The sequence below is a fragment of the Pseudovibrio sp. SCP20 genome, from assembly GCF_057774105.1.
Window position 1 is genome coordinate 802,446 of sequence record NZ_JBYMDH010000001.1, and the last position, 115,343, is coordinate 917,788.

At 52.8% G+C, this 115,343-nt stretch carries 96 protein-coding genes and 2 tRNA genes (2 of these 98 cut by a window edge); 58 read left to right on the forward strand and 40 right to left on the reverse strand.

All coding sequences use genetic code 11. The features are described 5' to 3' along the window. Nucleotides 1-1,005, forward strand: partial view of a glutamate--tRNA ligase gene (gltX, locus tag AC3CB2_RS03735; RefSeq protein ID WP_352930776.1) — the 3' portion only. It extends 360 nt beyond the left edge of the window; only the last 1,005 of its 1,365 coding nucleotides appear in the window; its start codon lies beyond the left edge, outside the window; its stop codon occupies nt 1,003-1,005. Here the strand turns inward: gltX and AC3CB2_RS03740 are convergent. Beyond that, nucleotides 968-2,023 carry a DUF2865 domain-containing protein gene (locus tag AC3CB2_RS03740; RefSeq protein ID WP_352930775.1) on the reverse strand — a complete coding sequence of 352 codons (1,056 nt, stop codon included), beginning with the start codon at nt 2,021-2,023 and terminating at the stop codon, nt 968-970. The two genes, gltX and AC3CB2_RS03740, sit on opposite strands and share 38 nt — an antisense overlap. 262 nt (nt 2,024-2,285) lie before the next feature. On the opposite strand from AC3CB2_RS03740, the gene AC3CB2_RS03745 reads away from it, so the two are divergent. Together AC3CB2_RS03745 and AC3CB2_RS03750 are read left to right on the forward strand one after the other, a co-directional pair. Next, the gene (locus tag AC3CB2_RS03745; RefSeq protein ID WP_371256389.1) at nt 2,286-2,753 is read left to right on the forward strand and encodes a CreA family protein; all 468 of its coding nucleotides are present in this window, start codon (nt 2,286-2,288) and stop codon (nt 2,751-2,753) included. A 952-nt stretch (nt 2,754-3,705) separates the two neighbouring features. Beyond that, complete coding sequence (locus AC3CB2_RS03750) at nt 3,706-4,899, forward strand: serine hydrolase domain-containing protein (protein ID WP_352930773.1); 1,194 nt, start codon at nt 3,706-3,708, stop codon at nt 4,897-4,899. Nucleotides 4,900-5,693: 794 nt separating this feature from the next. On the opposite strand, the gene AC3CB2_RS03755 is transcribed toward AC3CB2_RS03750, so the two are convergent. Continuing rightward, nucleotides 5,694-7,571: a L,D-transpeptidase family protein gene (locus AC3CB2_RS03755; protein WP_352930771.1), complete on the reverse strand. Its 1,878-nt coding sequence runs from the start codon at nt 7,569-7,571 to the stop codon at nt 5,694-5,696. Between the two features lie 278 nt (nt 7,572-7,849). On the opposite strand from AC3CB2_RS03755, the gene cysS reads away from it, so the two are divergent. The 3 genes from cysS (at nt 7,850) to rarD (ending at nt 12,184) form a co-directional block, all read left to right on the forward strand. Then, on the forward strand, nt 7,850-9,301 hold the full coding sequence (cysS, locus tag AC3CB2_RS03760) for a cysteine--tRNA ligase (RefSeq protein WP_352930770.1): 1,452 nt from the start codon (nt 7,850-7,852) through the stop codon (nt 9,299-9,301). A 212-nt stretch (nt 9,302-9,513) separates the two neighbouring features. Next, nucleotides 9,514-11,118: a citramalate synthase gene (gene cimA / locus AC3CB2_RS03765; RefSeq protein ID WP_352930768.1), complete on the forward strand. Its 1,605-nt coding sequence runs from the start codon at nt 9,514-9,516 to the stop codon at nt 11,116-11,118. Nucleotides 11,119-11,242: 124 nt separating this feature from the next. After that, entirely contained in the window at nt 11,243-12,184 is a 942-nt protein-coding gene (rarD, locus tag AC3CB2_RS03770; RefSeq protein WP_352930766.1) for an EamA family transporter RarD, read from the forward strand. Nucleotides 12,185-12,236: 52 nt separating this feature from the next. On the opposite strand, the gene AC3CB2_RS03775 is transcribed toward rarD, so the two are convergent. Next, nucleotides 12,237-12,827 carry an LOG family protein gene (locus tag AC3CB2_RS03775; protein WP_352930764.1) on the reverse strand — a complete coding sequence of 197 codons (591 nt, stop codon included), beginning with the start codon at nt 12,825-12,827 and terminating at the stop codon, nt 12,237-12,239. 267 nt (nt 12,828-13,094) lie between these two features. Between AC3CB2_RS03775 and AC3CB2_RS03780 the strand changes: the two genes are divergently transcribed. The 4 genes from AC3CB2_RS03780 to pssA all read left to right on the forward strand — a co-directional run bounded on the left by AC3CB2_RS03780 (nt 13,095) and on the right by pssA (nt 18,606). Next, on the forward strand, nt 13,095-14,561 hold the full coding sequence (locus AC3CB2_RS03780) for an Ig-like domain-containing protein (protein WP_352930762.1): 1,467 nt from the start codon (nt 13,095-13,097) through the stop codon (nt 14,559-14,561). Between the two features lie 286 nt (nt 14,562-14,847). Further along, on the forward strand, nt 14,848-16,788 hold the full coding sequence (locus AC3CB2_RS03785; protein ID WP_352930760.1) for an ABCB family ABC transporter ATP-binding protein/permease: 1,941 nt from the start codon (nt 14,848-14,850) through the stop codon (nt 16,786-16,788). Between the two features lie 136 nt (nt 16,789-16,924). Beyond that, complete coding sequence (locus tag AC3CB2_RS03790; RefSeq protein WP_256377983.1) at nt 16,925-17,647, forward strand: phosphatidylserine decarboxylase; 723 nt, start codon at nt 16,925-16,927, stop codon at nt 17,645-17,647. 11 nt (nt 17,648-17,658) lie between these two features. Next, nucleotides 17,659-18,606: a CDP-diacylglycerol--serine O-phosphatidyltransferase gene (pssA, locus tag AC3CB2_RS03795; protein WP_014285284.1), complete on the forward strand. Its 948-nt coding sequence runs from the start codon at nt 17,659-17,661 to the stop codon at nt 18,604-18,606. Between the two features lie 275 nt (nt 18,607-18,881). On the opposite strand, the gene AC3CB2_RS03800 is transcribed toward pssA, so the two are convergent. The 3 genes from AC3CB2_RS03800 to AC3CB2_RS03810 are packed head-to-tail and all read right to left on the reverse strand — an operon-like array spanning nt 18,882 to nt 24,032. Continuing rightward, nucleotides 18,882-22,358 carry an efflux RND transporter permease subunit gene (locus tag AC3CB2_RS03800; RefSeq protein WP_352930758.1) on the reverse strand — a complete coding sequence of 1,159 codons (3,477 nt, stop codon included), beginning with the start codon at nt 22,356-22,358 and terminating at the stop codon, nt 18,882-18,884. Beyond that, entirely contained in the window at nt 22,355-23,458 is a 1,104-nt protein-coding gene (locus AC3CB2_RS03805; protein ID WP_352930757.1) for an efflux RND transporter periplasmic adaptor subunit, read from the reverse strand. The genes AC3CB2_RS03800 and AC3CB2_RS03805 overlap by 4 nt, the downstream gene beginning before the upstream one ends. A 25-nt stretch (nt 23,459-23,483) precedes the next feature. Further along, a complete protein-coding gene (locus tag AC3CB2_RS03810) occupies nt 23,484-24,032 on the reverse strand; it encodes a PadR family transcriptional regulator (RefSeq protein WP_352930755.1) in 549 nt (182 codons plus the stop codon). Nucleotides 24,033-24,451: 419 nt separating this feature from the next. On the opposite strand from AC3CB2_RS03810, the gene puuE reads away from it, so the two are divergent. The 4 genes from puuE (at nt 24,452) to AC3CB2_RS03830 (ending at nt 31,281) form a co-directional block, all read left to right on the forward strand. Continuing rightward, nucleotides 24,452-25,357, forward strand: a complete 906-nt coding sequence (gene puuE, locus AC3CB2_RS03815; RefSeq protein WP_352930753.1) for an allantoinase PuuE — start codon at nt 24,452-24,454, stop codon at nt 25,355-25,357. A gap of 368 nt (nt 25,358-25,725) precedes the next feature. Beyond that, nucleotides 25,726-26,406, forward strand: coding sequence for a L,D-transpeptidase (locus AC3CB2_RS03820; protein WP_014285291.1), 681 nt, complete (start codon nt 25,726-25,728; stop codon nt 26,404-26,406). Between the two features lie 304 nt (nt 26,407-26,710). Beyond that, a complete protein-coding gene (locus tag AC3CB2_RS03825; protein ID WP_352930751.1) occupies nt 26,711-28,099 on the forward strand; it encodes an efflux RND transporter periplasmic adaptor subunit in 1,389 nt (462 codons plus the stop codon). A gap of 23 nt (nt 28,100-28,122) precedes the next feature. Continuing rightward, on the forward strand, nt 28,123-31,281 hold the full coding sequence (locus AC3CB2_RS03830) for an efflux RND transporter permease subunit (RefSeq protein ID WP_352930749.1): 3,159 nt from the start codon (nt 28,123-28,125) through the stop codon (nt 31,279-31,281). A 6-nt stretch (nt 31,282-31,287) separates the two neighbouring features. Here AC3CB2_RS03830 and AC3CB2_RS03835 read toward each other — a convergent pair whose 3' ends face one another. After that, nucleotides 31,288-31,635: a hypothetical protein gene (locus tag AC3CB2_RS03835; RefSeq protein ID WP_008551973.1), complete on the reverse strand. Its 348-nt coding sequence runs from the start codon at nt 31,633-31,635 to the stop codon at nt 31,288-31,290. 247 nt (nt 31,636-31,882) lie between these two features. Between AC3CB2_RS03835 and AC3CB2_RS03840 the strand changes: the two genes are divergently transcribed. Continuing rightward, nucleotides 31,883-32,230, forward strand: coding sequence for a hypothetical protein (locus AC3CB2_RS03840; RefSeq protein ID WP_041768456.1), 348 nt, complete (start codon nt 31,883-31,885; stop codon nt 32,228-32,230). Between the two features lie 47 nt (nt 32,231-32,277). Here AC3CB2_RS03840 and AC3CB2_RS03845 read toward each other — a convergent pair whose 3' ends face one another. Then, nucleotides 32,278-33,234 (reverse strand): nucleoside hydrolase, encoded by a 957-nt coding sequence (locus AC3CB2_RS03845; RefSeq protein ID WP_352930746.1) that lies wholly within the window; start codon nt 33,232-33,234, stop codon nt 32,278-32,280. A gap of 217 nt (nt 33,235-33,451) precedes the next feature. Here AC3CB2_RS03845 and AC3CB2_RS03850 point away from each other — a divergent pair, with 217 nt between their 5' ends. After that, on the forward strand, nt 33,452-34,483 hold the full coding sequence (locus AC3CB2_RS03850; RefSeq protein ID WP_352930744.1) for a DUF2817 domain-containing protein: 1,032 nt from the start codon (nt 33,452-33,454) through the stop codon (nt 34,481-34,483). On the opposite strand, the gene AC3CB2_RS03855 is transcribed toward AC3CB2_RS03850, so the two are convergent. The 3 genes from AC3CB2_RS03855 to AC3CB2_RS03865 all read right to left on the reverse strand — a co-directional run bounded on the left by AC3CB2_RS03855 (nt 34,480) and on the right by AC3CB2_RS03865 (nt 35,529). Continuing rightward, entirely contained in the window at nt 34,480-35,211 is a 732-nt protein-coding gene (locus AC3CB2_RS03855) for an SDR family NAD(P)-dependent oxidoreductase (protein WP_352930742.1), read from the reverse strand. The genes AC3CB2_RS03850 and AC3CB2_RS03855 overlap by 4 nt on opposite strands. 120 nt (nt 35,212-35,331) lie before the next feature. After that, nucleotides 35,332-35,405, reverse strand: a tRNA-Gln gene (locus tag AC3CB2_RS03860). Nucleotides 35,406-35,455: 50 nt separating this feature from the next. Beyond that, a tRNA-Gln gene (locus tag AC3CB2_RS03865) sits at nt 35,456-35,529 on the reverse strand. Between the two features lie 546 nt (nt 35,530-36,075). Here AC3CB2_RS03865 and AC3CB2_RS03870 point away from each other — a divergent pair. Continuing rightward, the gene (locus AC3CB2_RS03870) at nt 36,076-37,515 is read left to right on the forward strand and encodes a Ppx/GppA phosphatase family protein (protein ID WP_352930740.1); all 1,440 of its coding nucleotides are present in this window, start codon (nt 36,076-36,078) and stop codon (nt 37,513-37,515) included. Continuing rightward, on the forward strand, nt 37,512-38,213 hold the full coding sequence (locus tag AC3CB2_RS03875) for an RlmE family RNA methyltransferase (protein WP_352930738.1): 702 nt from the start codon (nt 37,512-37,514) through the stop codon (nt 38,211-38,213). Before AC3CB2_RS03870 ends, AC3CB2_RS03875 begins: the two co-directional genes overlap by 4 nt. A gap of 44 nt (nt 38,214-38,257) precedes the next feature. Here the strand turns inward: AC3CB2_RS03875 and AC3CB2_RS03880 are convergent, their stop codons facing one another. Next, a complete protein-coding gene (locus tag AC3CB2_RS03880; protein WP_352930736.1) occupies nt 38,258-39,658 on the reverse strand; it encodes an MFS transporter in 1,401 nt (466 codons plus the stop codon). A 328-nt stretch (nt 39,659-39,986) separates the two neighbouring features. Between AC3CB2_RS03880 and guaB the strand changes: the two genes are divergently transcribed. The 4 genes from guaB (at nt 39,987) to AC3CB2_RS03900 (ending at nt 45,432) form a co-directional block, all read left to right on the forward strand. After that, complete coding sequence (guaB, locus tag AC3CB2_RS03885) at nt 39,987-41,489, forward strand: IMP dehydrogenase (RefSeq protein WP_014285301.1); 1,503 nt, start codon at nt 39,987-39,989, stop codon at nt 41,487-41,489. A gap of 410 nt (nt 41,490-41,899) precedes the next feature. Beyond that, entirely contained in the window at nt 41,900-42,157 is a 258-nt protein-coding gene (locus AC3CB2_RS03890; RefSeq protein ID WP_083416487.1) for a YjhX family toxin, read from the forward strand. Nucleotides 42,158-42,367: 210 nt separating this feature from the next. Beyond that, on the forward strand, nt 42,368-42,898 hold the full coding sequence (locus tag AC3CB2_RS03895) for a GNAT family N-acetyltransferase (protein WP_352930734.1): 531 nt from the start codon (nt 42,368-42,370) through the stop codon (nt 42,896-42,898). 503 nt (nt 42,899-43,401) lie between these two features. Continuing rightward, nucleotides 43,402-45,432 (forward strand): methyl-accepting chemotaxis protein, encoded by a 2,031-nt coding sequence (locus AC3CB2_RS03900; RefSeq protein WP_352930732.1) that lies wholly within the window; start codon nt 43,402-43,404, stop codon nt 45,430-45,432. 66 nt (nt 45,433-45,498) lie between these two features. Here the strand turns inward: AC3CB2_RS03900 and AC3CB2_RS03905 are convergent, their stop codons facing one another. Then, a complete protein-coding gene (locus tag AC3CB2_RS03905; RefSeq protein WP_008551962.1) occupies nt 45,499-45,795 on the reverse strand; it encodes a hypothetical protein in 297 nt (98 codons plus the stop codon). Nucleotides 45,796-46,098: 303 nt separating this feature from the next. Between AC3CB2_RS03905 and AC3CB2_RS03910 the strand changes: the two genes are divergently transcribed. Further along, a complete protein-coding gene (locus tag AC3CB2_RS03910; RefSeq protein ID WP_352930730.1) occupies nt 46,099-47,391 on the forward strand; it encodes an RsmB/NOP family class I SAM-dependent RNA methyltransferase in 1,293 nt (430 codons plus the stop codon). An 81-nt stretch (nt 47,392-47,472) separates the two neighbouring features. Here AC3CB2_RS03910 and AC3CB2_RS03915 read toward each other — a convergent pair whose 3' ends face one another. Further along, a complete protein-coding gene (locus tag AC3CB2_RS03915) occupies nt 47,473-48,693 on the reverse strand; it encodes a tetratricopeptide repeat protein (protein WP_352930728.1) in 1,221 nt (406 codons plus the stop codon). Nucleotides 48,694-49,003: 310 nt separating this feature from the next. Between AC3CB2_RS03915 and AC3CB2_RS03920 the strand changes: the two genes are divergently transcribed. The 3 genes from AC3CB2_RS03920 (at nt 49,004) to AC3CB2_RS03930 (ending at nt 52,010) form a co-directional block, all read left to right on the forward strand. Then, nucleotides 49,004-49,498, forward strand: a complete 495-nt coding sequence (locus tag AC3CB2_RS03920; RefSeq protein WP_352930726.1) for a MarR family winged helix-turn-helix transcriptional regulator — start codon at nt 49,004-49,006, stop codon at nt 49,496-49,498. A gap of 115 nt (nt 49,499-49,613) precedes the next feature. Beyond that, nucleotides 49,614-51,161: a glutamine-hydrolyzing GMP synthase gene (gene guaA / locus AC3CB2_RS03925; protein ID WP_352930724.1), complete on the forward strand. Its 1,548-nt coding sequence runs from the start codon at nt 49,614-49,616 to the stop codon at nt 51,159-51,161. Between the two features lie 162 nt (nt 51,162-51,323). Beyond that, a complete protein-coding gene (locus AC3CB2_RS03930; RefSeq protein ID WP_352930722.1) occupies nt 51,324-52,010 on the forward strand; it encodes a hypothetical protein in 687 nt (228 codons plus the stop codon). Nucleotides 52,011-52,019: 9 nt separating this feature from the next. On the opposite strand, the gene AC3CB2_RS03935 is transcribed toward AC3CB2_RS03930, so the two are convergent. After that, nucleotides 52,020-52,361 (reverse strand): TraR/DksA family transcriptional regulator, encoded by a 342-nt coding sequence (locus tag AC3CB2_RS03935; RefSeq protein WP_352930721.1) that lies wholly within the window; start codon nt 52,359-52,361, stop codon nt 52,020-52,022. 105 nt (nt 52,362-52,466) lie between these two features. Further along, a complete protein-coding gene (locus AC3CB2_RS03940) occupies nt 52,467-52,775 on the reverse strand; it encodes a PilZ domain-containing protein (RefSeq protein ID WP_352930720.1) in 309 nt (102 codons plus the stop codon). Nucleotides 52,776-53,053: 278 nt separating this feature from the next. Between AC3CB2_RS03940 and AC3CB2_RS03945 the strand changes: the two genes are divergently transcribed. The 6 genes from AC3CB2_RS03945 (at nt 53,054) to AC3CB2_RS03970 (ending at nt 59,709) form a co-directional block, all read left to right on the forward strand. Beyond that, nucleotides 53,054-53,632: an NnrU family protein gene (locus AC3CB2_RS03945; protein WP_014285311.1), complete on the forward strand. Its 579-nt coding sequence runs from the start codon at nt 53,054-53,056 to the stop codon at nt 53,630-53,632. A 158-nt stretch (nt 53,633-53,790) separates the two neighbouring features. Next, nucleotides 53,791-54,369: an NnrU family protein gene (locus AC3CB2_RS03950; protein WP_352930718.1), complete on the forward strand. Its 579-nt coding sequence runs from the start codon at nt 53,791-53,793 to the stop codon at nt 54,367-54,369. A 227-nt stretch (nt 54,370-54,596) separates the two neighbouring features. Then, nucleotides 54,597-55,268, forward strand: a complete 672-nt coding sequence (locus AC3CB2_RS03955; RefSeq protein ID WP_014285313.1) for a tetratricopeptide repeat protein — start codon at nt 54,597-54,599, stop codon at nt 55,266-55,268. Continuing rightward, nucleotides 55,269-56,615, forward strand: coding sequence for an outer membrane protein assembly factor BamB family protein (locus tag AC3CB2_RS03960; protein ID WP_014285314.1), 1,347 nt, complete (start codon nt 55,269-55,271; stop codon nt 56,613-56,615). A 129-nt stretch (nt 56,616-56,744) separates the two neighbouring features. After that, nucleotides 56,745-58,151, forward strand: coding sequence for a ribosome biogenesis GTPase Der (der, locus tag AC3CB2_RS03965; RefSeq protein ID WP_352930715.1), 1,407 nt, complete (start codon nt 56,745-56,747; stop codon nt 58,149-58,151). Nucleotides 58,152-58,926: 775 nt separating this feature from the next. After that, complete coding sequence (locus AC3CB2_RS03970; protein WP_014285316.1) at nt 58,927-59,709, forward strand: inositol monophosphatase family protein; 783 nt, start codon at nt 58,927-58,929, stop codon at nt 59,707-59,709. 83 nt (nt 59,710-59,792) lie between these two features. Here the strand turns inward: AC3CB2_RS03970 and AC3CB2_RS03975 are convergent, their stop codons facing one another. From AC3CB2_RS03975 to rpsF, 9 genes are all read right to left on the reverse strand, one after another. Then, complete coding sequence (locus AC3CB2_RS03975) at nt 59,793-60,539, reverse strand: SDR family NAD(P)-dependent oxidoreductase (protein ID WP_075697268.1); 747 nt, start codon at nt 60,537-60,539, stop codon at nt 59,793-59,795. Between the two features lie 5 nt (nt 60,540-60,544). After that, nucleotides 60,545-62,038, reverse strand: coding sequence for an amidophosphoribosyltransferase (gene purF / locus AC3CB2_RS03980; RefSeq protein WP_008552038.1), 1,494 nt, complete (start codon nt 62,036-62,038; stop codon nt 60,545-60,547). A 47-nt stretch (nt 62,039-62,085) separates the two neighbouring features. After that, the gene (locus AC3CB2_RS03985) at nt 62,086-62,712 is read right to left on the reverse strand and encodes a CvpA family protein (protein ID WP_014285319.1); all 627 of its coding nucleotides are present in this window, start codon (nt 62,710-62,712) and stop codon (nt 62,086-62,088) included. A gap of 81 nt (nt 62,713-62,793) precedes the next feature. Continuing rightward, nucleotides 62,794-64,197, reverse strand: coding sequence for a DNA repair protein RadA (gene radA, locus AC3CB2_RS03990; RefSeq protein WP_008551956.1), 1,404 nt, complete (start codon nt 64,195-64,197; stop codon nt 62,794-62,796). Between the two features lie 32 nt (nt 64,198-64,229). Further along, nucleotides 64,230-65,381 carry an alanine racemase gene (gene alr / locus AC3CB2_RS03995; RefSeq protein WP_352930712.1) on the reverse strand — a complete coding sequence of 384 codons (1,152 nt, stop codon included), beginning with the start codon at nt 65,379-65,381 and terminating at the stop codon, nt 64,230-64,232. A gap of 135 nt (nt 65,382-65,516) precedes the next feature. Next, entirely contained in the window at nt 65,517-67,004 is a 1,488-nt protein-coding gene (locus AC3CB2_RS04000) for a replicative DNA helicase (RefSeq protein ID WP_014285321.1), read from the reverse strand. Between the two features lie 336 nt (nt 67,005-67,340). Beyond that, a complete protein-coding gene (gene rplI, locus AC3CB2_RS04005; RefSeq protein ID WP_008551838.1) occupies nt 67,341-67,946 on the reverse strand; it encodes a 50S ribosomal protein L9 in 606 nt (201 codons plus the stop codon). A 150-nt stretch (nt 67,947-68,096) separates the two neighbouring features. Beyond that, nucleotides 68,097-68,342, reverse strand: coding sequence for a 30S ribosomal protein S18 (gene rpsR, locus AC3CB2_RS04010; RefSeq protein ID WP_008552033.1), 246 nt, complete (start codon nt 68,340-68,342; stop codon nt 68,097-68,099). Between the two features lie 6 nt (nt 68,343-68,348). After that, nucleotides 68,349-68,771: a 30S ribosomal protein S6 gene (gene rpsF / locus AC3CB2_RS04015; RefSeq protein ID WP_008551844.1), complete on the reverse strand. Its 423-nt coding sequence runs from the start codon at nt 68,769-68,771 to the stop codon at nt 68,349-68,351. Between the two features lie 496 nt (nt 68,772-69,267). Here rpsF and fabD point away from each other — a divergent pair, with 496 nt between their 5' ends. The 8 genes from fabD (at nt 69,268) to AC3CB2_RS04055 (ending at nt 77,813) form a co-directional block, all read left to right on the forward strand. After that, nucleotides 69,268-70,221 (forward strand): ACP S-malonyltransferase, encoded by a 954-nt coding sequence (gene fabD / locus AC3CB2_RS04020; RefSeq protein ID WP_352930709.1) that lies wholly within the window; start codon nt 69,268-69,270, stop codon nt 70,219-70,221. 115 nt (nt 70,222-70,336) lie between these two features. Continuing rightward, nucleotides 70,337-71,074 carry a 3-oxoacyl-[acyl-carrier-protein] reductase gene (gene fabG, locus AC3CB2_RS04025; protein ID WP_014285323.1) on the forward strand — a complete coding sequence of 246 codons (738 nt, stop codon included), beginning with the start codon at nt 70,337-70,339 and terminating at the stop codon, nt 71,072-71,074. Nucleotides 71,075-71,348: 274 nt separating this feature from the next. Further along, nucleotides 71,349-71,585 carry an acyl carrier protein gene (locus AC3CB2_RS04030; protein WP_008551920.1) on the forward strand — a complete coding sequence of 79 codons (237 nt, stop codon included), beginning with the start codon at nt 71,349-71,351 and terminating at the stop codon, nt 71,583-71,585. A 153-nt stretch (nt 71,586-71,738) separates the two neighbouring features. Next, nucleotides 71,739-73,004: a beta-ketoacyl-ACP synthase II gene (gene fabF, locus AC3CB2_RS04035; protein WP_041768465.1), complete on the forward strand. Its 1,266-nt coding sequence runs from the start codon at nt 71,739-71,741 to the stop codon at nt 73,002-73,004. Between the two features lie 192 nt (nt 73,005-73,196). Continuing rightward, entirely contained in the window at nt 73,197-74,372 is a 1,176-nt protein-coding gene (mltG, locus tag AC3CB2_RS04040; RefSeq protein WP_008551878.1) for an endolytic transglycosylase MltG, read from the forward strand. A gap of 224 nt (nt 74,373-74,596) precedes the next feature. Then, a complete protein-coding gene (locus AC3CB2_RS04045) occupies nt 74,597-75,487 on the forward strand; it encodes a YicC/YloC family endoribonuclease (RefSeq protein WP_352930706.1) in 891 nt (296 codons plus the stop codon). A gap of 47 nt (nt 75,488-75,534) precedes the next feature. After that, on the forward strand, nt 75,535-76,227 hold the full coding sequence (gene gmk / locus AC3CB2_RS04050; protein WP_008551826.1) for a guanylate kinase: 693 nt from the start codon (nt 75,535-75,537) through the stop codon (nt 76,225-76,227). Between the two features lie 206 nt (nt 76,228-76,433). Beyond that, complete coding sequence (locus tag AC3CB2_RS04055; protein WP_352930704.1) at nt 76,434-77,813, forward strand: multicopper oxidase family protein; 1,380 nt, start codon at nt 76,434-76,436, stop codon at nt 77,811-77,813. 74 nt (nt 77,814-77,887) lie between these two features. On the opposite strand, the gene AC3CB2_RS04060 is transcribed toward AC3CB2_RS04055, so the two are convergent. From AC3CB2_RS04060 to lptF, 7 genes are all read right to left on the reverse strand, one after another. Continuing rightward, complete coding sequence (locus tag AC3CB2_RS04060) at nt 77,888-80,275, reverse strand: S8 family peptidase (protein ID WP_352930702.1); 2,388 nt, start codon at nt 80,273-80,275, stop codon at nt 77,888-77,890. Nucleotides 80,276-80,838: 563 nt separating this feature from the next. After that, nucleotides 80,839-81,678: a 16S rRNA (adenine(1518)-N(6)/adenine(1519)-N(6))-dimethyltransferase RsmA gene (gene rsmA, locus AC3CB2_RS04065; protein ID WP_352930700.1), complete on the reverse strand. Its 840-nt coding sequence runs from the start codon at nt 81,676-81,678 to the stop codon at nt 80,839-80,841. Further along, nucleotides 81,678-82,694: a 4-hydroxythreonine-4-phosphate dehydrogenase PdxA gene (gene pdxA / locus AC3CB2_RS04070; RefSeq protein ID WP_014285329.1), complete on the reverse strand. Its 1,017-nt coding sequence runs from the start codon at nt 82,692-82,694 to the stop codon at nt 81,678-81,680. The genes rsmA and pdxA overlap by 1 nt, the downstream gene beginning before the upstream one ends. Nucleotides 82,695-82,728: 34 nt before the next feature. Continuing rightward, entirely contained in the window at nt 82,729-83,670 is a 942-nt protein-coding gene (locus AC3CB2_RS04075; RefSeq protein WP_352930698.1) for a SurA N-terminal domain-containing protein, read from the reverse strand. Nucleotides 83,671-83,878: 208 nt separating this feature from the next. Continuing rightward, a complete protein-coding gene (locus tag AC3CB2_RS04080; RefSeq protein ID WP_352930696.1) occupies nt 83,879-86,281 on the reverse strand; it encodes an LPS-assembly protein LptD in 2,403 nt (800 codons plus the stop codon). Continuing rightward, nucleotides 86,281-87,372, reverse strand: a complete 1,092-nt coding sequence (gene lptG, locus AC3CB2_RS04085; protein ID WP_054782607.1) for an LPS export ABC transporter permease LptG — start codon at nt 87,370-87,372, stop codon at nt 86,281-86,283. Before lptG ends, AC3CB2_RS04080 begins: the two co-directional genes overlap by 1 nt. Then, nucleotides 87,372-88,565, reverse strand: coding sequence for an LPS export ABC transporter permease LptF (lptF, locus tag AC3CB2_RS04090; protein ID WP_352930694.1), 1,194 nt, complete (start codon nt 88,563-88,565; stop codon nt 87,372-87,374). The genes lptG and lptF overlap by 1 nt, the downstream gene beginning before the upstream one ends. A gap of 284 nt (nt 88,566-88,849) precedes the next feature. Between lptF and AC3CB2_RS04095 the strand changes: the two genes are divergently transcribed. From AC3CB2_RS04095 to AC3CB2_RS04110, 4 genes are all read left to right on the forward strand, one after another. Next, nucleotides 88,850-90,340, forward strand: a complete 1,491-nt coding sequence (locus AC3CB2_RS04095) for a leucyl aminopeptidase (RefSeq protein ID WP_352930692.1) — start codon at nt 88,850-88,852, stop codon at nt 90,338-90,340. Between the two features lie 719 nt (nt 90,341-91,059). Beyond that, the gene (locus tag AC3CB2_RS04100; protein WP_041768469.1) at nt 91,060-91,509 is read left to right on the forward strand and encodes a DNA polymerase III subunit chi; all 450 of its coding nucleotides are present in this window, start codon (nt 91,060-91,062) and stop codon (nt 91,507-91,509) included. Further along, nucleotides 91,506-92,198: a class I SAM-dependent methyltransferase gene (locus tag AC3CB2_RS04105; protein WP_352930690.1), complete on the forward strand. Its 693-nt coding sequence runs from the start codon at nt 91,506-91,508 to the stop codon at nt 92,196-92,198. The genes AC3CB2_RS04100 and AC3CB2_RS04105 overlap by 4 nt, the downstream gene beginning before the upstream one ends. 300 nt (nt 92,199-92,498) lie before the next feature. Then, nucleotides 92,499-92,951 (forward strand): hypothetical protein, encoded by a 453-nt coding sequence (locus AC3CB2_RS04110; protein WP_352930688.1) that lies wholly within the window; start codon nt 92,499-92,501, stop codon nt 92,949-92,951. A 79-nt stretch (nt 92,952-93,030) separates the two neighbouring features. Here the strand turns inward: AC3CB2_RS04110 and AC3CB2_RS04115 are convergent, their stop codons facing one another. From AC3CB2_RS04115 to AC3CB2_RS04125, 3 genes are all read right to left on the reverse strand, one after another. Then, nucleotides 93,031-94,923: an ABC-F family ATP-binding cassette domain-containing protein gene (locus AC3CB2_RS04115; protein ID WP_352930686.1), complete on the reverse strand. Its 1,893-nt coding sequence runs from the start codon at nt 94,921-94,923 to the stop codon at nt 93,031-93,033. A gap of 132 nt (nt 94,924-95,055) precedes the next feature. After that, entirely contained in the window at nt 95,056-95,946 is an 891-nt protein-coding gene (locus AC3CB2_RS04120; RefSeq protein ID WP_008551944.1) for a DMT family transporter, read from the reverse strand. A gap of 210 nt (nt 95,947-96,156) precedes the next feature. Then, on the reverse strand, nt 96,157-96,600 hold the full coding sequence (locus AC3CB2_RS04125) for a DUF1801 domain-containing protein (RefSeq protein ID WP_352930684.1): 444 nt from the start codon (nt 96,598-96,600) through the stop codon (nt 96,157-96,159). A gap of 139 nt (nt 96,601-96,739) precedes the next feature. On the opposite strand from AC3CB2_RS04125, the gene AC3CB2_RS04130 reads away from it, so the two are divergent. Next, complete coding sequence (locus AC3CB2_RS04130; protein WP_352930682.1) at nt 96,740-98,143, forward strand: YfcC family protein; 1,404 nt, start codon at nt 96,740-96,742, stop codon at nt 98,141-98,143. Nucleotides 98,144-98,252: 109 nt separating this feature from the next. Here the strand turns inward: AC3CB2_RS04130 and AC3CB2_RS04135 are convergent, their stop codons facing one another. Further along, a complete protein-coding gene (locus AC3CB2_RS04135) occupies nt 98,253-98,786 on the reverse strand; it encodes a DinB family protein (protein WP_054782601.1) in 534 nt (177 codons plus the stop codon). A 501-nt stretch (nt 98,787-99,287) separates the two neighbouring features. Here AC3CB2_RS04135 and ndk point away from each other — a divergent pair. Continuing rightward, nucleotides 99,288-99,710 carry a nucleoside-diphosphate kinase gene (gene ndk, locus AC3CB2_RS04140; protein ID WP_008551976.1) on the forward strand — a complete coding sequence of 141 codons (423 nt, stop codon included), beginning with the start codon at nt 99,288-99,290 and terminating at the stop codon, nt 99,708-99,710. A 221-nt stretch (nt 99,711-99,931) separates the two neighbouring features. Next, nucleotides 99,932-100,405 carry a GlcG/HbpS family heme-binding protein gene (locus AC3CB2_RS04145; protein WP_041768472.1) on the forward strand — a complete coding sequence of 158 codons (474 nt, stop codon included), beginning with the start codon at nt 99,932-99,934 and terminating at the stop codon, nt 100,403-100,405. Between the two features lie 76 nt (nt 100,406-100,481). Here the strand turns inward: AC3CB2_RS04145 and AC3CB2_RS04150 are convergent, their stop codons facing one another. Next, nucleotides 100,482-100,919: a hypothetical protein gene (locus AC3CB2_RS04150; RefSeq protein ID WP_014285347.1), complete on the reverse strand. Its 438-nt coding sequence runs from the start codon at nt 100,917-100,919 to the stop codon at nt 100,482-100,484. Between the two features lie 161 nt (nt 100,920-101,080). Between AC3CB2_RS04150 and AC3CB2_RS04155 the strand changes: the two genes are divergently transcribed. The 8 genes from AC3CB2_RS04155 (at nt 101,081) to AC3CB2_RS04190 (ending at nt 109,511) form a co-directional block, all read left to right on the forward strand. Then, the gene (locus AC3CB2_RS04155; protein WP_352930679.1) at nt 101,081-103,078 is read left to right on the forward strand and encodes an inositol phosphate phosphatase SopB; all 1,998 of its coding nucleotides are present in this window, start codon (nt 101,081-101,083) and stop codon (nt 103,076-103,078) included. A gap of 380 nt (nt 103,079-103,458) precedes the next feature. Next, nucleotides 103,459-104,031, forward strand: coding sequence for a TetR/AcrR family transcriptional regulator (locus tag AC3CB2_RS04160; RefSeq protein WP_008551788.1), 573 nt, complete (start codon nt 103,459-103,461; stop codon nt 104,029-104,031). Between the two features lie 238 nt (nt 104,032-104,269). Then, a complete protein-coding gene (locus AC3CB2_RS04165; RefSeq protein WP_352930677.1) occupies nt 104,270-104,878 on the forward strand; it encodes a TetR/AcrR family transcriptional regulator in 609 nt (202 codons plus the stop codon). Nucleotides 104,879-105,384: 506 nt separating this feature from the next. Then, nucleotides 105,385-105,999, forward strand: coding sequence for a TetR/AcrR family transcriptional regulator (locus AC3CB2_RS04170; RefSeq protein WP_352930675.1), 615 nt, complete (start codon nt 105,385-105,387; stop codon nt 105,997-105,999). A gap of 224 nt (nt 106,000-106,223) precedes the next feature. Beyond that, on the forward strand, nt 106,224-106,829 hold the full coding sequence (locus tag AC3CB2_RS04175) for a TetR/AcrR family transcriptional regulator (RefSeq protein ID WP_352930673.1): 606 nt from the start codon (nt 106,224-106,226) through the stop codon (nt 106,827-106,829). A 499-nt stretch (nt 106,830-107,328) separates the two neighbouring features. Continuing rightward, nucleotides 107,329-107,961: a TetR/AcrR family transcriptional regulator gene (locus AC3CB2_RS04180; RefSeq protein ID WP_008551892.1), complete on the forward strand. Its 633-nt coding sequence runs from the start codon at nt 107,329-107,331 to the stop codon at nt 107,959-107,961. 117 nt (nt 107,962-108,078) lie between these two features. Then, on the forward strand, nt 108,079-108,711 hold the full coding sequence (locus AC3CB2_RS04185) for a TetR/AcrR family transcriptional regulator (RefSeq protein ID WP_014285353.1): 633 nt from the start codon (nt 108,079-108,081) through the stop codon (nt 108,709-108,711). Between the two features lie 209 nt (nt 108,712-108,920). Then, nucleotides 108,921-109,511 (forward strand): TetR/AcrR family transcriptional regulator, encoded by a 591-nt coding sequence (locus AC3CB2_RS04190; RefSeq protein WP_037037926.1) that lies wholly within the window; start codon nt 108,921-108,923, stop codon nt 109,509-109,511. A 53-nt stretch (nt 109,512-109,564) separates the two neighbouring features. Here the strand turns inward: AC3CB2_RS04190 and AC3CB2_RS04195 are convergent, their stop codons facing one another. Beyond that, nucleotides 109,565-109,963 carry a nuclear transport factor 2 family protein gene (locus tag AC3CB2_RS04195; protein WP_352930670.1) on the reverse strand — a complete coding sequence of 133 codons (399 nt, stop codon included), beginning with the start codon at nt 109,961-109,963 and terminating at the stop codon, nt 109,565-109,567. A 78-nt stretch (nt 109,964-110,041) separates the two neighbouring features. On the opposite strand from AC3CB2_RS04195, the gene AC3CB2_RS04200 reads away from it, so the two are divergent. Further along, nucleotides 110,042-110,605: a TetR/AcrR family transcriptional regulator gene (locus tag AC3CB2_RS04200; RefSeq protein WP_008551902.1), complete on the forward strand. Its 564-nt coding sequence runs from the start codon at nt 110,042-110,044 to the stop codon at nt 110,603-110,605. Between the two features lie 9 nt (nt 110,606-110,614). On the opposite strand, the gene AC3CB2_RS04205 is transcribed toward AC3CB2_RS04200, so the two are convergent. Beyond that, nucleotides 110,615-111,232: an HAD family hydrolase gene (locus AC3CB2_RS04205; protein ID WP_352930668.1), complete on the reverse strand. Its 618-nt coding sequence runs from the start codon at nt 111,230-111,232 to the stop codon at nt 110,615-110,617. 225 nt (nt 111,233-111,457) lie between these two features. On the opposite strand from AC3CB2_RS04205, the gene AC3CB2_RS04210 reads away from it, so the two are divergent. Together AC3CB2_RS04210 and AC3CB2_RS04215 are read left to right on the forward strand one after the other, a co-directional pair. Continuing rightward, nucleotides 111,458-113,551, forward strand: coding sequence for a molybdopterin-containing oxidoreductase family protein (locus AC3CB2_RS04210; RefSeq protein ID WP_352930667.1), 2,094 nt, complete (start codon nt 111,458-111,460; stop codon nt 113,549-113,551). Nucleotides 113,552-113,778: 227 nt separating this feature from the next. After that, nucleotides 113,779-115,032, forward strand: coding sequence for a hypothetical protein (locus AC3CB2_RS04215; RefSeq protein ID WP_352930665.1), 1,254 nt, complete (start codon nt 113,779-113,781; stop codon nt 115,030-115,032). Nucleotides 115,033-115,188: 156 nt separating this feature from the next. Here AC3CB2_RS04215 and purN read toward each other — a convergent pair whose 3' ends face one another. After that, nucleotides 115,189-115,343: the 3' end of a phosphoribosylglycinamide formyltransferase gene (gene purN / locus AC3CB2_RS04220; protein WP_352930663.1), read on the reverse strand. It continues 499 nt past the right edge of the window; 155 of the gene's 654 nt are visible here — the last part of the coding sequence; its start codon lies beyond the right edge, outside the window; the stop codon is at nt 115,189-115,191.

Consider the following 115,343-nt stretch of genomic DNA (forward strand, 5'->3'; position numbering starts at 1 on the left):
GACCGTGCTGGCCTGAAGCTCACCGATGAGCAGATCTCTGAGTATGAGGCAGAAGGCCGTAAACCACACTGGCGCTTCAAACTGCCAAACCACGTAGAAGGCGATCCGTTCTCCTTCAACAGAACAGAAGTTCACTGGGATGATGTGATCCGTGGTCGCCAGACTGTTGATCTTGCCTCCCTGTCTGATCCGGTACTGGTGCGCGCAGACGGCACATACCTCTATACCCTGCCATCCATCGTGGATGACGCGGATATGGGCATCACCCATGTCATCCGTGGTGAGGACCACATTGCGAACACCGGTGTCCAGATTGCCATATTCCAGGCACTGGGGGCACAAGTTCCTGAGTTCGGTCACCACAACCTGCTGACCACCGCTTCAGGTGAGGGCCTTTCCAAACGCTCTGGCGCTCTGTCCATCCGCTCACTGCGTGAGGAAGGCTACGAGCCAATGGCAGTCTGCTCTCTTGCAGTTCTGACCGGCACCAGCCACGCAGTAGAGCCAGCAAAGTCCATGGAAGCTCTGGCAGAAATGCTCGACTTCTCCGGCATTTCCAAGTCCGCTGCAAAGTTCGACCCGGAAGACGTTGGTCACCTGACTGCAAAGCTGGTGCACGACATGAGCTTCGCTGATGTTGCAGATCGTCTGAAGGCAGACGGCGTTGAAGGCGATGAAGCGTTCTGGTCTGCTGTGAAGGAAAACTGCTCCACCGTCAGCGATGCGAAACAGTGGTGGGAGCTTGTCGTCGGCTCAGTTACCCCGGAGATTGCCGAGGAAGACAAAGAGTTCATCACTCAGGCCAAAGATCTGCTGCCGCGGGAGCCTTGGAGCGAAGAAACCTGGGGTGAGTGGACCAAGGCTGTGAAAGGCGAAACGGGCCGTAAAGGCAAAGGTCTGTTCATGCCGCTGCGTAAGGCAATCACAGGTCTGGCCCACGGACCAGACCTGAAGAACATGCTACCGCTTATCGGTCGGGAAAAAACTTTGGACCGACTTTCCTGATAGGCCCTTCGCGGGGCTCAACCTCGCGAGGCACAAATTTCTTCTGAACAAGCGGAGGCTCGGAGATATCACTCTGGGCCTCTGTTGCATCTACGGTCTGACGCAGCTCACTCTGGTTCGGAATAGCCGGATAAGTCGCAGTTGCACCCGGTGTCAGATCATCCAGCTCGGTGCCCGGAATCGCTTGCTCCAAAGATGGAATCGCTGGTGTCGGCTCAATGTTGTTCGGCTGACCAGCCGCTGCATCACACGAACAGGCCGGATTGTTCTGCTGTCTGAACAGATAGGCATTGGCAAGTGAGGTATAAGACGCACCGGAAAGGGAGCGCATCTGCGCTGGTGTTTCCTGCGGAACCTGGAAAACGTAAAGCTCCGTATCCTGACTTGGGCACAGCGCCTGACAGATCTCTTCATCTTCCGCCAGATCGCCCGCACTGGAGTTCGGATTGATTGGGAAGTAATAGCCATCACACTTGCGCACGCACATGGTGGCGTACTGCTGGCCGCCGGAAGAGAAACCAGCCGTAGAGCGCGGCTCCAGCTGCAAAGGCTGGTTGGCCTGCACTGGCGGTGTCAGTGGCTGGATCTGCTGATCAGAGCGATCAGAACAGTTCAGATCAACAAGTGCCTGCTTCACTTCATTCAGACGGTCCTGCATCGCGCTGGAATAGAGTTCCTGCTGTCTCTGACTATCAAGATAGCTCAGGTTCTCATTCATTTGCTGCAGGGAAGAGCTCAGCTGCTGACACTGCGGTGGGCCGAAAGACCCGTTACATCCAAAACTGGACATCTGACTTTGAACATTGCGGATGTGCACCTGCTGCTCTTCATAGGCCGTCTGCCAGCTGTTGGAGCTGCCGTTGGCCTCGACCTGTTCTGAGAGCTCGATAAACTCCGTCTCCAATCGGTCACAGACCTGGGGGCGCGCATTCGCACTCTGGGTCCAGATAAAGGACGCACCAAGGGCGAGGGCCGCAACTGCGCATGAGTGAGCGAAGGGGAGTCTGGAAATAGTCATAGCCCGCAATTTTACGTTTAGTCAGAGAGGTTTCTACAGATAAGCTATTCTATGGCCTTATTGGGGCAAAACCAACGGATTCCGGATGGTTTTGCAAAAATCTCTTCTTCTCTTGCTGGTAGTTGCCGAAAAACATCTTATATCGAGAGTGATTTGATTTGATCTTTTGTGATGGAGGGGAGCTTTGCAGATGTCTGCGCTTGGCAAGTCAGTCCTGAAAATGGTGAGCACCGTAACTGTGGCACTTGGTGTAACCCTGAGCATGCTCGGCACAGCTGCGCAGGCACAGGACCCGGACCTGATCTTCAAAAAATCCACGGTCTGGAAGTTTCTGAGCCCGGACCACAAACTGGCCACCTACGCGCTGGATGATCCGGAAGTGGAGGGCGTGGCCTGTCACTTTACCGTGCCGGAAAAGGGCGGCTTCTCAGGCTGGCTCGGACTGGAAGAGGAAACCTCTGATGTCTCTTTGGCCTGTCGTCAGGTCGGACCAATCAAGTTCAAGAGCAAGTTTGAGCAGGGCGATGAAGTCTATCGTCAAAGCCGCTCACTGTTCTTCAAGAAAATGCGCATCGTCCGCGGCTGTGACACCAAACGCAACGTACTGGTCTATCTGGTGTACTCCGACAAACTGGTTGAAGGCAGCCCGAAGAACTCCACATCTACCGTGCCAATCATGCCGTGGGGCGATCAGGTGCCGGAAAAATGCGCTGACTATCTGGACGACTAAATCGCGTTCCAGAACAGCGCCCGCACTTTCTATTAAAAACAACTGCACAAGCAGTTTTAGCACCGCTGGGCTATCCCGGCGGTGTTTGCGTTTGAAGTTCCCGTGTGAACGGGTGGAGCAAGGCGAACAGGCTCTGCCTGCGCTACTTGTTAAATGTGTTTCTTCGGCATTGGCTGTTCGCCTCGCCCGGGCCTTTTATCATGAACACGCGGGCTCCCTCTCAGACAGACGCGACTGACAGGTTTCCCTGTCATTGACAATTTCTTGTCACCACCGGACGCCCTCCGGAACGACCCCAAGCTCCCTACTACCACTGTGGTCTCAATAGGGTATGGCGCTTCACCGGACCTCCCGACACGATACGTTACCTCATGCCGGCAGCCCAACCCCGCCCACGCCACGGAATGGACGGTCCACTCCTGCCCGAATGCGTGGGCACAAACTGAGAGTAAAACAGGTGCTGGGTGAGGGGGATAAGTTTCTTGGCACTACACCACACCACCCCACACCGTCATCCCGCACAAGCGCAGCGCGATGCGGGACCCAGAGCCACACACTCTAACCTCTCCACTGGATACCGGATCTCCGCTTTGCTCCGTCCGACATGACGGCGAGACGCACCACCCCACGCCATCATCCCGCACAAGTGCAGCGCGATGCGGGACCCAGAGCCACACACTAGAACCTATCTACTGGATACAGGATCTCCGCTTTGCTCCGTCCGGCATGACGGCAAGACGCACCATCTCATACAAGCACAGCGCGATGCGGGAACCTGAGCCCAGCAACCAGCATAACCTTGAGTGATGGAGCGTCGTGTCGATGACTAATAAATTTTCATTTTGAATAAGTGTGCTTCATATTTAGGATTATAGCTCTCGGCTCTCCTGGATTTTTTCATTTTCAAAACTGAAATTTTATGAGGCTACTTCGCATGAAACGCCGGTATCTTTTGGGTGCACTGGTCTTTGTCACGATAGCAGCATCCCTTCTGACTTATCTCATCCAGACCGGAGAACGTGGACTAGCACGTCAAACTCAACCCTCTCGGGATTTGGACGTGATCCGACTTGATGCATCTGAGATCAAGAGTTTGGGGTGGGATCCCAAGGGGTTGGATGCGGTTTTCAACTATGCTGCCAGCCTGAGCACCGATACCTTTATGATCATCACTGATGGCCAAAGGGTTGGGACATTGGGTGACCTTTCAAAACCCTACAATGTCCATTCAATCAGAAAATCTCTTTTGAGTGCTGTTATTGGCCAGCACCTCGCTTTGCCCGAAAATCATTTGCGCCTAGATGCAACGCTTATGGAACTCGGTATTGATGACGCTCCGATCTCGCTGACGAATTTGCAACGAGAGACAACCGTACGCCACTTACTGCAAAGTGTTTCGGGCATTAACCACCCGGCAGCTGCATCGGGGCGTCTTGAAGAGGAAATCGACAAGCGGTTGGGGCAGACAGAGAACCAGCCTGGTACCATTTGGGCTTACAACAACTGGGATTACAACACCCTGACGACTGTCTTCGAAAATGCAACGGGCTCCGAGGTTGCGGTAGCTTTCGAGGACGGGATAGCGAAACCTGTTGGAATGCAGGATTTTGATCGTTCCGCAGTGTCGTATCTCTCTGATCCTCAAAAGTCTCAACATAAGGCAGCGATGTTCAAAATGTCTGCGCGTGACCTTGCTCGTGTTGGGAGCCTCTATCTCAATCATGGAGTTGTCGACGGTCAGCGCGTTCTTGTCGAAAACTGGACAAGTCTCATTACAGAGGATTTTGCTGAAACAGGCTATGGCGGACTGCGGATAGGGCACGGCTATCTGTGGTGGATACCTGCAAAGGAAACTGGTCTGCCTGAGGGGACTTTCTGGGCATGGGGGCTGGGAAATCAGGCTCTCATGGTGATCCCTGAATGGAACACGGTCGTGGTCCATCAATCAGACACGACCGAGTTCCTAAAGCGGTTCATCCCATTGATCAGCAGTGAAAATATGACCGGAGAAGCCGCGATCGAGCAGCTTATTTTCTCATGTCTTAAACGTGCTGCCCGTGAAACTGAGTATTGCATCGAGCACCGTTTCACCACGAAGCGTGAGTTTAAACAGCTCATGTCGCTGATCGTGGCCGCACGGGAGTAAAGCAGCTAAAGCGTATTGCTGAAAAGTGGGAACCAGGATCTCATCTACCAATCTCTGCAGGTGTTGCACTGGATACCGGATCTCCGCTTTGCTCCGTCCGGCATGACGGCAAGAGGTGCTCGCCCGCACCGTCATCCCGCATAAGCATAGCGCGATGCGGGACCCAGAGCCACACGCTAGAACCTCTCCGCTGGATACCGGATCTCCGCTTTGCTCCGCCCGGCATGACGGCAAGAGGTGCTCCCCCCGCGCCGTCATCCCGCACAAGCGCAGCGCGATGCGGGACCCAGAGCCACACACTAGAACTTCTCCGCTTGACTCCGGGTATCAGCTTTGCTCCGTCCGGTTTAACAGCAGAGGTCACTACTCTTGAAGCACAATCAGTGCCGATCTCACAAAAGCACCACAGCCACCCCAACATCACCTCGCCGAAAACACAAAGCTGCCAGCTTACCCAATTAACCAGTTTAGATGAGTGAAATTCAGGCAAAGAAAAAGGCAGCGCAGAACGCCGCCTTTAAATTTTCGGGAACTCACACTTTTGTCTGGACCATCTGAAGAGATGGGCTGGAACTCATGCAGAGTTCATAAACAGGTAAACCGCAAGGAAAATGATCGGGCTCGAGATCACACTAGCCACAATCATAGCTCCCATAGCCTGCTTCAGCATAATCAACCCCCGTTTGAATTATGAAACGCAGCTCTATCTCGGATATATTAGCACAGTTAATTCAAATATGCACTATTAACCATACCCTGAGAAGGGGCGTGGCAATTTGCGCAGTGTGATCAGATCAGTAGGTGGAGGCCATCTTCATTTTGAATGCATCTTGCGAGGTCAAAAGCGCTTCTAAAATAGCTTTGTCCTGCTTGTAGATGTCTTCCCGGAACTGCAGCTCGCCGTCTACACCGGCAAAGGCAGTGTAATAGCGCAGGTGCACTGGCACAGTCTCTGTCAGCTTCAGGCGAACGGTTTTGCCACGCGCACGCAGCTTTTCCATCTTTGCACGGCTGTGGCCGGAGCCGGAAAGCAGCACCTCGCCGAAGGTGAAGGGATCCTGTACGCGAATACAGCCATGGCTGAAGGCACGTTGATCTTTGTTGAACAGGCGCTTGGACGGCGTGTCGTGTAGATAGATGTTGTGCTTGTTGGGGAACATGTACTTCACCGCCCCCAGAGCATTCTTCCGGCCTGCCTTCTGGCGCAGCTGATACCCAAACTTGCGCTTGCTCACATTGCTCCAGTTGATCGCGGTGGGATCAACTCGTTTGCCGTTCTTGTAAACGTTGATGCCTGTACCGGAGAGGGCAGAAGCATTCTTGCGGAGTTTCGGCAGATACTCGTTGGTCGCAATGGACCAAGGAACACCCCAGGTTGGGTTGATCTCGGCATACTCAAAGGTATCGGAAAACAGTGGTGTTGCATTGCGCGGCTTGCCCACCACACTGCGGGTTTCATATAGCACATCCGTGCCTTCCATCACCCGCACCATCTGTTCAGCCACGTTCACCTTCACATAGCGGCCTGATGGCAGAGGATCATCCCAGCGCATGCGCTCCAGATTGACGAGAATCTGATTGCGGCGATCCTCCAAAGATGCATTGAGCGCAGCCCGTGTCTTCTTGCCAACGACGCCATCAACGGTCAGGCCATGGCGTTTCTGGAAGTCCTTGACCAGTGCAACCATGTCATCATTGTAAAAGGTTGGCGGCACTTCAGCTTCACTCGTCCCCGTATAGCCGGAATAGTAAGGCGCATAGCCTTCTGCCTGCAGACGTTTCTCCAGCTGAGCCACGCGGTCTCCCGTATCACCGGGCCGGATGCTTGGGCCATCTTCAATGTAAACGGGATAGTCAGAAGTCAGCGCCGCGTTATAGCGGGCCAGCTGATCCTTCAAAATGTCGTAGGAAGGGGCTTCCGGCTCCAACCCGTCGAAGAACTGCGCCAATGAACGCGTTTCTTCCATCTGCGTGAGCATGTCGTTCAGCTTTGGTACCTTAGGTGAGATGAACACGTTCTTTAGCACCTTGGTCGGCCGTACAACACCGCCTGCAATGTGAGCACCATAAGTGGCAAACGCACGGGTCAGCTGCAACTCGACAACCGCAATCTCATGAAGAGTTGCAGTCGCATTGGACGCTTCCATCACGGCCAGAATAGAGGCGAGCTGACGAACACCATAGGCTTGCGGATCAAGCCCGTGGGTGGGCGCCTTACGAATCTCAGTGACCAGATGGTTGGCAAGCGGCGTTAATGACTGATCCTCAAACCACACAGGCCGGAACTTGCGTAAGGCATAAGCCTCCGCCAGAGCGTCAACCTGTTTGGGGCTGAAACCAGCCTTCTGGATGTCTGCTTCAGAAAAGATCAAATCCCGAATGGTCTGCTCCAACTCAGAAAGCTCTGAGCCCGTTGGTTTGGCCACCTGTCCGGCAGGGCCAGTCAGAGGAGGAGCCTGCGGTTCACTCTCTGGCATCACCAGCGGCTCAATCACAGGCGGGGACAGATCTTCCGGTGCGGGCAGATCAGGCAGCGCCGCCGGATCTTCGTTGAAATTCAGCGGATCTATAAGTCGCTCGGAGGAAGTTGCATTACTGGTCGCACTTGATGGCGAGATCATTCCAATCAGACTTGCAGCGAGAATGGTGGCACAGATACTCTTGTGAGACACGTGTAACTTCCCTGTTTTTTCTTGGCTTTCCCTTAGAATTGCATCTTCGGGTAGAAATTTTGTATTTAACTTAGTTAGAAATGTGGGTGATCCGGTGAGACTAAGACTTGACCTGTAAGCCACAATCAGCGAAAAGCAACATATGAAAACGGCGATGCACACTTCTTCTTGCACCATCATTATTTGCAGCTAGCGACAACGCTGGCTGTGGCCGTTCTATCCTGCCTATTTTCTGCGTGAGATGAACGCCCGGCCAGCTGGCCAGGAGACGAACCACTATGAGCGCAGACACAGCCCAAGGCGAAAAGGGACTTCTGCTCACCAATACTTTGACACGCACAAAAGAAGCTTTTGTGCCAATGGATGCGTCTAACGTGCGCATGTATGTGTGTGGTCCCACCGTTTATGACTATGCCCATATTGGTAATGCGCGCCCCGTCGTCGTTTTTGACGTTCTGGCAAGGCTGCTTCGCCAACTCTATGGCAAAGACCATGTCACATATGTGCGAAACATCACAGACGTGGACGACAAAATTAATGAGCGCGCAGCACGGGAAGGTATTTCCATTCGCGAGCTGACTGAAAAAACAGCCGGTCAGTATCATGCGGATATGGAAGCGCTGGGCGCTCAGGCTCCGGACATCGAACCGCGTGCAACCGAGCACATCGAAGAGATGAAAGAGATGATCGAAACGCTCGTCGACAAAGGCCATGCCTATGTCGCGGACGAACACGTTCTCTTCCATGTGCCAAGCATGCCGGAATACGGAAAGCTCTCCAACCGCACTCTGGACGAGATGGTCGCCGGTGCCCGTGTGGAAGTGGCCTCCTACAAAAAAGACCCGACCGACTTCGTGCTCTGGAAGCCATCCAAAGCGGAAGAGCCAGGCTGGGAAAGCCCATGCGGCATCAAAACACCGGGCCGTCCGGGCTGGCACATCGAATGTTCTGCAATGTCTGAAAAGCACTTGGGCAAGGTCTTCGATATTCATGGCGGCGGGGTCGATCTGACCTTCCCACACCATGAAAACGAGATTGCCCAGTCCAGATGTGCCCACGATACCCATGCCATGGCGAACGTGTGGCTGCACAACGGCTTCCTGCAGGTGGAAGGCGAAAAGATGTCCAAATCTCTGGGCAACTTCTTCACCGTGCATCAACTGCTGGATACAGAAGAGGGCGGCGGACGCAAATGGTCTGGTCAGGCCATCCGCTACGCACTGCTTCAGACCCAGTATCGCCAGCCAATCGACTTCACGTTCAAAAGTCTGGCAGAAGGCGAAAAGCAGCTCACCCGCTGGGCAGAGCTACTGAAGAAGCATGATGTGACAGCACAGGAAAATGGTGCACCGGAAGACGCAGTTTTGGAAGGCCTGAAGGACGACCTGAACACACCACGCGCATTCGCTGCTCTTCATAAGCTCGCCCGTGACGCACGCGGTGGCGATGCAGACGCTGCACAGAAATTAGCTAATTCTATCAAGTTCTTGGGTTTTGATCTTGAATCATTTTCCAAAGCACAGAGCGAAGAAAAAGCTGAAGCGGATGTCTCTCCTGAGCTGAAGGCAAAGGTGGAAGAGCTGATCGGAAAACGTCTGGAAGCCCGCAAGGCCAAAGACTTTGCCGAAAGCGACCGCATCCGCGATGAGCTGGCAGCCGATGGTATCGTGCTCAAAGACATGAAAAACAAGGAAACAGGTGAAATCGAAACCACCTGGTCCTGCGCTTAACGGAAAAGCAGACTTTGGAGTAAGCAGATACCACAAGGAAACTTGAAGTCTGCTCCATGGTTCTGAATGGGATAACCCGTTAGGCTTGCTAAGTTTTCTCAAGGCGCGCGTTGTGTGTGCCTTGAGAGATCCTACGGAGGCAACAGGGAAGCCTCCGTCAAATGAGGGGAGCCTGAGGCAAAGCTCAGGACAATAAGCAGGGTAGGCATACTATGACGAAAGAGCGTCTGTATCTTTTCGACACGACATTGCGCGATGGGGCTCAAACCTCCGGCATTGATTTCTCCGTGGACGAAAAAATTGCCATTACCGACTTATTGGAAAGACTGGGTGTCGACTACATTGAAGGCGGCTATCCGGGTGCGAACCCCACAGACACAAAGTTTTTCTCAGAAAAGAGAACCCAAAAAGCGATCTTCACCGCCTTTGGTATGACCAAACGGGCAGGGCGCTCTGTCAGCAATGACCCCGGTGTGCAGATGGTTCTGCAGTCCGCAGCCGATGCCACCTGTTATGTGGCAAAAAGCTGGGACTACCACGTCGATATCGCGCTGAAATGCACCAATGAAGAAAATCTGGAAAGCATCGCTGACACCGTCAAAGCCTCCGTCGACGCTGGCAAGGAAGCCATGATCGACTGCGAGCACTTCTTTGATGGCTACAAGGCGAACCCGGACTACGCTCTGGCCTGCGCAAAGACCGCCTATGAGGCTGGTGCGCGCTGGGTAGTCCTGTGCGACACCAACGGCGGTACACTGCCGCACGAAGTTACCGAGATTGTCAGTGCCGTGATGCAGGTGGTGCCGGGCAGCAATCTGGGCATCCACGCCCATGACGATACCGGCCACGCCGTTGCAAATACGCTGGCAGCCGTTGTTGCAGGTGTGCGTCAGGTACAGGGCACGCTTAATGGCATCGGTGAGCGCTGTGGTAATGCCAACATGATCACCCTGATCCCGAACATGCTGCTGAAGAAGCCGTATTGCGATCTGGTGGAACTTGGCATCAAGGTTGAAGACCTGACAGAATTGACTGCAATATCAAGGAGTTTTGACGAGATCTTGAATCGATCTTCCAATGTCCATGCTCCTTATGTCGGCGCAAATGCCTTCGCTACCAAAGCTGGCATTCACGCTTCAGCTATCCTGAAGAACCCGGACACCTACGAGCACATTCCGCCAGAAATGGTCGGTAACCAGCGCCGTGTGCTTGTCTCAGATCAGGCAGGAAAATCCAACCTGCTCAACGAGCTGAAACGCCTTGGTGTGGATGCAAACAAAGCAGATCCGCGCGTCGATCGCCTGCTGGCAGAAGTGAAGGAACTGGAAGCACAGGGCTTTGCATATGAAGCCGCAGACGCCTCCTTCGAACTCCTCGCCCGCAGACGCCTGCACTCTGTGCCGGATTACTTCGACGTCCTGTCTTTCCGCACCGGAGTAGAGCGCCGCTACAATGCGCTGGGCGAGCGCGTGACGGTTTCTGAAGCGGTGGTGAAAGTGGAAGTGGACGGTGAGACCTTCATGTCCGTGGCGGAAGGAAATGGTCCGGTCAACGCGCTTGATCTGTCTCTGCGCAAAGATCTCGGCAAATACCAAAGCCTGATAGCTGACCTTGAGCTGATCGACTATAAGGTACGAATATTGAATGGCGGTACGAGCGCGATCACCCGCGTTCTCATAGAAAGCCAGAACAAGAAAACCGGCAAGCGCTGGTTCACGGTTGGCGTCTCTGAAAACATCGTAGACGCCTCCTTCCAGGCTCTGGTAGATTCCGTTCGCTATTGCATTTTCAAGGCGAATGAGCTGGAAACAGCCTGATAGATGCTGAGGAAGCTTCTGAAGAGTTGAAAGATTTGTGGTCGCGATCGCGCGGCCATTCCTACCTTTATTTCATCGGCGCCAGGCTCTCTGGCGCCCATTTATTTCGTAGTATGAGGGTTTAATGAGCCAGTCAGCATCCGCTGCTGACCAGCTGAGCACGCCGGAAGCGTTCAAAGCTGGCTTGATTGCAGCGATATCTGCTTATCTTATGTGGGGCTTTGCACCCATGTACTATAAGCTCACAGCAGACATGCCAGCGATCATCGTGATCTGCTATCGCGTGATTGGCTCCGTGCTGTTTCTTGGTGCGTTTCTGGTCATGAGCAAGTTGCGCAAAGAGGTCTTCGCCATCTTCTGCGATTTCTCCCGCCTGCGCTATCTGTTGGTCTCCGCCTCAGTCATCAGCATCAACTGGACCGTCTTTATCTGGTCTGTTGAAACGGGCAGGGTGCTGGATGCAAGCCTCGGCTACTTCATCAACCCACTCGTCAGTGTGGGCTTGGGCGTTGTGCTGCTCTCCGAGCGCCTCACCAAAGCGCAGATGCTGGCTCTAGCCATCACCATCTTCGCGGTGCTCTACAAAACCTATGAGGTTGGGGAGTTGCCGTGGGTCTCCGTGGTGCTGGCCCTCAGCTTTGCGCTCTACGGCTTCGTGCGCAAAAAAGCCCCTGTAGGTGCTGTTGCCGGTCAGTTGGTGGAAGTTCTGCTGGTTATGCCGTTTGCGCTGGGCGGTCTTTGGTACTTCACCGCAGTGGGGTCCGGCGGTATCTATCCAACCATCCCAACCGAGCATCCATGGTTCCTGTCCTTGCTGCTCTTTACAGGGGTGATCACAGCCGTGCCGCTGGTGGTCTTTGCCTTTGCCGCACGGCGCTTGCCAATGGTCTACATCGGCTTCCTGCAATACATCGCACCTTCCATCCACTTCCTCAGCGCAATCTGGTTGTTTGGAGAGGAACTGTCACTGGAAGGTCTGTTCGCCTTCGGCATGATCTGGTTCTCGCTGGTGGTCTTTTCCATTGATGGCGTCATGGCGCGCCGCCGTATGGAGAAAATAGCGTAAAAGCAATCACACGCAGAATTAAGAAAGGCCGCTCAATCAGCGGCCTTTTTCATTACATGTCTTTGACATCCGGATGTTCAACTTTGCAGCCCTCAATGGCCTTGCAAAGAATGTCGACGCTCTGCGAAACGTCCGCTGTGATTTCATAGGTGATATCGCTGTCCGGACGAATGAAGCCAAGGCCTCGCATGTGGTCGAGTAGCTCAACCAATGGCGTCCAGAACTGATCCAAATTGAGCAACAGCATTGGCTTGTCGTGACGGCCAAGCTGAGCCCAGGTCAGCATCTCCACAAGTTCCTCAAGTGTGCCGATCCCGCCCGGAAGAGCGATGAACGCGTCCGCTTTTTCAAACATGGTGCGCTTGCGCTCATGCATGTCCTGCGTCACGATCAGTTCATGGGCTTCTTCCAGCATCACTTCCCGTTCCTTCAGGAACTTTGGAATAACGCCGGTCACTTCACCACCGTTTTCAAGAACGGTTTTTGCAACAGCTCCCATAAGTCCAATGGATCCGCCACCGTAAACGAGTCGAATCCCTTCACGGGCTAACAATTCACCAAGCTGAATCGCAGCTTGTTCAAACAGCGGCTGGCTCCCCGCGTTGGAGCCGCAATATACGCAGATGCTTTTCAAGGTTTTCATAGGTATTCTGTCGCATTAGGCTAGGGGGAACGTCAAGCAAGGCTCGTAAAATGAGGTTAATTCACCCAACATGCGCAACTTGCCTGACATGGTGCACCTTGCCCCTCGGGTTAAACATGTATAACAAACACGATTAAAGTCTGTCCTTTTTGCTCTAAACTCGGCAAAAGAGGCAGCCGGATAAACTGATATCCGGGCAATCTGATATAATGTCAAAGCATGCCATGTCGAGTGAACTATGGTCTGCTTGAGGAGCAATTGAGAACCATGTCGAAATCGGGGATGAACTGGTTGCTGACAGTTGCTGTAGCTGTTGCTGCGGGCGCAATCGGTGCGGGGGCGTACTACCTGAGCAAGGAAGACACTTCGGTTGTAGCAGAAGCTGAAAAGGCTGTTGCAAAACTGGAAGCAGCTGCAAATGGCAAAGTACAGCTCAACTCGTCGGGCACACAGGTAGATAAGGCAGGGGCTGATAAAACTCCTGAAGCGACTACCAAGCTGGAGACAGCAGATGTTGCCGGCGACAATGTCCCAAGTTTCGATGTGATGCGCGTGGAGCCATCAGGTGATGCAGTGGTTGCGGGCCGCGCAGAAGCCGGTTCCATTGTCGCGCTCATCTCCAATGGCAATGTAATCGGCAAAGGCATCGCTAACAACCGCGGCGAGTTCGCGATTGTCCTCGATAAACCGCTGAAGCCGGGCGATCACGATGTCAGCCTGGAAGCGACCAATCAGGAAACTCAGGAAAAGAATGGCTCCGAGCAGCACATTGCTGTCTCTGTGCCTGAAGATGAAAGCGGTGAAGTCCTCGTTGTCCTCAATGAGCCAAACGCACCATCCAAAATTCTTCAGCTTCCGGAAGCGCCAGTTACGGCTGAACCAGTAACAACCGTCCAGACAGAGCAACCAAAAGCAGATGCTCCGGTTGAAACAGCCGCCGCTGAAACACCGGGCGCAAAAGAAGAAGCACCTGCACTTGCTGCAACCGCTGAAAAGCCAGCAGCTGCGCCAGCTGCAACCGCAGTTGCTGTGACAGAGACACCAGCTCCAACAGCTGAAACAACTGCACCATCTGCAACCGAAACTGCTGAAGCGCCAGCTGATCAGCCTCAAGCAGAAGCACCTGCTGCTGTTGCAGCACAGACTGAAACCCCAACCGAAGCTCCAGCCCCTGTTGCTGTTGCGCAGGCAAACGAAGAGCCTGAGCTGACTGTGAAGGCTGTTGAGACCGAGCAGGGCAAAGTCTTTGTAGCCGGCGAAAGTGAGCCGGGCGCACAGGTTCGTGTCTACGTTGGTGAAGAGTTCGTCGGCGAAGCCAAGGCGGGCAAAGAAGGCCGCTGGCTGGTGGAAGCTGAAAAGACCATTCCGGCTGGCAACGTAGAAGTTCGTGCCGACAAGGTGGAAAACACCGAAGGCAAAGTGGAAGCCCGTGCGCAGGTCGTCTTCACCAAAGGTGAAAACGATGTGGCCATGATCCCGGTTCGCCTCGTTGCAGAAGGCTCCGGCTCTAAAGGCTCATCTGCATCTGTCGGTATTGGTGAGCTGCCAAATGTTATCATTCGCCGCGGTGATAACCTCTGGACCATTTCCCGCCGCCTGTATGGTCAGGGAACGCGTTACACCACCATCTATCAGGCAAACAGCCAGCAGATTCAAAATCCGGACCTGATCTTCCCGGGACAGGTGTTCATGTTGCCTGTGGCTGACCTGAATTGGAAAACAATTAATAACTGATCTGGATTCTTCTCTTCGAACGTCCTATTTAAGAAGAGAAAGCTTTCCAGATTAATCTTTCGGAAAGCGCTGGATGATCAATCCAGCGCTTTCTCTGGTTTGCAAACCTACTGCGCGCTCCCGAAAAGTGATTTCGGATGAGGGTGCGTTCCCAAAGAGGGCATAAGACCCTTTCCAATCTGATGACAATGGCGCGTTCAGGACCATTGCTCTTCTGATAAGACATTCCAAATTCGCCAAACCGCTTCTGCGTATTGAGAAGCGTGCCGGGCAACAAGGCACTAGCATGACTGCAACAAGCAAAAAACAGCAGGCAAAATCCGCCCCTGCTTTGGATGCAGACGATAAAGGCTTGCTTCGTTCACTGAAAACTCTCTGGGTTTACATGTGGCCTGATGCAAGGCCGGAGCTGAAAAAGCGTGTCGTTCTGGCCCTCGCGGCGTTGATTGTCGCAAAAATTATTACCGTTTTCGCGCCCTACCTTTATGCATGGGCAACCGATGCCCTGACTGACAACAGTGTTCTGCCAAACTGGTTGCCGCCAATCCTCATTGCGCCAATCATGCTGGTGATCGCGTACAATGTCGCCAGAACCATGGCTGTCGGTTTCAACCAGATCCGTGATGCCATCTTCTCCAGCGTCGGCTTGCACGCTGTCCGCGAACTGGCCAACCTGACCTTCCAGCACCTCCATGCACTTTCCCTGCGCTATCACTTGTCACGCCGCACCGGTGGCCTGACCCGCGTGATTGACCGTGGTGTGAAGGGCATTGAAGGCATCGTTCGTTTCACGATCCTCAGCGGTATTCCAACAGTCGTTGAATTTGCCATGATGGCGGTTGTCATCTGGTTCCAGTTTGGCTTCTGGTACGTGGTCGTGGTCGGCGTCACCGTGTTCGCCTACGTTTACTACACCGTTGTGGCTTCTGATAAGCGTATCCAGATCCGCCGCGACATGAACAACGCGGACAACGATGCAAACAGCAAGTCCGTCGACAGTCTGCTGAACTTTGAGACCGTGAAGTACTTCGGCAACGAAGAGATGGAGCGGGGTCGCTTTGATAAAGCAATGCGTGGCTATGAACGCGCGGCCATTAAAACATGGACGTCTCTGTCCTGGCTCAACTTCGGGCAGGCACTGATCCTGGGTGTCGGCATGACAACCTGTATGGTCATGTCCGCTATGGCAATCCAGCGTGGCGAGCAGACCATCGGTGACTTCGTCATGATCAACGCGTTGCTCATGCAGCTGTCTGTTCCGCTCAACTTCATCGGCTTCATCTATCGCGAAATCCGTCAGGGTATCGCTGATCTGGAAGCCATGTTCTCTGTTCTGGCTGTTGAACCTGAAATTCAGGATGAACCACTGGCTGAGAACCTGAAGGTCAAAGAAGCCACCATCAAGTTTGAGGACGTGCACTTCCACTACGATGAAGAGCGCCCGATCCTCAAAGGCGTGAATTTCGAAGTCCCGGCTGGTAGCACCATCGCGATCGTTGGACCGTCCGGTGCTGGTAAGTCCACCATCTCACGCCTTCTGTTCCGCTTCTATGATGTCACCTCGGGCCGCATCACCATTGATGGCAAGGACGTGCGTGAAGTCACCCAGAAGTCTCTGCGCGATCACATCGGCATGGTGCCGCAGGATACGGTGCTGTTTAATGACAATATCGCCTACAACATCCGCTATGGCCGCGTGAACGCGACGGATGAAGAGGTGAAGGAAGCAGCAAAGCTGGCCCAGATCGACCACTTCATCGAAGCATTGCCTCATGGCTATGACAGTGAAGTGGGCGAGCGCGGCTTGAAGCTCTCCGGTGGTGAAAAACAACGTGTGGCGATTGCGCGAACCATCCTCAAGAGCCCGCCAATCCTTATCCTTGATGAAGCAACATCCGCTCTGGACACCCACACCGAGCAGGAAATCCAGTCCGCTCTGGATGTGGTCTCCAAGGATCGCACTACACTCGTCATCGCCCACCGCCTCTCAACCGTGGTGAATGCAGACCAGATCCTCGTGCTCAAAGCCGGTGAAGCCGTAGAGCAGGGCACCCACGCCGAGCTCATGGCCAACGATGGCCTCTATGCCTCCATGTGGAGCCGTCAGCGCGAAGTCAGCGAAGCGGAAGCACGTCTGGCAGAAATGCGTGAAGACGATCAGGGCTTCATTTCCAGAGGCAAAAGTGCTGAAGAAGCCGTAATTGAGGGCATAAACGACAAGAAATAGTGGGTTGAAGGGAAAGCTCTGCGCGCAATCAGGGGAATCTCTGTTTAAATAAGCTAGAGTTGCTTGCACAGAACTCTCTGAGTTGCTCTATGAGCAGAAACTTAACGTCTGAGGGGTTCAATAGCTGAACCCCTCAATTGAGCAAAGGTGGTCGACGATGTCGTTGGTAGACAGCATTTCCAAGACACTGGTTCCCATTCATAGAGAAGGTTACCCGTTCATCGCCATTGCAGCTGTCCTGACAATCATTTTAGGGTGGTTCTGGTCACCTCTTTTCTGGATAGGCCTCTTCCTCACCGGATGGGTCTGTTACTTCTTCCGTGACCCAAAACGTGTCACACCTGTTAAAGACGGCCTGATTGTTTCCCCGGCAGATGGCACAGTGTGCCTGATGGGCTCCGCCATTCCACCGCGTGAGCTGGACCTGGGCGATCAACCTATGATGCGTGTTTGCATCTTCATGGATGTCTTTAACTGCCACGTAAACCGTGCGCCAATGGCAGGCCGCGTCACGCGCGTTGCTTACAAAGCCGGAAAGTTCCTGAATGCGGAGCTGGACAAGGCAAGTGAGCACAACGAGCGCAACGGCCTGATCATTGAAAACGACAACGCCCGCATCGGCGTTGTGCAAATCGCCGGCCTCGTAGCACGCCGTATTGTGTGCTTCGTCAAAGAAGGCGAAAACATTTCTGCAGGTGATCGCTTCGGTCTGATCCGCTTCGGATCCCGTCTTGATGTTTACCTGCCACAGGGTACAAAGCCACAAGTTGCCTTGGGCCAGACCATGATTGCTGGCGAGAGTATTCTGGCAAATCTGAAAGATGAAGAAGCAGGCGACGTTGTTGCCCGCGTTTCTTAAGGTAGTATAGCGTGTCAAATCCATTTCCTCCCTACGAACCGGGAGGTCAACCCGCCAATGGAAAAGGGAGTACGCGCAAGCGCATTCCCCTTCGTATTGTTTTACCAAATGTCGTCACCCTGCTGGCGCTGTGTTCTGGCCTGACAGCCATCCGCATGGCCATGGAAGACAGGTGGGATATGGCAATCGCTGCCATCTTCCTGGCTGCTATTCTGGATGCACTGGATGGCCGCGTTGCGCGCATGCTCAAAGGCACCACTAAGTTTGGCGCCGAGCTGGACTCGCTGGCCGACTTTGTGAACTTCGGTGTAGCACCGGGCATCATCCTGTACGCATGGATGCTGGAAGACGCCAGCTCCCTTGGCTGGATTGCCTCACTGCTGTTCTCCATCTGTATGGCGTTGCGCCTGGCGCGCTTTAACGTGGCGCTGGACGATCCTAATAAACCGAAGTGGGCCAACAAGTTCTTCACTGGCGTTCCGGCTCCGGCAGGCGCGTTGACGGTCCTGCTGCCGATCTATCTGGAGCGTCTGGGCGTACCGCACTGGAACGAACTGGCATTGCCAGTTGCGCTCTACACCATGTTCATCGGCCTTTTGATGGTCAGCCAGCTGCCAACCTTCTCCGGTAAGCAGATCGGCACCCACATCCGCCGTGAATGGGTTCTGCCGTTGTTCGTCGTTGCAGTTGGTATCGTAGCGCTGGCTGCGAGCTATCCGTTTGAATGTCTGACTGTGATCAGCCTCGGCTACCTCATCTCTATTCCCTTCGCATGGCGTTCCTACAAAATCCACTGTGTAACAGGGAAGGGACCACACGCGGACTGTGATGTGATGACCACCGAGATTGAAGAGGAAAGCGTGTCAGAAGACAAAGCCTCTTTGAAAGTCAGCCTCGAAGACATCGCCAAAGCAGGTGTGCCTGATCCAAAACAGGATCAGGAGGACAGCAAGACTTAAAGTCACGCTGAAACAATGAGATTTATGAAAGGCCGTGGAACGCTCTGCGGCCTTTTTTGTTGACCTGACAGCGCTATATGCAAACGCTATCCCAGCTCCCAGCTCCCAGCTCCCAGCTCCCAGCTCCCAGCTCCCAGCTCCCAGCTCCCAGCTCCCAGCTCCCAGCTCCCAGCTCCCAGCTCCCAGCTCCCAGCTCCCAGCTTCGCTCTTAGAATGCAGGCAACAAAAAAGGCTGCCGGAGCAGCCTTTTTTCAATATTCGTATCTGAGTCAGCTTTACTCAGCAGCCTCTGGAACGCGTTTGACCTCCTCAGCCTCATCTCCGAAGCTTGGTTCTTTCGTTCCCACATTGCCATTGGCAAAGACATACTGATCCGCAGGCATTTTGCCCTGACGACGGCTGGAGATCCGCGACACGCCATTCTTCATGTGCATCGGCATCACCAGAGCAATCGGGATCACCACCAGCGTCAGCAGCGTGGAGAATGCCAGACCGGAGATCACAGCTGTTGAGAGCTGTACCCACCAGCTGGCCGTCACGCTGCCAAAAGTGGTGACCTGATTAGCAAAGTCGAAGCTGATCTGCGTCGCCATTGGAATGAGACCTGCAATCGTTGTGATCGTGGTCAGCATCACTGGACGGATACGCTGTGCACTGGTGCGCAGCGCAGCATCAACAGGGCTCTGCCCGTCTTCACGGAAGCGATTGTAGGTATCAATCAGCACGATTGCGTTGTTCACCACAATACCAGCCAAAGCCACGATGCCTGTACCGGTCATGATGATCGAGAACTTCTGCCCGGTCACCAGCATGCCCAGCAGCACGCCAAACACACTCATCACAACAGTCGAGAGTGTGAGGAAGCTTTGGTAGAAGCTGTTGTACTGGGTCAGAAGAATGATGAACATCAGGAAGAGGGCACCAATCATCGCCTTCATCAGGAAGGCTTGAGACTTGGCTTGCTCTTCGTTCGCACCGCGGAACTTGATGAACACACCCTCTGGCCATTGCTGAGTATCAAGCCAGGCCTGAATTTCAGCCTCTTTCTCAGTTATGAGGAAGCGGTCCTTATCAACGCCAGCCTTCACGTCCAGCGAGAACATGCCATTACGGCGTGTGATGCTGGAAACCTTCTGCTTCGGTGTGCGTTCCACAAAGTTGGACAGAGGGATCTGGCCCAAAGAGGTGCGCAGGCGCAGCTCATCAAACTTGTCGAGCGTACGTTCCTCCACTGGCAGGCGAACGCGAATATCCACTTCATCTTCAGAGTCAGATGGACGGTAATCACCAATCAGAACACCGTTGGTCACCAGCTGAACCATCGCCCCCACAGCAGCGATATCTGCTTTGTAGCGGGCCGCTTTCTCGCGGTTGATGGTCAACTCCCAATCGATACCTGGCAGCGGACGGCTGTCTTCCTGATCGCGCAATCCATCGATGGTGTCGATGTGGTTGCGAACACGATCCGCAGCAGCAACAGCAGCTTCGTAGTTGTTTGAGCTGATCTGCAGCTGAATGTCTTTACCGGTTGGAGGGCCACCTTCAACCTGACGGGATTCAACCTTGATGCCCGGAATCTGGGTGGTTTTCTCACGAACGCTGTTGAAGATCTCCTGCGCAGAACGACGGCAGCAGAAATCTGCAAACTCAATATCGATGGAACCAATCAGATCCGCAGGGGCATTGTTGCCGCTACCACCACGTACGCCAACAGGGAAGGCACGGGTCACAACGTTCTCAATGCCTGGCTCTGCCAGAATGACGTTATCAACCTGACGAACAAGCTCCAATGCTTCCAGCGCAGACATGTTACCGCGCGCTGTCACATAGAACTTACCTTGTTCTGGTTCTTCATCCACGAAGAACTCAGTACCGGCATTGTTGCCCATAAAGGTAATGAAGATACCCGCACAAAGAGCCAGCATGGCAACAATAGCCATCATACCAGCCCACCATCTGCGAACCAGAAACTCCAGAACCGCAATGTAAGCGCGGGTGATACCGCGCAGCTTGGAAGTGTCAAACGGACCATGCCCGGAGAATACTTTCGCTGCTGCCAATTCTTCGGTCTTGCGACGCTCAACACGAGCACGCGAGTAGTTGAGGATTGGCTTGAACATCTTCATCAATGGCAGGTAGGCAATCGCGAGGACTGCTGCTCCCAGCAACTTAGAAGCTGGCCCAAGCACCGCAACGACAGGTGTGAGGCTGGAAACCACAACAGCAAGCGCCATGGCAATGATTAGAGCCAGAAGATGCTCCCCATACTTGCTCATGAACGCAAACACGGAAGCCAAGATGCCACCCGTCACGGGTAGGAACACCATTGCAGTCAGCAACGAGCCGGACAGAACGATGATCACCATGATCGGCAGGTAGCTCATGAACTCGCCAGGAACGCCCGGCCACAGCAGCATCGGCAGGAAGGCTGCCAGTGTGGTTGCTGTGGAAGATACAATTGGCCAGAACATCAGCTTGGCGGCACGGATATAAGCATCCCGCGGAGGCATACCTTCTGCAGCCTTACGGTCTGCGTATTCCACCATCACGATCGCGCCATCAACCAGCATACCAACGGTCAGCACGAGGCCGAACATCACCATGGTGTTCACGGTCATGCCGATGGTTGTCAGGGTCAGGAAGCCGAGCATGAAACTGGTCGGGATTGCCAGACCAACAAGCACTGCAGAGCGCAACCCAAGAGCGGCCACCACAACGATCATCACGAGGAAGATCGCGGTCATAATGGAAGATTCAAGGGAGTTGAGAACCTGGAAGATGTTGTCGGACTCATCCAGCATGTAGCTGACAGACACAGTTGGTGGCAGATCCTTTGTGATCTCCTCAACAACAGTGCGCACAGCTGCGTTGTTCTCGATGATGTTCTCGCCAATACGCTTCACCACGTCCAAAGAAACAGCTGGCTGGCCGTTCACCAGAGTGAAGGTGCTTGGGTCTTTGAAGGTCCGCTTGATGGTCGCGATATCGCCTAGAGTAACAACACCTTCGCCGGACTGTTTCACTGGCAGCGAATAAACATCATCGGCGTCAAGGATCAGACCCGGCACCTTGATGTTGAAGCGACCGGCACCACCATCAATAAAGCCTGCTGCAATCAGCTGATTGTTCAGGCTAAGCGCGTTGATCAGCTCACTCTGGCTGATGGAATAGCTTTCCATCTTCAGCGTATCGATGATCACTTCCAAAAGCTCATCGCGCTGACCAGTCAGCTCAACCTCTTTCACAGACGCAATGGACTCGATCTCGTCTTTCAGACGATCTGCAAGTCGGTAAAGCGTGCGGGAAGGGACATCACCGGAAAGGGCAATAGTCATGGTTGGCTGAAGCGCCATGTTGTGTGTGCTGACAGTAGGCTCTTTGGCGTCCTCAGGGATCTTGCTTTTCGCCGTATCCACCTTCTCGCGAACGTCCGTCAGAGCCTTGTCTTTATCGACGCTGATGTCGAACTCCAGTAAGATACCAACGTGCCCTTCAGAGGCAATGGTTGTGATCTCTTTCAGCCCTTCAAGGCCGCGGAGCTCTGTTTCCATCGGCTGACCGATCAGGCGTGTCCCATCTTCAGGAGAGATGCCGGACTGGCTGACAGAAACGTAAAAGAAAGGAACGTCAATATCAGGAGCTGCTTCTTTCGGGATCGCGATGTAGGACATAATGCCTGCGATCACCATGAAGAGCATCATCACAAAAACTGTTTTGGGGCGGTGGAGCACCCCTTCCAGCATGGAAATCATTGTGAAACCTCCGCGGTTTCAAAAACAGGATGAACAGTACGGCCTTCTTTCACGAAGTCCTGACCCACAGTAATAACAGTCACTTTTTCTGGCAGGCCTTTCAGCCATACGCCTTGTGTGTCGCCGCCGATCAGTTCAACAGGGTAGAAAATGACCTTGTTGTCCGCATCAACACCGCGCAGACCAATGTCGCCATTGTCAGCGAGGGTCAGGATGCCCGGAGAAACGAAGTGCGCTTTCTCTTCCGCAAGCTGCAGTTGCGTGCTGGTGGTGACGCCGTCCTTCAGTTCAAAGTCAGAGTTCGGCAGTTCCACCTCAACGCGGAAAGTGCGGGTATCAGGATCAGCAGAGCTTGCAATGTAGCTCACCTTGCCTTCAACACTCTGGCCGGTCACCAGATTAACAACTGCAATCTGACCAACCTTCACCGCCTGAATATTGGATTCAGAAACTGCACCAATGGCAAGCATTGGGTCCGGAGCCATGATTGTTGCGCAGACTTTGCCAACACCAAGCATCGCACCAACTTCAGTCAGCGGTGTTTCAATAATGCCATCAATCGGTGCGCGGATTTCGGTGCGGTCCAACTCCAGCTCCGCTTCCTGCAACTGGGCTTTGGCCGCATCGCGTGTTGCCTTCAGCGCGATCACACGGTTTGCTGCAGAAAAGCCCCTGTTGTTCAGCTTGCTGGCAGCTTCATAATCAATGTTCGCCTGTGCCAGAGCTGCATTGGCCTGCAAAACCCGCGCTTCACGTGCACCGCGATCCAAAGAACACAGCAGATCGCCTTTGCGAACAAACATACCTTCCGTTGCCGGACGTGTGCGAACCACGCCAGAGGTTTCCGAATGCACCTCTACGCGAGTGTCAGCCTGCGTGCGCCCACGCATTTCCAGAAACGGCGTACGGGTTGTCGCTTCCAGAGTTTCCACTTTTACGGCAAACGGTAAAGAGGCTTGGGCTTTCACGCGTTCGGCTGGCGGTGGCGTAGAATTTTCGCCGTTACCCTGACCCATCACAACAGTGGTGCCAGTTGCCATCCAAATACCAATTCCGGCCGTAAGCCCCAATGCCAGAACATGTGAAAATCGAATTGCCATTTTTCTCTCCGCCGGTTCTAGGCGATTATTCAGCTGCTTGAGCGTGGGAGACACGCTCGCTGGCGATGCGCTCAAGCTTGCTTCGGTTCATTTTCAAGTAATCAAGGGAAGCACTCAGTGTGGTAATTCCGTATCCCAGCGTCCAGGCGCTCGCCGGATCTTCACAAAGCTCAACCTCGTGTTTCATGCCCCCGATCTTCAGCTCCAGATGCTCGATGCGGCGGTCGATCTCACGTGAGATGAACTCGCCTCCAACCCATCGGCTATAAAGAGCAAGAAGAAGGAAAGGGGACCTGAACAGATCTTCGACAGGGGTCGCGGTCAGCTCTTGCACAAAAGCGTCACGCCCTGCCTGCGTAATAGAATAGATTTTTCGGGACGGTTTGCCTGAGGAGGTCTCTTCGCGCCACGTCACAAGCCCTTCCTGTTCCATCTTGGCAAGTGACGGATAAATCGACCCGTAACTGGCTTCAATGAAATGGCTAAAATGACCTTCTTGCGCAGTCTTGCGAATTTCATATCCCGTCGCGTCTCCGCTGGACAATATGGCAAGACAAAATTTTCGTGTGCTCATACCCACCACATGGCACTGAGTGTTGAAAACAGAGCCCATACAGCGATGAGCTCGCATAAACTACTGAACTTAAAAGACTTAATTTCGACTAGAGCAAAAGTCTGATCACGTTCGATATATATCGATTAGATATATGTGAAACTTTTCTACTTAATGCTCTGAACGCTGTCAAATGTAGAAATGTAACAGGATGTCCCACTCTTGCTACATAGGGTTCAGATTGGTCACGTGCTCAAAAATTCAATGGGTCTCTCTCATTTTTAATAAATAATCTGCAAAAGAATGTGTTTGCCATCACAGGTTGTTCCAATTTTCTTCGTTTACGAAGCAGTTGTGCATTGGATTTCTGCACAAACCTACTTGTCTTGTCTTGCTGTTTTGAGGTGAAGTGTCTCCGGTCAACTTCAAAAAGGTATTTCATGATGGATTATGCACGCGATATGATTGGGTTTGGCCGGAACACACCAGACCCGAAATGGCCAGGCAATGCGAAGATCGCGGTACAGTTCGTCATCAATTATGAAGAAGGCGGCGAAAACAACATCCTTCATGGAGATGCCGGTTCTGAAGCATTCCTTTCTGAAATTGTCGGCGCGGAATCATGGTTGAACCAGCGCCATATGAATATGGAGTCTATCTACGAGTATGGCTCCCGCGCTGGCTTCTGGCGTTTGTGGCGTTTATTCCAGAAACATAAGTTTCCAGTCACCTGTTACGGCGTTGCAACTGCGTTGGAACGCAATCCCGGTGCAGTTGAAGCAATGAAGGAAGCTGGTTGGGAAATCGCCTCTCACGGCCTCAAATGGATTGAGTACAAGGACTTTTCTGCCGAAGAAGAACGCTGGCACATTGAGCAGGCGATTAAGATCCATGAGGACACCACTGGCGAGCGCCCATACGGTTGGTACACAGGCCGCACTTCGGTCAACACACTGCCGCTGATCATGGAAGAAGGTGGCTTCCTGTACAGCTCAGACAGCTACGCAGATGATCTTCCTTACTGGGTGGAGGGACCAAAAGGTCCGCATCTGATCATCCCTTACACGCTGGATGCCAATGACATGCGCTTTGCAACACCGCAGGGCTTTAACAGCGGTGACCAATTCTTTACCTACCTGAAAGATAGCTTCGACACGCTATACGCTGAAGGGGAGGATGGAGCGCCTAAAATGATGAACGTTGGCCTCCATTGCCGCTTGGCTGGACGCCCTGGCCGAACTGCTGCTCTGGCCCGTTTTCTGGATTACATCTCCACCAAACAAGACGTCTGGGTGCCGCGCCGCATCGATGTTGCACGCCACTGGCACGAGCATCACAAACAGTAAGCTCTTCAAAAACTGAGGCAATTACCTTCCTTGCCCCAAGTGAGGGAGGTTGCCTCGCCATCTGTAGAAAAGCCATTTTGTTCTTGAACTGGCCGCAATGCAGCCATTTGCAGGCCAGACACACCCTATATTGCCTTGTTGGTCGCACCCTTTGAATCCACATAGTGAATAATGCATAGGTTCAAATTGTCGTGACCATCTGTCTTCCTCAATTAGTTATTGATAGAGACAAGTTAGAAACGCAAATCGGCTGTGCGGTATGCCTATTGCATCATCCTCGGCAATCTAACTTAAGGAACAATAATAGGGTGACCATGAGCTTTTTAAGTGCAACGGCCGAGAAGGCGAGGCATTCAAGCAAAAGAAGTTTGTCCCGGCGTGGTTTTGTCATCGGAACAGCAGCTCTGGCGTTGGCTGGCTGTCAGACCACAAGTGCACCAAAACGTAAGACGGTCGCTGATCTCCGTCAGGACCCATACTACAAGGCTGTTTACGGCCCGATGCCGGAAGAAAAATTCCCCGTCCCGGCAGTGAACCTCAATGAAATTCCTGATGGCAAATATCTCCGTCAGGTCGTCAACTACACCGGACCTGAAGCGGGCGGCACCATCGTCGTCGACCCATCCAACCGCTTCCTGTATCTGGTGCGTGGTGACGGCACCGCCATGCGCTATGGCGTTGGCGTAGGCCGCGCAGGCTTTGGCTGGAACGGCGATGCTGTGATCCAGTACAAGCGCCAGTGGCCGAAATGGACGCCGCCTGCAGAGATGATTGCACGTCAGCCAGAGCTGGAAGAATTCCGCTATGGCATGGCGCCGGGTATTGAAAATCCGCTGGGCGCCCGTGCGCTCTACCTGTTCCAGAACGGTAAGGACACTTTGTACCGCCTGCATGGCACCAACGAGCATTGGTCCATTGGCAAAAACGTGTCCAGTGGCTGTATCCGTCTGCTCAATCAGGACGTGATCGACCTTTACAATCGCGTGCCAAACGGATCACGCGTCGTGGTTCGTCCGGCAAGCAATCCGGTAGAGCCGCTGAGCGTCTGATTAAAAAATCATCGCGAAAAAGAATGAAAGGCCTGATATCCCCATCAGGCCTTTTGTGTATCCACCTTTGGAAAACGCGAGGGAAGGTTGAGGAAAGTGTAACGAACTGTAGCAAAACGCCGGTTCAGACAATGTCATTACGTTTTTACAAACTTCAAAATGCACATGTCTCACAAAAGCAATGTAAAACACTCTCAACTAATATGTTCTTTCAAGCATACTTGTTTCGCCAAGAGGCTCCCCATTGATCCAGTGAGCCTGCATAGCCGTAAGTACTGCGAATTCTTGTAGGAGTTGGGTGTATATGTCCCGTTCTAGGCAGGCTGTAAAAGTTGGTCTGATCGCCATCTCAATTGGCGTTGCAGGATTGTATATCGGCAAACCGGCGCTGTTCTCAAAGCCGGTTCCATTTCTCTCTTCCATTGGACTAACGCTCTGGCCTGCGGAAACCTCCGAAGTTGCCGTGCAGGGTTCTGGCAATAAGCAGCAAGGCAAGAAAGGTGGCGGGAAACGTGGATATGGTGGAGGTGGCAATCAGGAAATTCTCGCCCGTGCCCGCAATGTAACCACCGGTGTCACCGACACATTTGTCCGCGCCATCGGCACCGGCCGTGCGGCCAAGATGACGGATCTCTACCCGGAAGCCTCAGGCCGCATTCAGGAGCTCCCATTCGAAGCAGGCACACGTGTTTCTAAAGGGGATATCGTCCTGCGCTTGGATGATGCTGAAGAGAAACTGGCCGTAAACCGAGCTAAGCTGGCGCTGAAAGATGCAGAAGAGCAAGTCGAGCGCTACGAAAAGCTCATGACCTCTCAGACCATCTCCACCGTTCAGATGCAGAATGCTCTGCTAGCAACTAATCAGGCACGGCTTGACCTGGATAAAGCCAGCATCGATCTGGATCGCAGACTGGTGAAAGCTCCGTTTGATGGTGTGCTTGGCATCATGGATGTCGAGATTGGCGATTACGTCACCCAGTCCTCACGGATCACCGGCCTTGATGATCGCTCCAGCATTCTGGTGGAATTCGTTGTTCCAGAGCGTTTCGCGAACAAAGTGAAGCGCGGTGACAAGGTTGAGCTGCGCACCGAAGCCATGCCGGGCCGCATTTTCAGCGGTGAACTTACCGCCATGGAAAACCGCGTCAATTCAGAATCCCGCACACTGAAAGTACAAGCCACCGTCGACAACCCGGATGACTTGTTGCGTTCCGGTATTGCCTTTGATGCACGGGTGCAGCTCGAGGGTGACGAATGGCCATCTGTCCCATCAATCGCCCTGAAATGGGATCGCTCCGGTCCGCATATCTGGCTGGCTGAGGGCGGGGAGGCTCTTCGTACCGATGTCATCGTTATCGAGCGAAGTGCTGATCGCGTGCTGATCGAAGGAGAAGTCGAGCCGGGTGATATTGTCATCACAGAAAGCGTTCGCGACCTGAGGCCGGGCACCAAAGTGCAGCTGAGCCCCGAACCAGGTTTTACACTCACACAGCCGGAAGGCAACAAACCACCGCTTGTGAGTGAAACCCAAACCTCTGAGGGCAAGGGGGAAGGAGAGCGCAAAGGCAAAGGCCGCGGTAACGGCAAAAACAAGCCAGCGGATGCTGAGCAAACTCAGCAGGGGGAGCCTGTTAAAAGTTCTGGCTCCCGCTCCGGTGCATCCCGCGATGATGCCAACCAATCCAGCTCCTGATTGACGGACCCCAAGGTGTTTCTATGACCACTGACAAAAACTCCAAACGGGAAAGTCATCTGAGCGGATTGTATGCCCTGAGTGTACGTCGTCCGGTATTGGCGATTACCCTGAACCTCCTCATCATCGTTGCAGGCATTGCAGCACTTCTGGGCGTTGAAGTGCGCGAGATGCCCAATGTGGACCGGCCTGTTGTAACCGTAACAACCACCTATTCCGGTGCTCCGCCGGAAGTCACGGATGCTGAAATCACTAGTGTTCTGGAAAAAGCAATCGCTCGAACGGCTGGCATTGAATCTGTTTCATCCTCCTCAAAGTATGGCCGCAGCAGGATCACAGTTGAGTTCAACGATGGCGTGGACGTCAGCGAAGCCGCCAACGATATTCGCGATGCCGTCAGTGGGGCAGGGCGTAACCTGCCTGAAGACGCTGATACGCCTGTGGTGGTGAAAGCTGACGCTGATGCTGACCCGGTCATGCGCCTCGTGGTGACATCCGATGAAATGCGCATTGAGGAGCTCAGCAAGTTTGTTGATGACGAGATCATCGATCGCATCACCTCGGTGCCCGGAGTGGCCAGCGTAGATGTTTATGGCTCGCAAACACCTGTCTTCAAAGTCGCGATTGATGTGCAGGCCATGTCATCAAGAGGCCTGACACCAGATAACCTGCGCAGCGTTCTGCAAGAGCTGGCTTTGGATACCTCTGGCGGTTCTCTGGAAACAGGCGATCAGGAGCTCTTCGTTCGTGCCAACTCTGATGTGAAGACCGCCGAACAGATCGGCATGGTCAAACTGAATGACACGACACGTATCCGCGATATTGCTTTTGTAAGCTACGGGCCGGAAAGAGCATCTTCCGGCGCGTTCTACAATGGTAAGCGTGCTGTCGGCATGGGCATCATCCGCTCGGCCAACTCCAACACCATCGATATCTCCAATGATGTCCGTGCTGAAGTTGCCCGGATGCAGGAACAGCTGCCTAAGGATGTGGAAGTCAACATCAGCAGTGATGATGCCACCTTCATTGGCGGTGCAATCAAGGAAGTGGTGTTCTCGCTCTTCCTCTCCACCAGCATCGTCGTTGGTGTGATGTTGCTGTTCCTTGGCTCAATCCGTGTCACGCTCATCCCAGCCGTCACAGTACCTGTAGCCTTGATCGGTGCCTTGGTTGGCATCTGGCTGGCAGGCTTCTCCGCAAACGTGCTCACATTGCTGGCCTTGTTGCTGGCAACCGGCATGGTGGTGGATGATGCCATTGTGGTGCTGGAGAACATCTCCAAACGCGTTCACAAAGGGCAGGGACCACGAGCTGCTGCGATCCTCGGTACGCGTGAGGTATTCTTCGCAGTGATCACCACGACTGCGACACTCGCCGCCGTCTTTATCCCGATCTCGTTCCTACCAGGTAGTGTCGGGAAGCTTTTCTCCGAGTTTGGTTTCGTGCTGGCAATCAGCGTTATGCTGTCCTCCTTCGTTGCGCTGACACTCGCGCCAATGATGGCATCACGCCTGCTGCGCACGAAAAACTATGAGGACACGCACAAGCCCTCTGCCGCATGGAGAGCAATCTCAAGTGTGGGAACTGCCATAGAACGCGGTTACTCCAACGTATTGGACTGGTCTCTGCGCCGACCATTCGTGCTGCTGGGCCTGGCAACCTTGTTCGTCATCCTCGGTGCTTCACAGTTCACATCCCTGCCGCGACAGCTGACACCCTCTGAGGACCGCTCTGTGATCTTCATGATCGCCTCAGCGCCGCAAGGCTCCAGTCTGGATTATACAGCTGCTAAAATGCGTGAGCTGGAAATCATTGCTCAGCCTTATGCAGAAAATGGTGAAGCGCGAAGCATCATGAGCCTTGTAGGGATGGGCGGGCAAATCAATCGCGGCTTCCTCATTATGTCCTTGAAGGACTGGGCAGAGCGTGATCGCTCTCAACAGGAGATCGTCAACGAACTCCAGCGCAAAACCTCCAAGATCCCGGGCCTTAAGGTGCGCGTGGCTCAGCCAAATACGCTGGGCATCCGTGGTGCCGGGCAGGGCCTTCGTTTCGCGGTGACCGGCACCAACTATGATGAATTGGCTGAAAGCGCTGATGATATCGTGGCTGAAATGCAAGCGCGTTACGGTGACAAGGTCGGCTTTGCATCCGTCTCCTACGAAACAACCCAGCCACAGCTGCTGGTCAGCGTGGACAGAGAGCGCGCCAACGATCTGGGCCTCTCGTCCGACAGGATTGCCTCCAACCTGCGTATGCTGCTGGATGGGTCTTCTGTCGCGGATCTCTTCGTGGAAGATGACGGCATTCCGATGGTCATGGAAGCAGGTGGCCTGCCACTGCGCTCAACCCGTGACTTGGAAAACATCTTCATCAAGAGCAGAGACGGCACCATGCTGCCAATGTCTTCCATCGTTTCTATCGAGGAAGAGGCCGTTGCACCAAGCCTGACACGTGAAGAACAGCAGCGAGCCGTCCCGGTCACCATCGCCATCAATGAAGGCTACGATCTGGCTCAGGCGATTTCAGATATGAAACAGGTCGCTGAAGAAGTTCTACCCGAAGGAAACAACGTCACGCTCCTCAGTGAAGCCGCAGTTCTGGAGAAGACCACTTCCAATGTCTACATGACGTTCCTCTTCGCGATCCTTGTGGTCTTCCTCGTGCTGGCTGCGCAGTTTGAAAGCTTCATGAGCGCCTTTGTGATCCTCTGCACAGTACCATTTGGGGTATCCGCCGCGATTATCTCAATCGGCCTGACAGGTGGCTCCATCAACGTCTACTCCCAGATCGGTATCATCCTGCTGGTCGGCCTCATGGCAAAGAATGGTATTCTGATCGTAGAGTTTGCCAACACACTGCGTGAAGAAGGACGCTCTGTGTTCCAGGCGATCCACGATGCCTGCCTCATCCGCTTTCGTCCGGTGGTGATGACTGTTGTCTCTACCGTGCTAGGCGGTGTACCGCTCGTTATGGCGTTTGGTGCGGGTGCTGAAGCGCGTATCGAGATGGGGTGGGTGATCGTCGGCGGTCTGGGCTTTGCGACGCTCTCAACGCTGTTCGTGACACCAGCAGCCTATCTGCTGCTGATGCGCTTTACGAAACCACGTAAGGCCAGTGAAGAGAAACTGCACAGCGAGCTGGACGAAGCCCTGGGCACCACTAACACGCCAGCGGAGTAACACCCGTTACGGACAGGCCGAGATGATGACGATACTCGTATTGCCTTCGTCTCGGCATCTCTGTGCAAGGTAATAGATGTCGAGCCGCAGTGTGACCAGATGCGAGTTTGCACCCGGTTGCGTCGTCTCATTCACCCGGTGCCCGAGGTCCTGAGAAAGCTCCAGTTCAAAGAAAGCCTCACTCTGGGAGAAGTAAGAGAGCAGCAAATCCAGATCCAGCGCTTCATTACCCGCAGCGTCGACCACGCGGGTTTGGCGCAACTTATCGCGCCACATGAGCTCGCCGCAATTATCAAGAAACTGCTCGCAGGAGACCAGCTGGTCAAACAATTGATGCACAGTGGAACGAAGCATCTACACCCAATCCAAACCTTCAAATGCAGGTAACAGCGCAAGTATAGCGCACAGATCTGATTTCCCCTCAAAACCAAACAGTAAAATTGAAGGCAAGCGTCACTTTACTGCGTTCTACCTCCCCAACTAGTCCCGGATCACCCCTCAATTGTCACAGAAATGCAATAAAGCGCATTGAGTGCGCTTTGTTTGTGATATGCTTAACTTTTCCCTAACGGAATTAAAGGTGCGACCCCGGAGAGATACCATGCGCTTACTCAAGCTTTTTCCATTGATGCTTGCGTTTCTTACAGGCCTGTTGCTGCCGGTCTCAGCCAATCAGGCACTGGGCATTCAACAGCTAACAGAAGTGAGCGGCAGGGCTGAAGTGGTCGATAAACGCCATCTTGATATCTACCATACCTACGGCATCGTCAGAGTAGGGCTCATGTGGCCTGCCAAGAACCACTATTCCCTGCGCAGGCAACTGGTGACGGCGGTAAAAGTGAAGTGCTTGATGTTTGGCTCTGAAACCCATGCCAGCTGTGTGGCGATCGATCAGTTTGGCTCCCGCTGGATGCTGGGCAGCGCAGGCCAGATGGCCTTCACTAAATAGGGGGAGGAAAAGCGCCGAACTGCATTAAGCTTCGGCGCTCATCAGATTTATTTATTCTTCGCGAATGTGTCCATCATGATGTCGACGAAGAGCTGTGCGTTCGCATCAAATGCCACCTTGCAGTTCACCGGCTTGCCGCCACGGCGGTTCTTGTCCACGACGGTGCGACCAACGGTGAGTGCGCCTTGTGTTTCAATGTCGACAGGACACTCTTCCAGCGTAATCACCTCAGGCTGAATGAGGTGAGCAATACAAAGCGCGTCATGCACGGGAGCGCTGTGCTCCACATCCATCTTCTGGATCTTGTCGTGAATGCCAATGCGGTGACCTGTGCAAGCGGCCATTGCTTTACCGGCTGGCGTGCCCAGCTCATCAAACTGACGGCACTGTGTTGCAGTCACTAGTGCTTTGTGTGTTGCATCCAGCGGCACCATAGTCAGCTTCTCAAAGCCTGCATTGAACACAGCATAAGCCGCTTCAGGGTCCGCCCAGATGTTGAACTCAGCAGCAGGGGTTACGTTCCCCACATCGTGACCACCACCCATGATCACAACTTCAGGAATAAGATCCACCAGCTTAGGCTCTGCAGCCAGTGCAGCTGCAATGTTTGTCAGCGGAGCAACCGGAACCAGTGTGATTGGATCAGTCGCATTCCGGTAGGTCTCAACCAGATACTCAACCGCATGCTGCTCCTGTGCTTTCAGCGCAGTTTCAGGCAGGGGCAGGTGCTTGCCGTGGATTTTCTCGGTCAGATCGTTCTTGGTGCGTGGTACTGGAAAATCATTGCGCACCAGAGGTTTTGGGCAGCCCGCATAAACCGGGATTTCAGGCTTGCCGATATAGTCGAGCACGCGCAGAGAATTATCTGTGCAATAATGCAGCTCAGCGTTGCCGTTGACTGTGGTAACGCCAATCAGATCAAGATCTTCATGCAATGCAGCCAGCATAATGGCAACGGCATCATCTGTGCCGGTGTCCACATCTAGTATCAGTTTTCTTTTCATTATTCGCTCCCGGAAAGCTGATCGCTGCTAACGCCATGGGTGCGCAGCGGCAGCCTTATATGCAGATGCATCATCGCGGATGATTGGGTACATGCGTGTGATGCATGAAAAAAAGAGATAAGAAACAAGAGACTAGATTATTCTGGCAAGGTCAATTACCTGTGTAATGGAACTGACGATATATCACAGCTTCATCCCATTATTTGACGAGTAAAGCATGCCTGCAAATCCCATTTTCTCTGATGACTATTTCGAAGCTCAAGAGCGTTTCATCGACTTGTCCCAGCGCCTCGGTCTCGAAATGGAAGTGATCCCGCATCCCACCTTCATAAGTGAGGAAGGGCCTGTGCAGATGGCTGTCGCAGTGCAGGGTAAGCAGGAATGTGAGCATGTTGTCTTCATCACATCCGGCGTGCATGGAACCGAGCTGACTGCCGGCTCCGGCATACAGTTGGACCTGATGCAGCGCTATCTGGATCAGGTGCCGTCAAACACGAAAGTGGTCTGGGTACATGCAGTCAATCCGGCAGGCTGCGCGATCTTCACCAGAACTGACGAGAACAACGTCGACAACAACCGCAACTCCATCAGCTTCGATGGGGAACTGCCGCAAAATCCGGATTACGAAGAGCTTCACACCGCCATTTGTGCACCCGAAATTACCGGTGAGCCATGGGCAAAAGCCAATGCTGAGATCAAAGCCTACACCGACAAGAACGGCGCTGGCGCACTCACCCAAAAAGTCCTGAAAGGCCAGTACACAGTGCCAATGGGATTGTTCTACGGAGGTGTTGAAACCTCCTGGTCCACCACAACGTTGAAGCAGGTGATCTCGCGGTACGGACAAGGCGCGAAACGCGCAACGATTATCGACCTGCACACAGGTGTCGGGCCAAGCGGCTTCTGTGAGGTGATGGATCTGAGTTCTAAACCGGGAGAAGAGGTGGAGTGGAGCCTGATTGGCGGCTTCATGTGCGACACCATCGATCTGCTGGATCTGGATGAACCACCTACAAAGCTCATTCTGGAGTTTGGCACCATCCCGTTTGAGCAGGTACTTGATGCTCATCGCCGCGACAACTGGCTGAAACGCAATCGCGATACCGTTGCGCCGGAACTCGCAGCAGAGATCCGGCAGGAACTCAAAGATGCACTCTTCGTTGATACGCCGGAATGGTGTGAAGCGTTGCTAACTCAAAGCCGGGATGTGTTTGAACAGTACGTTCTGAAAGTTGGTGCGGAAGTTTAAGGCAAAATTTCAGTCCCATCATAGGCCAGACATTTGCCTGTTTGGGACTGATCCACTTTGCTGATCACATCCAACAGCATTGCGGCAGACTTGGCAGGGCGCATCATTTGCCCCTCTGGAATGTTGCGCTGAAACGGTTTGGAAAGATCGCTGTCGACCGTCCCCGGATGCACACCAATAACAACTGAGCTTTGATGCGTGCGCTGCATCTCAATTGCCGCGCACCTGATCAGCATGTTCAAGGCTGCTTTTGACGCGCGATAAGAGTACCAGCCTCCGAGATAATTATCGGAGACACTGCCAACACGTGCCGAGATTGCTGCAAAGACCGCCTTTTTATGCTTCGGCAACAGGGGCAGGAAATGCTTCATGATTATCGCTGGCAAGATCGTGTTGGTGTGCAGCGTTTCTTCCATGCTAGCGACGGAAAGTGACCGCATGGTTTTCTCTGGTTTGGCGGTGGCGCTGTGAAGCTGCCCAGTCGCCACAAAAATCAAATCAAGCCCACCAACCGCTTTAAGTGCTTCTGCATTGGCCTGCAGGACTTCCAGATCTTCCAAGGAAAATGCGTGGCTTTCAATCCTGTCGTGTTTGGGAATGCGTTCAGGCGAACGTGCAAAGCAAAACACCTTGGCTGTGCCGTATCGGTCCAGGCATTCCTGCGCAAAAGCAGAGCCAATAGCGCCGCTTGCACCAAACACAGCAATCCGTTTGGGAGAAAAGGGCATGACACATCCTTAGCAGGTTGAAACTGCGGGAAGTGTTCTTGAGCCATGCAAAAACGTCAACTAGCGGAAAACAGGAAGAGCTACTGAGTGCAGTGATAAACTTCAATGTAAGGAAGAGAATGGCTGGGGATCCTGGACTCGAACCAGGACCGACGGAGTCAGAGTCCGCTGTTCTACCATTAAACTAATCCCCAGCAGAACAGGAGGGTGGTGTTCCCTGTAATGCAGAAGCTTAAACTGAAATTGGCTGGGGATCCTGGACTCGAACCAGGACCGACGGAGTCAGAGTCCGCTGTTCTACCATTAAACTAATCCCCAGCAATAACAGTAAGTTAGCTACTGCTCGCCGACAAACAGAAGCAAGCTGCTCAATTCGTCGGTGAGAGGGCTTTTAGTGTCCGTACCTTACCTTGTCAACTTGGTTCTGGTGAGTTTTAACAAAATCAGTGGTCTAAGCGGATTTCTGGACCCTCACTTGTGAATAAGGATCACGCCTCTGCGTGTTTTTGCGCAGCCCATCTCTCTGCGAGGCCACAATAAGGCAGCTGCTTTCCTGCACAAGTCGGGCAGTAAGCTCTTGGAGTTTCCTGCAATTTGAGAGAACCCGTTTAAATTTAGGACTGTACCATTCCAATGGGGCGATTGCTGTTTGCCATTAAACTGTTACAATGTTGCCAACTTGAAATGACTTCGGTCCGGATCGCATCCAGATGCCGTCAGGACTGCACAAAGGCATAGCACTTGAAAAAAACGGGTGAGCGGTCCTCTTCGGATGGAACGAGAACGCCCGGCGTCCCGGGAAGCTCTAAAAAGGGCAGACGGAAGCAACGCCACAGAAAGCGCCAGTCAGGAGACGCCAAAAGTGTGTCTCCTCAACGCGCTGAAACCGGTCATTCTGCTGTAGCGGCGGAAGAGACTGGCAGTTCTCGTCCTGAAGGCGCCAAGCGGCAGAGGAAGGCACGTCGCGCAAAGCCTAACCGGGCTGAAAGACGTGCGCTCTTAAACCAGAAGCTACATCCGCCCGTTGTCAATATTGATCCGGGCGGTACATCAGTAGAAGTTTTGCCACCTGCTCCTAAAAAGGAGGAGGCCAAAAAGCATGCGCCGACGCCGGGAAGGCAGGATGGAACTTCCGACAGAAAGTTTCCGCGGTCTTCCCAGGGCTACAAAACCAGAGACAACGATACCAATCGGCGCCGACACCCTGCAGATATGCGGGGCGATGGCACGCATCGTTTCCCAAGCCGTCACAGGCATCATGCAACTGGACCGCAAGAGCTGTATGCAGCGCTTGATCTGGGCACCAACAACTGCCGCTTGCTTATAGCCAGACCTGAACAGCGTGGCTTCCGCGTAATTGATGCCTACTCCAAGATTGTTCGCTTGGGGGAGGGAGTCGGACGGAACCGGAGGCTCTCCGATGATGCCATTTCTCGCGCCATCGAAGCTCTACAGGTTTGTCAGCAAAAAATCTCTGAGCGCGGCGTTCAGCGGGCAAGGCTGATTGCAACAGAAGCCTGCCGTGCGGCTGAAAACGGCGAGGACTTTGTTAGCCGCGCCAAAAAAGAAGCCGGGCTGGAGTTGGAAATCGTCAGTCAGGAAACTGAAGCACGCCTTGCTGTGGCAGGGTGTGTGTCTCTGGTCGATCCTGAAGCTGATGGTGTTCTGCTCTTCGATATCGGTGGCGGCTCTTCAGAGATCGTCTGGCTCGACCTGCGCAACCGCTACGGTGCCCGAGGGTATGCTCTGACCCGCTTCGTCAGAACATGGACTTCCCTGCCACTTGGCGTGGTCAATCTGGCTGAACGGCACGGCGGCGTGCATGTGACGCCGGAGGTTTTTGAGGCCATGGTTGGTGATGTCTCAGAAAGATTGCAGAATTTCCCTCTTGGCAATGAACTCTCCCGTGCTATAGAGCGCGGCAACGTCCATATGCTGGGAACATCCGGGACGGTGACCACACTGGCCGGGGTCCATTTGGGCCTCAAACGCTATGATCGCCGCCGCGTTGATGGAGCATGGATGGAACAGGAAGATGTTTCAGCTATGATTAACCAGCTTTTGAATATGTCCTACCAGGAACGGGTGGAAAATCCTTGTATTGGTGAGGACAGAGCCGATTTGGTGCTAGCAGGCTGTGCGATTTTGGAAGGAATACGCCGCAGGTGGCCGTGTCAGCGTTTACGTGTCGCTGACAGAGGACTGCGTGAAGGTATTCTGATGGAGATGATGGCGGCAGACAAAGTCTGGAGCAACTCCAACCATAAGCGCCGGCGCACACCTAGAAAGGAATATAACAGATGACCCGCAACTCAAGTGGTCGTGGATCAGGTGATCGTGGCATGTTTCAGCGCGTGAAAACCGCGCGTAAACGGTCCAATTCCTCTACACTCTGGCTGCAGCGCCAGCTGAACGATCCTTATGTCCGCCGTGCAAAGGTGGATGGCTATCGCTCCCGTGCAGCGTACAAGCTGATTGAGATCAACGAAAAGCATGAGATCCTGAAGCCAGGCATGCGCGTGGTGGATCTAGGCTGTGCACCGGGTGGCTGGTCTCAGCTGACCGCACCAATCGTTGGTTCCACAGATGATGATCCGCTGGTTGTTGGTATCGACTATCTTGAAGTTGAGCCAATTCCTGGCGTGGTGATCTTGAAGAAAGACTTTCTGGACGACGATGCGCCGGACGAGCTGATGAAAGCACTGGGCGGACATCGCCCTGATCTTGTCATGTCTGATATGGCGGCACCAACAACCGGTCACCGTCAGACAGACCACCTGCGCACAACATACCTGTTCGAGATCGCAATTGATTTTGCACGCCAGAACCTGAATGAAGGCGGCACGTTCCTCTCCAAGGTGTTTGCTGGCGGTGCTGAGGCAAGCTTGCTTCAGGACTTGAAAAAAGAGTTCAAGTCCGTGGTGCACATCAAGCCACCTGCAAGCCGCAAGGGCAGCCCGGAGATGTTCATTCTCGCCCGTGGCTATAGAGGCAAAAAGTAATCATCAAAAGGCCGGCTTCGACCGGCCTTTTTGTTGCGTGCAGTCTAGTGGTGCAGGTGTGCCTGCTCATCCACTTTGTTTTTGCCAAGGTTTACCGGCAGGAACCAAAAAAACACAGCGGGCAACAGCGCAAACAGTCCGGTGCAAACGGAAAGCCAGATGAAATCCGGGCCGGTCAGCATGTCTGCACCCGTCACATTTTGACGAACATGCAGCACTGCTGCTGCAAATCCCACAGCCAGCGATATAGAAAGCTGTTGAACAAGGCCCGCAAAGCTCACGCCTTGATTGACCAGACATCGCGTGAGATCCGCATAACTCGCGGTGTTCGCAGACGTGAACACAAGACTGCGTGTAAAGCCTGTCAGTAGGATAAGCACTGCGACCGCCGCAAGTGACTGTGTGAGCCAGACAAAGCCCACCGCCAGTGTCAAAACGGAAAGCGCAGCAGTGCAGGGCAACAGCACACCGCGGAAACCAAACGTCTTGATCAGGCGATGCGCAACGGTTCTGGAAAGTAGGGCGCCCACCGCTGCAGCTCCCATCAGGAGCCCCGTGGTCAAGCTATCAAGCCCCATTGGTATCTGCAAAATAAGCGGCATCACAAACGCAAAGGAAGCCACCCCAATGCGCAGTGGCACAGCTGCGAAGGTTGAGAGGCGATAACTAACATTTGTGAAGAGCTTCAGGTCAACCACGGGATGCGCCGCCCGTTTTGCGTGCCAGATGAAGACCAAGGCGCAAAGAAGACTGGCCGTGAACAAGCTTCCCGGAATAGAGACCTCGCTTGTTACCTTGGTGAGATTTGCGATACCCGCAAGCAGGAGAGAGGCAGCACTACCAAGCAGAATGAAGCCCGGAAAGTCAAAAGGGACCTTGTTTTTGCGCTTGTAGTCTCGAAAGTAAAAACTGCTCATAGCGCCTACGGCAATGCAGACAGGGACGTTGATCAGAAAAATCCAGCGCCAGCTCAGATAATGAACGATTACCCCACCCAAAAACGGACCAAACGCAATCCCGAACGCTGCCGGCGTCACCACCCAGACCATTGCTTGCACAAGGTTCTTCGTGCCAGCCATGCGAATAACCGTCAGACGGCCAATCGGCATCAAAAACGCACCGGCAACACCTTGCACGCTGCGGGCAATCAGCAGGTGGGTGAGATTTGTTGAAAGCGCACACGCAACGGACATACTCAGGAACAGGATCGTGGCTGCAACGAACAGCCGCTTGGAGCCAAGCCGATCTGCGGTCCAGCCTGAAATGGGAATAAACACAGCCAGTGTCAGTTGATAGAGCGAAATCGTCATATGCAGCGACAGCGGATTGATGTTCAGATCCCGCGCTATGGTCGGGATAGCCGTGCCCAGCACCGTCGCATCCAACTGTACAAGCAGCAGCGTCATGCCAACGATCACAGTCGTCATGCGGAGGCGGTGAGGCATGCGTGAGGCTTTCTGGTTTCCAAAGGGTGAGGGGCTTTGTCAAAGGCTCAGCACCCTGCACTGGTGATCTGCTGTCAAAAGCTCACCCTAGAGGAACTCAGTCTACCAACAATCATTGGTCCACTGCGTAATTTAATAAAATCAATGGGGTAGGGCGAAAACATGCAATCTGCTTTCTGAAATTGACAAATGCCCCCTTTTCAAATCGGAAAAGCCGTGGTAGTGACCCGCGTCAACTTCTCTATCATTTCAGGCAACTCTGCAATCAAATCCACTTGAGCAGGGAGTGGATCAGGGTGGTCTATATCTATCCGAAGGGAACTTGGCGATGCCTACATTTTACGAACCATCTTCAGGTCACGAAGCGCTGACTTTTGATGATGTTCTGCTCCTCCCAGGGCATTCCGAGATCATGCCAGCGCAGGTAGATCTGCACTCGCGTATCTCTCGCAATCTTCATTTGCATTTGCCGATCCTCTCTTCCGCAATGGACACGGTGACCGAAGCACGCCTTGCGATCGCAATGGCACAGGCTGGCGGTCTGGGTATCATTCACAAGAACATGCCTCTTGAGCGTCAGGCTGAAGAAGTCCGGCAGGTGAAGAAGTTCGAAAGCGGCATGGTGGTCAACCCATTGGTGATTGGCCCGGATGCTACGCTGGAAGACGCGCTCAACCTGATGGAAGCCCACAAGATCTCCGGTGTTCCGGTTGTCGAAAACGGTGGCCGTGGTGGTACCTCAACTGGTCGCCTTGTTGGTATCCTCACAAACCGTGACGTCCGCTTTGCCTCCAACCCAGAGCAGCTGGTATGTGAGCTGATGACCCGCGATAACCTCGTCACTGTGCGCGATAATGTGCGTCAGGATGAAGCCAAGCGCCTTCTGCACCAACACCGCATCGAAAAGCTGCTGGTGGTAGACGAAAACCAGTGCTGTGTTGGCCTGATCACCGTAAAGGACATGGAAAAGGCACAGCTGAACCCGAACGCATCCAAGGATGAGCAGGGACGCCTTCTTGCAGGCGCTGCAACCAGCGTGGGTGAAGAAGGTATGCGCCGCGCAGAAGCGCTTATCGAAGCAAGCGTGGACCTTCTCGTAGTAGACACTGCACACGGCCACTCTCAGGCTGTGATTGATCAGGTCGCAGCGATCAAGAAGCGTTACCCGAACGTGGAGCTGGTAGCTGGCAACGTGGCTACACCAGCTGCAACAAAAGCGCTGATTGATGCGGGTGCAGATGCGGTGAAAGTGGGCATTGGTCCAGGTTCCATCTGTACAACCCGTATTGTCGCTGGCGTCGGTGTGCCTCAGCTCACCGCGATCCTCGACTGTGCGGCAGAAGCTGCCAAAGCAGACGTGCCAATCATCGCAGACGGCGGCATCAAATTCTCTGGCGATATGGCCAAAGCATTCGCAGCAGGTGCTGGCTCCTGTATGGTTGGTTCTCTTCTGGCTGGTACGGAAGAAAGCCCGGGCGAAGTTTACTTGCATCAGGGCCGTTCCTACAAAGCCTACCGCGGCATGGGCTCCGTTGGCGCAATGGCGCGCGGTTCCGCAGACCGCTATTTCCAGGCAGAAGTCTCTGACAAGCTCAAACTGGTTCCGGAAGGCATTGAGGGGCAGGTGCCATACAAAGGCCCACTCTCATCCGTCCTGCACCAGCTCGCAGGCGGCGTCCGCGCCTCCATGGGCTACGTCGGTGCACCAAACCTCCCAGAGTACAAAGAACGCGCCACCTTCGTCCGCATCTCCGGCGCTTCGCTCCGAGAAAGCCACGCTCACGATGTGACGATTACACGTGAGAGCCCGAACTATCCGGGTGCGGTTTAAAGTTAGTCGCTTAAAAACAAATGATTACGCCTGCTTGATGTTGTTTCAAGCAGGCGTTTTTTTGAGGCCGCAGCCTGCTCTTGCTTCGACTGAGTTATGCTTAGGCTGAGCCTGTCATTTGCTTGAGGTACTTCCCTATTCAAAAAATGCTTGCCAGCAGCGGGCGTTGTAATGTAGGAAGCCGCTGCTTCATCGCCATAAATCTGGAGAGTTTTTGTTTAAACAAGAGAATCGGTAACCTTGCTGACTGCCTTTTTACAGACGCACATGTTGTTCGCATTGTAAAAAGGGTTGGATCTATTGCTCGCTTGCGAGTGATACCTGACCTGGCAGGAAGCTGAAATCCATGCACCCACTCCAACTCGGTTGGAAGGGGAGAAACCACGCATGTATTTGGGTAACCAGTTCTTATGGACATCTCCAGACAAGAGCAGAAAATTCTGCATATGTTGGCGCAAGGCGGCTGCATCCGCGTCGAAAAAGACGACCACCGCCGTATTTCCAAAATTGAATTATTCACCCGTGAGGGGTGGAGGTTTTCTGGCCTGAGTGACGAGCTATTTCGCAAACTCAAGCGTCGAAAACTGATCGCGTCCAAGAAAAGCGCGCCTTATCGTGTCACCAGAAAAGGTCTTACTCTTGTAAGATCGCAGGCTGACAACCGATAAGCCGTCGCAAGCGGACCTGGTCGAGTGTTCGGCGTCGATGAGCAACGCGATTTATCGGTCTCACACTTATCTTTCAGCGCCATAACTCAACAGAGGCTGAAGCGCAGTCTCTATTGAGGCCTGTGAAGTACAGGTCCGCATAACGTGCGCAATCTGAAATTCTGATGGATCTGGTGAAGCAAAACACCAAACCAAAAAGGATAAGTTCGCATGATTCATGCTGAAAATGAAAAACTAGAAATTCAAAATCTTCACTTGCACGCCTTTGGTGAGCAAGAAGGTCCAGTCATTCAAAAGATGACAGAAGAGTTTTTGCAGCTACCAGAAACTATCTCGATAAACGTCTATCGAGGATTGAGGATAGCTGGAAATATACTCTTCTCACCATTCAGTCTGGATGATCATCCTGAGAAAAAATGCTTTCTTTTGGCACCACTTGGCGTTCTGCCAGAGTACCAAGGACTAGGCATTGGCAGGGAATTGATTGAGAAGGGCATCTACCACCTCAAACTCATAGGCGCTGATGCAATCTTCGTACTCGGCTACCCGAAATACTACGCCTCCAGAGGCTTTGCTCCAGCCAAAGTCCTCTCGCCTCATCATAAGTTAGTAGGCGAAACGGAAGCCTGGAGAATGCTGGAGATCAAGCCGGGGTCCATGGACGGTGTCGGTGGCACGTCTGTCGCCGCCGCACCGATCATGAACCCGATGTTCTGGGATACTTCAGGAAGGCCTGACTAGAAAGCTACACGTGTAGAAGGGACATAGTTCCCTTCTACGAAACAAAGTAATTCGGAAGAATGTACTTTGAAATTGGAGGGGGATTGAGCTCGAGGAAGGGGTTGAGATCATGAAGAGGGGACAATTGATGCACTTAGTTGATGTCGTTTCGCTTCAACTGGCTCCATGTTGATATATTAGAGTAACTTTAGCTGGCAAAGTAACTTGAAGCATTTAAATCGAGATCATGATTGAGTCGTGAAATATATGATCTCTGCATATAGAATAGAAATATTCAGCTATATCGCAATTTATCTCACGCAGAGAAAATATTTTTGCATCTTTGTCGATTATTTGGATATTTCAATTAATTTAGAAAAAGCAATGAGTTGTATTGATGAAAAGTGAGTGCGGCAAAATGTATTACTAGGTTTTCTTTGGAAAACACTAGACTTAAGTTGCAATTAATTTTTGAGGGGTAGAGAGGTTGAGAATAAATTGAACTAATTCAATGGAAAATAACCATGTCACTGCGCCTCAGGATATTCGCTGCTGCGAATGCCGTGTTTTTGCTTGGCTTTATTGCCCTCATCACAGTTGTTTCAGTCCTTATGTCCAACTCTTCAGAAGAGGCAGGACAGGAATTACTTATTGAGAACGCACAGGTTCAAGCAGATCTGGCCAATCAAACCATCAGCGAAGCCCAAATCATCACTGCAAGTTTTGCAGATCAGCTGGAACAAACGCTCCTTCATGCAGACTTGTCTCGTGAGCAGGTCGCCAATATTGCGCGCGATTTCTTCTCAAACAATCCCACTATTGATGGCCTGACCACCTCCTTTGAGCCCAACACCATCGGCGAAGATGCCGCTTATGTTGGGCAGGATTACAACAGTGAGGCAGGCCGCTTCTCTCCTTACTTCTCCCGCAAGGATGGCAAAACCGGTTGGCGGATTGCTGGTGCGGATGAGGCCGATGCGGACAGCTGGTACGGCCTTCCCCTCAGACTGGGTCGTGATGTGGTAACGCCGCCATACAGCTTTGAATCTCAGGGCGATACCGTTATGGCAGTTTCCATGTCTTCGCCTGTGTTTAATGCAAATGGCAAGGCGATCGGCGTTGTCACTGGCGATGTGTTCCTCAACGGCCTTATTGCGAGCCTTGAGGCGTCCAGAAAGTTCAAGAGCGGTTTTGTCGGTCTCGTAAGCGATGATGGCAAGTGGGTTGCACATTCCAACACCGAGCTAAAAGGTGAGGAGATCCCAGCAGACATCGCACAGCTTATTGTTGATGCAGGTACACAGCCGACCGTGATCGAGCTGGGTGACAAGGAGATTGCAACCTATCCGCTGACACTGCGTGGCACTGAGCAGGTCTGGTCTGCAATCGTAACCGTCGACAAAGCAGAGCTTCTGGCGGCTGCATACACCACCCGCACCAATGCCATCATTACGGCGCTTATCTGCCTAGCGCTGGGTGTGGTTGTTCTGTGGTTCGTCGGGTCTTCTATCGCAAAGCCAGTTGTTGGTATCACTGCGCGTATGAACTCCCTAACAAAAGGGAATGTAGAGGAGCCAGTCGCCTTCACGGATCGTAACGACGAAATCGGTCAGATGGCGAAAGCACTGGAAGTGTTTGTTGGCAATGCTGTTGAGCGTCTGAAGCTGCAAAGTGAATCTGAGCAGGAGCAGGAAGCCCGTGCACTGCGTCAAAAGCACATTGATGAGCTCATCACAGACTTTGACGATACCATTCAGGAAAGTCTGACCACTGTGGCAGATAACTCCACTGAGATGGAAATCTCGGCAAAAGCACTGACAGGTATTGCGGAGCATGCAACAGAGCAGTCAACAACCGCTGCTGCGTCTTCTGAAGAGGCTTCCACCAATGTGCAAACAGTTGCTTCCGCAGCTGAGGAACTGGCCGCATCTATTGATGAAATCAGTCGCCAGATCGGACAGACACAGAAGGTTGTTTCTGATGCCACATCAACAGCGCAGATAACCAACGACAAAGTCTCTAGTCTGGATAGTGCTGCTCAGCGGATTGGTGAAGTGGTGACCCTCATTCAGGCAATTGCAGAGCAAACCAACCTTCTGGCGCTCAACGCAACAATCGAAGCTGCACGTGCCGGCGAGGCGGGTAAGGGCTTTGCTGTGGTTGCAGCTGAAGTGAAAGAGTTGGCCAATCAGACCTCCAAAGCAACCGAAGAAATCTCCAGCCAAATCATTGGCATCCAGAACTCTTCTCAGGAAGCTGTTGGGGCAATCAGTGCGATTACCCGAACTATGGCAGATGTGAATGATATCACGGCAACAATTGCAGCCGCAGTAGAACAGCAAGGCGCTGCAACAACTGAGATCAGTGAGAATGTACAGCAAGCAGCTGTTGGTACGCAGAATGTTGCAGAGAGCATGGCAGGTGTGTCTTCAGCTGCTTCTGAAACCAGCGCCACTGCAAGTCAGGTCCTGTCATCCTCTCAGATCCTCAACAAGCAGGCTGATATTTTGAAAGACAATATCGCAAGCTTCCTGCGCAATGTAAAAAGCGCGTAACTGCGATCAAATACAAAAAGAAAGATGGCTCACTCCGGAAGCGGGTGAGCCATTTTTGTACTCAGCTTATCGATGAATGCGAAGAGTGAAGAAGCTGAGAATACTCAAGTATGTCAGCAGGCAAACAACTGAGTAATACCATGTCGTGGAGACTGCAAAGACCAGCTCCAACAGCGCAAGGCTGCCCAAAGAAAGAACGGCTGAAAGCAGCGCATCAGTCGTAAAAGCGCCAGCTGCGAACATGTAATGGTTTTGCTTTGCACTAACCGGGGAGTTGGATGCAATCGAAGCGCCAATAAGATCTGCCTTCAAAAGAAACAGAATGGCATTGCCAAGCAGAAAGATGGAGACCTGATAAAACATAGAACGCAACACGGGTTGTTTACAGGATTGCGACGAGTTGCGAGACAGCATCTATGTTTTTAGTAAAATGCGCTATGCGTCACGAGGTAGCGGATGAACCCCATAAATATCTGTATTTTTACTGTTATCTGCTAAATCCCGCATATGTGAGCGATGCAACACCCAAGAAATTGTTGAATGAGTTGATGTGAGCTTTGCCTCACAGATGCTATGCACTATTGAAATGCCTTGAGTATTGGCATACACGCTGCAAAGCCAAACGAATAAATCGTAAAATAGAATTCACGGAATTAGGGATCATTCATGCGCGACGGTGGACGAATTGCGGCTGCAATTGAAGTGCTGACAGAAATTAATGACCGCCGCCGTCCTGTGCAGGAAGCTCTGAAGGATTGGGGCAACAAGCACAGGTTCGCAGGATCCGGTGATCGGGTCGCCATCGGCAATCTGGTTTTTGACGCGCTGCGCCACAAACTCTCCCACGCACAGGCGATGGGATCTGAGAGTGCGCGCGCTCTTGTGCTCGCAACTTATATTTGGGGCTGGGGCAATCAGGTCGAGAAGCTGGAGCAGGTGATGCAAGAAGACCGTCACGCACCAGAGCCTCTGTCCGATGCAGAACGCACCGCGCTGATTGAAAACAAGCAGGTCGGCGATAACGATCAGATCTCCGCAAACATCCCGGAATGGCTCTGGCCACATTTTCAGGAAAACTTCGGTGAAGACGCATTAGCTGTTGGTCGCTCTCTTTCTGAGCGTGCGCCAATTGATATGCGCGTCAACACGGTGAAGAGTTCGCAGGATAAAGTTCTCAAACGCCTGTCACACCTGCATCCAGAAGCAAGTGGACTCTCACCAGTTGGTGTTCGTTTGGAGCCTGTGGTGGGACCGCGTAAGTCACCGCATGTTCAAGCGGAAGAAAGCTTTCGAAAAGGTTGGTTTGAGCTGCAGGATGAAGCATCGCAGATCGCCTCCATCCTTTCTGGCGCTCAGCCAGGCGAGCAGGTTCTGGATCTTTGCGCAGGCGGAGGCGGTAAAAGCCTCGCCCTTGCAGCGCAGATGCAGAACAAAGGGCAAATCTACGCCTATGATGCCCACAAAACGCGCCTGGCACCGCTTTACGATCGCATGGCCCGTGCTGGTGTGCGCAACATCCAGACTATTGATCCGCAAACCGGCTCTTTGGACATCTGTGATGGCAAAATGGACCGCGTATTCGTTGATGCGCCATGTTCAGGCACCGGTGTCTGGCGTCGTCGTCCAGATACCAAATGGCGTGTAACTGAAAATGCGCTGAATGGCCGTATTGAAGATCAGGCGCAGGTGCTGGAAACCGCAACCCGTTTCGTGCGCTCTGGCGGTAAGCTGATCTATGCAACATGCTCACTTGTACCAGCAGAAAACCAGCTTCAGGTTCAAGCGTTCCTCGAAAAGCATTCAGACTTCAAGCTTGTTGACCTGGCTCCAGTCTGGGAAGAGCACTTTGGCGATGTTTCCTCTCGCCGTCCGCTGTTCAAGGATAGTGGTATGATCACGCTGACACCGCATCACACAGGAACGGACGGCTTTTTCATCGCAATGATGGAACGAGATTAAGGGCAAGCCGGCCAACACCTATCAAAAATAAAAGCCTGTTGCAGAATATCTGCAGCAGGCTTTTTGCTGAAAACAAAATGATTAGTTTGCAGTTTTCTCTTCGAGCTCTTCAGAAAGCTCAGGCTTTTCTTCAGTCTCGTCAGCTTGCTCCACATTTGCTGCTTCGCTGCTTTCTTCCTGAAGTGCTTCCGGCTCGTCTTGCTCTACGTTCTCTGTTCCGTCAGGCTCATCTGCCTCCGCAATCTCAGTCGCACGCTTTTCTTCACGAACAGGACGTTCATAGCCTTGCTCTGCAAGGTACTCGATTTCTTTGATGGCTGCGATTGTGGCTTCCATAAACTCATGACCTCTTGCGTGAGAGGTCAGCACGTCACGGGCAGCATCGCTTGCACCTGCTGCCGCAAGTGCGGCACCAAGCGCATTAGCAACCTGCTTGTTGCCGGGCGCGAGACGCCAAGCTGCCGCAGCATGATAAACGCCAGCATACACCAGTCCCATCTTCCGCTTGCCGATGCTCAGATGCACAAGAGCTGCCGCATTATCTGGCTCACATGCATGGGCCAGCTCAAAGCTCTCAACGGCGCTGGCTGTGCTGTCCTCCAGCAAATAAGCATGCCCCATCGCGACAAGAACTTCCACATTGCGCGGTTGCAGATCATGCGCCTCATTGAGGCGAGCAAGAGCCTCTTCGCTCTTTTTGCGGATAATCAGCACTTTCGACAGACCAAGAAGCGCCGGAACATAATGCGGATCAAATCTGAGAGCCGCACGATAGTTCAAGATTGCTGCTTCTGCGTTCGTCTCAGCACTTAATGCATCGCCAAGCAAGGAAAGGGCAGCAGCACTGTTTGGGATTTGCTGAACAAGGCGTCTGGCGTAGGGTTCGGCTTCTGCATGCACATGCATCTTGATCAGAATAGTCGCCAGCCCATAAAGCGCATTGCGATTGTCTGGCTCGGCTTCTACGACAGCGTCAAATGCCTCTTTAGCTTGCTCTAGATAGCCAAGCAGAAGCAGCGCGTTGCCCATATTGGCGCGGGCTGGCAGATGCTCTGGCTTCATGAACAGAACTTTGCGCAAATGGGCAACGGACTCCCGAAGGTCACCATTGCGCAGCATGATTGTTGCCATCTTGAAGAGAAGTTCCACATCATCCGGGTAGCGACCCACGAGGTCCTGATAAACAGGGATCACTTCATCAAAGCGTTCATCCTGTTCCAGATAGGAAATCGCATCCAGTGCAGCGTTGATTTTCTCTTGCCGGGTATCGGCTTCCGGCGTTCCACGCAGTGTCTCTGTCATCTTTTACGGACCCCCTTGTTGGGCAGTGCCGTCCGTAGATCCAACCGGATGGATCTGCTGACAGGCAATTCTGCGAATCAAATTCGTATCTATGCAGTAGGAAGCCTAAGCGCTTGGCAAATCAGCGTCAAAGGTGGAACGAGTGGATCGGGAAGGAAGGCGTGGATAGATGATCTTGAACGCATCAAAACCACAATCAGGGGCTAGTGCCTGGGAAAAATCACCAATATTCAAGTCAGCTTAACCATTTTCCGTTTTTCTTATCGGTCAATGGAGTGAAGCAAAGCATTCGACGCAGGGCAAAAGGGTTATGGCCGAGAAGTACCGTGCCAACATAATGACACAGGCAAGTCTGTTTGAAGACGAACATAACGTCGAGCTGCTGAACTATTTGCCGCTTCGCATCATTGCGACAGGCCGCTTCATCGAGCGACGCCTCTCTGAGCACTTGCAGCAAAATTACGGCTTGTCTCTTCCTTCCTGGCTGGTGCTGAGTGCTTCTGAGCGTTTGGGGGCTGTCTCTGTTCGGGAGCTTGGTCCGGTCATTGGTTTGGATACGGTTGCAGTCTCCCGCGCTGTAAAACGCCTTTCAGAAGCCAACCTCATCAAGAAACAGGAACATCCGAGAGACCGTCGCTTGGTTCGGCTAAGCCTGACAGAAGAGGGGCGTGTTGTTCTGCGTTCGTTGGAGGCGCAGTTGGAGCAGCTCGAAAAGAACCTGCTGCCACAGCTTGATGTTCAGGAGCGCATTAGACTGGGCCAAATGATGAGCAGTATCGAAGAGCACGAGCAGTCCATTTTGTAGCTTGGCGCGGCTTTGTTCAAAGCTCACAGAAAAACACCTAGCGCTCTTAGCGTAACTCCAAAATTTCCTCGGAATAGACCTTCCCAAATCAATGCGTACAGAGTAGAAGCTGCGCATGACTGACCGCATCCTCATTATTGATTTCGGATCTCAGGTCACTCAGCTCATTGCGCGCCGTGTGCGCGAGTCTGGTGTGTATTCTGAGATCGTTCCGTTCCAGTCTGCAGAAGCTGCTTTTAAGGAAATGAATCCAAAGGCGGTGATCCTGTCAGGTGGTCCGGCATCCACGACTGAAATGGGGAGCCCGCGTGCACCCCAGATCGTATTCGAGGCTGGAATTCCTGTCCTCGGAATTTGTTATGGTCAGCAGACCATGTGCGCCCAATTGGGCGGCGAAGTTGCCACATCCGACCATAAAGAGTTTGGCCGGGCGTTTGTTTCCGTCGAAAAGTCTTCTGCACTGTTTGAAGGCTGCTGGGAACAGGGCTCCAAGCATCAGGTTTGGATGAGCCATGGCGACCGTGTTGTTTCCCTTCCAGAAGGTTTTGAAGTGATCGGCACTTCAGAAGGCGCGCCGTTTGCAGCAATTGCAGACGAGAAACGCCACTTCTATGCCGTTCAGTTCCACCCGGAAGTGGTGCACACGCCAGATGGGGCGAAGCTTATTGAGAACTTCACCCACAAAATCGCAGGCTGTTCAGGCGACTGGACTATGGCGGAATACCGTCAGCAGGCCATTCAGGCGATCCGTGATCAGGTTGGCGACAAGAGAGTCATCTGTGGCCTTTCAGGCGGCGTAGACAGCTCTGTAGCTGCTGTACTGATCCATGAAGCCATTGGCGATCAACTCACTTGTATCTATGTAGACCACGGTTTGATGCGCATGGGTGAAACGGAACAGGTTTTGTCCATGTTCCGCGATCACTACAACATCCCACTGGTTCACGTAGATGCCTCTGATCTGTTCATTGGCCAGTTGGAAGGTGAAAGCGATCCGGAAGTCAAACGCAAAACCATCGGCAAGCTCTTCATCGAAGTCTTCGAAGAAGAAGCGAAAAAGCTTGGTGGCGCAGACTTCCTCGCACAGGGTACGCTGTATCCTGATGTGATCGAGAGTGTCTCCTTCACCGGTGGTCCATCCGTTACCATCAAGTCTCACCACAATGTTGGTGGCTTGCCAGAGCGGATGAACATGCAGCTGGTTGAGCCACTTCGCGAGCTGTTCAAGGACGAAGTTCGTGATCTCGGTCGCGAACTGGGTCTTCCGGACAGCTTCATTGGGCGTCACCCATTCCCAGGCCCAGGTCTGGCAATACGTTGCCCAGGCGGGATCACCCGCGAGAAACTGGATATTCTCCGTCAGGCAGATGCCATTTATCTCGATGAAATCCGCAAGGCAGGTCTTTATGACGCCATCTGGCAAGCATTCGCAGTTCTTCTGCCGGTGCAGACAGTTGGCGTCATGGGCGATGGCCGTACCTATGAGTTCGTCTGTGCCCTGCGTGCGGTGACCTCTGTGGACGGAATGACAGCCGACTTCTATCACTACGATATGGAGTTCCTTGGCCGGGCAGCAACCCGCATCATCAACGAAGTCCGCGGCATCAACCGCGTCGTTTACGATGTGACCTCCAAGCCTCCGGGAACCATCGAGTGGGAATAAAATTACCAAAAGCCGGGGAAGGGAACTTCTCCGGTTTTTTGTTGTTTGCAGGGACGGGACATTCGATTGAATGCAAAACACCCAAATTAGGTGGTTTGTGCAATTTTGCTTGCGGTAGGATGATTAGTGCAGAACAACTCATATTAGAGGCTTACCGTTGTGATGACAAAATCCATACTTCGTTTGCTCAAAAGGAAAAAGCGTTCAAGAGCGGAAACTCTCGAACGGGATTTGGATTTTTATTTGCATCGCTACGATTCTTATGAAGCGTACAAAGAAACGCAGATCTACTACAACAAAAAGAAGCTTCAAAATATATGGGCTGATGAAACAACGCTAAACAGGATCAAAGCTATCATAGCAAAGAGCGTGAAACGTGAGGCTTACATTGGAATTTGTCACGGAACCAGAAATGGGTTCGAACAGAACTTTTTAGCTAAGGATGATCGTTTTGATGTTATTGGGACTGACATATCGCCGACAGCGAAGCAATTTGACCGATCATTTGAATGGGATTTCCACGATGAGAAGGAAGAATGGAGAAATAGGTTCGATTTTGTTTATTCCAACTCTCTAGATCAAGGCTGGAATCCGAGGCAAGCTTTAACAACGTGGCTCAATCAAATCCGACGTGATGGCATTGTGATAATTGAACACACAGATGCACATGGCCCTAAATTTGCCGGAGAAATGGATCCGTTTGGTGTCAAACCTAATGTCATGCCCTATGTCTTTGTTGATTGGTTTGGGCATCAAATTAGTACTACTTTTGAGGTGGTAAAGAAGGATAACAGGGATTTGCAGGCTTGGTTGTTTGTTCTGAAACGCAATGTTGATGTGGTCGTCTAAGGAAACTATTCATCCAAACAACCTTGCGCAGCTTACGCAGTAAAGGGCTGCCGGATCAACACGAAGGCGGGCTTCGGGGATGTCTTCGCCGCATTCCAGGCAAAAGCCGTACTCATCTTCTTTGATCCGTTGAAGTGCGCCGTCGATGCGTTGGAGTTCGCGGGCGCGTTGGCGGTCATTGGCTTGTGCCATTGCTTGGCGCTGCATGGCGTCCATGCGGGAGAGGCGGCCAACGGACTGTTGGTCGAGCGTAACGGTTGCGCGATCACCCTCAGAGATCTCTGTCAGTTCCGTGAGTTCAGCTTTGCGTGCCAGAAGTAGATCCCGGGTTTCATTGAGAGTAAGTGTCATCAGATCATCTCCCACCCAACACTCCGGCATCAGTATGAACGGGAAACGAGAAGTTGCGCAAGCAAAACAAAAACGCCCATCAATGTGGGCGTTTTAGAAGATACTCTAGATTTTCATCAGGCTGGAAACAGTTTCCTTTTCACCAATGAACTCGATACCCAAAGTGTCAGCTGTTCTCCAGCGAACTTCAGCCTTCACGCGTTGGCGCAAATGTACCAGATAGAGCATGAACTCATCCGGAATATCGATTGTCGTTTCCATCTTCAATCGGGCGCCAAAATCGGACAAATCGCGGATGATGCAGTCGAAAACCATCGACTGGCTTGCGAAGACGATCCGTCCTTCCTTCAGCGTACGCCGACGGCGCACTCGGCGACGTTCTGTGATCTCTGTTGCACTGTCACTCTCGGACATAGAACTTTCCAGGCGCTGTTTCTGTTTGAGAATCCTTAGATCTTGCGCAAATATAGGAGTCAAACAGTCAAGTTATGATATATGCAGATAAACCACTCACCCTGATTTAGCGAGAAAACGAGGATGACCTCAAGGGTTCCTTGAAAAAGAATTGGGTAAATGTAGAAAACACCTTACGCAGGGACGATCAGGCTTATTGATATTTCACGGCGTTTGGTCACAGTGCACAAGCTCAGCTAAGGGCTTTAACGTAAAATACAAAACTAAAGGGTCACTCGATGACGCTGTTACTTGTCGGGCTTTTCATCTTTTTGGGAATTCACTTTGTCCCATCGTTTCCGGGCTTTCGTGATTCCGTCGTCCAGCGCATTGGACTAAATCCATATCGCGCAGTCTATTCGCTGATCGTGCTGACTGGCCTGTTCTGTATGATCTACGGCTTCGTTCTGGCGCGGGAAGAAGATCTGTTCCCACTGTACGTAACGCCGTTCTGGTTACGTCACCTGGCTATGACTCTACTGCTGCCAGTCTTTATTCTGGTCTTCGCGAAGTTTATCCGTGGTAACATCGCCAAGTGGACCAAAGACCCTGTCATTCTGGCCGTCAAAATCTGGGCGATCTCACATCTGCTGGTGAATGGTGAGCCGTACTCCGTTGCTCTCTTTGGTGGATTTCTCGTCTGGGCAATCTGGGCACGCATTTCTTTGAAGAAGTTCGACCGCAAGAATACCGAGACTGAGCAGTTCCCGCATGCCATTCGCAATGACATCATCAGCGTTGTCCTTGGCTTCCTGCTCTATGGCCTGTTTGTTTGGAAGCTGCACGAGTTATTGATCGGTATGGCAATCCTGACCTAAACGGGTTCTGAAACTAAATTTTTGAAACCGCTCGCATGAACAAACCATGCGGGCGGTTTTCTTTTGGGGTTGGCGCTCCCGCAATGCGGAAGATTACTTTGCAAATGAGATATCCGTGAAATACCTTGTTCTCAATTGATCTTGGGAGAGAGCAAGACATGACATTATTGATTTCAGGACTTACCGCATTTTTCGCGGTGCATTTGATCCCGTCCTTCACTGGCCTGCGGGAAAGTTTGGTTCAGCAACTTACATTCAACGGATACAGAGGCATCTATACGCTTGTTTCGCTGGGCGGGTTAGTTGCCGTTGTCTACGGTTTTGGCGCAGCATGGCATGGCGATTACACGCCGTGGTATGTGCCGCCGAGTTGGGGGCGTCATGTCACCATGCTACTGATGCTGCCGGTTTTTCCGCTGTTCTTTGCATCTCAGCTGAAAGGGAACATCACCCGCATCACCAAACATCCACTCATCAATGCAACCAAATTTTGGGCTGTTGGGCACCTGTTTGCCAATGGTGAGCCTTACTCTGTGGTGTTGTTTGGTTCGTTCCTGATCTGGGCGATCATCGTCAGGATTACCATTGCCAAACGTGAACGTATCACACCACCGAACCGAGACTATCCGAACGCAATGAAGAACGATGTGATCTCTGTAGGGCTTGGCTTGATTTTCTACGGCCTGTTCGTGTGGAAACTACATGCAATTTTGATTGGCGTGCCGATCATAACTTGACCTTTTGCATGCGTTAAGGTTTCAAGACAGACACCAAAGTGGTTCCCTCCGGCATTTACTCTTGTAAATGTTGGCAGGGAAAACTCTTTTCTTGCCCTAATTAAGCCACTAATCGGTTGAAAGAGGTAGAGAAAGAGGTTTGCCTGCGGCTCTCTTAGTTTTAATGTGACGCCGCCCATTGGGATACCACAAACCTAAGAATCGTTGCTGCAGGAACATTTGAAGTTATGTCCGACATTTTTCGCGAAGTCGATGAAGAAGTAAGAAGCGACCAGTTTTCAAAGCTTTGGAAGCGCTTTGCTCCGGTTGTATACCTGACAGCAGGTCTTATCGTTGTAGGTACCGCAGGTTACCGCGGCTATGAGTACTGGCAGACCAAACAGTCTCAGGCAGCAGGCACAGAATTCCTGGAAGCGGTTAAGCTTTCTGATGCAGGCAACTATGCAGAAGCACAGGCTGCTTTTGTCTCCATGGAAGGCGCAATCGGCGGCTATCCAATGATGGCTAAGATGCGTGTTGGCACCGAGCTGGCGCTGGAAGGCAAGTCCGACGAAGCCATCAAGGCTTTTGAGGCCGTCGCGGCTGACAGCTCAACTCCAACCATCTACAAAGGCCTCGCAAACATCCGCGCAGCTTATCTACTGTTGGACAGCGGTGACCTTGCTGCTGTGAAGAAGCACACTGAGGTTCTGGCTGTTGCAGGCAACACCTGGCGCTTCTCCGCTTTGGAAATTCTCGGTGCTGCCGAGTATAAAGCAGGCAATCTGGAAGCGGCACGCACCCGCTTCAGCGAAGTTGTAAATGATGCAGCCGCCCCATCTGACATTTCCGGGCGCGCACAGATTTATCTTGAACTGATCACCTCTGCATTGGGCAAAGACGAAAAGGGGACTGAATAAGTGAGCGAGACCAAAAGAAAGTCTTGGAAGGCTTTGATTGGAACCGGCGCGCTTGCGCTGACGCTGGCTGGTTGTTCTTCTCTTTCCAGTCTTAATCCATTCGGCGGCGATGACGAGTTCCTTGAGGGCGATCGTCAGCCTCTGTATCAGGGCGCTCTCAAACCGGCAGCGACCGGTGGCGATGCCACGATCGGAGCGGCAACCGGTGGCTCAACATGGCCAACAGCGGCTGGCCCGAAGAGCAATGACCCGGGCAACATTGCAGTCAATGTAGGCGGCGGCGTTGCATGGTCCTCCAGCATCGGTCAGGTTCGCTCCCCAGGCTTCTTCGGCATTGGCTCCAGCAACCCGCGCACTGCAGCGCGTCCGGTTTCTGATGGTCAGCGTATCTACGTTTACAAGTCCGATGGCAATCTTGTTGCTCTGACAACAGGCGGTGCCAAGGTCTTTACAAAGAACCTGGGTCTGGAAGGCGAAAACGAAGTCGCAGCAGGCGGCGGCGTTGTGCTTGATGGCGGCAAGATCTTTGTCGCAACCGCATACCGCAATGTTTACGCTCTCGATAAGGGCGGCAACATCCTCTGGACCAAGACGCTGGAAACCCCGGTTCGCGGTGCTCCAGCAGCGTCCAACGGCAAAGTCGTTGTCGTAACCCAGGACAATGAAGTGATCGGCCTCAACCAGTCAGATGGTGAGCAAGCATGGTCCTTCGCTGGTATCGCAGAGCAGGCAGGCCTGCTTTCCTCTGCAAATCCGGCAGTTTCAGGCAACACTGTTGTCGTGCCATTTTCCTCAGGCGAGGTTATGGCGCTTGACATTAACAGCGGTGAGCCTAAATGGATCGATACCGTTGCACGGTCCTTCCGTACACGCGCACTTTCTGGTCTGACAGATGTTTCAGCAAGCCCGGTTATTGATGGTAACAAGGTTATCGCAACCTCCGTTGCTGGTCGTACACTCGGCATCTCGCTGAAAGACGGTGAGCGTTTGTGGGAGTCTGATTTCGGTGCCGTACACACGCCGGTTGTTTCCGGTGGTACAGTGTTCCTGATCGGCTTGGATGACAAATTGCATGCAATCTCCAGCAAGACCGGCAACCTTATCTGGAGTGCCAAGTTGCCAACTGGCGAAAGTGACGCCAAGAATGTCAACTGGGCAGGTCCAATTCTGGCCAATGGCCAGCTGATCGCCATGTCCAGCAATGGTTACCTTGCATCTGTGAATGCAAAGACCGGCCAGGCATCCGCATCGCGGAAAGTGACCAGTGGCGTATTTGTATCACCAATTGTTGCTGGTGGACGTATGGTCGTCCTCACCAGTGACGGAGCGGTTGCAGCGCTGAATTAAAACGTGCCTTCGCAACTGTGGTGCTGCGCCCGGTTTTCGGATATGGGTACGATTAAGAACAAAAGCTTGGAGCATGGTGTCAGATAACGCCATGCTCCAAGTGCTGTAGACCAGACGAGGAGTATTCGCGTGACTGCGACAGTCGCCATTATTGGCAGACCTAATGTTGGCAAGTCGACGCTCTTCAATCGCCTTGTAGGCAAGCGCCTCGCGCTTGTCGATGATACCCCAGGTGTGACCCGTGACCGTAGGTCCGGTGATGCGCGCTTGGGCGATCTGCGATTCAGGATCGTTGATACTGCCGGCTTGGAAGAAGCAGAGGCATCTAGCCTCGAAGGGCGTATGCGCGCTCAAACAGAAGAAGCAATCCGGGAAGCGGATGCATGCTTGTTCCTTATTGATGCACGCGCAGGCTTGATGCCGCTCGATGAACATTTTGCAAACCTGCTGCGCCGCAACAGCACCCCTGTGATCCTTTGTGCCAACAAGGCAGAAGGCAAGGCTGGTGATGTTGGGCTCTATGACGCGTTCACGCTTGGCTTTGGCGATCCGATCGCACTGTCCGCTGAACACGGTGAAGGTCTCTCTGAGCTCTATGACATGCTGCGTCCAATCGTGGATGAAGCTGACGAGCTGGAAGCCTCTCAGGAGTTCACCGAAGCGCGCACAGACGTTGACGTAGAAGACGAAGAGATCGACGAGCCAGTCGGTACGCGTGAGCGTCCGCTGCGCATGGCGATTGTTGGTCGTCCAAATGCAGGTAAATCCACTCTCATCAACCAGATGCTGGGTGAAGAGCGCCTGCTGACCGGCCCTGAGGCTGGCATCACCCGCGACAGTATCTCTGTTGAGTGGGAATGGCAGGACCATCACGTCAAAGTCTTCGACACCGCTGGTATCCGTAAGAAAGCACGCGTTCAGGAGAAGCTGGAAAAGCTCTCCGTTGCAGATGCTCTGCGCGCTGTGAAGTTTGCGGAAGTTGTTGTTGTCACACTTGATGCGACCATCTCCTTTGAAAAGCAGGATCTGCAGATCATCGATCTGTGTGCCCGCGAAGGTCGCGCGATCGTAATCGCGATCAACAAGTGGGATCTGATCGAAGATCGTGAAGATGCCTGGGGCCACATCAAGGATTCTCAGGAACGTTATCTGAACCAGCTGCGCGGTGTTGAGATTGTCACCATGTCCGGTATCAACGGGCAGGGCCTTGATAAGCTCATGCAGGCCGTGTTCCGCGCCTATGAGATGTGGAACAAGCGCATTGGTACCTCCAGCCTAAACCGCTGGCTGGAAGGCGTTCTGATCCACCATCCGCCGCCAGCAGTGTCTGGTCGCCGTGTTCGTCTGCGTTTCATGACGCAGCCTAAAACACGTCCACCGCATTTCGTGGTGTTCAGCTCCAAACCGGACAATCTGCCGGAGAGCTACACCCGCTATCTTGTGAACGGTATTCGCGAGCGCTTTGATATCAAAGGCACGCCGGTTCGTCTGTCCTACAGAAAAGGCGAAAACCCGTACCACAAGAAGAGAAACTGATTTCAGTTTCCCATCAGTTTGAAAGGGCAGCACCGCGCTGCCCTTTTTTATTTGCCTAAATCGTAGAGAGCCGGAAACTGTGACAGGGCTGGCCACTAGAGATTTTGCAGGTTCGGCTTTACTCACAAACAGTCTCTTTCTCATTTAGGAGAATGAAACACCAAATGCACCGTATGGCTTTCCATGCAGTGTTGAAGTCAGAAACCCCGATGACCGGGATGAGCAAGGCGAACAGGCAATGCCTGCGCATTTAGTAGGTAGTAATTTCTTCGGCATCAGCTACTCGCCTTGCCCGGGCGTTTTTGCAGGAGGCTAAGGCCAGGGTCCAGAAGACACTTGGAAGACTTAAGGCCGTTGGAAAGCCTCAGGTCTCAGTGCTGGCGCCCTCTGGTCTGGCCGGACATCCGCTATCCCTCAACACTGTTGGTGAAAGGGGAACCTCCACGGACCTGCTGCGAAATACGTTACCTTCCGCAGTAGCCCCGCCCAGTTCACACCAGTCTGAGGGACGTTCCCTCAAACCACCCGTTTGCATGAACATGAAACCTAGTATGAGACGCCTTTCGGGGAAGGGGATAAGTTTTGCACCACCATCACATGCTATGATTGTCTCTCGCACAAGCAAAGCGCTCTGTCGAAACCACAGCCCCACCTGTCACCCACTTGAAATTTTCTCTAGAAATATCAGCGAGCGCCGCTAAGAAGTTGCAATTCGTCCTGAATCTGCTTTTAATCGCGCTCGTTTCCAGCACTCCGTACTTTAAATAGGAATCTCATGTCACAAGACCGTTTTACGTTTGCCAACGCACTGGTTAAGCGCGCTGGCGCTTTTGCGCACGAATACTATACGCGTTTGGAAACTCTCAACATCGAGAGCAAAGGTCATCAGGACATGGTTTCTGAGGCTGATCGTGATACTGAAATACTGGTTAGAAATGCAATTGCTGAAGCATTTCCTGATGACACCATCGTGGGGGAAGAGGGCGATCCAAAGCAGGGCACCTCTGAATACACTTGGATCATCGACCCAATCGATGGAACTGCAAATTTCGTCTCCAGCATCCCGCAGTGGTGCGTAATCATTGCCTGCGTGAAGAACGGTGAGAAGTACATTGGCGTAGTTTACGACCCATGTGCAGACGAACTGTTTGCCGCTGAAAAGGGCAAAGGCGCCACATTGAATGGCGTGCCAATCAGCGTGTCTAAAAGCGCATCCCTGTCCAACGGCTCTCTTGGCCTTGGCTTCAGCGCACGTGGCCGCAATCAGGCTGTAAAAGACACCGTAAACATGCTGCTTGATGAAGGTGGCATTTTCTTCCGCAATGGATCTGGCGGTCTGATGCTGTCCTATGCCGCTTCTGGCCGTCTCATCGGTTACATCGAAGAGCACATGAACTCATGGGACTGTATGGCAGGCATGCTGCTCGTGGAAGAAGCTGGCGGCATCTGTCAGGAGATCAACGTTCAGGATGCTGTCATGAACGGCTGTAAGGTCGTTACAGCAGGTCCGGACGTGTTCAATCAGGTCAAGGCCCTTACAGACAAAAGCTTCATCTGATAGGCGATTAAAGCTCATATCAGGACGCAATAAAAAAGCCCCGGCAATGACCGGGGCTTTTCGTTTCCTGAAACAGGAATGGATTAGCTTGTCAGCTGCACAAAATCGCGCAGTTCCTTGCTTGGGAAATCGTAGAGACGACCATTCTCTTCGTTTTCTGGCAGGCAGAAACGAACGATGTCCTCGGAGATCTCAGAAGGATGCGGCAGTGTGTTTGGATCTTCACCTGGCATCGCCTTCGCACGCATACCAGTGCGCATTGGGCCTGGGTTGATCAGCATGGACTTCACGTTGGTCTTGCGTGTCTCGTTCACATACGTGCGTACAAGAGCCTCCAGAGCCGCTTTGGACATGGAGTAAGGTCCCCAATAGGCACGGCACTTGTGCGGCGCTCCTGAGGTCAGGAAGACCGTACGGCCCGCATCGGACTGACGTAGAAGTGGGTCGAGAGAGCGGATCAGACGCCAGTTGGCCGTCACGTTGATCTGCATCACTTCATCGAACTTCTTCGGAGCCACGTGACCCAGCGGAGAAGTTGGACCAAGAATACCTGCATTGCCGACCAGAATGTCGAGCTTCTTCCAGCGTTCAAAGATCGCGGCGCCCAGGCGGTCAATCGCATCAAAGTCTGTCAGGTCAAGCGGAACAAGGGTAGCAGAGCTGCCCAACTGCTGGATTTCATCATCCAGTTCTTCAAGGCCACCAACGGTGCGGGCAACAGCAATAATGTGCGCACCTTCTTCAGCAAGCTTTTTTGCAGCAAAATAGCCAATGCCACGGGATGCACCCGTGACAACAGCAACACGACCTTCAAGTCTTTTCGAACTCATTGAACTTAACCAGTTTCTACAAGGCGAGGAGCCTGACGTGTGTCTACATCGTCAGACAGATCTGTAAGCGGGGTTGGATAGTCCCCGGTAAAGCAGTGATCAGTGAACTGCGGGTTCTCGTTGTCGCGGCCATTTTCATGACCCATCGCACGGTAGACGCCGTCAATGCTCAGGAAGGCCAGAGTGTCTGCGCCAATGTAATTGCGCATACCTTCCAGATCATATTTGGCAGCCAGCAGCTTTTCGCGCACTGGCGTATCGATACCGTAGTAATCGGAGAACTTGATTGGAGGGGAGGCCAGACGGAAGTGAACTTCCTTCGCGCCAGCATCTCTGATCATCTGCACGATTTTCAGGCTGGTTGTTCCGCGCACAAGGCTGTCATCCACCAGCACCACACGCTTGCCTTCAATCTGCGCTCTGTTGGCAGAGTGCTTCAGCTTCACACCAAGCGTACGGATTTGCTGCGTTGGCTCAATAAAGGTGCGGCCAACATAGTGGTTGCGGATAATGCCCAGCTCAAACGGAACACCGCTTTCAGCAGCAAAGCCGAGCGCAGCCGGAACACCGGAATCAGGAACCGGAACAATTACGTCCGCTTCAACAGCGCTTTCCTGTGCTAGCACACGGCCAAAACGCTTGCGAACGTCATAAACGGAATGCCCATTCAGAACACTGTCCGGACGGGAGAAGTAGATGTACTCGAAGATGTCCGGACGGGCAGGGCGCTTGCCAAACGGGAAGTAGCTCTCGATACCACCCGGAGTACAAACAACAACCTCACCGTTCTCAACTTCACGAATGAACTTCGCGCCAATGATGTCCAGCGCGCAGGTTTCACTTGCAAAGATCGGAGCACCATTCAGGTCACCCAGAACCAGAGGACGAATGCCATAAGGATCACGCGCGCCAATCAGCTTTTTGCGGGTCAGCGCCACCAGAGAGTAAGCACCTTCCATCTGGCTGATCGCCTCGATGAAACGGTCCACGATCTTCTTCTCGCGGGAGCGGGCAACCAACTGCAGAACCACCTCACTGTCAGAAGTCGACTGACAGATCGCACCGTCCCTGATCAGCTGGCGGCGCAAGGTCAGCGCGTTGGTGAAGTTGCCGTTGTGACAGATCGCAATTCCACCGCCATCAAGCTCAGCAAACAGTGGCTGAACGTTCCGCAGCGCTGCTTCACCAGTGGTGGAGTAGCGTACGTGACCGATCGCGTAAGGACCCTTCAGATTGTCAATGGTCTCTTGCTGGGTGAAGTGATCACCTACAAGGCCCATATGGCGTTCTGAGCGGAACTGATCGCCATCAAATGTCACAATGCCCGCTGCTTCCTGTCCGCGGTGCTGAAGCGCATGAAGCCCCAGAGCGGTCAGTGCTGCTGCATCGTCATGTCCAAGAATGCCAAAAACACCGCATTCTTCGTGCAGGGTATCGCCGTCAAAATCTGCTCTCAACTCTCTCAAGTCAGCAGAATTGTTTGATACACCACTGCTCATGGCATCACTCCTTGGTTCTTCCTTAGGCCAATTCTCAAAATATCAGCTTAGTTCCGGCCATCGCCAGAGGCCGTCAGCTGGTCCAGTCCGCGCCGCTCACTTGGGGAGTAGCGGGCTTCTTCATCACTGGACGCCCCGTTCGCAGAGCCGGTTGAACCGCCCTGTTTACGGATCTGATCCATAATAGCACGCTCAGGATCTTCCGGCAGCGCCGCCACAAGGCTTTGGCCGCTGGTCACAAGCAGGTGGCGGGACTTTGCATCCATGATCCAATTTGGCTGGCGTGGTTCTGGTACAAACCAGTTAAAGAACAGCAGCGCAACAACGACAAGCAGGAAGCCGCGGGCTGCGCCAAAGACAAAACCGAGTGTTCTGTCGAGCGCGCCAATCCGGCTGTCCAGCACGAAGTCTGAAATGCGCATGGTGATGTAGCTCACCACAATCAATGTCACGAGGAATACAGCACCTGCTGCGATCGCAGTTGCAAGTGTGTCATTGGCGACGTGTTGCAGCACAAATGGTTTCAGACTTCCGTAGAATAAATAGGCGGCGACTGCTGCTGCGACCCAGGATGCTATGGAGAGCACCTCACGAACGAACCCGCGAATCATCGCAAGAACGCCAGAGATCAGCATGATAACCAGTAGAATTCCGTCTAAGAGTGTGATCGGCATCTGTCGACACATGTCCCTTGTTTGACTGGCAGGCAAACCAACAAAAATGCCTGCCGGTTAAAATCAGCCTAGGTTAAACCCTTAAGCGTTTTCCATTTTCTGCGCACTGGCGGCAATATTTGCTACCAGATCTCCAAGCTCCTCAAGTCCTTTGACATGACCGAGAGCGTTAGAGCCTTCCTTCATATTCCCGTCAGGGATTACCGCCTGACCAAATCCAAGCTTCTGCGCCTCCTTCAATCGGGAAGCAGCCTGGGCTACTGGTCGAACTGCACCAGACAGACTGATTTCGCCGAAATAGACGCATTCGAGGGGAAGAGCAACCCCACTAAGCGATGAGATTAAAGCTGCCGCAACGGCGAGGTCAGCTCCTGGCTCATTAATTCTTAGGCCACCAGCAACGTTCAGATAAACGTCATGCTGAGCGAACTTAACACCGCAGCGCGCTTCAAGCACGGCCAAAATCATGGAGAGGCGCGCGCTGTCCCACCCGATCACCGCCCGGCGCGGTGTGCCAAGCGGAGAAGGGGCCACAAGCGCTTGCATTTCCACCAGCAATGGCCGCGTACCTTCTATACCGGCAAACACGGCTGAACCTGGAGCAGTTGCGCTACGTTCACTCAGGAACATAGCACTGGGATTCTTTACTTCCCGTAGCCCCATATCAGACATCTCAAAGACGCCGATTTCATCCGTCGGACCAAAGCGGTTCTTCACCGCTCGCAAAATGCGGTACTGGTGAGCGTTGTCGCCCTCAAAGTAGAGCACCGCATCAACCATGTGCTCCACCACGCGCGGACCTGCAATCTGACCATCCTTGGTCACATGGCCAACAATCACAACGGTAGTACCGGTCTTCTTGGCAAAGCGCACCAGCGCCTGAGCAGAAGCGCGAACCTGTGTCACCGTTCCTGGAGGAGAATCGGCCATCTCGGTCCAGAGGGTCTGGATACTGTCGATGATCACAAGGTGAGGGCGCTCGTCCCCCTTCTTGTCTTCCAGCGTTGTCAGAATATCTTCGACACTGGTCTCGGCAGCCAGTTGAACCGGCGCATCACGAAGGCCAAGGCGTTCGGCACGCAGACGCACCTGATCCACCGCTTCCTCGCCAGAGATATAAACGATGTTGTGTCCCTGAAACGCCAGATGCGCACTGGCCTGAGTGAGAAGGGTGGATTTACCGATTCCAGGATCACCGCCAACAAGCAGCGCAGAGCCTTTAACAAAGCCGCCGCCAGTCACGCGGTCCAACTCGGCCACACCGGTGATGATACGGGGAGCCTCTTTGGTCTCTCCAGACAATCCAACCAGCGGAACAACGCGCCCTTTGGCGCGGGAAGCCGTTTTAGGGCCTGCACCAATGCCACCGGCCTGCTGTTCTTCCTGAATTGTGTTCCATTCGCCGCAAGATTCGCAGCGGCCTGCCCATTTAAGTGTGGTTGCCCCACAGGACTGACAGACAAATGAAAGGGAGCGTTTCGCCATATCGAATTCAGGTTCCTGCCAGTGTTCTCTCGCTAGCGTTTATAGTGGCGTGTATAGCGTGCTCCAAGGCTACACAGCAATTCATATGGGATGGTTTGCGCAAATTCTGCCAGTTCATCCACGTTTACATGCGCCCCCATAATCTCAACAGGGGCCCCGCGTGACAGATGCTCCTCAGGGATGTCCGTCACATCAACTGCAATCATGTCCATGGAGACGCGGCCAAAGATCGGCGCAAAGTGCCCACCAATGTAAACCCGCGCACCATTGGGCTGGTCATCAGAGCTTCCAACCAGCCGGTGCAGACCATCCGCATATCCGGCATTTATGGTTGCAATTCGGCTTTTTCGCGGTGTTACGCGGGAAGCCCCATAACCCACAGGATCACCATGTGGAACCTCGCGCAAACTGATGATCTCTGCCTGCACATGCGCCACCGGAAGCATTGGGTTGGTCTCATCCGGAACTGGATTACCTCCATAAAGCGCGATGCCTGGGCGAACCATGTCGAAATGGTAATCGTCACCCAGGAAGATGCCAGCTGAGTTGCTCAAAGACTTGCGCGCCTCAGGGAACAACTCGCACACGCGCTGGAACCGATTAAGCTGCTTTTCATTGAGTCCATGGTCCGGTGTATCGGCACAGGCCAGATGGCTCATGACCAGATCAATCCGGATGCCTTTCAGAAGATGAGCCGACTCACCAATCTGCAGGGCGTCACCAATGGACATGCCCAGCCGGTGCATACCGGTGTCGAAGTGAAGCGCAGCTGGCAACTCCTCTTGCAGGCTTTGTGCAAAGGAAGACCATTCAGCAACTTCTTCAAGGCTGTTGAGCACGGGCTTCAGATCAAAATCGTAATAGAACTTCTCGCGATCACGGAACAAACCGTTGAGCACGTAGATTTCAGCGTGCGGCAGTTCTTTGCGCAGCTCAATGCCTTCTTCAGGAAGAGCAACGAAAAAGACGCGGGCACCGGCGTGATAAAGTGTTTTGCCAACTTCCGCTGCACCTGTTCCATAGCCATTGGCTTTCAGAACCACTGCGCAGGTGCAACCGTCTCCGACCTTGCCGTTCAAATAGCACCAGTTGGAGCGTAGAGCAGTAAGGTCAATGGTTAGTTTTGCAGCGCCGCCAGCAGAAACAGCAAGGCGGTCAGATGTAGGAGCGGCAGAATGTGTCACGCGAATGCCTTCAGATTCTTTGAATGCCCAGTAACCTACAAAAAATCAGAGCAATAAAAAAGCAAGACCCGGAGCACTGCACAACTGATGCGCGTAACTCCGGGTCAATCGCTAATTCAGTAGGATGATCCTGCCTTACTCCATAATTCTGTCAGGAATATGGGCGTCATCTGCCAGATCAGAGAAGCGGGTGAACTCACCCTGGAACTGCAGATCCACAATACCAGTCGGTCCGTGACGCTGCTTGGCGATGATCACTTCCGCCTTGCCGCGCAGCTGTTCCATCTTGGCGTTCCACTCTTCGTACTCAGGCGTACCTTCAGGCGGTTCCTTTTTGCCCATGTAGTACTCTTCGCGATACACGAACATGATCACGTCCGCATCCTGCTCGATCGAACCGGATTCACGAAGGTCAGACATTTGAGGACGTTTGTCATCACGGTTTTCAACCTGACGGGAGAGCTGGGAGAGGGCGATAATCGGAACATTGAGTTCCTTCGCCAGCGCCTTAAGACCCGTGGTGATCTCTGTGATTTCCTGAACGCGGTTGCCCTGGTTCTTGGAAGAACCTGTCAGAAGCTGGATATAGTCCACCACGATCATGTCCAGCCCCTTTTGTCTCTTCAGGCGGCGTGCCTTGGAGACGAGGGAAGCGATGGAGATACCACCGGTCTGGTCCACGTGCAGTGGAACGTGCTGCATGTGCTGAGTCGCAGCCACAAGCTTCTCGAATTCAATCTCGTTGATGTCGCCGCGGCGAATCTTGGAGGATGAGATTTCGGTCTGCTCGGAGATAATACGAGTCGCCAGCTGTTCGGCGCTCATCTCCAGAGAGAAGAAGCCAACAACGCCGCCATTTACAGTCCGTACAGTGCCATCAGGCATCTCTTCGGTCTGATAATTCTCGGCAATGTTATAAGCGATGTTGGTAACCAGCGATGTCTTACCCATCGCAGGACGACCAGCCAGTACGATCAAATCTGAAGACTGCAAGCCACCCATGAGCTTGTCCAGATCGCGCAAGCCCGTGGAAACACCGGAAAGCGCACCTTCACGCTGGAACGCAGCTGCCGCCATCTCAATGGTTTCAGTCAGCGCGCTGCCAAAGTCCTGAAAACCGCCGTCAGAACGACCGGTTTCCGCCAGTTCAAACAGACGACGCTCTGCATCATCAATCTGAGAGGAAGGTGGCATGTCGATCGGCGCGTCATAAGCGATGTTCACCATGTCTTCGCCAATGGTGATCAGGTTACGGCGAGTCGCCAGATCATAAATGGTCTTGCCGTAGTCTTCCGCATTGATCACGGAAGTCGCATCACCTGCAAGACGCAGCAGATACTGAGTTGCAGACAGGTCTGCGATCTTCTCATCTGCCGGGAAAAACGTTTTGAGCGTAATAGGCGAGGCAATCTTGCCAGCCTTAATAAGTGCCCCGCACTTGTCGTAGATATCCTTGTGGGGTGCCAGGAAAAAATGCCGAGCTTCCAGGAACTCCGAGACACGGTAATAGGTCTCGTTGTTCACCATGATGGCGCCAAGAAGCTGACGCTCCGCTTCGGCGTTATGTGGGACCACACGCATGGTCTCACTAGCCTTTTCTAATTTTTGGACTGTGCCCTTCATTCCGCCCCTCGTGCCGCTTGGCACCCTGAGTACAGCCATTCGTTGAACAGGAAAAGAGGCTCTGAACACCTTAAGCCCAGTTCTTTAACAAAATTAAATCAGCGGGGAAAATTGCAGGTTGCCAATTGACAGTCGACACTCTCCAAACGCGAGAAAAGCTTAGATTTTTTGTTTAAAATCAGCTGTATTCAGGGATTTTCGCCCCAACTACAATTATTAACAAACTCTTTTTTGAGGAACAGAATCAGAGGAGTTTTTGCCGATTCTGTCAGGTGTAAGGCATCAAAAAAGGCGGAGTCAGAGACCCCGCCTTTTTCATAGAGGAATGAAGAAAAATTATTCTTCAGTTTCTTCTTCTTCGCCTTCACCAGCTTCTTCAGAAGCTGCTTCTTCGCCTTCTTCGAGATCTTCATCTTCATCAAGATCTTCGTCGAATTCAAAAGCGTCGTCGTCCTGTACGGTGAGGTCTTCACCTGCTGCCTGACGCTCAGCTTCGTCTTCAGAACGAGCAACGTTAACAGAGATTTCAACTTCAACTTCAGGGTGAAGAACGATGGATACTTCGTGCAGACCAATGGTCTTGATTGGCGCGCGCAGGGAAACCTGGGAGCGAACAACGGTGAAGCCTGCTTCGGTCAGCTGACCTGCGATGTCGCGGGTAGCAACAGAACCGTAGAGCTGACCGGTTTCGCCAGCAGCGCGGATAACAACGATGCTTTCGCCAGCCAGCTTTGCGCCAACTGCTTCTGCTTCGGTCTTGCGCTCAAGGTTGCGAGCTTCCAGCTGAGCGCGTTCGTTTTCGAAACGCTCAAGGTTAGCTTTGTTAGCACGCAGAGCTTTTGCCTGTGGCAGAAGGTAGTTACGAGCGTAACCGTCTTTAACAGTTACAGTGTCGCCCATCTGGCCAAGTTTAGCCACACGCTCAAGAAGGATAACTTTCATGGAATTTCTCCTTTGCTGTCCTGCGGAAAGAGTGTTCCGCAGTTAGAGAGAGGCGTCGCGATCGCGATCAGTCTCTCAACCGTGATTCCGGCGGAGCCGAAATCATGAAAAAGGTCAGGATGCAAAGCACCCTGACCCAATAATCAAGACTTACTTGATTACGAAAGGCAGCAGGCCGAGGAAACGAGCGCGTTTGATGGCACGAGCCAGCTCACGCTGTTTCTTTGCAGACACTGCGGTAATACGGGAAGGAACGATCTTGCCGCGCTCAGAGATGTAGCGCTGCAGAAGACGGATGTCCTTGTAGTCAATCTTCGGAGCGTTTGCACCGGAGAATGGGCAGGTCTTACGACGACGGAAGAATGGACGACGTCCTGCGGATGAAGATTCAGCCATTTTCAATTACTCCGCTGCAGGTGCTTCAGGGCGACGATCTGGGCGAGGACCACGATCTGGACGTGGGCCACGATCATTACGATCGCCACGACGACGATCATCGCGATCACGCTTCTGCATCATAGCGGACTGTTCTTCGTCCAGCTCTTCTACGCGAATGGTCATGAAGCGAAGGATGTCTTCGTTCAGGCCCTGCTGACGTTCCATCTCAGCAACAGCCGCGTGAGGTGCATCTACGTTCATCAGAATGTAGTGAGCCTTGCGGTTCTTGTTGATGCGGTAGGTCAGGGTGCGCAGACCCCAGGATTCGATCTTGCCGACTTTGCCGCCGTTTTCTTCGAGAACAGTTTTGAACTGCTCAACGAGGGCTTCAACCTGCTGGGTAGAAATGTCCTGGCGTGCCAGGAACACGTGCTCATAGAGCGCCATGTGATTGCCTTTCTGAGTTTAACAATCCCGGTATCGGCGCAAAGCCCCTTCGAATGGCCCTCAGAAAAAGGCCGCAAGAAGATGTTTCACAAGAGCGGAGACACGGGAAGCCGGAAATCCTTCGATTCCTACAGTCCTTATAAGGGCTGCCTTCCTTTAAGCCTCCGGCCAAATACCGGAAACGAGAGGGGCTTTATAGCCAATCCCCTGTAAAAGACAAGTCCTGTCGGGGAAAAATGCCTTTTTTCCAGATGCAGCCTTGACATTGCGCTTGCAAGACGGCTCATGTCGCCCCGATGAATACGCAGGCAACCAAGGTTTCCCCTAGGTTTCTTGAAGGTGCAGGCAGCTAACCCATAGGGCATCTGGACTGCTACTTATTTTGGCGGCGGTCATAATTTGCACGTATTTGCTGAATTTATAGCCGCCCCATCTTGGAATACAAAGTGGGACACCCACATTTGACGCAATTGGAATGCGACGGAGCTATTTATAAATGACTATTGCATTTACATTTCCCGGACAGGGTAGCCAGACGGTTGGAATGGGTAAGGAACTTGCCGACACGTTCCCGGAAGCGCGCGCTGTATTTGAGGAAGTTGATGCAGCTCTCGGTCAGTCTCTGACCAAGATCATGTGGGAAGGTCCGGCAGACGAGCTGACCCTCACTGCAAACACCCAGCCAGCTCTGATGGCTGTCAGCCTCGCCACCATGCGTGTGCTTGAGGCAAAAGGTGTTGACCTGTCCAAAGCTGCTAGCTTCGTGGCTGGTCACTCTCTTGGTGAATACTCTGCACTGGCAGCAGCTGGCTCCCTGAGCATCGCTGACGCTGCACGCCTGCTGCGCATCCGTGGTGATGCTATGCAGAAGGCAGTCCCCGTAGGTGAGGGCGCAATGGCAGCTCTCCTTGGTCTGGACTTCGATCAGGCGATGGAAGTGGCGCAGGAAGCTGCGCAAGGCGAAGTCTGTCAGGCCGCTAATGACAACGCGACCGGTCAGGTTGTTGTGTCCGGCCACAAGGCAGCTGTAGAGCGCGCCTGTGAGATCGCTAAAGGCAAGGGCGCACGCCGCGCTGTTCTTCTTCCTGTATCCGCACCGTTCCATTGCTCCCTGATGCAGCCTGCAGCAGACGCAATGGCAAAGGCGCTGGCTGAAGTCGAAATCAAGGCACCAGCAGTTCCGCTCGTTGCAAACGTTCTGGCAGCTCCAATCAACGATCCGGAAGAAATCCGCACCCGTCTGGTTGAGCAGGTCACAGGTACCGTGCGCTGGCGCGAATCTGTAAGCTGGATGGCAGACAACGGTGTGTCCACTCTTGTTGAGATCGGCACCGGCAAAGTGCTGACCGGCATGGTGCGCCGCATCGTGAAGTCTCTGGAAGGTGTTGCAGTCAACACAGCAGAAGACATTGATGCACTCGTTGCGCGTCTTGAAGGCGCTGAGAGCTAATACACAGATTTTGAAGGCTCATAGGCGCCGCATTTTGCCGCGCGTATAGACGGAACCCATAGTTCCTCCCTATGAGCTTTCTTTAAACGGATTTAAAGCCGAGGAGACCAACGGCATGTTCAATTTAGAAGGTAAAAGCGCACTTGTAACCGGCGCGACCGGTGGCATTGGTGAAGCAATTGCACGCGCACTTCACGCACAGGGCGCAACCGTGACCCTGTCCGGTACCCGCGAAGCAAAGCTGGAAGCGCTGGCATCTGATCTGGGCGATCGCGTCCACATCAAAGCAGCAAACCTGTCTGACCGTGACAGCGTAGACGCGCTTGTTCCAGCTGCTGAAGAAATGATGGGCGGCCTCGACATTCTCGTGAACAACGCAGGCATCACCCGCGACAATATCTTCATGCGCATGAAAGACGAAGAGTGGGATCAGGTTCTTGAAGTGAACCTTTCCGCCACTTTCCGCATCTGCCGCGCAGCAATCAAAGGCATGATGAAGCGTCGTCAGGGCCGCATTATCGGTATCACATCTGTTGTTGGCGTCACCGGCAACGCAGGTCAGGTGAACTACTCCGCAGCAAAAGCTGGCATGATCGGCATGTCCAAGTCTTTGGCGCAGGAAGTGGCTTCCCGCAAGATCACCGTAAACACAATTGCTCCAGGTTTCATCTCTACCGCGATGACCGACGAGCTGAACGAAAAGCAGCGCGAATCGATCCTGGGCAACGTTCCAGCGGGTCGTTTGGGCACTGCTGATGAAATCGCAGGTGCAGCTGTTTATCTCGCAAGTGATGAAGCAGCGTACGTTACCGGTCAGACACTGCACGTGAATGGCGGTATGGCGATGATTTAACGAAGAAATACGCAGCCGGTCCGTCCCTTGTACAAATGGGGCAATCACTACTGGCGGCTGGTAAACCAGTGCTAATTGTGCTAGGAACCCGCCGATTAGAAGTGACCTCTTGGAAAGAGGAACGGAAAAGCTGCGGTTTTCTTTGGAAGCGGCTTAACATATAGGCCGTTGCGTCTTTTCAAAAGAACCAGAGTGTGCAACACGGGTGCCGAGTGAAATAAGGCCCCGCGAAGCGGACCGAAACACTACCTTGAAAACCAATTGAGGACTTAAAATGAGCAATGTTGCAGAACAGGTAAAGAAGATCGTTGTCGAGCACCTCGGCGTAGAGGCTGACAAGGTCGTCGAATCTGCAAGCTTCATCGACGATCTGGGCGCAGACAGCCTGGACACTGTTGAACTGGTAATGGCTTTCGAAGAAGCATTCGGCGTTGAAATTCCAGACGATGCTGCTGAAACCATTCAGTCTGTTGGCGATGCTGTAAAGTTCATCGAATCCAAGCAGGGCTAATCCTGTTTAAAAAGCTAGGCACGCGGTGGGTCATTAGCGCTCGCCGCGCCTGTTTTCTTTTAAGCTGCATGCCCGTCGCAGCGAGAGACACTTTGTCCTCCAAAAAGCGACAGATGAGGCTGGCAGCGCCATTCTAATTAAAGTGCAGGAAATATGCGTCGAGTCGTTATCACAGGCATTGGCATGGTCAGCCCGCTTGGCAACGGGGCTGAAGTTTCATGGCAACGAATTCTTGAAGGCAAAAGCGGTGCAGGTCGCATCGAAAACTTCGAGACCGAAGATCTTCAAACCAAGATTGCTTGTCAGGTCCCGCGCGGTGATGGCACCGATGGCACATTCAATCCAGATGACTACATGGCTCCGAAGGAGCAGCGCAAGGTAGACCCATTCATCGTCTACGCGATTGCAGCTGCTGATCAGGCCATTGAAGATGCAGACTGGAAGCCTGAAACCGAAGAAGACAAGTGCCGCACTGGTACGCTCATCGGTTCTGGTATTGGCGGCCTTCAGGGGATCGCTGACACAGCTCTTATGATGGAACAAAAAGGCCCGCGCCGCGTAAGCCCGTTCTTTATCCCAGGTCGTCTGATCAACCTGGCAAGCGGCTACGTTTCCATCAAACACGGCCTTAAAGGTCCAAACCACTCTGTTGTAACAGCTTGCTCCACTGGTGCTCACGCAATCGGTGATGCTGCACGCCTTGTTGCATTTGGTGACGCGGATGTGATGGTTGCAGGTGGTGCGGAAGGCACTGTTTGCCGCATCGGCATCGCAGGCTTCAACGCCTGTAAAGCTCTGTCCACCGGCTACAACGATGAGCCTGAAAAAGGTTCCCGTCCATACGACAAAGACCGTGATGGCTTTGTAATGGGTGAGGGCGCAGGTATCGTTGTTCTGGAAGAATACGAGCACGCAAAAGCACGTGGTGCAAAAATCTACGCTGAAGTTGTTGGCTACGGTCTGTCCGGCGATGCATACCACATCACCGCACCAGCATCCGATGGTGACGGCGGCTACCGCTGCATGGAAGCTGCACTGAAGCGTGCTGGCATCTCTCTCGGTGATGTTGATTACGTCAACGCACACGGCACCTCCACCCCACTGGGTGATGAGATCGAGCTGGGTGCTGTTGAGCGTCTTGCAGGTGAAGATGCTGGTTCTCTGACCATGTCTTCCACAAAATCTGCAATCGGCCACCTGCTGGGTGCAGCTGGTGCAGTGGAAGCGATCTTCACCGCTTTGGCGATCCGTGATCAGATTGCTCCACCAACCATCAACCTTGATAATCCATCAGTTGAAACTAAGATCGACTTGGTCCCTAATAAAGCCAAGAAGATGGAGATTAACTACGCTCTGTCTAACTCATTTGGCTTTGGCGGCACAAACGCGTCTCTGGTTCTCAAAAAAGTCGAAGCATAAATCGCTTTTTTGACAATGGAAAAAAGGGCCAGACTCCGTACGGCGGAATCTGGCCTTTTATATTGCGGCTCCCGAATGGGTTAGGCTCTGTAATGAGTATTTAAAGTGTATCGCCGAAAACAGGGCATGTTCTCGGTTTTAGGTACGCTAATGATGGAGCGCTTGTTTTGCGCTCCCATATAGAGGGTTAATATGGCTCAATCGCCTGAAGACAACTCAAATGGGCCTCAGGATCAGTCTGATCTTCATATTCAGCCGGGTGGTCCGTCTGCACCGCGCAGTCCAAGTCGCGCCATTCAGCCGGAAGCTGCGCCACCACCTCCACCGCGCTCACGTCATGCGCGTAATCCTATCGTCATCACCATCAACTTCCTACTCTCCATGGCAGTCCTCGGCATCATCGTTGCCGGTGCTGCGCTGTATTGGGGCAAGGGCGAGTTTGATGCCGCTGGTCCGCTGACAGAAGAAAAGCTCTTCATTGTCGCGAGCGGAATGAGCCTGCCGCAGATTGCTGGCAAGCTGGAAGACGAAGGCGTCATCACCAATTCTCTCGTGTTTGAAGCGGGCACACGCCTGTTCAAGAACGAAAACAAGATCAAGGCAGGGGAATACGCATTCCCGGCGGGGATCTCCATGAAGACTGTCATGGAAGACCTTGTTGGTGGCCGTGCTGTGTACCATTCCGTGACGTTCCCGGAAGGCTGGAGCAGCGCTCAGATCATCAACCGCCTGAATGCCAACAAGATCCTGACTGGCGAGATCTCTGCAATCCCTGCAGAAGGCTCTCTGCTGCCGGAAACTTACACCTTCACACGTGGCACCACGAAGGCGCGCATCATCGAGCAGATGGAAAAGTCCATGGACGAGCACATTGCCCGCATCTGGGAGAAGCGCTCGCAAGGTCTGCCGATCGATACACCGGAAGAACTCGTGATCCTCGCGTCCATCGTGGAGAAAGAAACCTCCAAGGTGGATGAGCACCCACGCGTTGCGTCTGTCTTCGTCAACCGCTTGCGTAAAGGCATGCCGCTGCAGTCTGACCCGACAATCCTCTACGGCTTGTTTGGTGGTGATGCATGGACAAAAGACCGCTCTGCGATCACTCGCTCCATGCTGAAGGAAAAGAACCCGTACAACACCTACCAGATCAAGGCACTGCCTCCGGGGCCAATTGGCAACCCGAGTGTGGCTGCTCTGGAGGCGGTCGCAAACCCGGCCCGTACGAAGGATCTTTACTTCGTTGCGGATGGAACTGGCGGTCATGCATTCGCTGAAACCTACAAACAGCATCAGCGCAATGTTGCTAACTGGCGCAAGGTCGAAAAAGAGATCCGCGCAAAGCAGGCCGCAGAAAAGAAAAACAACTGATCTGCTAGCCTTGCAGGACAAAAATAAGAAAAGCCTGCCCAGGAATGACACCGGGCAGGCTTTTTGCTAGAGCGCACCGCCAAACGACAAATTATGGGTGCGCGTGAGGGCAGGAACGACATAGCTCATGGGAATCTTAAGCCCGCTGAGTATGCTTTGCTCCGATACAGATAGATTATGAGCATCACCAAAAACGGGTAATGCTCGCAAAAGGAGTTTCAGGGATGGCACTGGCTAGCATGACCGGCTTTGCCCGCGTGGAAAGCAGCTACGAAGAGACACGTTGGGTGTGGGAGCTTCGTTCCGTCAACGGCAAAGGGTTCGATGCGCGCCTGCGTCTGCCTCAGGGGCTGGATGGCGTTGAAGCAGAAGTTCGCAAGCGTCTTGCAGCCAAACTGAAGCGCGGTAACGTCTCTGTAGGCCTGCAAATGCAGCGCTCCCAGTCCGATACGGCTCTGGTGGTCAATGAAGAAGCTCTGGAGCAGGTACTCAAAGCCATCTCCATCCTGCGTGATCGCCTCCCGGATGCACCGGAACCAACTCTCGACGGTATCCTTGGTTACAAGGGCGTTCTGGAGTTTGAAGAGGCGGAAGAAAGCGAAGAAGAGAAAAACGCTCAGATCACAGCGCTCCTGTCTTCCTTCGATGAAGCTCTGAATGAACTGGTGGATATGCGCCGCAGCGAAGGCAGTGCCATTGCAACGCTGCTGAAGGGCCAGATCGACACCATCGACGCGCTCACCAAGCAAGCTGAAACTCTGCCATCCCGCAGCCCGGAAGCTATCCGCACCCGCCTTGAAGCGCAGGTTCAGGAACTGATAGAGGCAAGCAGCCAGCTGGATCCACAGCGGCTCCATCAGGAAGCAGCAATCCTTGCCACGAAAGCAGACATCCGCGAAGAGCTGGACCGCCTCTACGCCCACGTAGAAGCTGTTGGCGAGCTGCTCGTAAAGGGGGGCGCAATCGGACGTCGCCTCGACTTCCTGGCACAGGAATTTAACCGCGAAGCAAACACCCTCTGCTCAAAATCCAACAGTGTGGAATTGACCGCAATTGGACTGGAGCTGAAGACTGTGATCGATCAGCTTCGTGAGCAGACACAGAACATCGAATAAGATGCAGACGCTGTAAACGCAGAAAAGCAAAAGAAGACAATCTGGAAATGACCTCAGAAAACGCAAGCGGAACAACCGTATCAGCTCAGGACATCGAAGATGTGCGCCGCGGCTTCATGCTGGTGCTGGCAGCACCATCTGGCGCAGGCAAGGGCACCATCGCAAACCGTCTGCTGGCTGACGATGACAAACTGGCCCTGTCCGTGTCTGCAACCACCCGTCAGCGCCGCGCGGCTGAAGAACATGGCGTTCACTACTACTTCCTTGAAACGGACGAGTTTGAGCGCAAGATCAAAGCCAATGAGCTGCTTGAGTGGGCCAAGGTGCACGACAATTACTACGGCACCCCACGTGAGCCAGTGGACGCCAGCCTGAATGCAGGCAAGGACATCCTGTTCGATATCGATATAGCAGGCGTTCGCCAGCTGCAGGATCAGGCTGGTGAAGACGTGGTCGCAATCTTCGTGCTGCCGCCATCCATTGCTGAAATGCACGCACGCCTGTCTGGCCGTGGCGATGACGACGATGCTGCCATCAAGCGCCGCATGAAGACCGCCATTGATGAGGTCTCTGGCTGGCAGGAGTTTGATTACATCATTGTCAATGATGATCTGGACAAGGCCGTTGAAACTGTTCAGGCAATCATCACAACTGAGCGCCTGAAGCGGATCCGCTTGCCAAAACTTTCCGGCAAAATGGAAGGCATGATTGCCGATCTGAAGACTGCCACAGCGGAATAAATAGACAAAGAAACTGCAAAATCCTGTAAATTCAGAGTGTTGACGCAGTTTCGTGATTCAAACTATTAGCTACTTGAATCAATTTGTGAGCCAGATACAAGCAGGGCGTCATTTGCAGGAAGCAGATGCCCTGTAAACAGCAGCCGTCGTGAATAGCCATTGACCAGCCAAGTACAGAGACGGGCTGAACTTGAGGACAAAGAGCGATGATTACACGACGTCAGGCGCTGAAAGGCGCCTTGTTTGGCGGTGCTGCCGTGGCCGGTGGCTTGGCGGGAGCGTCCAGTCTCTGGGCTGTACCCAAACGCCATGACATGATTGCCCGCAACATCGACCATCAGTTGATGAAGGATGCACCTGCCACAAAGCGCATGTTCACCTTCGGCGATGCCATGCCACCAACCCTGCGCGTTAAACAGGGTCAACCGTTCCACAGCCGTCTCATCAACAAGCTGGAAGAGCCAACCACCATCCATTGGCACGGCATGCGCCTGCCTAACGACATGGACGGCGTTGCCTTCCTGACCCAACACTACGTCTATACCGACGATCACTTCGATTATCGCTTCACGCCGCATGATGCAGGTACATTCTGGTATCACCCGCACTGTAACTCTCTGGAGCAGCTCTCTTACGGCATGACCGGTCTGATGATCGTGGAAGAAGATGAAGATCCGGGTTTTGATCACGACATCCCGGTGAACCTGCGCGATTTCCGCCTTGGCAGTGACGGCCAGTTCGTAAAACTGTTCCAGCCACGCAAATCAGCGCGGGCAGGGACCTTCGGCACTCTGCGCACCTCCAACTGGCAATCTGCCCCTGTGATGGATGTTAAAGCCGGTTCTCTGGTCCGCCTGCGCTTGTGCGTGACCGATGTGACCCGCATCTACAAGCTGTCCTTCCCGCAAGGCACCGATGCCAAAGTCATCGCCATGGATGGCAACCCTGTAGAACCGTTCGCAGTCAACAAGCTTGCATTGGGACCGGGCCAGCGCGCTGATATCGCAATGCGTATTCCAGATGGGGAAGGCAAGCAGATTGAGCTCACCAACTACTCCTCATCCTCGCCGTGGTCAGTCCTGTCTCTGCGCGCCATTGGCCAGTCCCTGAACCGCGATCTGCGTGAGATCAAACCACTGCCTGCCAACCCGATCCCTCAGCCAGACCTGAAGAACGCGGAATACATCCCGCTGGAGTTCTCAGCTACAGCTGAGAAGCGCCCCGCCAACCCAATCTGCGGCAGCCTTGGCTTCTCATTCTGGGCTGTCAACAAAAGAGCATGGCAAGGTGCTGAACGTGGACCACTGGATCCGGTGGACGTGCTGAAGCGGGATAAGTCCTACGTGTTCGAGTTCATCAACCGAACCCCGCACACGCACCCGATCCACATCCACGGTATGACCTTCCAGCTCCTCAAGAGCAACAAACGCGAACTCGCTCCCTGGTGGACCGACACCGCACTCGTACTCCCCGACGAACGCGTCCAAGTCGCCGTACGCCCCGACTACGAAGGCGACTGGCTCATGCACTGCCACATCATCGAACACCAGGAAAGCGGCATGACCGCCTTCATGCGCGTGGAATAAGCCATCGCTGCAGACCTAACAAAAAAGCCCTGAGACTGAATAAGGTCTCAGGGCTTTTTTTGATGTTGGGCACTTTAAAACCGATGCTTAAATGCCATGAGTGCAGAAGCGCCAAGCTCACCACGAGTATGTCCGTCATTGACAGAAACTGCGCCACCTAAGCCCAGCACCGTATCTTCCATAAAGTTGATATCGTAACGAAGGCCGAAATCGATCTGTCGTGCACTAGGGACAAGTTCAATTTCGTGTTCAACATATGAGATAGTACCGTCTGCTGCGCGCCCGTAAGGAAGGCGAATAGTCCCGTTTCCTTGTTCTATGCGCAACGGTTGCCGAAGTGAGAAGGTGAGGAGATCTTTGTCGGAGAAGAGCCCTCCAATCTTTATGCCTGCACTGAACGCGCTGTGTAAGGCGGGATCGAGTGACTCGATGTATCCCGCATCTCCTGAGAGCGTCATACCCAACTCAGCATTTGCAAAGAATGACAGGCCGGGTTGATAAGTCCATTCACCTGCAAATGAGAAAGCTGAACTGGCTGCTGATAGGGCTTCATCCTTTTGACTTTCAGCCGTTAACCCGAGTGCTGTTCCTGTCTCCCCATTGACGGCAAATCCAAACACTCCGGTTAGATTCGGAAGGACTGTTTTTGCCATGGAGAGGCCAAAGCCCGCAGAGGCGATACCATCGCTCGTGCGTTCGACATAGGTCAGAGCGCCGACACCACTTCCATCTGTCTTACTCACGGTTGCAAAGGCCATAGTGCCGGGACCAGCCGCAATTATGGAAGAATCGCCTGAGAACAAACCGTTGCCAGATTGAATGAAACCTAGTTCTTCACCAATTTCTGACGTGCTACCGGAGACGAACTGGAAACCACCCGTATCTGAAGACAGCCCACTTCTCATGAAGGAGTATGATGGCGTGCTTTGTGCGCTAGTCTTGTTGTTGGAGCGGAATGTCTCAAGTCGGATGTCAACATTCTGCAAGCGTGATCCAACAAGTGCACCTGCATCAACGGCAAAATTTGCGCCAAGGGAATCGTAAATCGCCATCGTTTTACCCTGGAGCGCTTTTGTTATGGCGTCACCGTGGGCAGTACCAGCAGTGATGCTTACCTCTGAAAGAGGAACGACGCCGTCATAAGCGTTGTCAGAAAGAGGTGCACCTACATTACCAATGGGCATTAAGGCTGCTCTGAGATCGAGAAAACCATGACCAAATTCCTCATTGTAGGCGTGGGTTACACCATTTCCGAAGTCGACACTTCCAGTTGCTGTTAAGAAGCTGTTATCTGCAGATGCGAACAACCTGTTCAATAGGTCTTTGGCAGGTAAAGTCGGAAAGGCTTCAGCGAGTAGAGCAATTGAGCCTGACACTTGCGGTGCAGAAAACGAGGTCCCGGTTGCTTCGCTATAAGAAGAGTCTGAGGATGAAGTGCCTCCGCGAGTAGTTCCGTTCGTTGTCAGACAGTATTCTGCAGTTTCAAGGCAGCCGGCGGATACGCGATGTACTTTGGAGATATTTCCATTAGAGTCGTACTCGGGCAGCCCATTGACAGCAACGGCCCATCCTCCTTTCAACTCAGGAAAGATTTCAGGTAAAGCGGCAGTTAAAGATGAACTTGTGTCATTTTCATCATTGGATTGAGCGAAAACAACAATGCCTTGGCTGGTGAATTGGCTAAGAGCTGCTCGATAATTCTTCCATGCTTGAGGGCTTTGGCCGGAGTTGTTTGCAAGAAGAGTTTCTGGTGCAACGCCAGGATTTTGGTTTGCTATCGAATAATAGTATGAAAGCGTAATCGACGCCCCATTTGCAAACTCGTAACCCCAGGAATTGTTTTGAACAATTGCTCCTTTGTTGAAGGCATCGTTAGTCGCTGCTGCAAGGTGTTGCACGCCGGAGCTTGAAGGGCTTCCACCTTCCAATGTACTTAGGTGAAGGTCTGCTCCAGCTGCGACCCCCATTACGCCCGATCCATCCTCATCACCCGCTGCAATGGTTGCCACGAAGGTTCCATGGTCTTGCGCTGTGTTCTTTCCGTAAAGGGTGACGTTCTTGTTCTTCAGATCCTTATGTGAAAGAAGAAAGCCCGTATCAAGAACAGCAATGGTCTCTCCCTTGCCAGTCAATCCAACTGAGCGAGCATATTGCAGGTTGATATCTGCAAATGCGTTACTTTTTATCGTGTAACCAAGACCACTCAAAGCAGAGCTGATTGTGATTTTTTGAACCGTAAACTCATTTGTCTTGGAAATGAGGTTAGCTGTCGTCGTATCGAATGAAGTTGTACAAGATGAGGAAAAGGCGTCAGAGTTTCCTGAACTGCCGTTGCATGATTGTGTTTGGATGACTGGAGCACTTGAACTGCTGGTCTGCCCAGAGCCTCCGCCTCCGCCATTGCACCCAGACAAGCCAAATAATACGATCCAAATGCCAGCCCAGTATACGGAAACCTTCATCAGAACCTCAACTTGATTAGCTTCAGTTGCTCTCATCTCACAGGGTTAGGAAGCGTTCCAAAACTGTCAATTAGTGAGTTGGGTTGAAGGTGTTTGATGTGTAGTTTGAAATAATGTTTATTTTGTTTGCGTTTAGATCCGTCTGTACAATGCAGTGATCAGTACGAACTCATTTGCTTGATGCGCAAATTTACTTTTGCGCTACTTTTGCAACTTACATGCCGTGCGATTGTTTTTTTGAGGTGTTTAAGAGTTGAGTGTTGCCTCGTTGCACGTGATATCCTCTCCACATGCATTGGTAAATGTGCTTTTGATGCTCTTGTAAGCTGCAACCTTCGAATCGAAGGTGCAATGAGTACAGGCACTCAAAACCGTGCGTCTGATCCCAATAAAATGTGGGACTCAGATTGCATACGCGTCATCTTCATTATCGAACACCAGGAAAGCGGCATGACCGCCTTCATGCGCGTGGAATAAACCATCGCTGCAGACCTAACAAAAAAGCCCTGAGACCGAACACAGTCTCAGGGCTTTTCTTTTGTCTCTATGAGCGCGCGAACACTCTAATCTTTATCAAACGCATGTGCCAAGGCAACGAAACCGGCCACGTCGATTTCCTCGGCACGGGCCGTTGGTTTCAGGCCTGCTGCTTCAATGCGAGTCTCTGCATCCGGTTTAAGGCCTTTTAAGCTGGCTCTGAGCATCTTGCGGCGTTGGCCAAAAGCGTGAGCAGTCACGCGCTCCAACGCTTTCAGCGGGCAATCCAGAGGCTTTTCACGTGGGTGCAGCTGCACAACTGCTGAAGTCACTTTCGGCGGAGGCGTAAAGGCCTTCGGGTTCAGATCAAACAGAATGTCCGTATGACACCGCCAGTTGGCAAGAACACCAAGGCGTCCGTAAGCTTTGTCACCTGTCTGAGCTACAATACGCTGTCCGACCTCCTTCTGGAACATCAGCGTCAAAGAGCTCCAGAATGGCGGCCATTCCTCCGTTGTCAGCCATCCCAGAAGCAGTTGGGTGCCAACGTTGTAAGGAAGGTTCGCAATAATCTTGATAGGGCCATCCGCAAGCTCTGCTGGATTGTACTTGAGCGCATCACCCTCAATTACTTCCAGTTTGCCGTTATAGTGCTCTGAAATCTGAGCAAGGGCAGGCAGACAGCGCGTGTCCTTCTCAATCGCAACAACCTTCTTCGCACCTGCCGCCAAAAGTGCGCGGGTGAGTCCGCCCGGACCAGGCCCAACTTCTACGACTGTACAGTCACTCAGGTCTCCGGCACTGCGGGCAATGCGCGAGGTCAGGTTAAGGTCGAGAAGGAAGTTCTGACCAAGAGATTTGCGGGCATCGAGCCCATGCTCTGCAATCACCTCGCGCAGAGGTGGCAGATCATCAATTTGTGCCATTAAACGAGCTCAGGTTGTGCGAGGGCTGCTGCAAGACGCAAAGAAGCCATCAAACTGTTTGGAGAGGCCTTGTCGGTGCCTGCAATGGAGAATGCAGTGCCGTGATCTGGTGATGTGCGCACATAGGGGAGGCCAAGCGTCACATTCACAGCTTCATCAAAAGCCAGAGTTTTAACAGGGATAAGTGCCTGATCATGATACATGGCCACCGCCACGTCATAGGTATCCAGCGCTTCACTATGGAACATGGTGTCAGCAGGTAACGGACCGCGTGCATCAATACCTTCGCTGCGCAGTTGGGCTATAGCCGGAGAAATCGTCTCAATCTCTTCCGTTCCCATGGATCCACCTTCACCTGCATGAGGGTTGAGACCGGCAATCGCAATGCGTGGTGAGGTAATGCCAAACCGCTCAACCATGTCTTTGTTGATGGCCCGGCATCGATCCACGATCAGTTCCTTTGTCACCAGTTTGGGGACTTCAACGAAGGGAACATGAATGGTCAGCGGCACGGCCATTAACTCAGGACCGGCGAGCAACATGATCGGCTCAACATCCTTGTCCCAATAGGTCTTCGCCAGATCACCAAGAAACTCTGTGTGACCAGGATGGTGAAAGCCACCATCATAGAGGATCTTCTTGGAAATCGGGTTTGTGACAACTGCAGATGCCCGTCCTTCTTTCACATGACGGACCGCAGTTTCAATGGACTCGATCACAAGCGCAGCGTTTGTGCCAGAAGGGGCTCCAGGAGTAACCTGAACCGGGCCAGAGAGAGGAACCACTGGAAGAGCTTCATCAAAGCAGTCACAAGCAGCTTCGGGCTCAACAACTTTGATCGGAATTTTGAAACCGAGATGCTTCGCGCGGGCTTTCAAAAGCTCAGGATCGCATAAAACGTAAAATGGCTGAACATCTCGTTCAAAGCGCATTTTCCAGGTTTTTAGCGTAATATCAGGGCCAATACCTGCAGGCTCGCCCATTGTCAGGGCGAGCGCCAATTTCACTCTGCGCATGATTTAAAAACATCTCCTGCTGCTGATCAGGCGATCAGCGCTGCTCGATTACAGCATTGGAGCGCAGGTCACGAAGGTAACGGCGAGAAAGCTGTTGCCCTTTTTTATTCCGCAACTCGCCCTCAATTGTGCTTCGCGCAGTCGCATCACTGTCGATTGTCTCTTTACCACAAAGAGCAATCATCTCAAATCCGGAGTCTACTGGGGTAGGCGCTGTGACGCGGCCAATAGAGATTTTATTCAGCTTTTGCACGAATGCAGCAGGCAGGTCTGTCTCAAGACGCTTGCCGATTGGACGAACAACAACTTCATTCAAACCAGATGCAATACGGGTGCCTTCCTCACAGGAGGTAAAACGGGCTCTGAGTTTCTTCATCTCAGCAACGCGTTTGTTTTTAAAGGACTTGCTGGAGTTCTTAGGAACAACAAAAATGATGCGCTGAAGGTCATACTCGACACTGGTGTCACCGCTGTCATCTTTGCTTTCTTTGCCCTGAAGAGCAGCAATAACGTCAGATTCATTGATCCGGACGGTTGCGCGGAAACGCTGCATCACTACTTCAGACCATGAGATTTCTGCACGCAAACGGTTTTTCAAAGTACGCGGGTTCACGCCACTTTGAGAAAGAGCCTGCTTGAACTGAGAAGGGGACAGCTTCACGCGCTGAGCAATGGTCGCAAAGGCGTCATCAACTTTGCTGTCGGAAATAGAAACGCCAACGCGTTTCGCTTCTTCAAGCTTCAAAGCTTCATCAATCAGTTCGTCTTTAGCTTTTCGTTTTGCGATGCTGGAAGGAGCTCGAGTCGTCAGGGAAATCAGCTTGGAGCGTTGTTGAAGTTCATAGCTCGTAATCGGGCGGCCATTAACAACAGCAACAATTTTACTTGCAGCTTCCGCAGAAGTCAGCATTGGACCAACCGGAGCCAGTATGCTGGCAGCCACAAAAAGCGAAGCACAGAAGCGAGTAAGTTTCATTTTGTTAAGCTCTCCGTCCCAAAGGCACTTGCCCTCTCTAGACGCTCCCTAGATAGCACTGATGCATATTTGGCACAGCTTGACTCAAATTAGAAGGGTGCAGCCCGGAAAAATTTATTCAAACTAATAATAACAAATGAAGGCGACATTCTGTCATTCCTCTGGCTATTTCTTGTGTACAGCCAGAGGTTTAAGCTCAAATACCTACTCAATCATTCGGGGATGAGTCAGAGGTGGAGGTTGAGAGGCTGGTATCGCCAATGGTTCTCAGGCCGAATCGGAAGAAGAAGATCCGCTCAACCGGCTCACCATTGTTCCGGCTTCTGTCTTCGCCATAGGAGATCGAAGCAGAGAAGCCTTCGTCGTCATAGCCAAGACCAACCGTATCCTGAACGATGTTCTCATTGATCACGTCATAACGAAGCGATCCAAAGACACGCCAGTTTTCCTCAAGGTTCAGGTTCAACGCCCCAACAAGCTCTGAACGCTGTTGGTCAATACCAGCATCAGGACGTTCTGCCAGATAGGCATAAGACAGAACCGTGGAGGCTGGACCATAACGACCACTTGCACTCACTTCAGCGCGTTCCACGCCAAAATCATGTTCATTAAAGCGAGCGTTACCACCTAAGCGGAACCCTGTATTGGTATCGAAATAAAGGCTGGTGACATAGTCAGAACCAGTTGTCTGTAGACCTGAATCGCCTGTCGCGTCAAGAATACCAGGTACAGCGTAAGAATTACGCCCTGCTAGCTGGAAGGAGCGACCGAACAGACCGCTGATGAACGAGCCTTTATCAAACTGAAGCTTGTATTGCAGGCCGAGGTTAGCGCGAGTGCCACCTTCGTTGCGGTCAAAGCCGGAGAACTTGTCCCATTCGAACAGAGTAGATGCATCAAACACGATGGATTGCGCATCTTCATTCGGGAGCTCACCAATCGCAGCTTCGTTCGGACGAACGATCAGCTGTGCAATCGGCTCAATAACCTGATTGCCACCGTTAAACGTCGCAAGGAATGGGTATCGATACTCCAGCCCCACTGCTGGCATGCCACGGAAGACAACTGACTCGTCCGACAAAGCAGTCACATTGTCATCGGCATTCGCGAGGAAGTATAGATTAGTCTTCGCATATGCAAATGGTGTGAACACTTGCCCAATTGGATCAATCAGCGTGCGTTGCCAAGTCAGATTCGCACTCACGCGCGTAAACGTGCCTTCAACACCACGGAATCGGTTTTGACCATTAACTGAGAAGGCATCCGTAGTCTCACGAGTTAGACTGGTCAGGTTACCATCATAGTTCAGCTGCCCACCAAGTATGGATTTCTCGAAATAGATCGAGTTATCGATAACTGGATGAACAAATGGTTGCTTCTCCTGAAGGTCGGCATTTACCGCAGTGAACGGTGCGCTCGGGTTTGTCGGCTGAGTAGGGCTTGGATTATCTTCCTGAGAAATCTGGAAAGCATATGCATTTGCGTCGAAAAGATTGCGCTTAGTTTCACCTTTCAAATATAGCTGTGAAACTTCTTGCGCGCTCCCGAACTTAGCGAATCCATAGTCTTCGCGGAAGGCCCTGTCCGTTGCGTAGGTGATATCCCAACCTGCACTCCAACGCTTGCTGAGATCAAAACTACCGTTTGTATTTACAATAAAACGGCCACGGACATCACCGCTGGAGCCGCTGAATGCATTTGGATCTGCCTGTGAAATCCCGCCGATTGAAACATCATAGGAGCCAGTTTCTAGCTGCTGACGCCAATCCAGTTGACCCAAAACACCCTGTTGCGTGAGTGGGGTTACTGTAACAGTTAGATCGTATGTAGGCGAAAGCGACCAGTAATATGGAATAGCTGCACCAAAGCCTAGTCGACTTTTCGTCACAAAACGCGGCAACAAGAAACCAGATTTACGCCCAACAGACGGATCGGCAATCGAGAAGTAAGGGATCTTTGCAATCGTATTCCCAAACAACTCAATCGACGCGCCTTCGAAATAGATGCGCTGTTTCTGCTGGTTGTGAATGATCGTCGTGGACTTGATCCGCCATAAAGGAGGCTTTGGAGCCTTCTTATAAACGGAGTAGGTCCCGTTTCTTAAGGTGGTGACATTATCGCCTGAGCGTTCAGCGCTCTCGGCCTCAAAATGCGTAAATTGAGGTGTATCGATCTGAAGCGCGTTCACAAAGCCTTCAGAGAAGTCATCGCTCAATGTCAGATTGTCGGCGAGAATGAGATTCCCGCTCGGTTCAGTCATCTGCACATTGCCGTGCGCCGATAGCTTACCGTCCTTACGATTGTAAGTCACACGATCTGCGAGCAATGTGTAGTTATCGAAATAGATCTCAACACTGCCAGATGCGATGATGACGTCATTGTCAAAATCGTAGCGAAGCTCTTTGGCTTCAAGCAACATTGGTTGAGAAGTGTCGATCGACTGCTTGGCAGTCTGTGAAAGGTCAATCTGCGCAACAGCAGGCGCGCTGAGAACCATAAGGCCAGCGCCGCACAGCAGAGCAAGTGCAGAGACAGTGCGAAGATAGTCTGGCGATACGCAGCCAGCTCCAACTCGCTTGATTTTCTGTGTCAGGATCAAGGTCGAACCCATCAACCGTCCTCCTGATTCAACAGAATAGTAAAACCCATAAGAACCCCAAATACGCCAGGTGCCCATGCCGCAACCGCTGTGGGAACGATTCCGGCTCCGCCCAGATCCTTGGAGATTTCGGAAACGGCATAAAGCACGAAACCGGCAATGATGCCCCAAATGATCAAGCGGCCAATCCCCCCAAAACGCGATACACGCAGCGAAACAGCAGCAGCAATGACAATCATTGCCACAAGTAACAGGGGTTTGGCTAGAAGAGTCTGATATTGTAAAGAATACCTATACGCAGGTAGTCCAGCCCTTTGGGATAACTCAATAAAGCGGGGAAGACTCCAAAAGCTAATAGATTCCGGCGAACCTATGCTCTCTTTGACCTCTGTAGGGGTCAAAAATGTGCTGACACTATAGTTATCATAATGTTGTGGATCAGTGTCCAGAGCATAGACGACAGCGTCAGTTAAGCGCCACATGCCTTCTGCAAGCACTGCGCGGCGTGCTTCGATTCTCTCTGAAAACTCGCCCTGACGGTCAAAGGAGAAGATCGTCACGCCGTTCAAAGTCGCACCTTGCCCACCAATATGCCGGGCATGCAGAACCGATTCACCGTCAGTGCCGTTCTGCCTCAGCCAAACCTCGCCAGAACCTTCCAGCAGATAGGTTTGCTCCACGCTGAACAGACCTTCAGCCACCTCATCAGATTTCTGTTGCAGATAAACGGCACCGGGGTTGTACCCAATGACCGCAGCAATACCGATGAATAGGCCGGTCAGAAGAGCAGGGGCTGTAAACTGCCAAACGGAAATGCCTGCAGCGCGCGCAACAACCAGCTCAAGGCTTCTGCTCAAGGTCACAAAAGCCCAGATTGAGCCAAACAGCACCGCAAATGGGATCACCTGTTCAAGCAGCAACGGCACGCGCAGTGCGGAAATCGCTGCAATGCGCAGCAGCGAAAAGCCCTCTCGATCACCGCCGCGACGCACCAGTTCCAGCACGTCAAAGAGCAGGATCAGCACAGCTGCAAACAGGAACAGGGCCAGAATCGACTTCAGGAACCGTTTGGATATGTAAAGACTAAGCGTTCTTCCGGTCATTACAGTCCTGCTGTCCCTTGGTTTTTACGGCCTACCAGTTTGGAGAACACACGCCCAACTCCATTCAGGAGGGTGTATATCCAATCGACCAGACGCTGAACAAACCAAGGTCTTCTGTTCAGGCTAATGGACCACGCAGCAAGCGCAATTGCGATTATTGGGATTGCATAGAGCAACGGGAACATATCTGGAGCCGCACTCACGATTAGCGTTGCACCGAAACCTGCTGTTCTCAGCAGTGTCGCAACAGCGATTGTTGTAGTTATTGCAAGGCCTTGATCTTGCCTTGTGGTCTTGGGAGAGCCAAGGAAGGCATAGATGATTAGACCAAAGGCAATGGGGTAAAGTGGGACACTTAAACGGTCGTGGAATTCCACAATTAGCTTGTCCCAATGCTTTGCAGCGTAAGAATCATCGGGTTTTGCGCTCAACAATTCGAAGGTTGGACGCTCACTTGCCTTGAATGTTGGCTCGCGCGCCTCGGGAATCATCGAGGACAGATCGAAGCCATAACTCTCAAAGCTCACGATGGACATATCCTGCCCACCTTTAGGGCGGCGCTGGATTGTGCCATCAAGCATCACAAGCAGCGTTTTGTCTGCCGCTTCAATAATGCGCCCGGTTTCAGCTGTATAAGTAAAGGAGGTTTCCGGATCTCTTGCGTCGTCCAGCAAGAGTCCCTCAAGAACACCATCACCACTTCTGTTGCGAATATGGAAGGTCAGGTTCTCTTCAATGGGAATGAATCGCCCCGGTTTGATGATGTTGGCCACAAGGTCAACGCGCACACGCGTCAGCTCGCTACGCAGTTCTGCCAATCCTGTCGGGGACAGATAGATCGACAGGAAGTACATCAGCGCTGTGACGCAGAGGGAGAACGTCATAATAGGGCGCAGAACCAGCCATTTGGAAGCGCCGGATGCGTTGATGACAATAAGCTCACTGTCACGGGACATGCTGTTCAGCACGATTATAAACGCCAGCATCATTGCGAAAGGGGCAACGATCAGGATGAGGAAAGGCAGGGCCAGAGCGGTGATGTAACCGAACTGAAGCAGGGTCTGACCTTTCGACGTTACCAGATCCAGCTGGCGCAGCGCTTGAGTGGACCAGACAACGCCGGTCATGGCCGCCAATGTTACGATGAAGGCGGTAAAGCTGCGTCTGATGATGTAGCGTTCGATAGTTTTCATTGTGCCGTGCACCAGAACCTTTTCTTGTTCGTTATGGGAGAGGCCAAGCCACAAATTGATTCAAGACCACTCAATAGCACGGAATGCGGCAGAAAGTCGGTTCACTGGATCTTTTAATGAATAAACTCGCAAGTTTCTTCACATAGCCTTGAAACGGGACCATTATCGCGCCATGTTCTGCCATGAATTTTACGAGTAGCTGGACCACGCGTCCGCCTGTGGTCGCTAGCATAATCTGCTAGAAATTGCCTGCCATAGGTCATTCCGAGGAAAGAAACTACATAATGACGCAATTCACATCCATCAAGATCGCGCAGTATTCTGATGCAACCGCAGCCGTTCAGGTCGTCTTTGCAGGTGAAGAACTCAGCTTTGCAGCAGAAGCTGAGGGTGTGATGGGCGCCGCTGGAAACACTGTTGAGCGCGCTGCAAAAACCGCAGATTTCACCGGTAAGAAATCTGGCATCATGCATCTGCTCGCTCCGGAAGGCATGAATGCGGATCGTCTGATCGTTGCTGGTCTTGGCAAAGCAGAAGAGCTGAAAGAACAGGACTGGATCAATCTGGGTGGTGAAGTTGCTGGCAAACTGCTTGCACTCAAGGCCGAAGCTGCTGAGATTACATTCCCTGCAGCGGCGACAGCGCAGCAGGCAGCAGATTTTGCGCAGGGCGCTTACCTGCGTGGTTACAAGTTCGACACCTACCGCACTGTTAAAAAAGAAGCAGACGGCGACAAAGCCTGCGAAATCACATTGAAAGTGCAGGACGCAGCAGCTGTTGAGCCACTCTGGGCAGAAGCGGCAGCTGTTGCAGAAGGCACCTTGCTGGCACGTACTCTCGTTGATGAGCCTGCAAACACCCTCGGTCCTGTTGAGTTCGCTGCAAAAGCACAGCAGCTTTCCGATCTTGGTGTTGACGTGGAGATCCTAGACGAAGCGAAAATGCAGGAACTGGGCATGAACGCTCTGCTGGCCGTTGGTCAGGGGTCTGTGCGTCCATCCCGTCTGGCTGTCATGAAATGGAATGGCGGTAAAGAAGGCGAAGCACCAGTTGCATTCGTTGGTAAAGGCGTTGTGTTCGATACCGGTGGTATCTCCCTGAAGCCAGGTGCTGGTATGGAAGACATGAAGGGCGATATGGGCGGCGCGGCTGCTGTGATCGGTCTCATGAAGGCGCTGGCAGGCCGTAAGGCACCAGTCAACGCAATCTGTGTGCTGGGTCTGGTTGAAAACATGCCAGACGGCAATGCAATCCGCCCTGGTGACATTGTGAAAACAATGTCTGGCCAGACCGTTGAAATCCTGAACACCGACGCAGAAGGCCGTTTGGTTCTTGGGGATGCGCTTTGGTACACACAGGACCGTTTTGCTCCGAAGTTCATGATCGACCTTGCGACCCTGACTGGCGCGTGCATGGTTGCTCTTGGCGGTCACCGCGCAGGTGTTTTCTCCGCTGATGATGAACTGGCAGCGCAGATCTGTGAAGCCGGTGAAACCACCGCTGAGAAAATGTGGCGCCTGCCATTGGGTGACGAGTACGACAAAATGATCGACACCCCGAATGCAGACATGCGCAACACAGGTGGTGCACGCTGGGGCGGTGCGAGCACCGCGGCTGTTTACCTGCAGCGTCACACCAACGAGACCAGATGGGCGCACATCGACATCGCTGGCACCGCGATGGGCTCCAAGAAAAACGCGATCTCTCAGGGCTGGGCGTCTGGTTTCGGCGTGCGCGCTCTGAACCGCATGATCAAAGACCATTACGAAGGCTAAGCCTTGTTAAAGGCATGAGAATGCCTGCATTGATCTAATCAAAAAAGGGCCGGTCACACCAAGTGTGGCTGGCCTTTTTCGTTGTCTTGGCTCAGGCAGGATACGAAGCTCTGACGCGGTACAAAAAAAGCCCCGCTTCAAACAGAAGCAGGGCTCCAAACTGATGAAAAGAGATTAACGCGTTAAACGCTATTTTCTAAGAAAATTGTTGTTTTTGAAAGAGGTAGCTGGCTACTCAGTCAATCAGCAGGTCTGGTAATGAGCACAGGAACTGGTGGTTGCTGGAAGCATTGCACCCACTGCAGCAGTTACACCAACAAGACCGGATACAAGAGCAAAGAACAATACAATACGCGCTGCCATTTGGACGTTTCCTAAATATACAATGCCTGCGGACCCACAACACCACAGAGATGAGAGCATTTCACCCTCCATAATTTGGTGTCGGTTTCACTAAGCTTAACACCACACCGAAATTCCCCAGGAATGCGGTGAAGTCCAGCCCTTTAAAGCGTCTGGGCGGGGTTTATCAACGATTCCTATGAATATCCCGATCTAATTGGGATCATTCACGACAATTTTTAGATTAAAATGTGGTCAAGTGAGAAACACTGCGATTTGGGGTTTACATATTCCATGCGCAGCCTGAGGAAGCATGCGTCGCAAGGTGCATCGGGCTGCAGGAAAGTGAGCCTGCCGGATAAACGGGAAACCAGAATATGAGTGAAGTGCTGTTCTACCAGCTTTCTAAATTTCCGCTGGAACGGGCTTTGCCCACTCTTCTTGAAAAGTGCCTGGAAAGAGATTGGGTCGTCACAGTTCAGTTCGGAACGGAAGAACGGTGCGACGCCATTGATTCTTATCTCTGGACTTATTCTGACGATGGCTTCCTGCCACACGGCACCAAAAAGGAAGGGCACCCGGAGTTCCAGCCCATCTACCTGACAACAGAAAGCGACAACCCGAACGAGGCAATCGTGCGCTTTCTGGTAGACCGCGCGCCTCTGCCGGATCCAGCCCAGTACCAGCGCGTCGTGTACATGTTCGACGGCAACGATCAGGAAGCGCTGCAGGAAGCCCGCCAACGCTGGATGGAAGTCAAGAACAGTGACCACGAACTCACCTACTGGGCGCAGACCGACAACGGCGGGTGGGATCGAAAAGCATGAGCGCGGACGTACTTGACCACCGCAAGCAGCTCCGCGCCCGTTTGGACACTCTGGAAGGCGCAAATGGTGGCGGCTGGGAAAACCGTAAAAACTGGTTTGAACAGGTCTACACCACGGCTCAGGGCGACACCAACGAGATCCCATGGGCTGAGCTGAAGCCAAAAGCACCACTGGTGGAATGGCTGGAGACCAACAAAGGGGAAGGGCGCACTGCTCTGGATGTGGGCTGCGGGCTGGGCGACAACGCCAACGCGCTCCATGAAGCTGGCTGGAACGCATCTGCATTTGATGTCGCTCCAACAGCCATCGAATGGGCAAAGAAGCGTTTCCCATCTGGTGAGATCGAGTTTCGCTGTGCTGACCTGTTTAATCCACCTGCAGATTGGGTTGGCAAGTTTGATCTGGTCTACGAGTGCTTCACCCTGCAAGCCATTGGTATTGAAATGCGCGGCAACGTGGTTGAGCCGCTCAAAAGCCTCGTTGCTCCGGGTGGCACGCTCATCATTCTGGGTCGCTATTACGACGGCAATGGCGAACGCTCTGGCCCACCGTGGCCGCTGACAGACGAAGAGATCGCCGCATACTACGGCGACGGCTTCAAAGAGACCGCCAGAAGAACCTTCATCCAACACAAAGACGACGGCCGCAAAATCCCCCACATCTGGCTGGAACTAACGCGCGAAGCTTGAGTGCTGCAAGGTCTTAAGCAGATGGCAATCCGTAAAACAGAGCGTCTCAATCCTTAGGTGGAGAGAGGCGCTTTTTTGCAGGTACATCCGCAGCGCCCCACTCGGACTTCAGGACTTCCAGTTTGAAATCCAAAAATTAACCACACCAGAAGTGAGAGATTAGCAGCTCTTCCAAAAAGCATTGCTACTGCCTAGTGTTTTGCAGGTGGCATAATTGAATCAATTTATGAAGCGCGTGAATCTATCTACGAGAAATGCGCGGTAACATATTGTAATATTATACTTTTCGGAGAGTCCTCATTGAAGCAACCATTGATGAAGCTTAGCTTGCTGGCTTTCCTGCCAGTCTTTCTGCATACCTTTGTACCAATGCAAGTTTGGTGGCCAGCCATCTCATATTCCATTGCCCATCAACGAGCAGCACAAGAGCGCACAGTCGAGCTTAATGATTTGACACTTGAGATTGCGGGCGAAGCAACAGCCGTTTTGATGAACCAGCAAACACTTCACATCTTCAGTGGTCGCAGATATGCAAAACTACAGGACTTGCAAAAAGAAGGGCGAGCGCCTGTTGTGGTCACAGTGTATTGCAAGCAGAATACATGCGCAGATCAACCGGGTATTGCTCACCTCGCAACGTTTCTGGTCGTTTTCACCGCATTGTTTTTGGCATTCGTGATGATTTTTGGAGTTCGAATTGGTCCATCGTATGGGGGAACATCCGATATGGGCTTGCCAGATTGTGAAAACTGAGGCGTCAGCTACCCGCCCAAAACAAAACCCGGCACCATCATCAGCACCGGGTTCCAATAATCTCAAAGGTCGAGCCAGCTTAGTCTCCAGACAGCTCTTCCAGTTCGGCTGACATTTCCAGCCAGTTCTCTTCGGTTTCTTCTAGCACCTTCACATAAGCCGCGCGGCGGATGGCGTGTTCTTTGGCCTTATCCGGTGCTTCCGTATAGATCCGCGGATCAGCCAGCAGAGCATCCAGTTTTTTGATGTACTTCTGGTACTTGGAGATTTCCTTCTCCGCAGCCTCAATGTTCTTCTTCAGCGGAGCCAGCTTGGCGCGGCGTTCAGCAGCTTCCTTCCGGCGAGCCTGCGCATTGCCGCGCTCGCTCTGCGGCTCAACATCCGCTTCGCCCTGAGGCTTGGCGTTCAGCTCGCCTTTCAGGATCAGGCGGCGATACTCGGCCATGTCGCCATCAAACGGTTTCACACCGCCATCGGCCACAAGCCACAGACGGTCCGCACACGCTTCCACCAGATGCCTGTCGTGGCTGATGAGAATAACCGCGCCATCATAATCGTTGATCGCGTGCACGAGAGCTTCGCGGCTGTCGATGTCAAGGTGGTTGGTCGGCTCATCGAGAATAACAAGGTTCGGCCCGTGGAACGTGGCCAGACCCAGCAGCAGACGCGCCTTCTCACCGCCGGAAAGATCCTTGGCGGGCGTCAGCATACGGTCGGTCGGCAGGCCAAACCGGTCCACACGGGCACGCAGCTTGGATTCTTGCGCCTCCGGCATCAGGGGTCGCACATGCTCAATCGGATTGCTCTCCGGCATCAGATCATCCAGCTGATGCTGCGCAAAGAACGCCGTACTCAGCTTGTTCGCGCAGGTCATGTCACCAGACATCAGCCCCAAACGCCCCGCAATCAGTTTGGCGAAGGTGGACTTACCATTGCCGTTCGCCCCAAGCAGAGCGATACGGTCATCATGATCAATGTTCAGGTTCAGGTTACGCAGGATAGCCTTATCATCATAGCCAACAGAAGCACTCTCCAGCTTGATGATCGGTGGAGAAAGCTTGGCCTCAGGCTGCGGAATATGCAGCTCCAGACCGGATGCTTCATCCAGCACGGAAATCGGTTGCATTTTCTCCAGCATCTTGATGCGGGATTGCGCCTGCTTTGCCTTGGTTGCTTTGGCGCGGAACCGGTCCACGAAGCTCTGAATGTGCTTGCGCTGCTTCTCTTGCTTTTCGGCCGCTTTCTTTTGTAGCAAAATGGTCTCACGGCGCTGACGGTCAAAGCTGTCATAGCCACCGCGATAGAAGGTCAGCTTGCCCCCGTCCATGTGCACGATGCTGTCCACCGCGTTGTTGAGCAGGTCGCGGTCGTGGCTGATCAGAACAACCTGATAGGGATAGCGCGCAATGAAGTTCTCCAGCCACATGGTGCCTTCAAGGTCCAGATAGTTGGTCGGCTCATCCAGCAGCATCAGGTCCGGCTTGGAAAAGAGCAGGGCGGCCAGAGCCACACGCATCCGCCAGCCGCCGGAAAAGTTGGCGCAAGGCTCATGCTGTTGCTCAGGCGAGAACCCCAGACCGCTCAGGATGGCAGAGGCCCGCGCTTCAGCGCTGTGGCTCTCAATATCCGCAAGGCGGGTATGGATCTCAGCAATGCGGTGCGCATCTTCAGCGGTTTCAGCCTCTTCCAGCAAAGCGGTGCGTTCTGTATCCGCCGCCAATACCACATCCAGAAGCGTGTCCTGCGTGCCGGGCGCTTCCTGTGCCACCTGACCAACCCGCGCCTTTTGCGGCATATGCACACTGCCACTCTCAACCGCCAGCTCACCGCACAGCAGTTTAAACAGCGTCGACTTGCCAACCCCGTTGCGACCAACGAGACCGGTTTTCGCACCACTTGGAATAGTTACGGAGGCATTGTCGATCAAAAGACGCCCGGCAATGCGGTATGTAAGATTAGAAACCTGAAGCATGCCAAGCTGTTTGCCCGCAAACCTCTTGATGTGCAAGGGGAGAAACACCGCTGCGCGCAAAATTGTGCACGCAATCGGCACGTGCGCAACGCTCCCTAAGATTTGCAGGGCAAACTGAGCTCTGAAACGCCCTTACGTCCGCACCGCTTTCCCTTTAGGCCGGTCTTTCATCGCCACAAAGCTGACGGATGCGATGATAAAGGCAGCGGCCACGTAAAAGTTGCTGCCGGGGATGATGTTGAAGATGAGCAGATCGGCCAGCACCGCGAATACAAGGGAGAGGTATTCGAACGGAGCCAGCTTGGAGGCCTCAGAGTATTTGTAGCCAAGTGTCATCAGAATGTGGGCCACACCACCAGCAAACCCGGCTCCGATCAGCAAGGCGTATTCTTCCAGACTTGGCGTTGCCCAGCCCAGAGGCAGTGTCGCACCTCCAAACACAGCGCAGGTCAGGGCGAAGTAAAACGCAATGGCTCCGGCATTCTCAGTCTTGGTCAGGCTACGCACCTGTATCATAGCCACCGAGGTTAGCATGGCGGTGAGGAAGCCGAGAGAAACGCCAATCAGATAATCTTCATTCCCCTGAATACCCGTCAGCTGCGGCAGGATCAGTGTGAGGATACCGGAAAAACCAAGCGCAACACCAATCCAGCGGGCACTGGTGACCTGTTCCCCCAAAATGATGCGCGCCAGTATCATGGTGAAAATCGGTGTCACATACCCAATAATCGTCGCTTCCGCGATGGGCAAATAGCGAATGGTCGCGAACGAACTGAACATGGCCGCCGCCCCAAGCAAACAGCGTCTGATATGCCCAAAGGGCCGCTTGGTGCTGAGCCCGCCGGGGAAGTCATCCGTCAGGCGCAAAAACAGCACCAGCGGGATCAGAGCGATCGCACTGCGGAAGAAAACCATCTGTCCCAGAGGGATCGTCCCAGATGTCAGCTTCACGCACAAAACCATGAGGGTGAAGAAGAGTGTCGCGCCAATGCGCATGGAAATGCCAATTTGATCGTTCGTCATATCACACCAATCAGCGGACAGCAGAAGTCGCTGCACGCCTGCATTAAAAGTGACTTTGGCGAGCCGGAAACGCATCCGTCAGGGCTACTGGAACACTTGCTGAAATGAAAAGCTTCTCTGTGGGAGCAGGAAGCAACTGAGAAAATCTAAGGCAGCAACTATGCGTCTCAAACTCTTTCTTGGCAAGGGCGCGCGGCGAAGAGTGCGGATCTACCTCTTCCCATACCTGAACGCCTCAGACACAAAATGCTCAACCGCATCACGTGGATAGGCTCCTTTAGCTGGTATCCAGAGGCAGCGGTTGCCGTCGAAGGAGAGGACGTCGCCATAAAGGGCACGCATGTCTGAAATCACCGTTGTCTGACAGTGAACGAAAAGCCCTACCTGATCACCAAACTTGGGCTTCCAATGCAGCCGCACCGTGGTCCCGCCGTGCTTGGGCAACGGGCGATAGGACGGCTCACCCCATTTCAGGCTCTCAGTCACAGAAGCAGAGCCAAGGAGACGCTGGGCACAATCAAGGATGAGAGATCGCAATTCCAGAAGACGGGTGCGCTTGTCCGCTGGATAGCTTTCAAAGACAGTGGCAACATCCTCAGGAAGAGGAGTGTCATCACCTTTCACAGAAACATCTTTTGAACGCTCCAAGCTCACTTCCCCGTAACTCAATAAGACGCAGATCAGTAAAGCGGTTTGTTCTCCCCTTGAATAAGGGAATGCCAAACAGGAGAAATCGCAGGTTTAATCAGAAGCATCGCAAAGGACGGTCACCACCATCACCCGGGCGCTTCTCATGTCGAAATCCAGATTCCCCACCGCGTTTACAATCCTGTTCACGCTAACCATTCTGGTTGCAATAGCAACCTGGTTCATCCCGGCGGGCAAATACGATCGCACCTTGAACGCAGAGTTGGGTAAGGAAGTGCCGGTCCCGGGCAGCTATCATCAGGTGGAGCGAAACCCGCAAGGCCCCATAGATGTGCTGATGGCCCCCATCGCCGGGCTCTATAATCCCAAAACCGGACAGGCCAATGCCATCAATGTCTCTGTCTTTGTGCTGGTCATTGGCGGATACCTCATGGTGGTCAAACGCACAGGCGCCATCGATGCCGGGATTGCCCACGTGCTGATGGCCCTGAAGGGACGAGAGCGACTGATGATCCCCATACTAATGGGGCTGTTTGCGCTGGGCGGCACAGTGGATGGCATGGCGGAGGAGACACTGGCCTTCTATGCCCTTGTCATCTCCATGATGATCCGCGCGGGCTATGACTCTCTCACTGGCGTGGCAGTGATCATGCTGGGGGCAGGGATGGGCACGCTGGGCTCCACCATCAACCCGTTCGCCACCGCAATCGCATCGGATGCTGCGGGCATTCCGTTCACCAAAGGCATAGGTCTACGACTGGCAATCCTCGGCATCGGTTGGATCTTCTGCGTGTTCTGGGTCATGCGCTACGCCGCCAAAGTGAAGGCCGATCACTCCAAGTCTCTGATTGCGGATATTCAGAAAGACAACGAAAAGCACTTCCTGCACGGCGTAACCATGGATGAACTGCCGGAATTCACCCACTCCCATGCCAGAGTGCTGGTTATCTTCGCCGCGTCCTTCGGCATGCTGATTTACGGCGTATCTGCGCTGGGCTGGTGGATGGCGGAAATGTCGACCCTGTTCCTCGGCTCTTCCATTCTGATCGCCCTCATCACCCGCATGGGGGAGCACGCTTACATCGACAACTTTCTCGATGGCGCTAAGGACTTGCTGGGCGTTGCTCTGATAATCGGTGTCGCCCGAGGCATTGTGGTGGTCATGAATGCAGGCTCTATCACTGATACGGTGCTCCACTGGTCTGAACAGCTCTTGAGCGGACTGGGCAAAGTCGCCTTCATCAATGTGGTGTTCTGGCTGGAGCTGATGCTCTCGTTCTTCGTGCCATCCTCATCCGGACTGGCCGTTCTCTCCATGCCAATCATGGCCCCTCTGGCGGGTTTTTCCGATGTGGGGGCGGAGTTCGTGGTCACAGCCTTCCAGTCAGCTAGCGGATTGCTCAACCTGTTCAACCCAACCTTTGCCGTCGTCATGGGCGGTCTGGCCATCGGGCGCGTGCCGTATCACACATGGCTGCACTTCTGCATGCCATTGGTGCTGATGCTTTTCGTGCTGATCACGCTGGCGCTTTCTTTGAGCGTCTATTGAAGGCCCAATAAAAAAGCAGCTTGCCCGATCTGAAGACGAGGCAAGCTGCTTTGCAATTTGTGTTCAGGGAGAGACAAGAGGACCTCCGCTGAACTTTATGAGGGATCTATCAGGCCGTGATCATATCCTCTTCTTTTGCCATCCATTGACCGGTTTCACGCTGGAAGTAGATCATGTCCAATGCCGCTGGAGTACGACCAAGCTGTGTCAGCATGGCGTGCACCTGTCCACGGTGGTGAGTCTGGTGGTTGAAGAAGTGGAAGAGCGCCGCGCCTAGAGGCTGTTGCATCACCAGCGGCTTACGAACGGTGCGGTAGATCATGGTGCGCAGGAAGTCCTTTTCCTGCATCTGATCAACCACCGAGCAGATACGGTCATCCAGCAAGCGGCGCTTCTCTTGCAAGGTCGCAAAGTCGCCGGTCAACTGCTCGTCAATGCTGTCGATCGGGTCGCCCTGACCGGTAAAGCGGTAGAGCCAGACCTTATCGGCCACAAACTGATGATCCATGGTGCCGTGAATGGAGTTGAAATAGACGCCCAGATCGCGGTGGTATTCTTCCGACGTGATCTGATCGCATTCCTTAAGCAATAGATCGTTTGCCCACTTGTTATAGGAGGCATACATTACAAATGCTGCTTTCATAGGGGTGTCCTCTTGCTATGTCTGTTGCAAGAACAATGCACGCCTTTGAACGCCTATAAATTGACCCACCTCAAACAAAAGCGGCCCCAGGGGGAGACGTGTAGTCGCAACCTGAAATGCATATCTGCTATGCAAACACCTGAACCTGTTGGAACAGCAGTTCTTTTTCTGGAATGGCCAGATTTGCGTCACTCTGTCATGTGTAAATCACCCCTAAAATCCAATGGGTGTTTCCCAAAAGCATGTTGAACTCTCTCAAGGGCACATTGGCATAAGTCGGTCCTGAGGCCGCGCAAGCGTCATCAATGAGTCATAATTGCCCGTTTTCTGCTGTTTCTGCGCAGGACAACGTGGGAATACGGATATACCCTCTTGCTTTTTACGGGAGAGTTTAAGTATATCTCGCGCGAACCTTTGTGGCGGCTTTGAGCTGTTACAGGAAAAAAGATTTTTTAAAGAGAGCTGCCTTTTGGAAGCTCGCAGAAACTGCAGGTAATAACGATGGCGATTGAACGCACGTTTTCCATGATCAAGCCGGACGCAACCAAGCGCAACCTGACCGGTGCTATCACCGCTAAGCTCGAAGAAGCTGGCCTCCGTGTTGTTGCATCCAAGCGCGTTTGGATGTCCCTGCGTGAAGCAGAAGGTTTCTACGCAGTTCACAAAGAGCGTCCTTTCTTTGGTGAACTGACTGAATTCATGTCTTCCGGCCCAACCATCGTTCAGGTTCTGGAAGGTGAAAACGCAATCGCGAAAAACCGTGAAGTCATGGGCGCAACCAACCCAGCAGACGCTGCAGAAGGCACCATCCGTAAGGAATTCGCTCTGTCCATCGGCGAAAACTCAGTACACGGTTCTGACGCTCCTGAAACAGCAGCTGAAGAAATCGCTTACTGGTTCTCCGGCACCGAAATCGTTGGCTAATTTAGCTGAATGATTTTGGTTGATCGCTGAAATCCAAAAGGCCCGCTTGATGCTTGATTGCGTTAGGCGGGCTTTTTGTTTGCCAAAATACCCATAAATCCGCCCGAGCCGACTAAAAGTTACTGCATAAACTCAGCTTTGCGCTGGGCGCCCCTTGCTTCTGACACATTTCTCAAATTAAGTCCGCGCGCACGTGGGAAATTGGAGCGCGAGATAAATTCATGAATATTAATGCAAAATCTCTTCTCTTGGGCGCATCTCTGGCACTGGTGGCGAGCGCGGCAACCGCTCAGGAAAACACCCGGCCATATTTGAGCCTTGATGCAGCTGGCAAAGGCGTCAGCGCTTGTGTGGCTATGGCCAAAGAGAACGGTTGGAACATGTCCATCGTCATCATCGATCGCGGTGAAGATGTGGTGGCGTCTGCGCGCATGGATCAGGCCCTGCCTGCCAGCTACAAAGGCGCAACGCTGAAAGCAAACACCTCTCTGTCCTGGGGCATGCCAACAGAGCAGGTCAATGAGGTTCTGGAGAACGCACCGGTCTACAAGCAGTTCCCGGGCATTCTGGGCATCGCAGGTGGTTTGCCGGTCATCAAAGGTGAAAATGCACTCGTCGGCGCAGTCGGCGTGGCAGGCAGCTCCATGGAAAACGACGCAGCCTGCGCAAAAGCAGCTGTTGAGGCCATGCGCTGATCTCAGCCAGCCTATAAAGTTTCACAAAGCCAGTTCCGCCCAAACGGAGCTGGCTTTGTTGTATCCGCTGAAAAGATCAGAGCCACATCTGCGTGTGGTCCTGGCTCGGCAGTTCAGTCGCCGCTCCGCCTTTAATCTCAGCATACCATTCAGAAACCTGCAGGAAGACAGGGAACAGCTGCTTCAGGTGGCCGACCTCGATCTCGTCATCCGGAATGCGAACCTCGCCATAAGCCGTGGACTGGCCCACATCAATGCCAAACGCCAGATTGTAGCCCGCCACATCCAGCGTATTGCTGTTCTGCAGCAGCTCGCTCAGCACATGCACATCTGTCGGCAGATCGTTGAACAGGATGCGCAGCACGCAGGTTTCGCTCACCTGATCAAATCCAAAAACCAGAGAAAAGTTCTGGTTGATCTCAAGAACGAGTTCACCGTCCAGATCGTCCTCCAGCATTGGGCTCAGATCAATGCTCTCCAGAAACTCATTGGCAGCTGATTGAAAGTTCGACACGGGCGCTCCTTTAGGCGTGATAATTGATCTGAACCCTGTCTAGCAGAGACAATCCATCCACTTGCGTGCCAAAGGACACAACACGCCCTCCTGCTTTCCATATGCTTGGTCTCAACAAAGCGCATCAAGCGCCACAAAACAACGATTTTAAGGGACGAGATATGGGAATCGCGACAGGAGCTTCACCGACAATTTCACCGGCAACCACTCAAGCTATTGATATCAATGCTGTAAATCAAAGCACGACAGCGGCTGCCGAAAACACCTCCACAAGCACGTCAGAAGTGCGCAGCGGCAATGGCACCCTCTACAAAATTGTGGCTTTTGTCAGAGAAAAAGTCTCCAGCTCCTCCCACAACAGCCTGGCCGCACGCGTGAACACACCGTCGGAAGGCCGTGAGACCCAGAGTGTCCTGACCCGTATCAAAGCATTCTTCACCAGTAGCGCACGCACCACTCAGACTGAGGCCACACCGGCTCAAACGGGCGCCACAAAGTCTCTGGTGAACAACAAGGTTGCTGAGTTCAAAGCAAGCAACAACGGACTGGACACCACAGTAGATAACATCAAGCAACGCGCTGAAACCCACGTAAGAACAGCTGCAAATGATGCTATTGGAGAGTTGAGTGGAGCAGGGTTGAGCACCCATAAGATCATGTTTAAAGCCGCAGCGCGCGGAGGTGTCGAGCAGGCGTTCGATCGCCTGCAAGCGAAGATTGATGAAAACCCAGAGGACATCAAAGGCATCGCCAAGGCGTCTAAGGCGCTGAACAAAGATATTCAGAAAGGAGTTGTCGAAGCTTACAAGCTGGCAGCAACTACAGAAGGAACAACAGTCTCTAAAAGTGATATCAAGGCGGTGAAGAAAGAGTTTCAGCAGCTTTTATCAGCCCACATCACCCAGTCTTTGAATAAGGCTGAGGCCAACTGGCAGACCACGACTGAGACGGTGAAGCTTGATGCAGCAACGCAGAAGGAGCTGGGAGCTACTGGCACAGGCGAACTGCCGGAACTGTCCTTCACTGCGACCACAACGCCTGCTGCAAAACTGGAGGTGCTGAAGGATGGCTACCAGACCAGCGATGTAAACGGCATCAGCTCCACGGCGATTTCGGAGACTGATCACGCCGTCAACCTCTGGGTCAGCGAGCTGAAAGGTGAGACCACCAAATATGCTGCCGTCCGCCATGGCGTGAACTTCCCGTTTGGTGTCAAAAACAATCCGGAACTGACAACTAAAGGTGCGGATAACCGCACACGTGAAGTCATCACAGCAGCTGCTTCCACAAAGGCTTCAGATATCGCTCAATGGCGTACTGATCATCCAAACGGAGAACCGTTCCCACTGAAGATCGTCTCCACCTCATTGCTCACAGCTGCATCTAAGGCAAAGACCTACGAGACCGGACAGCAGGAAGCATGGGGCCGTGCACAGAATGAGCCGCAGACCATCACCGTTGACCTGCCGGACGTGGGGCCTACCGAAGTCAAAGTGGCCGTAGACGTCCTGCCATTCAGCATGGGCGTCAACGGCTTTGCCAAGCTAGGCATGTTCTCTGGCACCATCGGCAAGCATCTGGGAGATCGTCTCACCGGCTGGAAATGGGCAGACAACCACAACCAGCCGCTCATCGGAAAACTGGATGAAATGGTCGATCAGGCGAAAGCCGATGCACAGGCGGTAGGCGATACAGGTAAAGTGGCCCGCCTTGAGAACTACAGCACCCAACTGCATGAAGCGATCAACGACGGCAAACAGCGCCGCTCCGCAGGCAATGCCTACGGTGTCGCCGTTCTGGTGAACCTGATTGCCAACGAAGCCGGTGCCGTGCCAGCGATCAACTGCATGTCCGGTAAAGACCGCACCGGTTATCTGGATGCCGCAGTTAAAGCCCGCCTCATGGAAGTGGAGAGCCTGAATGCAGGGCGCACTGAAAAAACAGAGGTGCCGCAGATCTACGGTCAGCGCACCGAAGCCCAGAACGCCATGCTGAGCCTGTCTTCCGAGGTCATGGGCGGCAAGACCGTACAAAAAGCATGTACTGGCGTGGCTGGCTATAAAGTCGGTGAAGGCGGGATGTTCAAAGTCCAGGCCAACCTGGACAACGTACTGGACTCCAAAAGCCTGCTGGGCCTCTCCGCAGCTGTCAAAGCCTGATCAGTCCAACAAGGCAAAACCGAAACACCACCAAGAGCGGCCAATGCGCCGCTCTTTTATTTGGCACAGCGGAACCTTATCCAAGAAGAAGGAGAGCATGCCTTCCATGCCTTGGAGCCCCAAATCCCCACCGCAAGGCCCTGCGACAATCTGTTATTATACCTTAGCGGTATGGACACTCGGCGATTTCACTAAAACATCACTACGGGTTTTTGCATAACACTTTGATATGCATCAGTAATACGTAGGTGGGGAGGGTGATATAATGCAGGAAACCCTAGGAAGACCCTTGGTAAAACTATGATTGATTAAAATTTCAATCAATATATATAGTGATCGCTATGGAAATGGAAAAAGCCCCCCGCGGCAGACCCCGTCGGTTGGATAAAGAAAAAATACTGGAGATCGCGAGCAACCTGTTTTGGCAACAGGGCTATGAGGCGACTTCGATAAATGAGCTAGTCACTGCAATGGGTATCACACCACCAAGTCTGTATGCAGCCTATTCCTCCAAGGAGGAACTGTATCTGGCTGCCATCGACAGATATTCCGCCAGCTATGGTCGGCAAATGCTGTCTGGCCTTGCGCTTCATTCCTGCGTTTACGAGGCACTTCGCACCGTTCTTTACGAATGCGTGGAGGTTTTTGTCGGCGGAGACCATCCTTCTGGTTGTATGATTTCTACCGGATTGGTCGAAAGTTCTAATGCTCAAGGCGCATTGGCGCGCAAATTGGCGGATCTGCGCCAGCAGACCATCCAGATCATCGCAGACAAGTTCAAGTCCTGCGAAACCCAGTTTGTCGAAGGAACTGACCTTCAAGCCCTTGCCAGCTTCTTTGGCGCCACAATTCAGGGCATGGCTGTTCAGGCAAGAGACGTTAACTGCCCGACAGAACTGCATAAAATCGCAGATCACAGTTTGAGTGTCCTGCAGGCCTGTCGTCGTTTCTGACCATAATTCGGGCTCTAAAATTACGTTTTAAGGCGTGGTTTCGTAATAAAATTACATGATCACGTCTTTTTTATTTTGTAATATTACGCAAACTAAAGAATGTGATTTACATAATATCTCCGAGTATCGCGAATGATTGTGTTAAGGGTGTTTCTCATGCACTCGTGAGTTTGTTGTTCTTAGCCCTTGGTCTCTTATTCTTTTGGTTAGGTTATCCACCGCCAAAGGGAGGCAGACGATGGAAGCAGAGACCATTACCTTCAACGAGACTTTCCCGCATTCCATGCAAGAAGCCCTCAGAGCGTCCCTTAAAGTCTTCTGGCGCTTGGGAGTGCACCGTACATCAATAGACGACGTCTGCCGGGAATCCGGCGTGTCCTATAACTTCCTGCGTAATAACTTTGAGAGCAAAGAGCATCTCTATCGCACAGCAGTAATGTGGTACCTGGACCAGTACGGACGCCAGCTGCTTTCAGAGTTCGCGTTGCATTCCAACCCGACAGAGGCTTTGCGTGGTGCGCTTTATGAATGTATCGGCCTGTTCTGCAACAAGCAGTGTGAGCACGCCAAGCTGCTGTCCTACGCACTGGCAGCAGTGAACAACAGCGATAGGATCCTCATCTCGGAGCTACTGGCGCTGAGGCGTAAGGTATATGCCACCATTCTGTGCAAACTGAATGGCAGCAAACGCCACCTGAAGGACACTGCAGACATCCCCGTGTTGGCACGCTTTTATATTACCACGCTCAGAGGCCTCGCCAGTCAGGCAGCTGACGGTATCCCAAGTGATGAACTGTACCGTGTGGCAGATCTTAGTCTTGAACTTCTGGAGGCCTATCGAAAATGAGTATCGATAGCCAATCCCGATCATAGGGCCTGATGGAAATGAACTTCTGTCAGGCCCTTTTCTTTGCCCTTTTGGGTGCCGTAAATTCGGAACGTGCCTTTCAACTTTTCACCTCCCACAGGTTGCAGTTTTCAAAACGCCGTTTTTAAGGGCAGGGCGGATAAAGCCAATCTGGGCGGGATTGATAGCGACGCTTTATTCTGGTCACGCAAAAGCCCAGATTTCATTTGTAACAAACCGGAAAATCGCTGCGACAAAACTTCGAAATCTCGCCACAATTGATAGCAGCAGACGTTAGGTCATACTCCTTTAGCAGAATAAAGAATCGATAAAATCAAGCGTAATAATATAACATGACAACACTTGATTACATCAGTTTTCCTCAAAATCAAAAGATCCTGCAGTCCTTTGTTAAGCATTCGTTTCGTTCGCTTGAGGGTAAGTTGCTGCCTACGTAAAAGGGCCTATCATTGAATACTCGTTCAATAAAGAACGGGAGATTTACAATGCAATCCGAGACAGTTGACACTGATCGACCGATACCGATCAGTCTCACGAAAACCTTTGAAGCCTCCATCCATGAGTTCTCAAATTTTGGGGTGGAAGCCACGTCGCTGGAGCAGATCAGCACCGCGACGGGGGTGCCAACAGAACGTTTATCAAAAACCTTTCATGACACAGCCAACCTGTTCTCAAATGTGGTCAAATGGTATCTGACCAGATATGAGCACCAGATCCTTTCTGGCTTTGCCATGCATTCCAATCCTGTCGAAGCCATTCGCATCGTCCTTTACGAGTGCATTGAACTGTTCTGCGAAGATGACTGCCCTCATGGCAGCCTCCTTTCTGTAGAACTGATGGAGATCACGGATACCGATGGTGTGATCGCCAAAGAGATGGCACATCTTCGGGATCAGGTTCACACACGTATTTTTCAAAAGCTGGAAAGCTGCAAAAGGCGCTTCACCTCTCGCTTCGATGCAAAGGAACTTGCCGACTTCTATACGGAGGTAATGGTTCTCATCATCAAGCAGGCTTGTGATGGTGTGGATCGAACAGCACTTTACAATCTCGCAGACGCCAGCCTGGAAAGACTGGAGAACCAACCTGTCGTTCACTGAAACTCTCACAGGTTTGAACGGTGAAAGGTGGACTGGACGCCCCTCAGGAACAGCCCACCTTAAAAGCGAAGCAAAGCCGTACCGGCCCCCACTTCTCAAGCAGCCGTCTGATCGTAATTTTCTCAATTTATTCTGATTTCCTGCAGAGCACCTTAAGCGTAAATTTCCTAGCATTAATAATCGGTTGTTCTTTGCCTTATGAAAGGTACTATGTGGATATGCTTATGAAGGATGACTTGCACGTGGAAACAATATCTCCAGACATCGAGGCCATGCTTGAAGCCTCGGTCAAAATGTTTTGGAAGCGCGGCTACGAGTCCACTTCCTTAGATGATGTGGTAGACGCCATGGGCGTCCCAAAAGAATTTGTAGAAGGGGCCTTTTCCAACAAGGAAGAACTCTACACCGCAGCCACCAGATGGTACCTGCACAATTACGGCCGTCGTCTGCTGTCCGGCTTCGCCATGCACTCCAACTGCGTCGATGCCATCCGCGTTGCGCTCTACGAATGTGTGGACGTGCTCTGCGACAAAGACGAGTCTGACGGATGCTTGTTGTCCTCTGGCCTTTTGGAGATTTCTACTCAGGACAGCATCCTGGCGCGAGAAATAACGGAACTGCGCACCACTATGGTGGGGGCGATCACCCATAAGCTCACCAATTGCAAAGACAGCCTGAAGCCAGACACCGATATCGAAACGCTCGCCCGTTTCTACGCCGCCACCCTGCAAGGCCTCGCCAGCCAATGTAAGGACGGCGCTACCAAAGAACAGCTCTACCGCGTCGTCGACATGAGCATGAAGGTGCTGGACTGCTACCGCATAAACTAAAACAGCGTGCCTATGCTCACCCTATAGGTGCTGCTGAGAACAAAATGAGAACATATTGCTATTTGCGGGCAGGAGGATGCTTGGTAGTGCCTCTACGCCCCGCTACAAGTATGCGTGAACCTGCGTAGCCTGAAAACCTCATCGCCGAGGTCGAACGACTGTTTGTCAACGCCTCCTGCAAAGCCACGAAACAAGACTAAGCACAAAGTTTAATAAGCTAGCCAAGCCCTGTCGCTGGGCTGAGAAAGACCACACCCATTCACATAATCCATTGTTTTAAATGATGAAAACAGAAGGTGGGTACTTGTCGAAACCTTGCCTGACATGGAACGTCAACCACTGGCGTTTAGCGGAAGGTTTTATTCCTTTACAGAACGTGAAAAGGATTGGTGCAGTAAGCGCGATGTCTTTGCAATGTTGTTTTCCATGTGATTAGAACAGCGTTGAGGAGCACCTCTGAGACCATATACTCGGCGCCATGAAATCGTGCGATAAGATAGTGGACGGTAAGGTAACCCCCGAAATTGAAAACCTGTTCGATCAATGTGTGAAGGTCTTTCTGCTTAAGGGGTACGAAACAAGCACCTTGGAAGAAATTGCCGAGGCCGGCGGCTGCACGCCTGAATGCATCAAAGAACATTTCTCCACCAAAGAAGAGCTGACCGCAGCAGCTATGCGCTGGTACTACATCAAGTACAGCCGTCAAATGCGCGCCGAAATGGCCATGCATCAGGACATTTATTCCGCCATGGAGGCTGTCCTGTTCGCCTTTATCGAAATCAGCTGTGATCAGGTCCACGCCAATAAAGGCCTCTTTGTGCGCACCTTCATTGATATTGCCTATGTCGATGATGTGGTGAAGAAGTCCTTTGAGGATCTGCAGGATGATTGGGAAGTGCAGGTTCTTGATAAATTCAATCAATGTAAGGACGAACTCAAAGATCCGTCTGAAGTTGAGGCGCTCGCGCACTACTTTCTGACGGTCATTGAAGGTCTGTATGAGTTGATCAAATATGGCACGCCATGTGAGCTCATGTACAAAGTTGCGATCATGAGCCTGGATACGCTGGAAGTGCGTATGAAACATGGTCAGCCCAAGAAAAAGAAGGGCTCCAAAAAGAAGGCTAAGTAAGTCCGCAAGCCAGTAGTGCTGGTTTGAAACGGATAATGAGAATGACCTTGAGTATGGTTGGGAGGCCTTGGGATTTAAAGAAAGTACAGTGTACTTAGTGTGAGAGCGCGTCGAAATATGGATGCCGAAAAACTATCGCCGGAAGTCGAGAACATCTTTGATACCTGTGTTCGGGTTTTTCTGCTGAAAGGCTATGAAACGTCGACCATGGAAGACATCGCCGAGGCGTGCTCTATTTCTCCAGAGGCCCTCAAAGGCTACTATGCAACCAAGCATGATTTAACATTCGCAGCTTTACGCTGGTACTACCTCAAATTCAGTCGCCATGTCCGCGATGAGATGGCCATGCATTCTGATTTATATGCTGCCATGGAGGCCGTCCTTTTTGCGTTCATTGAAATCTGCAGTGATCAGATACATGCAAACAAGGGCCTATTTCTCAGAACGTTCGTCGATATTTCCTATGTCGATGATGAGGTGAAAAAAGAATTCGAGGCCCTGGAAGCCGACTGGCAGGGCCAGATGCTCAATAAGTTCAGACAGTGCCAATCAGAGCTCAAAAATCCGGAGGATGTCGAAATCCTTGCGTACTATGTTCGTACAGTGATTGAGGGGTTCTACGAGATGGTGAAGTTTAACACCCCGGACGAAGTCATGTACCAACTCGCTCGTGTAAGCTTGGAAGTGCTTGAATCTCGTATGAAGACTGCACCGCCTCCGGAGCAAAAAAGGTTCTTCGACAGAACTTGAATGGCAACAGAATGCATCCGTCCGTTCTTAGGTCGTGCCAGCGCAGCTGAGAGACGAAGCACTGGTTTCCAGAAGATGAACTAAATCCACCAAGACGCGAACCGGGTCTTCTTCACTCGTTTCCCATAGTGGGAGATCGAGATTGCTGGCTTTCACCCACAACGTATACTGCTCTCATGTCCTCTTTAGATCCCATACACGATGGTGAATTGTCACCTGAACTCGAAACTGCACTGGATTCCTGCGTAAAGGTCTTCATGTTGCAGGGCTTCCAGCACGCCACGCTGGAAGATCTCGCCATCGCAAGCGGGACGTCACGAGACTTCATCGAAGGCCACTTCGCCACCAAGGAGCAGTTCTGCGCCGCGGCCCTTCGCTGGTACTTCGCCAAGTTCTACCGCCAGCTCAGATCCGTCCTTGCGCTTCATTCTGAGATCTACCCGGCGGTGGAGGCGGTGCTCTACGAGTTCATCGAGCTCTCCCGGGAGCAATACGTTGCTGGCACGGCCATGCGCTTCCATACCCTCATGGATATCGCTGGGCTCGACCCTGATCTTTCCGAAGAACTGCGCAAGATGAAGCTCGAAGGTCTGGAGCACTTCATCTACAAGTTCTCTGAATGCGAGAAAGAGCTGATCAACCCTGGTGAAGCAAAGGCACTGGCCCAGTATTTCGCCACCATCTTTGAAGGCATCTCCATCATGGTGCAGCATGGCATGTCTCACGATGATCTCTACAAGATGGCCAACTTCAGCATGGAAGTGCTCGCCAATCACCTCAAGAAGGGCAGCAACTACTAAACAGCGTATTCCCGAAAAGTGGTTCCGGTTTTCGGATAAGAATACGCCAAGCTCTAAAAAGCCTCAAAGCAATCATAGTTGCGCTGACGATGGATCAGGCCATCCTTAAAGTCCATGCAAACCGTAGAGTGAGACCGCATTGTATCACCCGGTGACAGTGTCCCGATGGCGATGGCAAGCTCTCCCTCCCAGATGAACTCCAGCACAACACGGTCATCTGAGGCCAGTTCATTGGAAACCCTATAGCTTTGCTTGCGTAAGATGCCTTTGGAGCGGGAGAAATCGGCGACCAGCTGATCCACGGTCCGATGATCACCTTTCGGCTTCAGTTGATTGGGCAGCTCGGTCTGTTCCGCATCTTCCGTGTAGAAACCTTTCAGAGCATCAAAATCAAATTCTTCCAGTGCCTTTAAAAATCTCTTCGCGCTAATCAGGTTCTCGTTTGCAGACATATCGCAGATCTCCTATATTAGAACATCGTTCTAGCAGGTAATAGAACGATGTTCTAGTCAGAATAGAATGGTGCTCTAGTGGCCAGCGAAAACAATCGATATCAATCCATTCTGGATGCAGCCTTGGAGCTGTTTCTCAAGCAGGGCTATGCAAACACGTCTATTGCGCAAATCCGCAGTAAAAGCGGCGCCACGACAGGCAGCATCTACCACTTCTTCAAAGGCAAGCCGGATATAGCCGTGGCCCTGTGGGATCAGGCGGTGGCTGGCTGGACCAGAGAGACACGCAACACCCCGCAAAGCCCAAGTGCTGAAGACACCATCAAGGCCTCCGTCAACGGTCTGCTGCGCTGGGGAAGCGCCAATCCCGATCTGTTCCGCCTGTTTGAGGAGCTTAAGGTCAAAGCCCAGTCAGAAGAAGACTTCGCTCCCATCAAGCAGCAGATGGAAAAGGTCCATATGCAGGGAGAGGCCCTCTACGCCACATGGCAGGTACTGGGTGCGGTAAAGCCAATCTCCTGGTCCGTCGCATCTGCGCTCATTGTAGGCCCAGCCTATACGCTGCTCAGCACAGAGCGTGTTGTCTCCGATAAAGACAGAGAGTTTCTCGTCAACATGGCGTGGGAAGCGGTGAAGAAGTAAGGGCAGGGACTAGAACGAGCCCAGCACCTTGATGATTTGCTCGCGGGTGTTTGGCGTAAAGTGCAGCGCCCGCCATCCCATATCCAGCGCGGACATGATGTTCTCTTCCCGATCATCAATCAGCAGCATCCGGTGCGCCGGAACATCCAGCTCCCCCGTAATGTGCATGAAAAACTCCGCGCTGGGCTTGGCAACGCCCATGCGCCCGGAGGAGAACACCGTCTCCACGCGGTCCCTGTACCCCATCTGCTCTTCGATATAACGGGTCCGCCGCGCACCATTGTTGGTGGCAATCACCTGCCGCACATGTGTTTTGGAGAGCTTGCGCATCAAGGCCAGCAGATCAAAATCCGGGTGAGCGTCTTTTTCGAACCAGTAAAGCAAAAACGCATCCAGATCGCCCGTGTACGCCGCTTTCTTTGCCCAACGGCCCAGCAAGTCGCGCAGGTCCAGACGCCCCACCAGAACCTCATCAAAGTCCTCGGTAAACATCTCCTTGGCAAAGGCGTTCCACGAAATGCCCATGTCCTCTTCGAACTGCTGCATCCAGATAAAGCGGTCATTGACTATATTGCGGTTGAGCACCCCGTCAAAATCCCAGGCGATGACATCGATATCCTGCAACATGGATGGCCCTCAAGCTTAAAACCGTATGCTATGAAACCCCAGAACCGGCACCTCTTGCAAGCCGAAGCACTCAGGGGGACGCAGCAAAACCCACGGCGCGTTTCAAGAAATCGTCAACTCACGAATTTTTTGCGCCTGCTTTCTTGACAATTTGAGCGTTACCCGTGATCTGTCTGTGCAAAGAGAACAAGTCTAGAACGCCAAAGTTTATCGAGTACGCCAAGCATGTCTAAGCCAGAAAAACCACAAAGGTTTGCCTCCGCATGTCCTCACGATTGCCCATCCACATGCGCAGTCGAGGTTGAAGTACATGCAGACGGACGCATTGGCCGTATTCATGGCACGCGCGACAACGACTACACCGCTGGCGTCATCTGCGCGAAAGTCGCCCGATACTCCGAGCGCTTGCACCATCCCGACCGCCTGACCAAGCCGTTACGCCGCACAGGCCCCAAAGGCTCCGGACAGTTCGAGGAAATCAGCTGGGAAGAGGCGCTCCAGGACATCTCAGAGAAGTTCCTGGAAGCGGAAAAGAAACACGGCCCGCAAACCGTCTGGCCTTATTTCTTCGCCGGCACCATGGGCCTTGTTCAGCGTGACAGCATCAATCGCCTGCGCAATGCCAAAAGCTATTCCGGCATGTACCAGACCTTCTGCACCAATATGGCGTGGACAGGCTACATCGCAGGCACCGGCAAGCTCGCTGGGCCGGACCCGCGCGAAATGGCACTTGCTGATACAGTTGTTATCTGGGGCACCAATCCGGTGGCGACGCAGGTCAACGTCATGACCCACGCCATCAAGGCGCGCAAAACCCGTAAAGCCAAGATCGTTGTTATCGACGTCTACAAGACAGAGACCATGAAACAGGCAGACATCGGCCTCGTCCTGAAACCGGGCTCCGACGCTGCGCTCGCCTGTGCCGTCATGCATGTCCTGTTCCGTGATGGCTATGCCGACCGCGCCTACATGGAAAAATACGCCGACGCACCTGCAGAGCTGGAAGAGCACCTGAAGACCCGCAGTCCTGAATGGGCCAGCGAGATCACAGGCCTCACCGTGGAGCAGATCGAAGAATTTGCCAAACTGGTCGGCGAAACCAAAAAGACCTACTTCCGCCTGGGCTACGGTTTCACCCGTCAGCGCAACGGCGTTGTCTCCATGCACGCGGCCAGCTGTATCGCCGTCGTGGGTGGGCACTACCAATACGAAGGCGGCGGAGCGTTTCACAACAATGGCGCCATCTTCGGCCTCAACATGGCGATGGTCGAAGCCCATTCGCTGCACGACAGCTCTATCCGCAAGCTCGACATGTCTCAGGTTGGCCGTATCCTGACAGGGGACAAGGAAGCGCTTATGGATGGCCCTCCGGTCACCGCCATGCTCATTCAAAACACCAATCCGGTGTCAGTGGCGCCGGAACAGACCCTCGTGAAAGAAGGCTTCGCCCGCGAAGACCTCTTCACCGTGGTTCATGAGCAGTTCATGACCGAAACCGCCATGATGGCCGATATCGTCCTGCCAGCAACCCAGTTTCTGGAACATGACGACATCTACAAAGGCGGCGGACACCAGAACATCCTGTTTGGTCCAAAACTGGTCGACGCTCCGGGCGACGCCAAACCGAACCTTTATGTGCTGAACGAACTCATCGAACGCCTCGGCGGAGAAGAGCACGAAGCCCATAAGATGACCTCTCGCGAGCACATCGACTGGATGTTGAAAAACTCCAAGTATCCGGGCGGTCTACAAGAGCTGGAAGAAAAGCGCTGGCTTGATTGTCAGCCAGACTTTGAGGAAGCGCACTACATCAATGGTTTCGGCTATGAAGACGGCAAGTTCCGCTTCAAACCGGACTGGGCCAAAGTGCCTGCACCAAACAACGGTCCAATGGGCCCATGGCAAAACATGCCGGCCCTGCCGGACCATTGGGATGTCAACGAGCTGCCGACACAGGATCATCCACTCCGGTTGGTCACATCGCCGTCACGCTCGTTCCTGAACTCCACGTTCAACCAGACCCCAAGCTCTGTAAAGAAGGAAGGTCGTCCAACAGCTATGCTGCACGCGCAAGACGCTGCTGCGCTGGGCGTGGAGGAGGGCGACAAGATCATCCTCTCCAACCACCGTGGTGAGGTTATCCTGCACGCTGCTGTCGGTGATCGTCCGCAAAAGGGCACAGTGGTCGCAGAAGGTATCTGGCCAAATGCGGCACATGAAGGTGGAAACGGTATCAACACGCTCACCAGCGCCGACCAAACCGCCCCCTTCGGCGGCGCTGCCTTCCACGACATCCATATCGCGGTACGCAAAGCGTAAGGCAGTTCTCCTTGGCATATTGGGAGCGGTGATCCCGTTCCTTTAATATGTGAGAGTGATGTTTTCCTCAGTTCACAAATTTTGAACGCATATGTGAACGAAAAAGAGCCCTCATAGTATTAAGCGACACTCCGAACTTCATCAGGTGACCTAAGGTATTTTTAATTAAAGGGTTCCGATTGAGTTTTATGACTCAGCGTTAGTCTGATGTAGTGAAGGGTGTTAGGATGAGTGGATTAAGTATAAGTGGTTCAAGTAACTTTCACGGTGCTGTCGAAAATCTTGTAAATCGGGCCCGTGTTGAGCATGCGACCCAGTTAAATGTAGATACGGATGATCTGATCGTTTCTTTTGGTCGTCGGGAAGGGGATCCGAAGACTGGGGAACGGATCTATTCTGTTCAGGTTGACCTGCCACAGCATAAGCGTGGGCTTGGAGACAATCTCAAATCTGCTGCAAACGCTCTGTCACACGGTCAGTTTGCCAACGTGAAACAATCCCTGTCAGAAGCGTCGAGAAGTATCGGTCACTTCTTAGGACGAACCCAAAGCTCTCCGGAACAGGCGAAAGACAACTGGGCGCCGTTCATGGAGCTGGCAGAGCAGACGATCGCTCAGACAATAAAGCAGGCATCCACCAAGGCTGAACCTGTCGTTGACCTCAAAGCAATGATGGCCGGTATTAAGGCCAGCGTGTTTGAAGGGATCGAGTATAATGAGCATGATGGATCTCATCGCAAACTAGCTGACGTTGCCAAGGTTGATATCCGCAGCCTGAAAGCTCTGGACGCTGCTGTCTCAGGCGCTCAGGGGCGCATTTTGGGCTACGCGAGCAGCACCCGAACCGCTGAGGTCTCGGGTCCTGAAGTGCAACAAACGCCTCTTTACGATACCCCACGTCTGCCGGCACAGCCTCTATACGATACCCCGCGTATACCGGCGCAGCCTTTGTATGATACCCCACGCCCACAACCGCATCACTACGATACTCCGCGGGTATACGAACATCTGGAGCCAAAGACGACTGCGGCCCCAACATACGACGAGGTGCACACCGGCACCGTCTTACAGAATGTGGAAGCGAAAAGCTTGGGTGAGAACACAGAAAGCTACTCCGCACGGCGTACAGTGGAAATCACGAACCGCAACTTTGGAACCAACTTCCAAAGCCTGGATGAGCTGAATAAATTCATGGAAGGGAAGGACGTCTACATCGACGGCTACATGGCTCAGCTGCAGACGACAGGAGAGTTCAAAACCTTCGAGTCATATTTCGCTCAGTTCAACAGGCCAGCCCCTCAGGCATCTCAGCAGGTAACGCCACCAGCAGAGTCCAATGTCATCTATGCTGATCTGGAAACCGCACCTGACGAAGATGCTATCGAGCAGACAGACGTTCAGACCGAGCGCAGCGTAAAGGACCAGTCCAAAATGGTGAAACTCGAAGATTTGGTTCTACAAGAGGGTGAAGTTCTGATCTGACGTTTTGACTGCGGTAGCGTGGTACCAACTCCGCTTTGAACGCAGAAAAAGCGCAAATCGCGCAAACGAACGCACATAGCAACGCAAACGAAAAAAGGCCGCAGACACAAGCGTCTGCGGCCTTTTGTTTGTCTCTTTAAAAAGAGCTTTATCCTATTAATAAATAAGGCTTTCTTCCGTTTGCTCTGTGCCGTCAATCTTCACGCGGAAGCCGTCTACGGACGCTTTGCCGCTTGCAACCGCCTCCAGAGCCTTCGGATAGATCTGATGCTCAACCGCCAGCACACGCGCCGCTAAAGTATCCGGGTTAT

Coding starts and splice junctions, on each gene's coding strand:
- AC3CB2_RS03850 (WP_352930744.1), top strand. CDS start 33,452: ATGCCTGCAAATCCCATTTTCTCTGATGACTATTTCGAAGCTCAAGAG.
- guaB (WP_014285301.1), top strand. CDS start 39,987: ATGCCTACATTTTACGAACCATCTTCAGGTCACGAAGCGCTGACTTTT.
- mltG (WP_008551878.1), top strand. CDS start 73,197: ATGGCTCAATCGCCTGAAGACAACTCAAATGGGCCTCAGGATCAGTCT.
- AC3CB2_RS03930 (WP_352930722.1), top strand. CDS start 51,324: ATGACAAAATCCATACTTCGTTTGCTCAAAAGGAAAAAGCGTTCAAGA.
- AC3CB2_RS03800 (WP_352930758.1), bottom strand. CDS start 22,358: ATGATTTCCATGCTGGAAGGGGTGCTCCACCGCCCCAAAACAGTTTTT.
- purF (WP_008552038.1), bottom strand. CDS start 62,038: ATGAGCAGTGGTGTATCAAACAATTCTGCTGACTTGAGAGAGTTGAGA.
- AC3CB2_RS03910 (WP_352930730.1), top strand. CDS start 46,099: ATGCGCGACGGTGGACGAATTGCGGCTGCAATTGAAGTGCTGACAGAA.
- AC3CB2_RS04045 (WP_352930706.1), top strand. CDS start 74,597: ATGGCACTGGCTAGCATGACCGGCTTTGCCCGCGTGGAAAGCAGCTAC.
- AC3CB2_RS03835 (WP_008551973.1), bottom strand. CDS start 31,635: ATGCTTCGTTCCACTGTGCATCAATTGTTTGACCAGCTGGTCTCCTGC.
- AC3CB2_RS03915 (WP_352930728.1), bottom strand. CDS start 48,693: ATGACAGAGACACTGCGTGGAACGCCGGAAGCCGATACCCGGCAAGAG.
- AC3CB2_RS03825 (WP_352930751.1), top strand. CDS start 26,711: ATGTCCCGTTCTAGGCAGGCTGTAAAAGTTGGTCTGATCGCCATCTCA.
- AC3CB2_RS03840 (WP_041768456.1), top strand. CDS start 31,883: ATGCGCTTACTCAAGCTTTTTCCATTGATGCTTGCGTTTCTTACAGGC.
- rsmA (WP_352930700.1), bottom strand. CDS start 81,678: ATGGCACAAATTGATGATCTGCCACCTCTGCGCGAGGTGATTGCAGAG.
- AC3CB2_RS04080 (WP_352930696.1), bottom strand. CDS start 86,281: ATGGGTTCGACCTTGATCCTGACACAGAAAATCAAGCGAGTTGGAGCT.
- AC3CB2_RS04120 (WP_008551944.1), bottom strand. CDS start 95,946: ATGACGAACGATCAAATTGGCATTTCCATGCGCATTGGCGCGACACTC.
- AC3CB2_RS04075 (WP_352930698.1), bottom strand. CDS start 83,670: ATGAAACTTACTCGCTTCTGTGCTTCGCTTTTTGTGGCTGCCAGCATA.
- AC3CB2_RS03875 (WP_352930738.1), top strand. CDS start 37,512: ATGACCCGCAACTCAAGTGGTCGTGGATCAGGTGATCGTGGCATGTTT.
- AC3CB2_RS04210 (WP_352930667.1), top strand. CDS start 111,458: ATGTCTAAGCCAGAAAAACCACAAAGGTTTGCCTCCGCATGTCCTCAC.
- AC3CB2_RS03970 (WP_014285316.1), top strand. CDS start 58,927: ATGTCACAAGACCGTTTTACGTTTGCCAACGCACTGGTTAAGCGCGCT.
- AC3CB2_RS04115 (WP_352930686.1), bottom strand. CDS start 94,923: ATGCTTCAGGTTTCTAATCTTACATACCGCATTGCCGGGCGTCTTTTG.
- AC3CB2_RS03900 (WP_352930732.1), top strand. CDS start 43,402: ATGTCACTGCGCCTCAGGATATTCGCTGCTGCGAATGCCGTGTTTTTG.
- AC3CB2_RS03950 (WP_352930718.1), top strand. CDS start 53,791: ATGACATTATTGATTTCAGGACTTACCGCATTTTTCGCGGTGCATTTG.
- AC3CB2_RS03740 (WP_352930775.1), bottom strand. CDS start 2,023: ATGACTATTTCCAGACTCCCCTTCGCTCACTCATGCGCAGTTGCGGCC.
- guaA (WP_352930724.1), top strand. CDS start 49,614: ATGACTGACCGCATCCTCATTATTGATTTCGGATCTCAGGTCACTCAG.
- cysS (WP_352930770.1), top strand. CDS start 7,850: ATGAGCGCAGACACAGCCCAAGGCGAAAAGGGACTTCTGCTCACCAAT.
- AC3CB2_RS04205 (WP_352930668.1), bottom strand. CDS start 111,232: ATGTTGCAGGATATCGATGTCATCGCCTGGGATTTTGACGGGGTGCTC.
- AC3CB2_RS04175 (WP_352930673.1), top strand. CDS start 106,224: ATGAAGGATGACTTGCACGTGGAAACAATATCTCCAGACATCGAGGCC.
- AC3CB2_RS03940 (WP_352930720.1), bottom strand. CDS start 52,775: ATGTCCGAGAGTGACAGTGCAACAGAGATCACAGAACGTCGCCGAGTG.
- AC3CB2_RS04195 (WP_352930670.1), bottom strand. CDS start 109,963: ATGTCTGCAAACGAGAACCTGATTAGCGCGAAGAGATTTTTAAAGGCA.
- AC3CB2_RS03975 (WP_075697268.1), bottom strand. CDS start 60,539: ATGAGTTCGAAAAGACTTGAAGGTCGTGTTGCTGTTGTCACGGGTGCA.
- AC3CB2_RS03805 (WP_352930757.1), bottom strand. CDS start 23,458: ATGGCAATTCGATTTTCACATGTTCTGGCATTGGGGCTTACGGCCGGA.
- AC3CB2_RS04130 (WP_352930682.1), top strand. CDS start 96,740: ATGTCGAAATCCAGATTCCCCACCGCGTTTACAATCCTGTTCACGCTA.
- AC3CB2_RS04170 (WP_352930675.1), top strand. CDS start 105,385: ATGCAATCCGAGACAGTTGACACTGATCGACCGATACCGATCAGTCTC.
- AC3CB2_RS03880 (WP_352930736.1), bottom strand. CDS start 39,658: ATGCCTCACCGCCTCCGCATGACGACTGTGATCGTTGGCATGACGCTG.
- fabG (WP_014285323.1), top strand. CDS start 70,337: ATGTTCAATTTAGAAGGTAAAAGCGCACTTGTAACCGGCGCGACCGGT.
- AC3CB2_RS03785 (WP_352930760.1), top strand. CDS start 14,848: ATGACTGCAACAAGCAAAAAACAGCAGGCAAAATCCGCCCCTGCTTTG.
- AC3CB2_RS04095 (WP_352930692.1), top strand. CDS start 88,850: ATGACGCAATTCACATCCATCAAGATCGCGCAGTATTCTGATGCAACC.
- rplI (WP_008551838.1), bottom strand. CDS start 67,946: ATGAAAGTTATCCTTCTTGAGCGTGTGGCTAAACTTGGCCAGATGGGC.
- AC3CB2_RS03920 (WP_352930726.1), top strand. CDS start 49,004: ATGGCCGAGAAGTACCGTGCCAACATAATGACACAGGCAAGTCTGTTT.
- AC3CB2_RS03890 (WP_083416487.1), top strand. CDS start 41,900: ATGGACATCTCCAGACAAGAGCAGAAAATTCTGCATATGTTGGCGCAA.
- AC3CB2_RS03845 (WP_352930746.1), bottom strand. CDS start 33,234: ATGAAAAGAAAACTGATACTAGATGTGGACACCGGCACAGATGATGCC.
- AC3CB2_RS03945 (WP_014285311.1), top strand. CDS start 53,054: ATGACGCTGTTACTTGTCGGGCTTTTCATCTTTTTGGGAATTCACTTT.
- AC3CB2_RS04060 (WP_352930702.1), bottom strand. CDS start 80,275: ATGAAGGTTTCCGTATACTGGGCTGGCATTTGGATCGTATTATTTGGC.
- AC3CB2_RS03745 (WP_371256389.1), top strand. CDS start 2,286: ATGCTCGGCACAGCTGCGCAGGCACAGGACCCGGACCTGATCTTCAAA.
- AC3CB2_RS03985 (WP_014285319.1), bottom strand. CDS start 62,712: ATGCCGATCACACTCTTAGACGGAATTCTACTGGTTATCATGCTGATC.
- cimA (WP_352930768.1), top strand. CDS start 9,514: ATGACGAAAGAGCGTCTGTATCTTTTCGACACGACATTGCGCGATGGG.
- fabF (WP_041768465.1), top strand. CDS start 71,739: ATGCGTCGAGTCGTTATCACAGGCATTGGCATGGTCAGCCCGCTTGGC.
- AC3CB2_RS04000 (WP_014285321.1), bottom strand. CDS start 67,004: ATGAAGGGCACAGTCCAAAAATTAGAAAAGGCTAGTGAGACCATGCGT.
- AC3CB2_RS04135 (WP_054782601.1), bottom strand. CDS start 98,786: ATGAAAGCAGCATTTGTAATGTATGCCTCCTATAACAAGTGGGCAAAC.
- AC3CB2_RS04055 (WP_352930704.1), top strand. CDS start 76,434: ATGATTACACGACGTCAGGCGCTGAAAGGCGCCTTGTTTGGCGGTGCT.
- AC3CB2_RS03780 (WP_352930762.1), top strand. CDS start 13,095: ATGTCGAAATCGGGGATGAACTGGTTGCTGACAGTTGCTGTAGCTGTT.
- AC3CB2_RS03775 (WP_352930764.1), bottom strand. CDS start 12,827: ATGAAAACCTTGAAAAGCATCTGCGTATATTGCGGCTCCAACGCGGGG.
- AC3CB2_RS04165 (WP_352930677.1), top strand. CDS start 104,270: ATGGAAGCAGAGACCATTACCTTCAACGAGACTTTCCCGCATTCCATG.
- AC3CB2_RS03895 (WP_352930734.1), top strand. CDS start 42,368: ATGATTCATGCTGAAAATGAAAAACTAGAAATTCAAAATCTTCACTTG.
- lptF (WP_352930694.1), bottom strand. CDS start 88,565: ATGAAAACTATCGAACGCTACATCATCAGACGCAGCTTTACCGCCTTC.
- AC3CB2_RS04145 (WP_041768472.1), top strand. CDS start 99,932: ATGAATATTAATGCAAAATCTCTTCTCTTGGGCGCATCTCTGGCACTG.
- AC3CB2_RS03905 (WP_008551962.1), bottom strand. CDS start 45,795: ATGTTTTATCAGGTCTCCATCTTTCTGCTTGGCAATGCCATTCTGTTT.
- rpsF (WP_008551844.1), bottom strand. CDS start 68,771: ATGGCGCTCTATGAGCACGTGTTCCTGGCACGCCAGGACATTTCTACC.
- pdxA (WP_014285329.1), bottom strand. CDS start 82,694: ATGCGCAGAGTGAAATTGGCGCTCGCCCTGACAATGGGCGAGCCTGCA.
- AC3CB2_RS04155 (WP_352930679.1), top strand. CDS start 101,081: ATGGGAATCGCGACAGGAGCTTCACCGACAATTTCACCGGCAACCACT.
- AC3CB2_RS03935 (WP_352930721.1), bottom strand. CDS start 52,361: ATGACACTTACTCTCAATGAAACCCGGGATCTACTTCTGGCACGCAAA.
- AC3CB2_RS04105 (WP_352930690.1), top strand. CDS start 91,506: ATGAGCGCGGACGTACTTGACCACCGCAAGCAGCTCCGCGCCCGTTTG.
- AC3CB2_RS03955 (WP_014285313.1), top strand. CDS start 54,597: ATGTCCGACATTTTTCGCGAAGTCGATGAAGAAGTAAGAAGCGACCAG.
- ndk (WP_008551976.1), top strand. CDS start 99,288: ATGGCGATTGAACGCACGTTTTCCATGATCAAGCCGGACGCAACCAAG.
- AC3CB2_RS04100 (WP_041768469.1), top strand. CDS start 91,060: ATGAGTGAAGTGCTGTTCTACCAGCTTTCTAAATTTCCGCTGGAACGG.
- rpsR (WP_008552033.1), bottom strand. CDS start 68,342: ATGGCTGAATCTTCATCCGCAGGACGTCGTCCATTCTTCCGTCGTCGT.
- AC3CB2_RS04185 (WP_014285353.1), top strand. CDS start 108,079: ATGGATGCCGAAAAACTATCGCCGGAAGTCGAGAACATCTTTGATACC.
- puuE (WP_352930753.1), top strand. CDS start 24,452: ATGATGGATTATGCACGCGATATGATTGGGTTTGGCCGGAACACACCA.
- AC3CB2_RS03810 (WP_352930755.1), bottom strand. CDS start 24,032: ATGAGCACACGAAAATTTTGTCTTGCCATATTGTCCAGCGGAGACGCG.
- fabD (WP_352930709.1), top strand. CDS start 69,268: ATGACTATTGCATTTACATTTCCCGGACAGGGTAGCCAGACGGTTGGA.
- AC3CB2_RS04030 (WP_008551920.1), top strand. CDS start 71,349: ATGAGCAATGTTGCAGAACAGGTAAAGAAGATCGTTGTCGAGCACCTC.
- AC3CB2_RS03830 (WP_352930749.1), top strand. CDS start 28,123: ATGACCACTGACAAAAACTCCAAACGGGAAAGTCATCTGAGCGGATTG.
- lptG (WP_054782607.1), bottom strand. CDS start 87,372: ATGACCGGAAGAACGCTTAGTCTTTACATATCCAAACGGTTCCTGAAG.
- gmk (WP_008551826.1), top strand. CDS start 75,535: ATGACCTCAGAAAACGCAAGCGGAACAACCGTATCAGCTCAGGACATC.
- AC3CB2_RS04215 (WP_352930665.1), top strand. CDS start 113,779: ATGAGTGGATTAAGTATAAGTGGTTCAAGTAACTTTCACGGTGCTGTC.
- radA (WP_008551956.1), bottom strand. CDS start 64,197: ATGGCGAAACGCTCCCTTTCATTTGTCTGTCAGTCCTGTGGGGCAACC.
- rarD (WP_352930766.1), top strand. CDS start 11,243: ATGAGCCAGTCAGCATCCGCTGCTGACCAGCTGAGCACGCCGGAAGCG.
- AC3CB2_RS03855 (WP_352930742.1), bottom strand. CDS start 35,211: ATGCCCTTTTCTCCCAAACGGATTGCTGTGTTTGGTGCAAGCGGCGCT.